At 67.3% G+C, this 112,166-nt stretch carries 103 protein-coding genes, 1 tRNA gene and 1 riboswitch (1 of these 105 running past the window's edge); of the genes, 59 read left to right on the plus strand and 45 right to left on the minus strand.

The window, feature by feature from the left end:
* Positions 1-289 precede the first annotated feature (289 nt).
* The 4 genes from SB751_RS20885 to SB751_RS20900 all read left to right on the plus strand — a co-directional run bounded on the left by SB751_RS20885 (position 290) and on the right by SB751_RS20900 (position 5,053).
* Positions 290-556 carry a PAAR domain-containing protein gene (locus tag SB751_RS20885; RefSeq protein ID WP_144197623.1) on the plus strand — a complete coding sequence of 89 codons (267 nt, stop codon included), beginning with the start codon at positions 290-292 and terminating at the stop codon, positions 554-556.
* Positions 557-564: 8 nt separating this feature from the next.
* Positions 565-3,942, plus strand: a complete 3,378-nt coding sequence (locus SB751_RS20890) for a DUF6531 domain-containing protein (RefSeq protein WP_250025654.1) — start codon at positions 565-567, stop codon at positions 3,940-3,942.
* Entirely contained in the window at positions 3,939-4,568 is a 630-nt protein-coding gene (locus SB751_RS20895) for a DotU family type IV/VI secretion system protein (protein WP_144197625.1), read from the plus strand. Before SB751_RS20890 ends, SB751_RS20895 begins: the two co-directional genes overlap by 4 nt.
* Before the next feature lie 74 nt (positions 4,569-4,642).
* Positions 4,643-5,053: an FKBP-type peptidyl-prolyl cis-trans isomerase gene (locus SB751_RS20900; protein ID WP_144197626.1), complete on the plus strand. Its 411-nt coding sequence runs from the start codon at positions 4,643-4,645 to the stop codon at positions 5,051-5,053.
* Between the two features lie 13 nt (positions 5,054-5,066).
* Here the strand turns inward: SB751_RS20900 and SB751_RS20905 are convergent, their stop codons facing one another.
* Positions 5,067-6,608 (minus strand): sigma-54 interaction domain-containing protein, encoded by a 1,542-nt coding sequence (locus SB751_RS20905; protein ID WP_410748513.1) that lies wholly within the window; start codon positions 6,606-6,608, stop codon positions 5,067-5,069.
* Between the two features lie 257 nt (positions 6,609-6,865).
* Here SB751_RS20905 and SB751_RS20910 point away from each other — a divergent pair, with 257 nt between their 5' ends.
* The 3 genes from SB751_RS20910 to SB751_RS20920 all read left to right on the plus strand — a co-directional run bounded on the left by SB751_RS20910 (position 6,866) and on the right by SB751_RS20920 (position 9,532).
* Entirely contained in the window at positions 6,866-8,257 is a 1,392-nt protein-coding gene (locus tag SB751_RS20910; protein WP_144197628.1) for a GntP family permease, read from the plus strand.
* A gap of 24 nt (positions 8,258-8,281) precedes the next feature.
* The gene (locus SB751_RS20915) at positions 8,282-9,058 is read left to right on the plus strand and encodes a 3-hydroxybutyrate dehydrogenase (RefSeq protein WP_186296832.1); all 777 of its coding nucleotides are present in this window, start codon (positions 8,282-8,284) and stop codon (positions 9,056-9,058) included.
* Between the two features lie 162 nt (positions 9,059-9,220).
* The gene (locus tag SB751_RS20920) at positions 9,221-9,532 is read left to right on the plus strand and encodes a hypothetical protein (protein WP_144197630.1); all 312 of its coding nucleotides are present in this window, start codon (positions 9,221-9,223) and stop codon (positions 9,530-9,532) included.
* Positions 9,533-9,598: 66 nt separating this feature from the next.
* Here the strand turns inward: SB751_RS20920 and SB751_RS20925 are convergent, their stop codons facing one another.
* Positions 9,599-10,648: a squalene/phytoene synthase family protein gene (locus SB751_RS20925; RefSeq protein ID WP_144197631.1), complete on the minus strand. Its 1,050-nt coding sequence runs from the start codon at positions 10,646-10,648 to the stop codon at positions 9,599-9,601.
* A 322-nt stretch (positions 10,649-10,970) separates the two neighbouring features.
* Between SB751_RS20925 and SB751_RS20930 the strand changes: the two genes are divergently transcribed.
* The 4 genes from SB751_RS20930 to SB751_RS20945 all read left to right on the plus strand — a co-directional run bounded on the left by SB751_RS20930 (position 10,971) and on the right by SB751_RS20945 (position 15,059).
* Positions 10,971-11,204: a CDP-diacylglycerol pyrophosphatase gene (locus SB751_RS20930; RefSeq protein WP_092293765.1), complete on the plus strand. Its 234-nt coding sequence runs from the start codon at positions 10,971-10,973 to the stop codon at positions 11,202-11,204.
* A gap of 148 nt (positions 11,205-11,352) precedes the next feature.
* Entirely contained in the window at positions 11,353-12,621 is a 1,269-nt protein-coding gene (locus SB751_RS20935) for an MFS transporter (protein ID WP_377731812.1), read from the plus strand.
* 63 nt (positions 12,622-12,684) lie between these two features.
* Positions 12,685-13,281, plus strand: coding sequence for a histidine phosphatase family protein (locus SB751_RS20940; RefSeq protein ID WP_211942732.1), 597 nt, complete (start codon positions 12,685-12,687; stop codon positions 13,279-13,281).
* A 236-nt stretch (positions 13,282-13,517) separates the two neighbouring features.
* Positions 13,518-15,059 carry a methyl-accepting chemotaxis protein gene (locus tag SB751_RS20945; protein ID WP_144197632.1) on the plus strand — a complete coding sequence of 514 codons (1,542 nt, stop codon included), beginning with the start codon at positions 13,518-13,520 and terminating at the stop codon, positions 15,057-15,059.
* 38 nt (positions 15,060-15,097) lie between these two features.
* Here SB751_RS20945 and cyoD read toward each other — a convergent pair whose 3' ends face one another.
* The 4 genes from cyoD to cyoA form a co-directional block, all read right to left on the minus strand.
* A complete protein-coding gene (gene cyoD / locus SB751_RS20950; protein ID WP_211942733.1) occupies positions 15,098-15,529 on the minus strand; it encodes a cytochrome o ubiquinol oxidase subunit IV in 432 nt (143 codons plus the stop codon).
* Positions 15,526-16,185, minus strand: coding sequence for a cytochrome o ubiquinol oxidase subunit III (gene cyoC / locus SB751_RS20955; protein WP_144197634.1), 660 nt, complete (start codon positions 16,183-16,185; stop codon positions 15,526-15,528). Before cyoC ends, cyoD begins: the two co-directional genes overlap by 4 nt.
* Positions 16,178-18,181: a cytochrome o ubiquinol oxidase subunit I gene (gene cyoB / locus SB751_RS20960; protein ID WP_144197635.1), complete on the minus strand. Its 2,004-nt coding sequence runs from the start codon at positions 18,179-18,181 to the stop codon at positions 16,178-16,180. The genes cyoC and cyoB overlap by 8 nt, the downstream gene beginning before the upstream one ends.
* Before the next feature lie 67 nt (positions 18,182-18,248).
* Positions 18,249-19,322, minus strand: coding sequence for a ubiquinol oxidase subunit II (cyoA, locus tag SB751_RS20965; protein WP_144197636.1), 1,074 nt, complete (start codon positions 19,320-19,322; stop codon positions 18,249-18,251).
* Positions 19,323-19,471: 149 nt separating this feature from the next.
* Here cyoA and SB751_RS20970 point away from each other — a divergent pair, with 149 nt between their 5' ends.
* The 5 genes from SB751_RS20970 (at position 19,472) to SB751_RS20990 (ending at position 24,726) form a co-directional block, all read left to right on the plus strand.
* Positions 19,472-20,794 (plus strand): MFS transporter, encoded by a 1,323-nt coding sequence (locus tag SB751_RS20970; protein ID WP_144197637.1) that lies wholly within the window; start codon positions 19,472-19,474, stop codon positions 20,792-20,794.
* Between the two features lie 151 nt (positions 20,795-20,945).
* Positions 20,946-21,551, plus strand: coding sequence for a hypothetical protein (locus tag SB751_RS20975; protein WP_211942734.1), 606 nt, complete (start codon positions 20,946-20,948; stop codon positions 21,549-21,551).
* A 66-nt stretch (positions 21,552-21,617) separates the two neighbouring features.
* Positions 21,618-22,526, plus strand: coding sequence for a LysR family transcriptional regulator (locus tag SB751_RS20980; protein ID WP_144197638.1), 909 nt, complete (start codon positions 21,618-21,620; stop codon positions 22,524-22,526).
* Between the two features lie 139 nt (positions 22,527-22,665).
* A complete protein-coding gene (locus SB751_RS20985) occupies positions 22,666-23,418 on the plus strand; it encodes a substrate-binding periplasmic protein (protein WP_144197639.1) in 753 nt (250 codons plus the stop codon).
* Positions 23,419-23,451: 33 nt separating this feature from the next.
* On the plus strand, positions 23,452-24,726 hold the full coding sequence (locus SB751_RS20990) for a GGDEF domain-containing protein (RefSeq protein ID WP_144197640.1): 1,275 nt from the start codon (positions 23,452-23,454) through the stop codon (positions 24,724-24,726).
* 23 nt (positions 24,727-24,749) lie between these two features.
* Here SB751_RS20990 and SB751_RS20995 read toward each other — a convergent pair whose 3' ends face one another.
* Positions 24,750-25,646 carry a LysR family transcriptional regulator ArgP gene (locus SB751_RS20995; RefSeq protein ID WP_211942735.1) on the minus strand — a complete coding sequence of 299 codons (897 nt, stop codon included), beginning with the start codon at positions 25,644-25,646 and terminating at the stop codon, positions 24,750-24,752.
* A 73-nt stretch (positions 25,647-25,719) separates the two neighbouring features.
* Here SB751_RS20995 and SB751_RS21000 point away from each other — a divergent pair, with 73 nt between their 5' ends.
* Positions 25,720-26,388 (plus strand): LysE/ArgO family amino acid transporter, encoded by a 669-nt coding sequence (locus SB751_RS21000; RefSeq protein ID WP_313818950.1) that lies wholly within the window; start codon positions 25,720-25,722, stop codon positions 26,386-26,388.
* 27 nt (positions 26,389-26,415) lie between these two features.
* Here the strand turns inward: SB751_RS21000 and SB751_RS21005 are convergent, their stop codons facing one another.
* Positions 26,416-27,840 (minus strand): aldehyde dehydrogenase family protein, encoded by a 1,425-nt coding sequence (locus tag SB751_RS21005; protein ID WP_144197643.1) that lies wholly within the window; start codon positions 27,838-27,840, stop codon positions 26,416-26,418.
* A gap of 133 nt (positions 27,841-27,973) precedes the next feature.
* Here SB751_RS21005 and SB751_RS21010 point away from each other — a divergent pair, with 133 nt between their 5' ends.
* Both SB751_RS21010 and SB751_RS21015 read left to right on the plus strand, forming a co-directional pair.
* On the plus strand, positions 27,974-28,873 hold the full coding sequence (locus SB751_RS21010) for a LysR family transcriptional regulator (RefSeq protein WP_144197644.1): 900 nt from the start codon (positions 27,974-27,976) through the stop codon (positions 28,871-28,873).
* A 178-nt stretch (positions 28,874-29,051) separates the two neighbouring features.
* Complete coding sequence (locus SB751_RS21015) at positions 29,052-30,230, plus strand: diguanylate cyclase domain-containing protein (RefSeq protein WP_410748514.1); 1,179 nt, start codon at positions 29,052-29,054, stop codon at positions 30,228-30,230.
* 25 nt (positions 30,231-30,255) lie between these two features.
* Here the strand turns inward: SB751_RS21015 and SB751_RS21020 are convergent, their stop codons facing one another.
* Positions 30,256-31,209 carry a hypothetical protein gene (locus tag SB751_RS21020; RefSeq protein WP_377731811.1) on the minus strand — a complete coding sequence of 318 codons (954 nt, stop codon included), beginning with the start codon at positions 31,207-31,209 and terminating at the stop codon, positions 30,256-30,258.
* 276 nt (positions 31,210-31,485) lie between these two features.
* Between SB751_RS21020 and SB751_RS21025 the strand changes: the two genes are divergently transcribed.
* The 9 genes from SB751_RS21025 to SB751_RS21065 all read left to right on the plus strand — a co-directional run bounded on the left by SB751_RS21025 (position 31,486) and on the right by SB751_RS21065 (position 39,552).
* Positions 31,486-32,088, plus strand: a complete 603-nt coding sequence (locus SB751_RS21025; protein WP_211942740.1) for a cytochrome P460 family protein — start codon at positions 31,486-31,488, stop codon at positions 32,086-32,088.
* A 165-nt stretch (positions 32,089-32,253) separates the two neighbouring features.
* Complete coding sequence (gene mdcA, locus SB751_RS21030; RefSeq protein WP_144197646.1) at positions 32,254-33,912, plus strand: malonate decarboxylase subunit alpha; 1,659 nt, start codon at positions 32,254-32,256, stop codon at positions 33,910-33,912.
* The gene (locus SB751_RS21035; protein WP_144197647.1) at positions 33,912-34,793 is read left to right on the plus strand and encodes a triphosphoribosyl-dephospho-CoA synthase; all 882 of its coding nucleotides are present in this window, start codon (positions 33,912-33,914) and stop codon (positions 34,791-34,793) included. The genes mdcA and SB751_RS21035 overlap by 1 nt, the downstream gene beginning before the upstream one ends.
* A complete protein-coding gene (locus tag SB751_RS21040; protein ID WP_144197819.1) occupies positions 34,793-35,104 on the plus strand; it encodes a malonate decarboxylase subunit delta in 312 nt (103 codons plus the stop codon). Before SB751_RS21035 ends, SB751_RS21040 begins: the two co-directional genes overlap by 1 nt.
* On the plus strand, positions 35,101-35,955 hold the full coding sequence (locus SB751_RS21045; RefSeq protein ID WP_144197648.1) for a biotin-independent malonate decarboxylase subunit beta: 855 nt from the start codon (positions 35,101-35,103) through the stop codon (positions 35,953-35,955). The genes SB751_RS21040 and SB751_RS21045 overlap by 4 nt, the downstream gene beginning before the upstream one ends.
* Positions 35,952-36,785, plus strand: coding sequence for a biotin-independent malonate decarboxylase subunit gamma (gene mdcE / locus SB751_RS21050; RefSeq protein ID WP_144197649.1), 834 nt, complete (start codon positions 35,952-35,954; stop codon positions 36,783-36,785). The genes SB751_RS21045 and mdcE overlap by 4 nt, the downstream gene beginning before the upstream one ends.
* 4 nt (positions 36,786-36,789) lie before the next feature.
* Positions 36,790-37,488 (plus strand): malonate decarboxylase holo-ACP synthase, encoded by a 699-nt coding sequence (locus tag SB751_RS21055; RefSeq protein WP_250025633.1) that lies wholly within the window; start codon positions 36,790-36,792, stop codon positions 37,486-37,488.
* Positions 37,485-38,411: a malonate decarboxylase subunit epsilon gene (gene mdcH, locus SB751_RS21060; RefSeq protein WP_144197651.1), complete on the plus strand. Its 927-nt coding sequence runs from the start codon at positions 37,485-37,487 to the stop codon at positions 38,409-38,411. Before SB751_RS21055 ends, mdcH begins: the two co-directional genes overlap by 4 nt.
* A gap of 169 nt (positions 38,412-38,580) precedes the next feature.
* Positions 38,581-39,552 (plus strand): sensor domain-containing diguanylate cyclase, encoded by a 972-nt coding sequence (locus SB751_RS21065; RefSeq protein ID WP_250025631.1) that lies wholly within the window; start codon positions 38,581-38,583, stop codon positions 39,550-39,552.
* A 21-nt stretch (positions 39,553-39,573) separates the two neighbouring features.
* Here the strand turns inward: SB751_RS21065 and SB751_RS21070 are convergent, their stop codons facing one another.
* The 8 genes from SB751_RS21070 to SB751_RS21105 form a co-directional block, all read right to left on the minus strand.
* Positions 39,574-41,022, minus strand: a complete 1,449-nt coding sequence (locus SB751_RS21070; protein ID WP_246118948.1) for an HDOD domain-containing protein — start codon at positions 41,020-41,022, stop codon at positions 39,574-39,576.
* Entirely contained in the window at positions 41,019-42,809 is a 1,791-nt protein-coding gene (locus SB751_RS21075; RefSeq protein WP_144197653.1) for a putative bifunctional diguanylate cyclase/phosphodiesterase, read from the minus strand. Before SB751_RS21075 ends, SB751_RS21070 begins: the two co-directional genes overlap by 4 nt.
* Positions 42,810-43,176: 367 nt before the next feature.
* Positions 43,177-43,815, minus strand: a complete 639-nt coding sequence (locus tag SB751_RS21080) for a DUF6923 family protein (RefSeq protein ID WP_144197654.1) — start codon at positions 43,813-43,815, stop codon at positions 43,177-43,179.
* Positions 43,816-43,852: 37 nt separating this feature from the next.
* On the minus strand, positions 43,853-45,109 hold the full coding sequence (locus SB751_RS21085) for a helix-turn-helix domain-containing protein (protein ID WP_313818946.1): 1,257 nt from the start codon (positions 45,107-45,109) through the stop codon (positions 43,853-43,855).
* 79 nt (positions 45,110-45,188) lie between these two features.
* Positions 45,189-45,509 (minus strand): hypothetical protein, encoded by a 321-nt coding sequence (locus SB751_RS21090; protein ID WP_313818944.1) that lies wholly within the window; start codon positions 45,507-45,509, stop codon positions 45,189-45,191.
* Between the two features lie 235 nt (positions 45,510-45,744).
* Entirely contained in the window at positions 45,745-46,800 is a 1,056-nt protein-coding gene (locus tag SB751_RS21095; protein WP_144197657.1) for a GGDEF domain-containing protein, read from the minus strand.
* A gap of 77 nt (positions 46,801-46,877) precedes the next feature.
* Positions 46,878-47,711 (minus strand): ABC transporter substrate-binding protein, encoded by an 834-nt coding sequence (locus SB751_RS21100; protein ID WP_144197658.1) that lies wholly within the window; start codon positions 47,709-47,711, stop codon positions 46,878-46,880.
* Positions 47,711-48,583 (minus strand): metal-dependent hydrolase, encoded by an 873-nt coding sequence (locus tag SB751_RS21105; RefSeq protein ID WP_144197659.1) that lies wholly within the window; start codon positions 48,581-48,583, stop codon positions 47,711-47,713. Before SB751_RS21105 ends, SB751_RS21100 begins: the two co-directional genes overlap by 1 nt.
* A 307-nt stretch (positions 48,584-48,890) precedes the next feature.
* On the opposite strand from SB751_RS21105, the gene SB751_RS21110 reads away from it, so the two are divergent.
* The 3 genes from SB751_RS21110 to SB751_RS21120 all read left to right on the plus strand — a co-directional run bounded on the left by SB751_RS21110 (position 48,891) and on the right by SB751_RS21120 (position 52,274).
* Positions 48,891-49,865: a Bug family tripartite tricarboxylate transporter substrate binding protein gene (locus SB751_RS21110; RefSeq protein WP_144197660.1), complete on the plus strand. Its 975-nt coding sequence runs from the start codon at positions 48,891-48,893 to the stop codon at positions 49,863-49,865.
* Positions 49,866-49,939: 74 nt separating this feature from the next.
* The gene (locus tag SB751_RS21115; protein ID WP_144197661.1) at positions 49,940-51,310 is read left to right on the plus strand and encodes an MmgE/PrpD family protein; all 1,371 of its coding nucleotides are present in this window, start codon (positions 49,940-49,942) and stop codon (positions 51,308-51,310) included.
* Position 51,311: 1 nt separating this feature from the next.
* Positions 51,312-52,274, plus strand: a complete 963-nt coding sequence (locus tag SB751_RS21120) for a D-2-hydroxyacid dehydrogenase family protein (RefSeq protein ID WP_144197662.1) — start codon at positions 51,312-51,314, stop codon at positions 52,272-52,274.
* An 18-nt stretch (positions 52,275-52,292) separates the two neighbouring features.
* Here the strand turns inward: SB751_RS21120 and SB751_RS21125 are convergent, their stop codons facing one another.
* The 3 genes from SB751_RS21125 to SB751_RS21135 form a co-directional block, all read right to left on the minus strand.
* Complete coding sequence (locus SB751_RS21125; RefSeq protein ID WP_144197663.1) at positions 52,293-52,634, minus strand: hypothetical protein; 342 nt, start codon at positions 52,632-52,634, stop codon at positions 52,293-52,295.
* A 26-nt stretch (positions 52,635-52,660) separates the two neighbouring features.
* Positions 52,661-52,960: a DUF4258 domain-containing protein gene (locus SB751_RS21130; RefSeq protein ID WP_092293694.1), complete on the minus strand. Its 300-nt coding sequence runs from the start codon at positions 52,958-52,960 to the stop codon at positions 52,661-52,663.
* Between the two features lie 301 nt (positions 52,961-53,261).
* On the minus strand, positions 53,262-54,725 hold the full coding sequence (locus SB751_RS21135; protein ID WP_211944171.1) for an MFS transporter: 1,464 nt from the start codon (positions 54,723-54,725) through the stop codon (positions 53,262-53,264).
* A 232-nt stretch (positions 54,726-54,957) separates the two neighbouring features.
* Between SB751_RS21135 and SB751_RS21140 the strand changes: the two genes are divergently transcribed.
* Positions 54,958-55,716, plus strand: a complete 759-nt coding sequence (locus SB751_RS21140; RefSeq protein ID WP_410748536.1) for an SDR family oxidoreductase — start codon at positions 54,958-54,960, stop codon at positions 55,714-55,716.
* 25 nt (positions 55,717-55,741) lie between these two features.
* On the opposite strand, the gene SB751_RS21145 is transcribed toward SB751_RS21140, so the two are convergent.
* Both SB751_RS21145 and SB751_RS21150 read right to left on the minus strand, forming a co-directional pair.
* Positions 55,742-56,248 carry an ankyrin repeat domain-containing protein gene (locus tag SB751_RS21145; protein ID WP_144197822.1) on the minus strand — a complete coding sequence of 169 codons (507 nt, stop codon included), beginning with the start codon at positions 56,246-56,248 and terminating at the stop codon, positions 55,742-55,744.
* A 113-nt stretch (positions 56,249-56,361) separates the two neighbouring features.
* A complete protein-coding gene (locus SB751_RS21150; RefSeq protein WP_144197665.1) occupies positions 56,362-57,810 on the minus strand; it encodes a catalase in 1,449 nt (482 codons plus the stop codon).
* 265 nt (positions 57,811-58,075) lie between these two features.
* Here SB751_RS21150 and SB751_RS21155 point away from each other — a divergent pair, with 265 nt between their 5' ends.
* Together SB751_RS21155 and SB751_RS21160 are read left to right on the plus strand one after the other, a co-directional pair.
* Positions 58,076-59,470: a selenium-binding family protein gene (locus tag SB751_RS21155; RefSeq protein WP_211944172.1), complete on the plus strand. Its 1,395-nt coding sequence runs from the start codon at positions 58,076-58,078 to the stop codon at positions 59,468-59,470.
* Between the two features lie 17 nt (positions 59,471-59,487).
* Entirely contained in the window at positions 59,488-60,135 is a 648-nt protein-coding gene (locus tag SB751_RS21160) for a hypothetical protein (RefSeq protein ID WP_144197667.1), read from the plus strand.
* On the opposite strand, the gene SB751_RS21165 is transcribed toward SB751_RS21160, so the two are convergent.
* Positions 60,136-60,993: a DUF3626 domain-containing protein gene (locus tag SB751_RS21165; protein ID WP_410748515.1), complete on the minus strand. Its 858-nt coding sequence runs from the start codon at positions 60,991-60,993 to the stop codon at positions 60,136-60,138. It lies immediately after the preceding gene.
* Between the two features lie 200 nt (positions 60,994-61,193).
* On the opposite strand from SB751_RS21165, the gene SB751_RS21170 reads away from it, so the two are divergent.
* Genes SB751_RS21170 through SB751_RS21185 form a run of 4 tightly spaced genes read left to right on the plus strand, consistent with a single transcriptional unit; the run spans position 61,194 to position 67,006 of the window.
* Positions 61,194-64,358: a response regulator gene (locus SB751_RS21170; protein ID WP_410748516.1), complete on the plus strand. Its 3,165-nt coding sequence runs from the start codon at positions 61,194-61,196 to the stop codon at positions 64,356-64,358.
* Positions 64,355-65,254 carry a CheR family methyltransferase gene (locus tag SB751_RS21175; protein ID WP_250025624.1) on the plus strand — a complete coding sequence of 300 codons (900 nt, stop codon included), beginning with the start codon at positions 64,355-64,357 and terminating at the stop codon, positions 65,252-65,254. Before SB751_RS21170 ends, SB751_RS21175 begins: the two co-directional genes overlap by 4 nt.
* A gap of 10 nt (positions 65,255-65,264) precedes the next feature.
* Positions 65,265-65,876: a chemotaxis protein CheB gene (locus tag SB751_RS21180; protein WP_250025623.1), complete on the plus strand. Its 612-nt coding sequence runs from the start codon at positions 65,265-65,267 to the stop codon at positions 65,874-65,876.
* Positions 65,877-65,884: 8 nt separating this feature from the next.
* The gene (locus SB751_RS21185) at positions 65,885-67,006 is read left to right on the plus strand and encodes a hybrid sensor histidine kinase/response regulator (RefSeq protein ID WP_144197671.1); all 1,122 of its coding nucleotides are present in this window, start codon (positions 65,885-65,887) and stop codon (positions 67,004-67,006) included.
* On the opposite strand, the gene SB751_RS21190 is transcribed toward SB751_RS21185, so the two are convergent.
* Entirely contained in the window at positions 67,003-67,224 is a 222-nt protein-coding gene (locus tag SB751_RS21190; protein ID WP_144197672.1) for a DUF2188 domain-containing protein, read from the minus strand. The genes SB751_RS21185 and SB751_RS21190 overlap by 4 nt on opposite strands.
* 230 nt (positions 67,225-67,454) lie before the next feature.
* On the opposite strand from SB751_RS21190, the gene SB751_RS21195 reads away from it, so the two are divergent.
* Both SB751_RS21195 and SB751_RS21200 read left to right on the plus strand, forming a co-directional pair.
* On the plus strand, positions 67,455-67,766 hold the full coding sequence (locus SB751_RS21195) for a hypothetical protein (protein ID WP_144197673.1): 312 nt from the start codon (positions 67,455-67,457) through the stop codon (positions 67,764-67,766).
* A 58-nt stretch (positions 67,767-67,824) separates the two neighbouring features.
* Positions 67,825-68,499, plus strand: a complete 675-nt coding sequence (locus SB751_RS21200) for an alpha/beta hydrolase (protein WP_211943093.1) — start codon at positions 67,825-67,827, stop codon at positions 68,497-68,499.
* A 10-nt stretch (positions 68,500-68,509) separates the two neighbouring features.
* Here the strand turns inward: SB751_RS21200 and SB751_RS21205 are convergent, their stop codons facing one another.
* Together SB751_RS21205 and SB751_RS21210 are read right to left on the minus strand one after the other, a co-directional pair.
* A complete protein-coding gene (locus SB751_RS21205) occupies positions 68,510-69,325 on the minus strand; it encodes a MipA/OmpV family protein (protein ID WP_244844686.1) in 816 nt (271 codons plus the stop codon).
* Between the two features lie 216 nt (positions 69,326-69,541).
* Positions 69,542-70,003 (minus strand): ion channel, encoded by a 462-nt coding sequence (locus tag SB751_RS21210; RefSeq protein ID WP_144197824.1) that lies wholly within the window; start codon positions 70,001-70,003, stop codon positions 69,542-69,544.
* A gap of 131 nt (positions 70,004-70,134) precedes the next feature.
* Here SB751_RS21210 and SB751_RS21215 point away from each other — a divergent pair, with 131 nt between their 5' ends.
* A complete protein-coding gene (locus tag SB751_RS21215) occupies positions 70,135-74,502 on the plus strand; it encodes a response regulator (RefSeq protein ID WP_250025619.1) in 4,368 nt (1,455 codons plus the stop codon).
* Positions 74,503-74,738: 236 nt separating this feature from the next.
* Here SB751_RS21215 and SB751_RS21220 read toward each other — a convergent pair whose 3' ends face one another.
* Complete coding sequence (locus SB751_RS21220) at positions 74,739-75,209, minus strand: copper resistance protein CopQ (protein ID WP_144197676.1); 471 nt, start codon at positions 75,207-75,209, stop codon at positions 74,739-74,741.
* A gap of 427 nt (positions 75,210-75,636) precedes the next feature.
* Positions 75,637-76,353, minus strand: coding sequence for a CerR family C-terminal domain-containing protein (locus SB751_RS21225; protein WP_144197677.1), 717 nt, complete (start codon positions 76,351-76,353; stop codon positions 75,637-75,639).
* Between the two features lie 113 nt (positions 76,354-76,466).
* Here SB751_RS21225 and SB751_RS21230 point away from each other — a divergent pair, with 113 nt between their 5' ends.
* The 5 genes from SB751_RS21230 (at position 76,467) to SB751_RS21250 (ending at position 83,475) form a co-directional block, all read left to right on the plus strand.
* On the plus strand, positions 76,467-77,624 hold the full coding sequence (locus SB751_RS21230; RefSeq protein WP_250025618.1) for an HlyD family secretion protein: 1,158 nt from the start codon (positions 76,467-76,469) through the stop codon (positions 77,622-77,624).
* The gene (locus tag SB751_RS21235) at positions 77,617-79,233 is read left to right on the plus strand and encodes an MDR family MFS transporter (RefSeq protein ID WP_410748517.1); all 1,617 of its coding nucleotides are present in this window, start codon (positions 77,617-77,619) and stop codon (positions 79,231-79,233) included. The genes SB751_RS21230 and SB751_RS21235 overlap by 8 nt, the downstream gene beginning before the upstream one ends.
* A 25-nt stretch (positions 79,234-79,258) precedes the next feature.
* Positions 79,259-80,725: an efflux transporter outer membrane subunit gene (locus tag SB751_RS21240; protein ID WP_144197680.1), complete on the plus strand. Its 1,467-nt coding sequence runs from the start codon at positions 79,259-79,261 to the stop codon at positions 80,723-80,725.
* Positions 80,726-80,912: 187 nt separating this feature from the next.
* Positions 80,913-81,743, plus strand: coding sequence for a mechanosensitive ion channel family protein (locus tag SB751_RS21245; protein WP_144197681.1), 831 nt, complete (start codon positions 80,913-80,915; stop codon positions 81,741-81,743).
* A gap of 91 nt (positions 81,744-81,834) precedes the next feature.
* Positions 81,835-83,475 carry a phospholipase D family protein gene (locus SB751_RS21250; RefSeq protein ID WP_410748518.1) on the plus strand — a complete coding sequence of 547 codons (1,641 nt, stop codon included), beginning with the start codon at positions 81,835-81,837 and terminating at the stop codon, positions 83,473-83,475.
* Here SB751_RS21250 and SB751_RS21255 read toward each other — a convergent pair.
* A complete protein-coding gene (locus tag SB751_RS21255) occupies positions 83,470-83,904 on the minus strand; it encodes a hypothetical protein (RefSeq protein ID WP_410748519.1) in 435 nt (144 codons plus the stop codon). The genes SB751_RS21250 and SB751_RS21255 overlap by 6 nt on opposite strands.
* A gap of 200 nt (positions 83,905-84,104) precedes the next feature.
* Between SB751_RS21255 and SB751_RS21260 the strand changes: the two genes are divergently transcribed.
* Positions 84,105-84,413 (plus strand): DUF2917 domain-containing protein, encoded by a 309-nt coding sequence (locus SB751_RS21260; protein WP_244844674.1) that lies wholly within the window; start codon positions 84,105-84,107, stop codon positions 84,411-84,413.
* Here SB751_RS21260 and SB751_RS21265 read toward each other — a convergent pair.
* The gene (locus tag SB751_RS21265) at positions 84,372-85,322 is read right to left on the minus strand and encodes a LysR substrate-binding domain-containing protein (protein WP_144197683.1); all 951 of its coding nucleotides are present in this window, start codon (positions 85,320-85,322) and stop codon (positions 84,372-84,374) included. The genes SB751_RS21260 and SB751_RS21265 overlap by 42 nt on opposite strands.
* Before the next feature lie 169 nt (positions 85,323-85,491).
* Between SB751_RS21265 and SB751_RS21270 the strand changes: the two genes are divergently transcribed.
* From SB751_RS21270 to SB751_RS21285, 4 genes are all read left to right on the plus strand, one after another.
* Positions 85,492-86,772 (plus strand): MFS transporter, encoded by a 1,281-nt coding sequence (locus SB751_RS21270; protein ID WP_144197684.1) that lies wholly within the window; start codon positions 85,492-85,494, stop codon positions 86,770-86,772.
* Between the two features lie 46 nt (positions 86,773-86,818).
* Entirely contained in the window at positions 86,819-87,361 is a 543-nt protein-coding gene (locus SB751_RS21275) for a hypothetical protein (protein ID WP_211943097.1), read from the plus strand.
* 98 nt (positions 87,362-87,459) lie between these two features.
* Positions 87,460-89,052, plus strand: a complete 1,593-nt coding sequence (locus SB751_RS21280) for a diguanylate cyclase (protein WP_144197686.1) — start codon at positions 87,460-87,462, stop codon at positions 89,050-89,052.
* 58 nt (positions 89,053-89,110) lie between these two features.
* A tRNA-Leu gene (locus SB751_RS21285) sits at positions 89,111-89,197 on the plus strand.
* A gap of 59 nt (positions 89,198-89,256) precedes the next feature.
* Here SB751_RS21285 and SB751_RS21290 read toward each other — a convergent pair.
* The 3 genes from SB751_RS21290 to SB751_RS21300 form a co-directional block, all read right to left on the minus strand.
* The gene (locus SB751_RS21290; RefSeq protein ID WP_144197687.1) at positions 89,257-90,531 is read right to left on the minus strand and encodes a D-amino acid dehydrogenase; all 1,275 of its coding nucleotides are present in this window, start codon (positions 90,529-90,531) and stop codon (positions 89,257-89,259) included.
* Positions 90,532-90,694: 163 nt separating this feature from the next.
* A riboswitch (glycine riboswitch) is annotated at positions 90,695-90,793 on the minus strand.
* A gap of 57 nt (positions 90,794-90,850) precedes the next feature.
* On the minus strand, positions 90,851-91,402 hold the full coding sequence (locus tag SB751_RS21295; protein ID WP_144197688.1) for a cytochrome b/b6 domain-containing protein: 552 nt from the start codon (positions 91,400-91,402) through the stop codon (positions 90,851-90,853).
* A 2-nt stretch (positions 91,403-91,404) separates the two neighbouring features.
* Positions 91,405-91,671 (minus strand): PepSY domain-containing protein, encoded by a 267-nt coding sequence (locus SB751_RS21300; protein WP_144197689.1) that lies wholly within the window; start codon positions 91,669-91,671, stop codon positions 91,405-91,407.
* 169 nt (positions 91,672-91,840) lie between these two features.
* On the opposite strand from SB751_RS21300, the gene SB751_RS21305 reads away from it, so the two are divergent.
* A complete protein-coding gene (locus SB751_RS21305; RefSeq protein WP_144197690.1) occupies positions 91,841-92,836 on the plus strand; it encodes a LysR family transcriptional regulator in 996 nt (331 codons plus the stop codon).
* Positions 92,837-92,857: 21 nt separating this feature from the next.
* Here the strand turns inward: SB751_RS21305 and SB751_RS21310 are convergent, their stop codons facing one another.
* From SB751_RS21310 to SB751_RS21335, 6 genes are all read right to left on the minus strand, one after another.
* The gene (locus SB751_RS21310) at positions 92,858-93,364 is read right to left on the minus strand and encodes a hypothetical protein (RefSeq protein WP_144197691.1); all 507 of its coding nucleotides are present in this window, start codon (positions 93,362-93,364) and stop codon (positions 92,858-92,860) included.
* Between the two features lie 33 nt (positions 93,365-93,397).
* Complete coding sequence (locus tag SB751_RS21315; protein WP_144197692.1) at positions 93,398-94,087, minus strand: ArsR/SmtB family transcription factor; 690 nt, start codon at positions 94,085-94,087, stop codon at positions 93,398-93,400.
* A 645-nt stretch (positions 94,088-94,732) separates the two neighbouring features.
* The gene (locus tag SB751_RS21320; RefSeq protein ID WP_144197693.1) at positions 94,733-95,737 is read right to left on the minus strand and encodes a tripartite tricarboxylate transporter substrate binding protein; all 1,005 of its coding nucleotides are present in this window, start codon (positions 95,735-95,737) and stop codon (positions 94,733-94,735) included.
* A gap of 77 nt (positions 95,738-95,814) precedes the next feature.
* The gene (locus SB751_RS21325) at positions 95,815-96,642 is read right to left on the minus strand and encodes an enoyl-CoA hydratase-related protein (protein ID WP_250025613.1); all 828 of its coding nucleotides are present in this window, start codon (positions 96,640-96,642) and stop codon (positions 95,815-95,817) included.
* 11 nt (positions 96,643-96,653) lie between these two features.
* Positions 96,654-97,922, minus strand: a complete 1,269-nt coding sequence (locus SB751_RS21330) for a CaiB/BaiF CoA transferase family protein (protein ID WP_144197695.1) — start codon at positions 97,920-97,922, stop codon at positions 96,654-96,656.
* A 120-nt stretch (positions 97,923-98,042) separates the two neighbouring features.
* Complete coding sequence (locus SB751_RS21335; protein ID WP_144197696.1) at positions 98,043-98,993, minus strand: LysR substrate-binding domain-containing protein; 951 nt, start codon at positions 98,991-98,993, stop codon at positions 98,043-98,045.
* A gap of 169 nt (positions 98,994-99,162) precedes the next feature.
* On the opposite strand from SB751_RS21335, the gene SB751_RS21340 reads away from it, so the two are divergent.
* Genes SB751_RS21340 through SB751_RS21355 form a run of 4 tightly spaced genes read left to right on the plus strand, consistent with a single transcriptional unit; the run spans position 99,163 to position 102,901 of the window.
* Complete coding sequence (locus tag SB751_RS21340) at positions 99,163-100,845, plus strand: MFS transporter (RefSeq protein ID WP_144197697.1); 1,683 nt, start codon at positions 99,163-99,165, stop codon at positions 100,843-100,845.
* A 32-nt stretch (positions 100,846-100,877) separates the two neighbouring features.
* Positions 100,878-101,705, plus strand: a complete 828-nt coding sequence (locus SB751_RS21345; protein WP_144197698.1) for an alpha/beta fold hydrolase — start codon at positions 100,878-100,880, stop codon at positions 101,703-101,705.
* Positions 101,706-101,715: 10 nt separating this feature from the next.
* A complete protein-coding gene (locus SB751_RS21350; protein WP_144197699.1) occupies positions 101,716-102,486 on the plus strand; it encodes a short-chain dehydrogenase/reductase in 771 nt (256 codons plus the stop codon).
* Positions 102,479-102,901: an acyl-CoA thioesterase gene (locus SB751_RS21355; protein WP_409558935.1), complete on the plus strand. Its 423-nt coding sequence runs from the start codon at positions 102,479-102,481 to the stop codon at positions 102,899-102,901. The genes SB751_RS21350 and SB751_RS21355 overlap by 8 nt, the downstream gene beginning before the upstream one ends.
* Before the next feature lie 731 nt (positions 102,902-103,632).
* Here SB751_RS21355 and SB751_RS21360 read toward each other — a convergent pair.
* Positions 103,633-104,517 carry a LysR family transcriptional regulator gene (locus SB751_RS21360; protein WP_410748520.1) on the minus strand — a complete coding sequence of 295 codons (885 nt, stop codon included), beginning with the start codon at positions 104,515-104,517 and terminating at the stop codon, positions 103,633-103,635.
* Between the two features lie 136 nt (positions 104,518-104,653).
* On the opposite strand from SB751_RS21360, the gene argC reads away from it, so the two are divergent.
* The gene (gene argC, locus SB751_RS21365) at positions 104,654-105,577 is read left to right on the plus strand and encodes an N-acetyl-gamma-glutamyl-phosphate reductase (protein ID WP_144197702.1); all 924 of its coding nucleotides are present in this window, start codon (positions 104,654-104,656) and stop codon (positions 105,575-105,577) included.
* A gap of 19 nt (positions 105,578-105,596) precedes the next feature.
* Here argC and SB751_RS21370 read toward each other — a convergent pair whose 3' ends face one another.
* Positions 105,597-106,469 (minus strand): LysR family transcriptional regulator, encoded by an 873-nt coding sequence (locus tag SB751_RS21370; RefSeq protein ID WP_211943102.1) that lies wholly within the window; start codon positions 106,467-106,469, stop codon positions 105,597-105,599.
* A gap of 139 nt (positions 106,470-106,608) precedes the next feature.
* Between SB751_RS21370 and SB751_RS21375 the strand changes: the two genes are divergently transcribed.
* Positions 106,609-107,592: an NAD(P)H-quinone oxidoreductase gene (locus SB751_RS21375; protein ID WP_144197704.1), complete on the plus strand. Its 984-nt coding sequence runs from the start codon at positions 106,609-106,611 to the stop codon at positions 107,590-107,592.
* On the opposite strand, the gene SB751_RS21380 is transcribed toward SB751_RS21375, so the two are convergent.
* The 4 genes from SB751_RS21380 to SB751_RS21395 all read right to left on the minus strand — a co-directional run bounded on the left by SB751_RS21380 (position 107,478) and on the right by SB751_RS21395 (position 111,209).
* Positions 107,478-107,894 carry a carotenoid oxygenase family protein gene (locus SB751_RS21380; protein WP_144197705.1) on the minus strand — a complete coding sequence of 139 codons (417 nt, stop codon included), beginning with the start codon at positions 107,892-107,894 and terminating at the stop codon, positions 107,478-107,480. The two genes, SB751_RS21375 and SB751_RS21380, sit on opposite strands and share 115 nt — an antisense overlap.
* A gap of 87 nt (positions 107,895-107,981) precedes the next feature.
* Positions 107,982-108,209: a DUF2188 domain-containing protein gene (locus tag SB751_RS21385; protein WP_144197706.1), complete on the minus strand. Its 228-nt coding sequence runs from the start codon at positions 108,207-108,209 to the stop codon at positions 107,982-107,984.
* A 749-nt stretch (positions 108,210-108,958) separates the two neighbouring features.
* Positions 108,959-109,957 (minus strand): Bug family tripartite tricarboxylate transporter substrate binding protein, encoded by a 999-nt coding sequence (locus SB751_RS21390; RefSeq protein WP_144197707.1) that lies wholly within the window; start codon positions 109,955-109,957, stop codon positions 108,959-108,961.
* A 37-nt stretch (positions 109,958-109,994) separates the two neighbouring features.
* Positions 109,995-111,209 carry a CaiB/BaiF CoA transferase family protein gene (locus tag SB751_RS21395; RefSeq protein ID WP_144197708.1) on the minus strand — a complete coding sequence of 405 codons (1,215 nt, stop codon included), beginning with the start codon at positions 111,207-111,209 and terminating at the stop codon, positions 109,995-109,997.
* Between the two features lie 94 nt (positions 111,210-111,303).
* Between SB751_RS21395 and SB751_RS21400 the strand changes: the two genes are divergently transcribed.
* Positions 111,304-112,166, plus strand: partial view of a LysR family transcriptional regulator gene (locus SB751_RS21400; RefSeq protein ID WP_144197709.1) — the 5' portion only. Its footprint extends 37 nt past the window's final position; only the first 863 of its 900 coding nucleotides appear in the window; the start codon lies at positions 111,304-111,306; its stop codon lies off the right edge, out of view.

A 112,166-nucleotide genomic window follows, 5' to 3' on the forward strand; every position in this document is an offset into this window, starting at 1 on the left:
GGGCCAACAGGGCCAACAGGGCCAACAGGGCCAACAGGGCCAACAGGGCCAACAGGGCCAACAGGGCCAACAGGGCCGAGCGGGCCAACCGGGTCGACAGGACCCACCGGTCCAACCGGTCCGACTGGACCAACGCCCCCAACGCCGACGCCTACCCCACCCGCGCCGACGCCGCCGATCCCGACGCCGACGCCAACGACGCCAGAGCCGTAACGGCGGAAGGCGAGAACCTGCTCGCCCCGGTGACATCTGTCACCGGGGCATCACTCGATTCTGAAAGGAGGCACATATGGGAACGCCAGCTGCGCGATTGGGTGACGCGATCGGCCACGGAGGGTCGATCACGTCAGGATCCGGCAATGTCTTCATCAACGGGGTGCCAGCCGCCGTTGCGTGCGCGAGCAGCTGCACGTGCTCGCTGCACGGAGGCGGCTCGCTGGCGAAGGGCTCGTCCACCGTATTCATCAACAACATGCCGGCCTCCATGGTCGGCGGCGTGTCCGGCTGTGGCGCACCGGTCGCAAGTGGCTCCCCGAACGTCTTCGTCGGTGGTTGAGGGCGGACATGTCGGCCATCAGTGAACTGGGCAGCCTGCTCGATGTGCTGCGGACGAAGGAGATCGATGCCGTGGCAACCCGCCCCTTCGTCGGGCGATTCCACGGCCACGACGCGGAGCTCGCGGCGCGGTACGGCGTTCGTCGCGCGCTGTCCGGGCTGCTGTGGGGCGACATCGATGTCTTGTCTGGCGACAAGATCTGCCTGCCCGCGCACGAGACCGATTTCACGCTGCCGGCGCGACTGCCGCTGTGCTGGTCGCGCTTCTACTCCGGCGCACTGGCGGTGGAAGGGGCGCTGGGCGTTGGCTGGCGCGTGCGTTGGGAGGTGACGCTGCACCGCCAGGGCGACCGGCTGGTCTACACCGACGAGCACGGGCGCATGATCGATGTGCCTGATCCGCAGCTAGGCGCGCGCGTCACGGTGCTGTCCGAACGCCTGCACCTGGCGTGCCTGTCCGATGGCACGATGGTCGTGGCCGATTTCTCGCCGTGCTATCGCGTTTTCGAAAAGTTCGACGCGCAGGGCATCGCACGGCTCAAGTACATCGAGGACTATGCCGGCGAGCGCATCGGTTGCATCCGGGACGCCTCGGGACGGCTGGACCGGCTTGGCAGCACGTGCGGTTACGTATTGCAGATGCATTATTCCGGCGACGGCAGACGCTTGTCCGCCATAGAGAGCGTTGGCAGCGGGCCTGCGGGCATGCTGGCGCACTATCGCTACGATGACGACGGACGGCTCGCCCGGGTCGAGGACCGCACCGGTGCCACGACCCGGCGCTACGGCTACCGGGGCGGGCGTATGGTCGAACAGGTCGGCGCACTCGGCGGCGTGACCCGCTACGTGTGGGAAGCCGATGGAGACCGTGCGCGCGTGGTCGAGCGCAGCACCGATGCCGGGGCACGCGAACAGTTCACGTACGACACCGCGTCGCGCACCTGCGACGTCACCGATGTGTTTGGGCATACAGCGCACTGGCGCTACGACGCGCGTGGTTGCGTGGTCGGCTTTCGCGATTTCGATCGGCGCCAGTATGCGTTCCAGTACAGCCGCTCGCACTGGCCGGTGGCGCTGGAACTGCCGGGTGAGCGCCGCATCGTGCTCACGCTGGATAACCTGTCGCGCGTGGTCAAGGAGACGGATTCTTCCGGCCGATGGCGCCAGACCCACTACACCTTCAGCACACTCGCGCCGCTGATGGTGAAAGAGTCCGCGGGCCAGAGCTGGGCGTGGGTTCGTGATGACAGTCTCCAGCCGACGCAGCACCTCACGCCGGAAGGCGAAGTGACCACGGCGTATGACGCGCACGGCTGGATCGTCCGCCGCACCGGCCCCGATGGCGCAACGATTACACTCGAGCGGGACGCCGCCGGCCGGGTGATCCGGCAGACCGATGCGGCGGGGCGGACCTTCGACCTGACCTATGACGCGGACAGCCATGTCGCTGCGCTGCGTGATGCGGCGGGCGGCATCACACGCTTGGAATGCAACGGCAACGGCTGGCCGCTCCAGCTGACGCGCGCGGATGGCAGTTGTGAGCGTCATGGCTGGAACGCCCTCGGCCAGCGGACGCAGTATGTCGGTGCCGACGGCCAGGGCCGGACGTGGGAGCGCGATGGGCGCGGGCGTGTCCTGCGCGAGATCAACGAAGAGGGGCACGCCATCGCGCATGCCTATGACGCGCACGGCCGGCGCGTGCGTACCACGAGCGGCAATGGCGCGGTGCAGACGTTCGAATGGGATGCCGTGGGCCGCCCGAGCCGGTCGACCGACGAGAACGGCGTGGCGCACGCGTACACCTACACGGACCGTGGTGCGCTCGCCGCGCTGACAGCGAGTGCTGGTGGCCAGATGCGGCGCGAGGCGTTCGCGTATGACCCGCTCGGCCGTCTCGTGGGGCGGGACACCATGCACAGTCGCTATCGGTTCGACTATGCCGCCGATGGCCGGCTCCAGACCGTGACACGCACGCCCACGGCCGAGGGCGAGGCCATCGGCATCGTAGAAACCTCCATCCGCTACACGCATGACGAGACGGGCCAGCCCTTGTCCGAGGAAGGCCCGCACGGCAAGCTGCGCTATGGCTACGATGACGCCGGTCGCCTGATTGGGGTGCTCCTGCCGCAGCAGCAGACCATACAGGTGACGCGCGATGACACGGGGGCGGTCACGTTGATCGGGATCGATGGCCAGCATGTCGCGGAATTTGCCTTCGATGCGATGCAGCGCGAAGTGGTTCGCATGCAGGGCGACCTGCTGACCTATACGGGCTACGACGCCGTCGGGGCGCCGCTGTGGTGGCGCGCGGTGTTGCACAGTGAGACCGCCGAGCGCGAGATCGTAGCCGAGGATCTGCGGCTTTGGCGCGCGGTCAGTTACGGCGCCGGCGGCAGGGTGGTGCAGACCATCGATCATCGCCATGGCACCACGCACCTCGACTATGACCGCAGCGGCAATCTGCTGCGGCGCGTGACGGACGATCTGGGCATCGAGCGCTTTAGCTGGGATGGTGCCGGCACGCAGCTGGACCCGTCGCGGAGCCTGGTGGGCCCGCAGCGGCGCGACGATCACCGGCTCACCGAGTTTGCAGGCTGGCGATATGAGTACGATGCTTGGGGGCGGGTTGTGGCGAAGTCCGGCAACCGCGACGCGATCGCGCTGGAATGGGATGCCGAAGACCACCTGATCGCCGTGCGCGTGCGCGACAGGCTCGTGCGTTACCAATACGACCCGCTGGGCCGCTGCATCGAGCGCACCGTGACGGTCCGGCAGGCGCCGGGCCGCGCCTTGCCGGCCACGCCGCCTCGCGTCACGCGCTTCGTCTGGCACGACGACACCTTGATTCAGATGATCGAGCCAGACCGCGTGCGGACCTATCTCCATGTGCCGACGAAGCACGGCTTTGGCGGTGACGTGCCATTGACCTGTATCGACCAGGTGCTCGATGCCGGTGGGCAGCCCGGGAGCATGCGGCTCCTGCACTACCAAACGGATGTCGCCGGCACTGCCGTGGCGTTGACCGACGAGACGGGGGCGGAGGTCTGGTCTGGCCGCTATACGGCCTTGGGCCGCCTGCTGGCCCAGGATGGCCCGGCCGCCACCGCCGGGCAGCCGCTGCGGCTCGCGGGTCAGTTCGCCGACGACGAAATCGGGTTGCACTGGCACGGCCGGCGCGTCTACGACCCCGATATCGGCCGGTACCTGAGCCCGGACCGGCGGGGCGGCGATGGCGTCAACCCCTATGCGTATCGGGCGCCCACGGCGAAGCCGGTGCCGTCGTTGCATGCGCAAGGGCCGGCCATGCCTGACGACTACTGGACCGTGGCGGATAGCGCACGGCGGCACGCCATGGCCTCCTCCCGCGCGGAGAAGGAAGGGGGATGACCCACTACTGGGAAGGCAATCTCCTGCTCCATCTCGCCCAGCCCCTGTTCCGCATCCTCGACGAACTGTCGCCGGCGCTGAAGTCGATGGCGCGGTTGGAGTGGCTCAAGCGCGAGGCCCGCAAACGGCTTGTCTACCTGCAGCGGGCGGGCGCGGCGGTGAACCTGCCGCCCGAGGCCGTGGAGGCGGTGCGCTATTGCTTCTGCACCGCGCTGGACCAGGCAGGCAGCCGTGTGCAGGGCGCGTCGGGGAGTTGCCGGGGTGTCTGGCTGCAGGACAGCCTGCTGCGCGAGTATTACGGCAGCGCGGATACCGGGCAGCAATGCCGCACGTGGATCCTGCAACTGCGTGAAGCGCCGGAGATCGGCACGCACGCACTGGCCGTGATCGCGGCGCTGGTCGCTCGCGGGCTGCGGGACGAGCATGGCGCGCCGCTGCCGGATACGGCGCCGCGCGTCCGGCCTCCGGTCCCGGCGGTGGTGGAGGAGGAGCCTGTGCCAGCCCTGGTCGCCGAACCGGAGCCGCATAGCGCGATGCCGTGGCGCTGGATTGCCGTGGTCCTCGTTGCACTGGTGCTGTCGCTCTCGCTCGCGCACGTCATCGTCGGGCTGTTCGTGGTTGGATGATGCCTCGGGTACACTGCCGGCTGGCATCGCGCTGCCGGCGCCAATTTCCAAACACACTGACACGACAGATTCCCATGAAGACTCTCTCCCTGATTCTTGCCGCCGTCGCGCTCGCTGGCGCAGGCGCTGCCCAGGCCGCCGCTCCGGCATCCGAGACGCTGCCGTCCGGCGTGGTGATCCAGCACGTGACCAAGGGCACGGGCGCTTCGCCCAAGGCCTCCGATACCGTCAAGGTCCACTACCGGGGCACGCTGACCGATGGCACGGAGTTTGACAGCTCGTACAAGCGCGGCCAGCCGATCTCGTTCCCGCTGAATCGCGTGATTCCGTGCTGGACGGAAGGCGTGCAGAAGATGCAGGTGGGCGGCAAGGCCAAGCTGACCTGCCCGTCGGCCAGCGCCTACGGTGCGCGCGGCGTGCCGGGTACGATTCCGCCGAACGCCACGCTGAACTTCGAAGTGGAACTGCTCGGTATCGGCGGCTGATCAGGCCGCCTGATCAGGCGGCCGAAGCAGGCTTCAGCGCCGCGAGCTTCTTGTAGAACGCGGCGCGGCTGATGCCGATGCGGGCGGCGGCGTCGGCCACGCGGCCGCCGCAGGCGTCCAGCGCCTGTTGCAGGAAGGCGGCCTCGAAGCCGGCCATCGCCGCCGCGTAGGTTTGCGGTGGAGGCTCGGGCAGTGCCGGCGCGTCGATTGACACATCTATCGACACATCTGTCGGCGCATCTGTCTGGACATCTGTCGACACCGCGGCCACCGCGGCGGGCGCTTCCAGGCTTGCCGGCACCAGGGTCGCCGGCAGACGGCGGTCCAGCAGCGGCGCCAGCGTGGCCGCGTCGATCGAATCCTCGTCGCACAGCATGACCACGCGTTCCAGCACGTTGTGCAGCTCGCGCACGTTGCCGGGCCAGTCATATTCCCCAAGCAGTTGCAAGGCGTCCTGGCGCAGGCCAGGCGGGTTGCGATCGGCCTTGATACACAGTTCCTCGATGATCGCGTTGGCCAACAGCAACAGGTCGGCCCGGCGCTCGCGCAGCGGCGGCAGTTCGATCGTCAGGACGTTGAGCCGGTAATAGAGGTCCGCGCGGAACTTGCCCGCCGCCACCAGTGCGTGCAGGTCGGCCGACGTGGCCGCGATGATGCGCACATCGGCGCGCACGATGCGGTTGGAGCCGAGCGGCTCGAACTCCTTGTCCTGCAATGCCCGCAGCAGCTTGCTCTGGAGCATCAGCGGCATGTCCCCCACCTCGTCGAGCAGCAGCGTGCCGCCGTTCGCCAGTTCGAACTTGCCGATGCGGCCCTTGCGGTCCACGCCCGTGTAGGCACCCGGCGCCGCGCCGAAGAACTCGACTTCCAGCAACGTCTCGGGAATGGCGGCCACGTTTACGGTGACAAGGGGCTGCTCGGCACGCGTCGAGCCGGCGTGGATGCCATGCGCGAGCAGTTCCTTGCCAGTGCCCGTCTCCCCGAGCAGCAGCACCGGGGACTCCACGCGCGCCGCGCGCCGGGCCTGGCGCTTGACCTCCTGCGCCGCCGGGCTGGTGCCGATGAAGCTGGCGAAGGTGTACTTGGCGCGGCGGGCCTGGTCGAGCGAGCGGCGCGCGGCGGCCAGTTCGGCCTGCACGCGCGAGTAATGGGCGAACAACGGCGTCAAGGACTTCAGTTCGTCGAACAGCGCGAAGCCCACCGCGCCGATCGTGCGCCCGTCGTCGTCCTTGATCGGCAGGCGGGTGACGATCATCGTGTCACTGTCTGTCTCGAGGATGTCCAGCAGGATGGGCTTGCCTGTGGTCACCACCTCGCGCATCAGGCTGTTGGGAATCACCTGCTCGCAGTCGCGGCCGATGGCCTCCTGCGGGTTGGAGAACCCGAAGCGCGCCGCGTAGCGCTTGTTGATCCAGACCACGCGCGCGTGGTCGTCCACCACGAATGTGCCTTCGCTGAAATTCTCGAACGTGCGGAACAGCGAGGCCATGGCGCGACGCGCCACGTAGTCGTAGTCCAGCAGCAGGGCACCGCCCGGCTCCGCTATTTTCTGCATGCTGCCGATCTCGTTGTCTCGATGGGGAGACAGCGAGTGTCTCACAAGCGAGATTTGCATGCCTCGATCGCACGCGGGAATCTACAAATCGAGACAAATACGCCCGTAAGTGAAGTATTGGACGCATATGGCGTATGGCACACATCCTGCAAACTCCTGCCGCCCCCGATGCCTGACAAGCCAGGGGCAATCCGCGCGCGACGGCTCTTCCATGGCCGCTCAGCAGCGTCGGTTCAAGAACAAATTCTGGAGACCTCATGTCTTTTGTCGTGGTGATCGCCGCCCTGGCGTTCCTGATGTTTGCCGCCTATCGCGGCTACAGCGTCATCCTGTTTGCACCCCTGGCGGCGCTTGGCGCCGTGCTGTTGACCGAGCCGTCCGCCGTGGCGCCGGTGTTCTCGGGCATCTTCATGGAGAAGATGGTCGGGTTCGTGAAGCTCTATTTCCCGGTGTTCCTGCTCGGCGCGGTGTTCGGCAAGGTGATCGAACTGTCCGGCTTTTCCGAGTCCATCGTCGCCGCGGCCATCCGCTATATCGGCCGCTCGCGGGCCAACGCGGTCATCGTGGCGGTCTGCGCCTTGCTGACCTATGGCGGCGTGTCGCTGTTCGTGGTGGTCTTCGCCGTCTACCCGTTCGCGGCCGAACTCTATCGCCAGAGCAATATCCCGAAGCGCCTGATGCCGGGGGCGATCGCGCTGGGCGCGTTCTCGTTCACGATGGATTCGCTGCCGGGCACGCCGCAGATCCAGAACATCATCCCGACCACGTTCTTCAAGACCACCTCGTGGGCGGCGCCGGTGCTGGGCGTGATTGGCTCGCTGTTCATCATCGTGGTGGGCCTGAGCTACCTGGAATGGCGCCGCCGCGCGGCTGCCGCGCGTGGGGAGGGCTACGGCACCAACCTGCGTAACGAGCCGCAACGCGTGGAGGGCGGCAAGCTGCCGCCGCCGTGGCTGGCCATCCTGCCGTTGATCCTGGTGGGCGTGTCGAATTTCTGGCTGACGCGGATGATCCCGCTCTGGTATGGCCCGGCCAATAGCGTCTCACTGCCGGGGCTGGCCAAGCCGATCGAGACCAAGATCGCCAGCGTGACGGCGATCTGGGCGGTGGAGGCCGCGCTGCTGCTGGGCATCGTGGTGGTGCTCGTCACCGCGTTCGGCGCTGTGCGGGAACGTTTTGCCGAAGGCACCAAGGGCGCCGTCGGCGGCGCGCTGCTCGCCTCGATGAACACGGCGTCCGAGTACGGCTTCGGCGGCGTCATCGCCGCGTTGCCGGGCTTCCTCGTGGTCAGCGACGCGCTGCGCAGCATTCCCAATCCGCTGGTCAACGCGGCGGTGTCCGTCAGCACGCTGGCCGGCATCACCGGTTCCGCCTCGGGCGGCATGAGCATTGCGCTGGCGGCGATGTCCGACACGTTCATCCAGGGCGCGCAGGCCGCCCAGATTCCGCTGGAAGTGCTGCACCGGGTGGTGTCGATGGCCAGCGGCGGCATGGACACGCTGCCGCACAACGGCGCGGTGATCACGCTGCTAGCGGTCACGGGGCTCACGCACCGCGAGTCGTACCGCGACATCTTCGCCATCACCGTGATCAAGACGCTGGCGGTGTTCTTCGTCATCGCCGCGTTCTACCTGACCGGCCTGGTCTGACCCCCGGAAGCCATCATGAGCAATCTGAATCATCTGCAAGGCAAGACCGCCCTGGTGACCGGCTCCACGAGCGGCATCGGCCTGGGCATCGCCCAGGCGCTGGCCCAGGCTGGCGCCAATATCGTACTGAACGGCTTTGGCGATGTGGACGCGGCGCTGGCCAGCCTCACGGCGACTGGCGTGCAGGCCATCCACCATCCGGCGGACATGCGCAAGCCCGACGAGATCGCGGCGATGGTCGCCGCGGCGCAGGCGCGCTTTGGCGGCGTTGACGTGCTGGTGAACAACGCCGGCATCCAGCACGTGGCGCCCGTGGAGGCGTTCCCGGTGGAGAAGTGGGATGACATCCTCGCCATCAACCTGACCTCGAGCTTCCATACGATCCGCCACGCGCTGCCCGGCATGCGCGCACGGAACTGGGGCCGCATCGTCAATATCGCGTCCGTGCACGGGCTGGTGGGCTCGGCGGGCAAGTCGGCCTACGTGGCGGCCAAGCACGGGCTGGTGGGCCTGACCAAGGTCACGGCGCTCGAGACGGCCGGTACCGGTGTCACGTGCAATGCGATCTGCCCGGGATTCGTGCTGACGCCGCTGGTGGCGCAGCAGATCGCGGACATCGCGGCGCGGGACGGCATCTCGACCGAGGCGGCGCAGGCCCGGCTGCTGGCGGACAAGCAGCCGTCCGGGCAGTTCGTCACGCCGCGCCAGCTGGGCGGGATCGTGACGATGCTGTGCTCGCCCCTTGGCGACGAGGTGCGCGGGGCGGCCTGGGCGGCGGATGGCGGCTGGACGGCGCAATAGGGTGGTGAAGCGCGGGGCGTGCGCGCCCTTGGTGCACCGCGCCAGTGCTTTACAACAATTCACGTGCAAATGCCATGGCGCATTGGCGCCCATCGGACTAGGCTTACGCTTGGCACGTGCGTCCTGGACGCGCGATCTTTTACATTCCGTCAGGAGGCATCGATGAAGTCCATCACCATGGTATTGGCCATTGCAACGTTGGTTCCGGGCGTCGTGCTCGCGGCAGGCCCGGCGAACCCCGCCGACCGCTACGACTACAACATGCGGACCACGAACAAGGACGGCTACGTGCCCGATCCGGCCCGTGTGACCAACAAGGACGGCTACGTGCCGGACACCGCCCGCGCAGGCGACAAGTTCGACCCGTACACCCAGGGCGCCAAGCAAAGCACGGCATCGGCGCTGACCGACAGCAAGAGCACGGCGAAGAAGGCCAAGGCGCCCAAGAAGGCGCCTGCCGAGGCCGCAAAGTAACCGCTTGCATGCCAGATGAAACGGCCCGCCTTGTGCGGGCCGTTTGTTTTTGGGGCCCGGTTGTCCTCAGGCCAGCCGGGCCTCGATGCGCGCTACCAGCCCTTCCATCCAGCCCCGCAGCGCGGTATCGACCATGACGCACGCTAGGCTGCCCGCCAGCACCCGGTAGACCTTGCCGCGCGGGACTTTGGAGACACGCGCCGGATCGAGCCAGGCGTCGTTGTCCACCAGCAACAGCAGCGTTTCCAGTCCGATCAGGATCGGCCAGATGCAGGCCAGCCGCAGCCGCACGGCCGTGCGGGGGATGGCCAGCGTGTAGGCGATGGCCTCGCGGAAATGGTCGAGCGCCACGCGCACGCCCTCCGCCAGCATCGGCCGGGCGCGGCGGCTGTTGGCCGGGTCCAGCAGATCCTGCGGCGACAGCCCATGCCGGTCCAGCAGCTCGGTCGGCAGGTAGCACCGGCCGATGCGCAGGTCCTTGCCGCAGTCGCGCAGCACGTTGACCATCTGCAAGGCCTTGCCGAAGCGCACGCCCCGGCGCAGCATCAGGTCGGCCGGCGCCGGCAGCGTGCCCGGCTGATGCCGGACCGTCATCGTGGTCCAGAATTCGCCCACGCAGCCGGCCACCAGATAGGTATAGCGGTCGAGATCGGCCATGGCGGGCAATGCCGCCACCTGCCCGGAGCCTTCGTCCGGGAAGGTGCGCAGGTCGAGTTCCATGCCCTCGGTCAGGGTGGTCACGATGCCGCGCACGGCGGTGCGGTCGGCGTCGGGCAGCTGGTCGAGCACGTCGAGGGCCGGGCCGATCGACTCCAGCAGCACCTTTTCGTCCGACAGGGTTTGCTGGCTGGCGACCTCGGCGGCCAGTCGGCGGACCAGCTCGCCCCCGTCATCGGCACCGTTCACGCGGGCGCGCAGCGCCAGCAGCAGCGCCAGCCGCTGCGGCGGGGGAATCAGCGCCGTATCGGCGATGGTGTCCGCCGCGCGGGCCAGCAGGTAGGCGAGCCCCACGGGGTCGCGCATGCCGGCGGGCAGGATGCGCAGCGTCAGGTAGAACGAGCGGGACACCCCCTTCAGCAGCGGGCCGAGCAGGAAAACCCGGTCAGGAATTGGCATAAAACGATATAAGGCGGTGAAGGCGGAGAAAGCGCGTTGGGCGGGTTGGGCGCGTTAGGCGGGCCGGAGAGGTGGCGCAGGCGCATTGTAGCCGCCCGCGCGGGGCCGCCAGACCGCCCGGATCGCGTCGCCAGGGCGGCAGCGTGGCGCGCGCGCCACGTCACCACGGCGCCACACCGCCCGCAAAGCCAGTGCCGGCGCGGCAGTCTCCCTCAATGGGACGCACACCATACATGTGCGCGTGGCTGTCATCACGTGGTCATGGCAATGTCACGCCGATCCGCGCATAATTTTCGGCATCTGGGCTCTAGGAACTGCGTTGATGCAAGTCACGATTCGAACCACGACGATTCCCGGATCGCCCGACAGGGCGGCGGTGCACCGGGCGGCCGTCTACCCCAATACCGAGGAAGATGCCTCGCCGCTGATGGTCAGCGCCTGGACACAACGCGAGCCGGAAGCCTTTCTGGCCGCGCAACGCTGGGCCATCAGCCAGGCGTACCACATCTCCAATCCGCGCACGGGAACGTTCTACGGCGGCCGCTCGGCCCGCTGACGTTCAGGGCGCCAAGGCCTTAGGCTGCTCTCCAGGTTTCGCCAGGCGGAATGGCGTGCCGTAATTCGCACGATTTGTTGCAATCCTGCGAATACCGGGCGAACCGCGCGCGTAAAATGGCCGGCTGCTCCCCCGACAGCCACGAGTCATCGCGTTGCAACGCCCTCATATTTCGACTTTCCCCGAGGAAAGCCCCAGCACGACGCCCGACGCCACGGCCCGGCGCGGCATCACGTTTCTCACGTTCGCATTTATCCTGAGCCAGTTCTATCGGAGCTGCCTCGCGGTGATCGCGCCTGAACTCCAGCACGACTTTCAACTCTCGCCGGCGGGCTACGGGGCCTTGTCGTCGGGTTTCTTCCTGGCCTTCGCGGTGGCGCAGATTCCGGTGGGGCTGGCATTCGACCGTTTCGGGGTGGGCCGTCCCACGGCGTGGCTGCTCGGCGTTGGCGCGGTATCCGGCATCGCCTTCGCGGCGGCGCCCAGCGCCACGGTGGCCATGCTCGCCCAGATGGGTCTCGGCCTGGCCTGCGCGCCGGTCTTCATGGGTTTGCTCCATTACGCGTCCGAGCAGCTCTCGGAAAGGCAGTACATGCGCGTGGTCAGCCGCTCCAATGCACTGGGCATGGTCGGCGCGCTGTGCGCCACGGCCCCGCTGGGCTGGGCCTCGCAGCATGTGGGCTGGCGGCCGGCGATGGCGGCATCGGCAATCTTCATGGCAGCCGTCTGCTATGGCGTCTGGCGCGTGGTGCGCGACGAGGGCCACGCCGAGGCGCGCAACGTGCCGATGGGCGCGATGCTGACCGACAGCGCGCGGCTGCTCGGCATGGGCTCGCTCTGGCTGCTGATTCCGATGTGCGTGGCGATGGCCGCCGGCACGGCGTTCCGGAACGCCTGGAGCGGCCCGTATCTGGCCGATGTCTATCATCTGAACGCCGGCACGCGCGGCGTGGCGCTGACGCTGTTGAGCCTGGCGGGCTTCCTGACCGCCTTCCTGCTGCCGGTGCTGGTGCGCGGCACGTCCCTGAAGGCGACCATCTTCGGTTGGGGCGTCCTGTCGATGGTGGGCGGGCTGCTGCTGTGGGGCTGGCCGGACAGCGGGATAGTGTCCGGCGTGGGCCTGATGGCGCTGCTGTCGACCATCGGCATGTTGCATCCGCTGGTCATGGCGCAGGGCCGCGCGCTGATCCCGGCGCCGTCGCGCGGGCGCGGACTGGGCGTGCTCAATACCTTCGTCTTCCTCGGTTCCGCGCTGACCTCGTGGGGCTTCGGGCTGATTGCCAACGCTGGCCACACGCGCCAATGGCCGGAAGCCGATTCCTACGGGGCGATTTTTCTCACGGCGGGCGTACTGGTGGGGCTGGCGCTGGTGCCGTACGCCTTCAGCCGGACCTCGGCCGCCGCCCAGCCGCGCTAGCTCCCGGGCAGCGTGGCCGCCGGTGTCCTATCGTGGATGGGGCGCATTGCCAGGGAGGCCGCCATGTTCCGTATTCTGCTTGTCAGCACGCTGTCGTTGGTGGCGTCCGGATGGGGTAGCGCGGCCGCGATGGCGCAATCCGAGCCGATGCCGATGTCGCTGGAGGCGTTGCGACGTCCCAACGTGGTGGTGGTGCTGCGCCACGCCAGCGCGCCGGGCGTGGGCGATCCGAAAGGTCTCCGTCTTGGCGATTGCAGCACGCAACGCAACCTTGACGAACGGGGCCGCCGCCAGGCGGCAAAGCTTGGCGAAGGCTTCCGCGCCGCTGGCGTTCGTCCGACCCATATATATAGCAGTGCGTGGTGCCGCTGCCAGGACACCGCGCGGCTGATGAACCTGGGCCCGGTCCAGGTGCAGCCGCTGCTCAACTCGTTCTTCGAGGCCGATCCCGCCGCACGAACCGCCCAGACCGAGAAGCTCTCCCGCCTGATCGACGGCCTGGACCCGCGCGGCGGGCCCTACCTGATGGTCACGCATCAGGTTGTGATCTCGGCGCTGACCGGCCATGGCGCCGACAGCGGCGGCGGCGTGGCGATCGAACTGCCTTCGGCCGGCAACCCGCGCCGGACGCGCATCCTGCCCGCAACGGGCCTGGAATGATGGAAGACAGCACCGCGCTGGGTTCCGCCATGCGGGAGGCCACCGGCCCACGGGCGGGCAGCGTCCGCAATGCGCGTTTTCCCTGAGAAATTTCTCAAGTTTCTGCTGCCCGATGCCGTTAGGTCATCCAATGTCCGGTCTTGCGACCATTCGCGCGACGGGGCACCGGAGAGAGAGCGGCCGGGCGCCATGCGGGCGCGCACGGTCACCCACCAGTGTGCAATCAGGTAGAAGAAATGAAGAATCTTGGTATTGGTGTTCGCCTTGGCATTGGCTTTGGCGTGGTCTTGATGCTATCCACGCTCATGACCGTGGTGGGCGTGCTGCGCCTCCAGGAAGTGGCCGGCCGTACGCACGAAATGATGCAGCAGCCGCTGGCCAAGGAACGGCTGGTTAGTGACTGGTACCGGCTGATGTACGCGAGCGTGCGCCGCACGACCGCCGTGGCGCGCAGCGCCGACCCCTCGCTCGGCACCTTTTTCGCGGCCGAGACCAAGTATTCGACCGATGCGATCGCCAAGCTGCGCGAAAAGCTCGATCCGATGCTGACCTCCGAGGCGGAGAAGGCCGCGTTCCAGCGCATTCTCGTCGTGCGCAACCCGTACAACGACTCGCGCGACAAGATCACCAAGCTCAAGAAGGACGCGCTGACCGAAGAGGCGAACAAGGTGCTCGAGACCGAGTTCGTGCCGGCTGGCGATGCCTACCTGGCCGAGATCCAGAAGCTGCTGGACATCCAGCGCGCCTCCATCGACACCACGGCGGCGGAAATCAACAGCATCTACCGCAGCGCGCGTAACGGCCTGATCACGCTGGGTGTGGTGGCGCTGGGTATCGGCGTGGCGTTTGCGTGGTGGCTGACCATTGGCATCACGCGGCCGCTGCACCGCGCGGTGGGCTTTGCGCGCACCGTGGCGGCGGGCGACCTGACCAGCCAGATCGAGGTGGACAGCCGGGACGAGACCGGCCAGCTGCTCGAGGCGCTGCGCGAGATGAACGACAACATCCTCGGCATCGTCACCGAAGTGCGCTACGGCACCGAGGCGATTGCCACGGGCACCAGCCAGATCGCCGCCGGCAACACGGACCTCTCGCAGCGGACCGAGGAACAGGCGTCGTCGCTCCAGGAAACGGCTTCCAGCATGGAGGAGCTGACCAGCATCGTCCGCCAGAACGCCGACAGCGCCAAGCAGGCCAGCGCGCTGGCCGTGAATGCGTCGGAAGTGGCCACGCAGGGCGGCGACGTGGTGGGGCAGGTGGTCCATACGATGGACGAGATCAACGTGTCCTCGCGCAAGGTGGTGGACATCATCTCGGTCATCGAGGGCATCGCCTTCCAGACCAACATCCTGGCGCTGAACGCGGCGGTGGAAGCGGCCCGTGCCGGCGAGCAGGGCCGCGGCTTCGCCGTGGTGGCGGGCGAGGTGCGCAGCCTGGCGCAGCGCTCGGCCACGGCGGCCAAGGAGATCAAGTCGCTGATCGGCGATTCGGCGGATCGTGTGGAGCGCGGCTCGCAGCTGGTGGCGCGTGCCGGCGAGACCATGGAGCAGATCGTCAGCGCCGTGAAGCGCGTGACGGACATCATGGGGGAAATCAGCGCGGCCTCGGCCGAGCAGAGCGCCGGCATCGAGCAGGTGAACCTGGCGGTCACGCAGATGGACACCGTGACGCAGCAGAACGCGGCGCTCGTGGAGCAGGCCGCGGCGGCGGCGGGCTCGCTCGAGGAGCAGGCCCAGCGCCTGAAGGAAGCGGTGTCTACCTTCCGCCTGGCCGCCTGAGTGGCTGCCTGAGCGGCCGCCGGGGTATCAAAAGCGTATCAAGGGGCCTTGGGCGGCGTGATGCCGCCCGGGCCCGGCAGCGTCTCCGAATGCTGCATCGACGGCATCATGTTGCTGTTCAGGTGGAACATCACCCAGAGCGATCCGGCAAGCGTGATGACCACGAGCACCAGCGTGAAGATCAGGGACAGCATGTTCCAGCCGCCTTCCGAACGTGCGTTCATGTGCAGGAAGAAAATCATGTGGACGACGATCTGCACCGCGCCAAGCAGCAGGATCACTGCAGCCGTGGTCGAGGTCTTGTCGAACACGTCGCCCATCACCAGCCAGAACGGAATCGCGGTCAGGAAGACCGACAGCACGAAGCCGGTGAGGTAGCCGCCCAGCGTGGCGTGCGGCCCGATGTCGTCTTCGTGGTCATGGCCATGCGCGTCTGCGTGGCCGCCGAGGGTGTTGTCGTGCACGCTCATTGCAACGTTCCCATCAGGTAGACGAAGGTAAAGACGCCGATCCACACGACGTCCAGAAAGTGCCAGAACATCGACAGGCACATCAGGCGGCGCTTGTTGGCCGTGATCAGCCCGTGCCGGCTCACCTGGAACATCAGCACCACCAGCCAGATGATGCCGAACGTCACGTGCAGCCCGTGCGTGCCCACCAGCGCGAAGAACGATGTCAGGAAGGCGCTGCGCTGCGGCCCGGCGCCTTCATGGATCAGGTGCGCGAACTCGTAGAGCTCCACGAACAGGAAGGCCAGGCCGAACACGCCGGTGATGGCCAGCCAGATCAGCGTGCCGGCCTTGCGCCGCACCTGCATCTGGAGCATGGCGAAGCCGTAGGTGATGGACGACAGCAGCAGGAACGTGGTGTTCAGCGCCACCAGCGGCAGCTCGAACAGCTCCGCCCCGGTGGGGCCGCCCGCGTACTCCCGCCCCAGCACGCCATAGCAGGCGAACAGGCAGGCGAAGATCAGGCAGTCGCTCATCAGGTAGAGCCAGAACCCGAGCAGCGTGCCGTTCTCCGCGTGGACTTCCTCCTTGACGTAGAACTGGTAGTTGTGGTCGAGCGGCGCGGCCGGATGGGTGCCCGGGCCGCCGTGCGAGAGGGGCATCGTCGATTCAACCATGGGAGGCGAGCAGTTGGGTGCGCGAGGCTTCGGTCCGGACCACGTCATCGGCCGGAATGTAGTAATCGCGCTTGTAGTTGAAGGTATGGACGATGGCGGCGATGATCGTCGCCGCGAAGGACACCACCACGAGCCACCAGATGTGCCAGATCAGGGCGAAGCCGCACAGGGTGCTCAGGCCCGCCAGCACGATCCCGGCGGCGGTGTTCTTCGGCATGTGGATGGGGATGAAGCCCTGCTCGGGGCGCTGGTAGCCCAGCTGCTTCATCTGCCACCAGGCGTCGGCATCGTGCACCATCGGCGTGAACGCGAAGTTGTACTGCGGCGGCGGTGACGAGGTGGACCATTCGAGCGTGCGGCCGTTCCACGGGTCGCCGGTGGTGTCGCGCAGCTGCTCGCGGCGCATGAAGCTGACCACCAGCTGGATGATGAAGCAGCCGATGCCGAGGGCGATCAGCAGCGCGCCCAGCGCGGCGATCTGGAACCACGGCTGCAGCGAGGGATCGTCGAAATGGTTCATGCGGCGCGTCACGCCGAGGAAGCCCAGCCAGTACAGCGGCATGAACGCCACGTAGAACCCGACCAGCCAGAACCAGAACGAGCACTTGCCCCAGAACGGGTCGAGCTTGTAGCCGAACGCCTTCGGGAACCAGTAGGTGATGCCGGCCATCAGCCCGAACAGCACGCCGCCGATGATCACGTTGTGGAAGTGGGCGATCAGGAACAGGCTGTTGTGGAGCAGGAAATCGGCGGGCGGCACCGCCAGCAGCACGCCGGTCATGCCGCCGATCACGAAGGTGACCATGAAGCCGATGGTCCACAGCATCGGCACCTCGAATTTGATGCGCCCGTGGTACATCGTGAACAGCCAGTTGAAGATCTTGGCGCCGGTCGGGATCGAGATGATCATCGTCGTGATCCCGAAGAACGAGTTGACGCTGGCGCCTGATCCCATCGTGAAGAAGTGGTGCAGCCACACCAGGTAGGAGAGCACCGTGATCACCACGGTGGCGTACACCATCGACGCGTAGCCGAACAGCCGCTTGCGCGAGAAGGTGGCCACCACCTCGGAAAACACGCCGAACACGGGCAGGACCAGGATGTAGACCTCGGGGTGGCCCCAGATCCAGATCAGGTTCACGTACATCATGGCGCTGCCGCCCTGATCCGCCGTGAAGAAGTTGGTGCCGACGTAGCGGTCCAGCGCCAGCATGGTGATGGCGGCGGTGAGCACCGGGAACGCGGCGATGATCAGCACGTTGGTGCACAGGGAGGTCCAGGTGAAGATCGGCATGCGCATCAGCGTCATGCCCGGCGCGCGCATCTTGACGATGGTGACGAGCAGGTTGATCCCCGATAACAATGTGCCGACCCCGGCCACCTCCAGGGACCATATGTAGTAGTCCACGCCCACGTCCGGACTGTGCAGGATGCCGGAAAGCGGTGGATAGGCCAGCCAGCCGGTGCGCGCGAATTCGCCCACGAACAGCGACATCATCACCAGCACGGCGCCGCCCACGGTCATCCAGAAGCTGAAGTTGTTCAGGAACGGGAACGCCACGTCGCGTGCGCCAATCTGCAGCGGGACGACGAAGTTCATCAGCCCGGTGACCAGCGGCATCGCCACGAAGAAGATCATGATCACGCCGTGGGCGGTGAAGATCTGGTCGTAGTGATGGGGGGGCAGGTAGCCGAGGTTGTCGCCGAACGCGATGGCCTGCTGTATTCGCATCATGATCGCGTCGGCAAAGCCGCGCAGCAGCATCACGATGCCCAGGATCACGTACATGATGCCGATCTTCTTGTGGTCGATGCTGGTGAACCACTCGCGCCACAGGTAGCCCCAGACCCGGTAGTAGGTCAGCGCGCCGACGAGGGCAAGGCCCCCGAGCGCCACGACGGCGAACGTCGCCAGCAGGATCGGTTCATGGAGCGGAATGGCCTCCCAGGAGAGGCGGCCAAAGATCGGCGAAGCGAGATCGGAACGCTCGGGCATGTTGTGTCACCTGGGCCAGCAGGCCGCTGAGTATTGGCGAAAGATTACGAGTCCGGCGGCGGTTCGTCTACCGCAGCAAGCGCCTGCCGTCGTTCAGCGTGGGCTCCGAGGCGAACATGGGCGCCTCGCCCGCCGCGCCACCCGCCGCGCTGCCAGCCGTATTGCCGGCCGTGCAGACGTAGGTGGACGGGTCGAACTTGCCGCGGCTGCGGTCCAGCGCCATCGTGTCCGCCATGCAGGTTCCCCCTAGCACGCAGCGGTTCAGAATCTGCTTGTACAGGTCGGGCTCCACGCTGGCATAGCGCTGTACCGGCACGCGCTCGCTCGGCTCGGCCAGCTTCACGTAGGCATCCTTGGAGAGCGCGGTGCCGCCCGATTTCACCTGCTGCACCCATTTGTCGAAATCGCCGTCTGACAGCCCGTGGAACTTGAAGCGCATATGGGAGAAGCCCTCGCCGCTGTAGTTGGCGGAGAGACCATCATAGACGCCGGCCTTGTTGATGACGGCGTGCAGCTTGGTCTCCATGCCGGGCATCGCATAGACCATGCCCGCCAGCGACGGCACGAAGAAGGTGTTCATCACCGAGGTGGCCGTGATCTTGAACGCGATGGGCCGGTCCACCGGCGCGGCCATCTCGTTGACCGTGGCGATGCCCTGCTCGGGGTAGAGGAACAGCCATTTCCAGTCCATCGCCACCACTTCCACGACCAGCGGCTTGGTGTCGGGCGTGACGGCGCGCTTGTCGTCGATGAAGGTGAGGGGGCGGTAGGGGTCGAGCTGGTGGGTGCTCACCCAGGTGACGGCGCCCAGCGCGATGATGATCAGCAGCGGCGCGGCCCAGATCGCCAGCTCCAGTACCGTGGAGTGGTCCCAGTCAGGGTTGTAGTGGGGATTGTTGGCGTTCTCCCGGTACCGCCAGGCGAACAGCAAGATCAGGATGATCACCGGAACGATGATCAGCAGCATCAGCAGGGTGGCGATGATGATGAGGTCGCGCTGGCGCACGGCCAACTCGCCAGATGGCGATAAAAGCACTGCGTTGCAACCGGCGAGCGCGGCCAGCAGGCCGAACGCACCAACACGCAAAAGCAGTCTTCCCGTCACTTTGAGCGGCCGAGCCGCAGAATCGAAGGGTCGCATGGTTGCGGAAGTGGCGTTTGAGGAACGTCGAGCGCCGCTCGACGCAATCATCTTTTCGATTTCCTATGGCAGTTTAGGCGCTATTCTTGTCAGTGGATGACTTTGAGTGCAGTTTGACATGCCTCTCGCTCGCGAAGGAGATCTCAAGGATGGCCAGCCTGACCCATCAGCACCGCGCGTCGCCGACTGCACCTCCGGCGGAAGGTCACCATCAGGTGGCTCCCGCCGAAATCGCCACCGGCGTCGTGATCGGCCGCGCGTCGGAGTACTTCGACTTCTTTGTCTACGGCATCGCCTCGGTGCTGGTCTTCCCATCGGTCTTCTTCCCCTTCGCCAGTGAACTGGCCGGGCTGCTCTACAGCTTCACGATCTTTTCCTTCGCGTTCATCGGGCGGCCGTTCGGCACGGCGCTGTTCATGCGCATTCAGCGCCGATGGGGACGCGGTGTCAAGCTGACGGGCTCGCTGTTCCTGCTCGGCACGGCGACGGTGGGCATCGCGTTCCTGCCGTCGTACGCCACGCTCGGCAGCACAGCCATCTACCTGCTCGCGCTGTTCCGCTTCCTGCAGGGCATTGCCTTCGGCGGCTCGTGGGACGGCCTGCCGTCGCTGCTGGCCATCAACTCGCCCCCCCACAAGCGCGGCTGGTACGCGATGGTGGGGCAGCTGGGCGCGCCCACGGGCTTCATCATTGCCGGCGCGCTGTTCCTGTTCCTCTACGCGAGCCTGACCCCGGCCGAATTCATCGACTGGGGCTGGCGCTACCCGTTCTTCGTGGCCTTCGCCATCAACGTGGTGGCGCTGTTCGCGCGGCTGCGGCTGGTGGTGACGCACGAATACACCCAGCTGCTCGACGAAGGCGAGCTGGAGCCGATCAGCACGTTGCAGATGGTGAACGCGCAGGGCTTCAATATCTTCCTCGGCGCCTTCGCGGCGCTGGCGAGCTACGCGCTGTTCCACCTCGTGACGGTGTTTCCGCTGTCCTGGGTGATCCTGCACAAGGCGCAGGGCGTGACGGACATGCTGGCGATCCAGATCGTGGGCGGCTTCATCGCCTTCATCGGCACGCTGCTGTCTGGCTGGATCGCGGACCGCGTCGGCCGCCGCACCACGCTGGCCGCGATGGCGGTGCTGATCGGCATCTTCAGCCTGTTCGCCCCATGGCTGCTCGACGGCGGGCAGACCGGTCAGGACGTGTTCATCCTGGTCGGCTTTGCGCTGCTGGGGCTCTCCTACGGGCAGGCGGCGGGCGTGGTGACGTCCAATTTCGACCGCCGCTACCGCTACACAGGCGCGGCGCTGACCACGGACTTCGGCTGGCTGTTCGGCGCGGCCTTCGCCCCGCTGGTGGCGCTGGGGCTGTCGTCGCTGTTCGGGCTGGCGGCGGTGAGCCTGTATTTGCTGTCCGGCGCCGTCGGCACGCTCGTGGCGCTGCGGATCAACAAGGCGCTGGGCGCGCACGACGAGATGTAGCGCTGCGGGGGCGCTGGCCGCCTCCGCGCCCCCGCGCCCCCGCTCCGCCGCCTCCCCGTTGCGCCGTGCCGACACCCCACTAACCACTGAGGCGTGGCGGCCGGCGCGCTGATACCCTTCGGCTCGCGATCCATCTTCAGTCTCGTTCCGAATGCTCTCCAAATCCCTGTGCGCAGTATCCCTGGGCGCGCTGCTCTGCGTGCCTGCCTTCGCCGCCAATACTCAAGTCCTGCTGGAAACCCCCGTCACCTACGCGCCTGGCGCCGGCGTGGTGGACAAGGTGCGCGAGGAATGCCAGATCGAGTCGATGCTGGCCACACGCGTGTCGGACGTCCTGCGCCGCCGCAACAAGGGCGGTGACGGCAAGCTGGCCGCCGGCGCGGAGGCCGGGGAGGCCCAGGTGATGCGGCTCCAGATCACGCACGTGCTGGGCGTGGGCGGCGGCGCCTGGACCGGCCCGAAGGCCATCACCGTCAACGCCGAGCTGATCGAAGGCGGCAAGGTGGCACGCCACGTCAAGCTGAACCGCTGGTCCATCGGCGGATTCTGGGGCGGGTTCAAGGGCACCTGTTCGATCCTGAACCGCAGCGCGGTGGCGCTGGCCAAGGACCTGAACCGCTGGGCGCGCGATCCGTCCTACGTGCCCAAGGAAGAGGTCGAGCCGCCGGCGCCGACAGAAGGGCAGGCTGAGCCGGCAGCAGAAGTGCCGGCCGATGCCACGGACGCGCCGCAGGCCAAGGGCACGGTGCTCGAATAGCGCAAGGCGGGCGGCGTATCATGGTGCCGTCCCTGACCCGCTGACCCTTTCGTCGCCCCCGCCGCCATGCCCCTGCGCATCAGTGAAGAGATCACGTTCCGCAAGCTCGAGGCCCTGCTGGCCTTCATGGAGACCGGCAACCTTGCCAAGGCCGCTGAGGCGCTCGATATCAGCCCGGTGAGCGTGCACCGGGCGCTCCATTCGCTCGAGGACGGCATGCGCTGCGCGCTGTTCCGCCACGAAGGCCGCAACCTGTTGCCGACCGAGGCCGCGCACGTGCTGGCCGATGTGGCGCGAGACGTGCTCAAGACGATGTCCGACGGCATCCGCGTCACGCGCGAGGCCGCCGGCTACTCCGCCGACCAGCTCAAGATCGGCTCGCTCTATTCGCTGACCATCAAGACCGTGCCGCAGGTGGTGATCGGCATCAAGATGCGCCGCCCGGAGCTGCACACCGAACTCGTGCTCGGCTCCAATGCGGACCTCCTCCAGAAGCTGCGCCAGGGTTCCATCGACGCCACGCTGATGGCCCTGCCCGAACCGGACGCCGAAATCGAGTCGATTCCGATGTTCGAAGACGACATCTTCTTCGCCGCCCCGGCCGACTCCCACTACGCCAGCCTGCCCGAGATCGACCTGCGGGTGTGCCGGGACGAGCCGTTCGTGTCGCTGGGCGAGGGCTATGTCACCTCGAGCGGCTTCATGGAGGCGTTCCGCATCGCCGATTTCACGCCCAATGTGGTGATGAAGGTCGGGGACATCTTCTCGCTGATGAACCTCGTGGGCGGCGGCATCGGCTATTCCCTGCTGCCCGGGCGGGTACGGGATGTGTTTGCGAAGAATGTCGCCTTTGTGCCCCTGACGGCCGAATACGGCATGAAGCAGTCCATCGGCCTGAGTTTCCTGCGCCGCCGGGAGCGCGATCCGAACCTGCTCGGCCTGGCCGCCGTGTGCCGGATGCTGATGAGGGTCTAGGGCTTCCGGGAAGCAATACCCCTTGTGAGGGGGCCGCACCACTGTCAATAAATACGGGAGAATGCCGTTGTACTGGCGTGTAAGCCCCTCGTGTCGCCAGCGGGCGTCAACCGGACCGTCCTGAGCGATACCTGACCGCATGCACCTCTTTCGCCCGTGCCGGATTCTCTTCGCAGCCTGCGTGTTCTGGGCGGCCGTGCCTGCCCAGGCGCAGACCACCATCGTCCTGTACTCGGAGGCCGGCCAGCGGCCCCAGTCCTACGAGGAAAACGGCATCCCCAAGGGTGCCTATATCGACAACGTCAACCGGGTCCTGAAGCGGATTCCCGAATTCAAGGTGCAGATCCGCTTCGCCTCCTGGGCGCGCGTGGTGGAGGAGGCCAGGAACGGCAACAGTGCCGGGGTGCTCGGCGTCTACTACCGGCCCAGGGAGCGGCCGTACCTGAATCACTCCAGGCCGTTCTATAGCGAGGAAGTGGCGGTGCACTGCAACCGGGATTCGATCGAGGGCCGCACCTTCCATCGCTATCCGGACGACTTCGCCGGGCTGAAGTTCGGCAACCAGCGCGGCTACCTCGCCCCCGGCCCGCGCTTCTTCCAGCTGGCGCGGGAGGGCAAGATCCAGCTCGTGGAGGGGCATGAGTTCCACGACCTGGTCAAGAAGATGCTGGTGCAGGAGATCGACTGCGTGGTGAATCCCACCGTGGTCATCAACGAGGCGCTGGTCACGCTGGAAGCGCAGGGCATTCCGGAGCGCATGCGCTACAAGTCCCGGCGGGCGATGACCATCAAGACCGAGACCGTGCACATCGGATTCAGCAGGAAGTACGAGGAATCGCACCCGGAACTCGCCAGGTTCCGGCAGTTGTTCGACCAGGCGGCGGACCAATAGCCAGCGCCGCGACCCCTCAGGATTGTGCATTCCATGCCACTGTTGCCACCGGTTCGTTCGATCCGGAACCGGATGATCGTGCTGTTCATCGTTGCCACCACGACAACGCTGGGCGCGTTCGCCACGCAGCGGCAATGGTTGCTCCACCAGGACCTGGAGCAGCGCTTCGAGCGGACCCGTGGCGAGGTGCTGGACGGCCTCAAGCAGAGCCTGGCCGCGCCCACCTGGGCGCTGAACGTGGGCAACCTGCGCACGCGGCTGGAATCCACGCTGATCCATCCAGAGGTCACCGAGGCCTGTGTTTTCTCCCCGGACCGGGAGGAGGTGTACGCGGCAGTGCACCGCACGACGACCGCCACCCCGGCCGGCCCCTTCTGTACGGCCAGCGGGCATGACGTGCTGGCCGAAGTCACGCTCTACCCGCCGGACGACATCGATCCCGTGCGCCGCAGCCAGCCCATCGGCACGGCCGTGGTCCACTTCACCCGCGACACCATGCAGAAGACCCTGCGCGCGGCGATGATCCAGGGGATCATCGAGGTGGCGGTCATCGACGTGGCGCTGGTCCTGCTGCTGACCTTCGGCCTGCGGATGGTGTTCCGGCCGCTCGAACATCTGCGCGAGGCGCTGTTCGAGCTGGCCTCCAGCCACGGCGACCATCTCGACGAACTGTCCCGGCTGGGCCGCACCGAGTTCGACAGCGTGATCGACGGCTTCAACTCGGTCCTGCGCCGGCTGCGGCTGATCATCGCCCAGCGCTCGGAGGCCGAACTGGAGCTGATGGAGAAAAACCGCCTGCTCGAGGCGCTCTCCAAGACCGACCAGCTCACCGGGGTGTTCAACCGGCGGCACCTGGACGACGCGCTCGCCGGGGCGCTGGCGCGCAGCCGCGCCGAAGGCATCCCGTTCTCGATCGTGTTGATCGACGTGGACCGCTTCAAGTCGGTCAACGACACCTACGGCCATCAGGTGGGCGACCGCGTGCTGGTCGAGATCGCCGACCTGATCATGGCGGTCAAGCGGCCCACGGACACCCTCGGCCGCTGGGGCGGCGAGGAGTTCCTGCTGATCTGCGCCGATACTGCCCTGCAGGACGCCGTGCACTTCGCCCACCGCCTGCGCAATGCCGTGGCCGCGCAGGACTTCGCCGTGATCGGCCGGATGACCGCGAGCCTGGGCGTGGCCTGCGTGCAGCAGGGCGACACCATCCACGGCATGATTGCCCGCGCCGACGCGGCCCTGTATCGCAGCAAGGAACGCGGCCGCAACCGGGTCGAGTTCGCTGACGATGGCGTGACCACGCCGTAACGGCGGAAAGCCGCCGCCGCCGGTCAGGGTGGCAGCAGACCGGTCCGGGCCGCGTCCATCACCTCGCGGCTCAGGCCATCGACCAACGCCGAAGCCGCGCGGGCGTAGTGCCAGTGCAGGGGCACGTCCAGCGGGGTGTCCGGCACCAGTTCGACCAGCGAGCCGTCTGCGAGATGCCCGGCGATCAGGCTCTGCGGATGCAGGCCCCAACCCATGCCGGCCACGGCCGCCGTGACAAACGCCTGCGACGACGGCAGCGTGTGCCGGGGCAGTTCCACATGCCGATGGCACAGGCGCCGCACCCAACTCGCCTGCAGGGCATCCTTGTTGTTGAACACCAGACTCGGCGCCGCCGCCAGACTGCCGGCGCCCACGCCGGCGGCGAAATGGCGTTGCACGAAGGCCGGGCTCGCGGCCGCCAGATAGCGCATGGCGCCCAGCGGGCGGCTCTCGCAGCCGGCGGCAGGGCGGGCGGCAGCGGTCACGGCAGCCAGCACGGCGCCGCTGCGCAGCCATTCGGTGGTGTGGTCCTGATCGTCCACCGCCACCTCCATCAGCACCGGATGTGCCGCCGCAAAGGTCGCAATGGCCGGCGCGGCCCAGGTCGCCAGACTGTCGGCATTCACCGCGATGGGCAGCGCCACCCGCGCCATCCCCTCCGCCGCGAGTGACGGCAACGTCCCCTGCAGTTCATGTTCGAGCATGCGCACGCGGTCCACGTGCTGGCACAGGCGGCGCCCCGTCTCCGTCGCCCGGCAGGGCTGGTCGCGGATCACCAGCGCGCAGCCCACGCGCTCTTCCAGCAGGCGGATGCGCTGGGAAATGGCCGATGGGGTCACGTGCAGCGCGCGGGCCGCACGCTCGAAGCTGCCTTCCCGCACCACGGCGGCCAAGGCGGACAAGGCGGCGTAATCGAGCATGAGATTAGTGAAACTACATCGAATGAAGAAAAGATAGTTTGTCTACATTCGCCAGAGCAGGCAAGCTGCGCACATGATTTCCGTACTGCCTACCCCTTCGCTCGCGCTGTCTGGCGCCCTCTCCGTCTCCCTGCAGGGCCTGGCCCTGAGCTTCGGCCTGATCGTCGCCATCGGCGCGCAGAACGCGTTCGTGCTGCGTCAGGGCCTGCGCCGGGAGCATGTGGGCAGCGTGGTCCTGCTCTGCGCGGTGGCGGATGCCTTGCTGATTGCCGCCGGCGTCATGGGCATGGCCCACGCGCTGGGCGAACGCCCCGGCCTCGCGCGCGTGCTGGCGCTGGCGGGGGCGGTTTTCCTGGCGGTCTATGGCTGGCGGGCGCTGCGGCGCGCGGGGCAGGCGCAGCGGCTGCAAGCCTCGGAGGGGGAGAAGGGTGAGAAGAGTCTTAGCCGAGGCGCGATATTGGCGCAGGCGGCGGCCTTTACGCTGCTCAATCCACACGTCTATCTGGATACCGTGCTGCTGGTGGGCAGCATCGGCGCCCAGCAGCCGGCTGCGCTGCGCGGCTGGTTCGTGGCGGGCGCCAGTTCCGCCAGCCTGTGCTGGTTCGGCCTGCTCGGGTTTGGCGCGCGTTTCCTGGCCCCGTGGTTCGCCCGGCCGAAGGCTTGGCAGGTGCTCGACGCGCTGGTCGGCGTCACCATGTTCGTCCTGTCGGCGCTGCTGGTGCGGCATGCCTGGGCGGGCTGAGCCCGCCCGCCCCGACAGCGCCCCTGACTACGCCGGCACGTTCAGCACCGCCTTGGTCTCCAGGAACGCTTCCAGCCCATAGACGCCGTACTCGCGGCCAATGCCCGACTGCTTCAGGCCGCCGAACGGCGCTGCCGGGTCGTGGGCGAGCGTGTTGACGAGGACCCGCCCGGCCTCGATGCGCGACGCCACCGCGTGCGCCCGCCGCACATCGGCCGACAGCACATACGCCTGCAAGCCGTAACGGGTGTCGTTGGCGATGGCAATGGCCTCCTCCTCGTCCCGGTAGGTAATGATCGACAGTACCGGTCCGAAGATCTCCTCGCGCGCAATCGTCATGTCGTTGGTCACATCGCTGAAGACGGTCGGGCGCACGAACCAGCCTGCGTCCAGCCCCTCCGGGCGGCCCTCGCCACCCGCAATCAGCCGCGCGCCTTCGTCAATGCCGATGCGGATATAGCGCTGCACGCGCTCCCACTGCTTCTGGCTGACCATCGGGCCGACCGTGGTCTGCGGATCGCGCGGATCGCCGGCCTGCGTACGCGCCACGATGTCGCGCACGCGCGCCTCGAACTCGGCGAGCCGGTGTTGCGGCACCAGAATCCGCGTGCCGGCGATGCATGCCTGCCCGCTGTTCATGAAGCCGGCGTCCAGGGCCAGCGGCACGGCCTGGTCGAAATCCGCATCGTCGAGCACGACCACGGGCGACTTGCCGCCCAGCTCCAGCGTCACGCGCTTCAGCGTGTCCGCCGCCACGCGCAGGATGGTCTTGCCGACTGCCGTGGAGCCTGTGAACGACACCTTGTTCACATCGGGGTGCGTGGTGATCTCCGTGCCGACCACGTCGCCGCGCCCGGTGACGATATTGAACACGCCGGGCGGCACGTCCGCCGCGTGCAGCGCTTCGGTGACGATGCGGGTCTGCATCGCGCTCATCTCGCTCGGCTTGATGACGGCAGTGCAGCCGGCGGCCACGGCGGCGGCCAGCTTCCCGCAGATAAAGCCCGCGTCGCTGTTCCAGGGCGTGATCAACCCGGCCACGCCCATCGGCTGCATCACCACCTCGGCACCGCCCACGCGGCGCTTGAACGTGTAAGCCTCGAGCACATTGGCCGCGTCGATCAGCACGTTGCTCGCGTGCCGGGCCATCCAGCGGCCCCGGGACACCGGCGCGCCATATTCCTCGGTGATCGCCTCATACAGCTCGTCCTCCTTCGCCAGCACGGCGGCGTGCATGCGCTTGAGCAACTCCACGCGCGCGCGCTGGCTGGTGCGGGAGAAGGCTGGGAACGCCCGTTTGGCGGCCGCGATGGCGTCCCGGGCGTCCTGCGCGTCGGCCAGGCGCACCTGCCCAATCACCTGTTCGGTGGCGGGGTTGAACAGGTCGAACATCTCGTCGCCGTGCGGGGTGACGAAGGCACCGTCGATATAAATCTTGTCGATGATCTGCATGGTGGGTCTCCGGGGTAGCGGAAAAGCATCTTAAGCAAAGCGCGAAAAACGCGGGCTGAAGCACAAGATAGCCCTGCGCCATTGTGTTGACTAGCCATACAATGCGGGATGTGATGATGAAGAAATCAGGATAATGAAATCCTCGGGCCTCGGTGAACTGGAGGCGGTGCTGGCGGTGGCGCGGCATCGCAGCTTTCGGGCGGCAGCGGCGGAGCTGGGCGTCTCCACCTCCGCGCTCAGCCACGCGGTGGCGGCGCTGGAGGCGCGCATCGGCGTGCGGCTGTTCCATCGCACCACGCGCAGTGTGTCGCTGACGGCAGCCGGCGCGCAGTTCGTGGACAGCATCGCGCCGGCGCTGTCCACGATCCGGGGCGCGATCGAGCAGGCGGGGAGCCTGCGCGACACCGTGTCGGGCCAGTTGCGCATCAACACCTCGGCGGGCGCCGCGCGGCAGGTGATGCCGCTGTTCATCGCCTTCCTGCAGCGCTACCCGGCCATGGCGCTCGATATCGTCACGGAAGGGCGGCTGATCGATATCGTCGCCGACGGCTTCGATGCCGGCATCCGGCTGGCCGAAACCCTGCCGCAGGACATGATCGCCGTGCCCTTTGGCGATACCCAGCGCTTCGCCGTGGTCGGCAGCCCGGACTACTTCGCCCGGCACAAGCCGCCGCGCACGCCCGCGGACCTCCACGCGCACGCCTGCATCCGCACCCGCATGCCGAGCGGGGCGATCTACCAGTGGGAATTCGCGCGGCACGGCGAGGCGGTGCGGATCGACGTACGGGGCGCGCTGACGCTCGACGAACCCGGGCTGGCCCAGCAGGCGGCCCGCGCCGGACTGGGGCTGGCCTACCTGAGCGAGTGGAACGTGGCCGCCGACCTGCAGGCCGGCACGCTGGTCCGCGTGCTGGAAGGCTGGACCCCGCCGCTCGATGGCCTGTGCCTGTACTACCCGGGCCGCCGCCACGTGCCGGCCGGCCTGCGCGCGCTGATTGACCTGATCCGCGAACACGCGGACGCGCGGCGCTGAGGCACGCATCAGCCACGCATCAGCCACGCATCAGCCACGCATCAGCCACGCATCAGCCACGCATCAGCCACGCATCAGCCACGCATCGGCCACGCATCAGCCACCGCCCGCAGCCGGCTTTCCCACGTAGAATTTGGCTGCCGGCGCGATGCGTCGGTGCAATGTCTTTACATTCGGGATGTACGTCGACCTCCTCACCCTTTATCTCCTCGCCATCGGGACGCTTCTGGCCAGTGCCGGCATGACGTTCTGGGAGCATCGGACCAATCCCCGCCGCAGCCGGACGCTGCGGATTCTCGCGGTCGGCTTCACGACGCTCGCCATCGGCTGCGCGCTGGTGCTGGTCCGGCGCAGCGTGCCCGGGGCGATTGGCTCCGCGGTCAGCAATCTCGTCATCCTCACCGGCTACCTGCTGGTCCTCGGCGGTATCGCCTCGCTGAGCGGGCGGCAGTACCGCGCGGCGTCGGTGGGGATACTGCTGGTGGACGCGCTGGTGTGGGTCGGCTGGGGCGCGCAACACCTGGACGCCATGTGGAACCACGTCAGCGCCCTGCCGATCGCGCTGATCAGCGCCATGACGGCGCGCGAGATGCTGCGTTGCGAGGCGATGAAGGCGCTCCGTTCGCGCCACATCATCGTGGTGGTGACGGGCCTCCATGCCGTGGTCTATGTCGCGCGGGCCCTGATCCTGCCGTGGCTGGTGACCATGTACGGGCCGGCGATGCAGGCCGCTGCCAGCAAGCTCACGGTCTACGAAGGGGTGCTGTACTCGGTTCTCCTGCCGATGGCGCTGCTGAAGCTGATTCGGGACGAGACCCACGGGCAGCTCCTGCAGGAAGCCCAGACCGACTATCTGACCCGGCTCGGCAATCGCCGCTGGTTCTTCGAGCAGGGCGAACGCCTCTTCGGTGGCGAAGGGAGCCGGCCGGTGGCCGTGCTGGCGTTCGACCTCGACCGCTTCAAGGCCATCAACGACGTGTACGGTCACCAGACCGGCGACCAGGTGCTGAAGTCGTTCGCGGAAATCGCGCGGAGCGTGGTGGGGCCACACGCGCTGCTCGCGCGCATCGGCGGCGAGGAGTTCGCCGCCTTGCTGACCGGCGACGACGCGCGCCGCGCTCAGGCGCTGGGCGAGGCCGTGGCCACGCGCTTCGCCGGCACCATCCCGCACCGTACCCACGGTGTCGGCATCGGCATTCCGGCCACGGTCAGCATCGGCCTGGCCTGCTTCGAGACCGAGGTGCCGCCGCTGGCCGACGCGCTGGCCGCCGCCGATCAGGCGCTCTACCGCGCCAAATCGCTCGGCGGCAACCGCCTCGAAGTAGCGCGGACCGCCGAGCGCTCCGCCGTGCTCTAAACCCGGCCCCTGGGAGCCTGGGAGCCTAGAAGCTCGCCGCCAGCCCGAACGACAGGCCGTGCACGTTGTTGCCGAAGACGTAGCGCACCACGGCCCGGATACGGGTGACGAACACCTCGTGCGCGCTGGTGTCGAGTTCCAGCCCGGTGCCCAGCGTGGTCAGGTGGTCGAAGCCCAGCGCGCCGGCCTGATTGCCGAAGTAGTGCGAGTGGGACAGTTCCAGCACGTAGCGCACCGGGCGGTCCAGCGCGCGCAGGCCGGTGGGCGCGCGCCAGCGGGCGTAGAGGCTGGCGGTCTGGGCGGCGGCGGAGGCATCCATGCCACCCGTGGTGCCAAAGCTGCGCAGGTAGATGTTGGTGTAGCGCAGTTCCACGTCCACATCGCGCTCGTTGCGGTGGCTTTCCCAGTCCAGCATCACGGACCCGCCCAGCCCGTAGGCGTTCATCGCGCCATGGTCCAGGAACGCGATCTCCTGGTCCGTCACGTGTTCCACGGCAAATTTGGCGACGGAGAGGTCGCTGGCCACCCGGCCGAGCGAGGCATTGAAGATCGGCCGGAAGACCAGTTCCTTGCTGTCGATGAGCGGGAAATCCCAGCCGACGCCCACCGTGCCCGCGAAGGTATTCCACTTGGCCGGCAGCTTGCGGGTCTCCTGGCCGTTGGAGGCCACGAAGGTCGGGTCGTAGCGGTTGTAGGCGATCGACCCCTCCAGATAGAGCGGAAACGACTGGCTCAAGGTGAAACCGCCGCCCAGCTGCCAGAGCGTCAGGGCGGGGTTGTCGGTGTTGGTATTGCTGATGGAGAGCGAGCTGGAGGCGAGGTCAGGCACCACGGCGAACGACATCAACGTGAGCACCGCATTGGCCTGCTTCTGGACGTTGGCGCCCACGATGCCGAACGCGGGGCCGGTCTGGGCATGGGCGAGCGCCGGGGCGAGGCCCATCGCCGCCAACATCGTCGCCAGCATCGCTACCACCATCACCACACATCGCGCGGAATTCAGGATGCCATGGGCGCGCATCGCCTACCTCTTCCTGGCCAGATTCGAGAACGCGGTCATGATGGCCGCAATGCCCGGTCGGCGGAAGTAAAAGTTCTTGCGCGGTGATTAAGAAAGTTCAGTGCTTGATGTGGCGCAAACGGCGTGTATGACGCCCGCGTGTCAGCCCGTTCATTCCGGACAAATCCGCCCGCCCGATCAAAGCCGCGCGGCGGATTGACGTGACGATAGCGCCTGCACACCGGAGGACAAACCATGAAAAAAATCGTAGGGATGGCACTGGCCGTGACGGCCTTGGCTGGCGCGGGCGTTGGGTTGGCGCAGACGGCGGAGGAAGCCGCCGGGAAAGACAGCATGCAGGCGGCCAGGCCGGTCGCCAAGGGGGCCACGCAGGACCTCAGCAAGGTGGCCGTGCCAGACAAGATCCCGCCCGGCTACCGCGCGTGGACCCTGATCTCGGTGGCCCGCGAGGAAGGCGCCACCGATGACCTGCGCGCCATCCTCGGCAACGAGGCCGCGGTCGTCGCTCTGCGCAGCGGCAAGTACCCGCTGCCCGACGGCGCCATCATCGCCCGGCTCGCCTGGAGCTACGACGCGCTGGCGGAAAGCGCGGCAGCCTTCGGCAAGCCCCAGTCCCACGTGGCCGGGCACCCGAAGAACGGCCTCCAGTTCATGGTCCGGGATTCGACCAAGTACGCCGCCACCGGTGGCTGGGGCTATGTGCAGTTCGACGACGGCAAGCCCTCGGACGCCGCCAAGCAGCAGGCCTGCTTCGCCTGCCACACCGTGGTGAAGAACCGCGACTACGTGTTCAACCGCTTCGCCCCCGATCCGCCTAACGGCATTGCGGGCAACTAGTCGAGCCGAGCCCGAGCCGAGCCCGAGCCGAGCCCGAGCCGAGCGAAGTGGCGCATTCATCATTTCTCTCACCGTAACGATCCGCCGCCGGGTGTCATTGTTCGACCAAGGCACCCGGCGTATCGTGGCCCACATCGACAGTCATGCCGCATGTCCGGAGCCGCGATGCCAGATTCCCCCACTCCCCGCCAATGGGACACCCGCCGCGCTGAAAAGCGCCGCCGCCAGGGCCTTGGCGCCCGGCTGGCCGATGGCAAGGTGGTTGCCACCGACAACATCGTCCCCTTCCTCGAAGCCGTGACCGCCCCGGGCGACCGCGTGGTGCTCGAGGGCAACAACCAGAAGCAGGCGGACTTCCTGTCCCGTGCGCTGGCCGAGGTAGACCCGGCCACCGTGCACGACCTGCACATGATCATTCCGAGCGTGAGCCGGGTCGAACATCTGGATCTGTTCGAGCGCGGCATCGCGCGCAAGCTCGACTTCGCCTACGCCGGCACGCAGAGCGTGCGGATCTCGCAGTTCCTTGAGGATGGGCTGCTCGAAGTCGGCGCCATCCACACCTATATCGAGCTGTACGCGCGGCTGTATGTGGATCTGACGCCGCAAATCGTGCTGATTGCCGGCTACAAGGCCGACCGCGCCGGCAATCTCTATACCGGCGCCAGCACCGAGGACACGCCGGCGCTGGTGGAAGCCGCCGCGTTCCGCGACGGCATCGTGATCGCCCAGGTCAACGAGATCGTGGACGACCCGGCCGACCTGCCGCGCGTGGACATCCCCGGCTCGTGGATCGACTACGTGGTGCAGGCCGACAAGCCGTTCTTCTGTGAGCCGCTGTTCACGCGCGACCCGCGCCTGATCAAGCCGGTGCACGTGCTGATGGCGATGATGGCTATCCGTGGCATCTACGAGCGGCACAAGGTGCAGTCGCTAAACCACGGCATCGGCTTCAACACGGCCGCCATCGAACTGATCCTGCCGACCTACGGCGAATCGCTCGGGCTCAAGGGCAAGATCTGCAAGCACTGGACGCTGAACCCGCACCCCACGCTGATCCCGGCGATCGAGTCGGGCTGGGTCGAGAGCGTGCACAGCTTCGGCAGCGAACTGGGCATGGAGAACTACGTATCGGCTCGCCCGGACGTCTTCTTCACCGGCGCGGACGGCGCGATGCGCTCCAATCGGGCCTTCTGCCAGCTCGCCGGCCAGTACGCGGTGGACCTGTTCATCGGCTCCACGCTCCAGATCGATGGCGACGGCCATTCCTCGACGGTCACGCGCGGCCGGCTTTCGGGCTTCGGTGGCGCGCCAAACATGGGCCACCAGCCGGGCGGCCGCCGCCACGCCACCCCGGCCTGGCTCGACCTGATCGAGACCGACGACCCGCTCGCGCGGGGCCGCAAGCTGGTGGTGCAGATGGTCGAAACCTTCCAGGCGGGCGGCAAGCCGACCTTCGTGGAGTCCATGGACGCTGTGCAGGTGGCCAAGGATGCCGGCATGCCGCTGGCGCCGGTGATGATTTATGGCGATGACGTCACGCACGTGCTGACCGAGGAAGGCATCGCCTATTTATATAAGGCGACGTCGATCGAGCAGCGCCGCCGGATGATCGCGGCGGTGGCCGGCGTCACGCCGATCGGCATGCGCCACGACCCGGCCACCACGCGCCAGATGCGCAGCGACGGGCTGATCGCGCTGCCGGAAGACCTCGGCGTGCATCGCGCCGATGCCACGCGCTCGCTGCTGGCGGCCAAGAGCATGGCCGATCTGGTCGAGTGGTCGGGCGGGCTGTACGAGCCGCCGGCACGTTTCCGGAGCTGGTAATGGCACTCCATGCACAGGCAGTTGCGCTCGCCGAAGACCGCGCCGGCGCCATCGGCGCGCTGGCCGAAGCGGTGTTGATCGACGAGGCGATGCTGTCGCCCAAGCCCGGGCTGGTGGATGCGCGCGGCAGCGGCGCGCACCGCGACCTGACGCTGGCGCTGATGGTGGCGTCCGCGCGCAGCCTGCGCAGCGGCTTCGCGGCGATGGCGGCGGCGGGGCGGGAAGCCACCCACATTCATCAACCCCTGCGCGAACACCTCGGCGCGCTGGGCCGCGCGGCGGAGGCGACCATGCTGCGCGCCACCGGCGGCGTCAACACCCATCGCGGCGCGATCTGGTGCCTGGGCCTGCTGGCCGGCGCCGCCGGACTGCTGCCGGACGGCGCCGATGCCCGCGCCGTGGCCGACGCGGCGGGTGCCATCGCCCGGCTGCCAGACCGGCATCGCCCCGCGCACACCGGCAACAAGGGCGAACTGGCGCGGCAGGCTTATCAGGTTGGCGGCGCGCGCGGGCAGGCCGAGGCCGGCTTCCCGCATGTCGTGCAACGGGGTTTGCCGACGCTGCGCGCCAGCCGCACGCGCGGCGATGCGGAGCCCACTGCGCGCGTCAACGCGCTGCTGGCGATCATGGCCGGGCTCGACGATACCTGCGTGCTGGCCCGCGCCGGCCGCGAAGGGCTGGCCGCGATACAGGCTGGCGCCGCCGCCGTGCTGGCGGCGGGCGGCATCGGCACGCTGCCGGGCCGGCGGCTGCTGCATCGGCTCGAAGCCGGCATGCTGGCGCGCAATGCCTCCCCCGGCGGCGCGGCCGACCTGCTCGCCGCCACACTATTTCTCGATCGCCTGCCCACCGGGCCGGCGCTCCCCCACGGAGACCGATGATGGAACAACTCCAGTTCGAATATCCCGCCGGCGCGCCGGCCCGCCAGCGCGTGCTGGTGGGCGTGGTCGGCTCCGGCGACCTCGAGGTGATGATCGAGCCCGGCGACGCCGGCAAGACCTCGATCCACGTGACCACCTCGGTGGACGGCTATGGCCGCGTCTGGGACGCCCAGCTGACGCGCGTCTTCAGCGCCGAGCCGCGCGCCGCCATGCGCATCCGCATCCACGACTTCGGCGCCACGCCGGGCGTGGTGGGCATGCGGCTGGCCGAGGCGTTCGAGGCGCTGGACGACGGTAAGGAGGGATCATGAGCCAGCCCGCACTGCTGTCGCGCGAGAGTTTTGTCGAACTGGGCGCCCGCGCGCGCGCCCATGCGCTGCTGGACCCCGGCAGCTTCCGCGAACTGGCGGGGCCGTTCGATGGCCTGAGTTCGACCTGGCTCGCGCGTCAGGGCGTGGTGCCGCAGGCCGATGACGGGGTGATCGTCGCCAAGGGCACCATCGACGGGCATCCCACCGTCGTGCTGGCCATCGAAGGCGCCTTTCAGGGCGGCAGCCTGGGCGAAGTGGGCGGCGCCAAGATTGCCGGCGCGCTGGAACTGGCCGCGCAGGACAACCGACAGGGCACCCCCACGCGCGCGGTGATCCTGTTCGAGACCGGCGGCGTGCGGCTGCAGGAGGCCAACCTCGGCCTCGCCGCCATCGCCGAGATCCATGCGGGCATCGTCGATCTGCGCCGCTACCAGCCGGTGATCGGCGTGATTGCGGGGCAGGTGGGGTGTTTCGGCGGGATGTCGATTGCGGCCGGGCTGTGCAGCACGCTGGTGGTCACGCGTGAGGCGCGGCTGGGGCTCAACGGGCCGGCGGTGATCGAGCAGGAGGCTGGCATTGCCGAGTACGACTCGCGCGACCGGCCGCTGATCTGGAGCCTGACCGGCGGCGAGCAGCGCATCGCTACCGGGCTGGCGGACCGCTATGTCGAGGATGACAGCGCGGCGATCCGCGCCACCGTGGCGGCACTCGTCGCCGAGCCGCCCAATCAGCCACCCACCCCGCCGCGCAGTGCCGCGTATGCGTCCTATCTGCAGCGGCTGGCCGGCTATGACCCCGCGCGGCAGGCCGATGCGGCCACCGTGCGCGCCGTGTTTGGAGACCCATCATGACGACCGAATCGACCGATACGAACCAAGCGAGCTCCCGCGGCGCCACCTGGCTCGCCGCCTTGAGCCAGGGCGCACCGCGCCTGGCGGACTATCCGGCCTCGGTCCAGGTGGCCGATGGCGAGCTTGCGGGCCGGCCCGTGCGCTGGATCGCCGTGGTGCCCGATGCCGCCAGCCCGTTCCCGCGCGCCCGGCAGGGCGAGGTGGGACTGCGCGAGGGCTGGACGCTCGCGCGCGCCGTCCATGACGCCGTGCAGGCGGACCGCGATGCGCCGGTCAAGCGCGCCATCGTCGCCGTGGTGGACACCCCGAGCCAGGCCTACGGCCGGCGCGAGGAAGCGTTCGGCATTCACCAGTCGCTGGCCAGCGCGGCGGATGCCTATGCCACGGCGCGCCTGCAGGGGCATCCGGTGATCGCGCTGCTGGTGGGCAAGGCCATGTCGGGCGCCTTCCTCGCGCACGGCTATCAGGCCAACCGCATCGTCGCGCTGGCCGACCCCGGCGTGCAGGTGCATGCGATGGGCAAGGAAGCGGCGGCGCGCATCACCATGCGCAGCGTGGAAGACCTCGAAGCCTTCGCGGCCACCGTGCCGCCGATGGCCTACGACATCGACAACTACGCCACGCTGGGCCTGCTGTGGCGGCGCGTGCCGGTCTCCCGGGCGGAGGCACCCGAGGCCGGTGACGTCACCACGGTGCGCGCGACGCTGGAAGCCGCGCTGGCCGATATCGACGCCGACCCCGAGCGCGACCTGCGCAGCCGGCTGGGCGGCGAGAACCGGCAGGCCTCCGCGCGGGTGCGCGAGGTGCTCGCCCGGCAGTGGCAGGGATGACCCCGTGCCGGACGCCCCGCTCCCCCGCCCACTCCAGCCGCACGACCTGATCTGGCTGCGCGACGCCCCGGCGTTCGCGGCCAGCCAGCCGCTGCCGGCGTGGGTCGATGCCACATGGCTGGCGGTGGCGCCGGTGGTGGTGCGGCGCGATCTGCCGTGCGATCCGACGTGCGATCCGACGTGCGATCTGACGTGCGATCTGACGTGCGATAGCAGCATCCCGGTGGGCCTGCGCGGCCGGCGGCGCGAGGAGCGCCATGGCACGTGGATCGAGGCGTCCCAGTGCGCCCGCGTGATGTCGCCGTTCGCCATCGCCCGGGCGGCGCGCTGGCAGGATCACCCGCGCCGGCTGGCGCTGCCGGCGCTGCGCACGCTGGCGCGGATCGCTCCGCTGCTCGATGCACGCGGCCTGCCATGGGGGGTGACCGGCGCGGCCGGCTTCACGCTCGCGTCCGGGCTCGATGTGCTCCATCCCGGCAGCGATGTGGACCTGCTGATCGACGCCGCCGCGCCGCTGGATCAGGCGGACGAACAATGGCTGGCGGCGCTGATCGACGACTGCACGGAGGCGCGGCTCGACATCCAGGTCGCCACGCCCCACGGCGGCTTTGCCCTGCTGGAGCGCCTGCGTACCGGGGGCCGCGTGCTGCTGAAGACGGCCACCGGCCCGGTGCGCTGCGCGGACCCGTGGCAGGCGGCATGAGCACGCTGCTGACCTTTCCCGGGCAGGGGGCGCAGCGCCCCGGCATGCTCCACGGCCTGCCCGATCATCGCGCCGTGCACGAGACGCTCGCCCAGACCAGCGACGCGCTGGGCCACGACGTGCTGGCCCTCGACACCGCCGACAGCCTGCAATCCACCGTATCGGTCCAGCTCTGCCTGCTGGCGGCGGGCGTGGCCACGGCGCGCGCACTGATGGCGGACGGCGCCCGGCCGGAGGCCGTTGCCGGGCTGTCGATTGGCGCCTACGCAGCGGCCGTGGTGGCCGGCGCGCTGGCCTATGACGACGCGGTGCGGCTGGTGGCGCTGCGCGGCCGGCTGATGGCGGACGCCTACCCGGAGGGCTTCGGCATGACCGCCATCCTCGGGCTGGAAGCGCCGGCGCTGGAAGCCATCGTGGCGCGCGTCCGGGCAACCGGCCTGCCGGTCTACGTGGCCAATTTCAACGCGCCGACGCAACTCGTCATCGCCGGGGCGGACGTGGCGATGGCCCGCGTGGCGGCGCTGGCGCAGGAGGCCGGTGCGCATGGCGCCAGGCGCGTGGCCATCGCCGTGCCGTCCCACTGCCCCTTGCTGGACGATGCCGCCGCGACCCTCGCCCAGGCGTTCGCGCCGGTGACGCTGCGCCGGCCCACGCTGCGGCTGTTCAGCGCCAGCGCCGCGCGCGAGCTGCGCGACCCGGCGCGCATCGCGGCGGACCTCGCCGCCAACATGGCGCTGCCGGTGCGCTGGCACGAGACCCTGCTGCTGGCGCGCGCCTGCGGTGTGCGGCTGGCGGTGGAGATGCCGCCCGGCAACGTGCTGACGCGGCTCGCCGGGGCGGTGCTGCCGGAAGCGGTGGCCTGTGCCGAGACGCGGGCAGACAGCGTGCGCGTGTTGATGGACCGGGCCAGTCAGGGCGATTGAAGGCGCGCCCTGAACACGCATCAACGCACCCCCCCCCCGGCCTGGCAAAAAATTGAAACAATCGGTGTGGACGTGGATGACCAGCCTGCAGGCGGCGTAGGATTGGCCGTTAACACTGGCACGATCCGTCGCCGCCGGGGCTTGCCCGGCGTGCGCTCACGAACCGCCCATGCAGCCGCCACCGATTCCGCCCGATGAAACCCTGCGTCTCGCCACGCTGAGATCGCTCAACATCCTCGATACCCCGACCGAGGAACGGTTCGACCGCCTGACCCGGCTCGCCAAACGGCTGTTTGACGTGCCGATCGCGCTGGTCAGCCTGGTCGATGCCAACCGGCAGTGGTTCAAGGCCTGCGAGGGACTGGATCTGGCCGAGGCGCCGCGCAACACCTCGTTCTGCGGCCACGCGATTGCCGGCGACGGCATCCTGCTGGTGCCCGACGCCCGCCAGGACGCGCGCTTCCATGACAACCCGATGGTCACCGGCGAGCCGCACATCCGCTTCTACGCCGGCTGCCCGCTGGTGGCGCACAACGGCACCAAGCTGGGCACGCTCTGCCTGATCGACCGCCAGCCGCGCACCTTCGACGACGACGACCGCGCGCTGCTGCACGACCTCGCCCGCATGGCCGAGCAGGAGCTGGCCGCCGTGCACCTGGCCAGCATGGACGAACTGACCGCGCTCTCCAACCGGCGCGGTTTCACGGTGCTGAGCCAGCACGCCATCGAGCTGTGCCGCCGGCTGGAGCGGCCGGCCACGCTGGTGTTCTTCGACATGGATGGCTTCAAGCCGATCAACGACCAGTTCGGCCATGCCGAGGGCGACCGCGCGCTGGCCGCGTTTGGCGCCGCGCTGCGGATGGCGTTCCGGGACTCGGATGTGGTGGGGCGGCTCGGTGGCGACGAATTCGCCGCGCTGCTGACCAATACCGATGCCAACGGCTGCGGCGAGGCGCTGGCGCGCCTGCATCGAAACGTGGACGCGTGGAATGCGCAGAACGCGCGTGGCTACCGCCTGCGTTTCAGCGTGGGGCTGACCGAGTTCGATCCGTCCCGCCATGCCACGGTGCATGAACTGCTGGCGCAGGCCGATGCCGCCATGTACGCCGACAAGGCCCAGCGCAAGGCCACCCGGCACTGATTTACTGCTGACTCGGGCGGACTACGGCTCCGTGCGCTGCGGGGCCGCGCGCAGCACGCCGGCGGCAATCTCGCGCGTCAGCTCGTCCACGGCATTCAGTTCGGCTTCGCCGAGTTGCCAGGCGCAGCGCGTGGCGCCCCAGTCGCCATAGATCAGCGCGATGCAGCGGTTGCGCATGCGCACCGGCGCCAGCAGGATCGACTTTGCGTCGGGCATGGCGTCGCGGTACCAGCGCGGAATCCGGTGGGCGATGCTCGGGTCGAAGGCGTCCTCGATCAGCAGCGGCTTGTCGGCCAGCCCGGCGAAGTGGAACACGTCGGGCACGAAGCCTTCCTCGAAGGACAGGGCCGGCAGCTTTTCCCGCATGCCCTCGCCAAAGCCCAGCCGCGCGTGGAAGCGCTTGGTGGCCGGGTTCAGCATCATCAGGAAGCAGCGCGAGAAGTTCATCGCGCGCATGGTGGTTTCCAGCACCATCGGCGCCAGCTGGGATACCGACAGGCCGGCGCCTTCGCGCCGCACCTCGTCCAGCCCCTGGCGCAGCCGCCGCAGCATGTCTTCCGGATCGCCGCCGGTGCCGACGGGCGCCGCCGCCTCGGCCGGGGCCTCGGAGCGGATGATCGAGGTATTGAGCGTATCGGCCTGCCGCACGGCAATCGCCACGTCGCCGGTGGTCAGGCCCAGCATCTTGGCGTGGGCGGTCAGCAGCTCCTGCACCGACTCCTGCGTGCCGTCCCGCACCATGGCGGCGGCGGCCTGGGCCGAGACATGGGCGATGGCGGCGAGCCAGTCGGCATGGGTTTCCAGCACGGTGTCCGGGGCCGGCAGGCGCGGCTTCATGGCGTGGGCGATGATTCCCGGCAGGCGCCACTTGCGCGCGGCGGCCTCGGCGATCTCCTCCATCGAGACGCCCAGCACCGCCTGGCAGGCCTCGTTCTCGGTCATCGGGTGCGTGGCGCACATCGCCTCCACGCGCTCCCATTCGTCCGGGAAGTAGAACACCACCAGCAGCCGGCTCATGTGGTGCATCAGCGTGCAGACGACGGCTTCCTCGCCCTCGTTGATGCCGCGCGCGTGCGACAGCGCCCGGGTGATCTCGCCCGCCACCAGCGCGCGCTGGAGCGCCTTGGTGGCCTGCGGGCGCTGTGGCGCCACGCCGTGGAAGTAGTCGAGCAGCTGGATGCCCAGCGTCAGGTGGCTGATGGCCTCCACGCCGAGCACCAGGATGGCACGGGACACCGTGGTGACCTCGCCGCCGAACGAGCGGTACATCGCCGAGTTGGCCAGCCGGATCACCTTCTGCGACAGGCTGAAGTCAGACAGCACGCTGGTGGCCATCTCGCCCACGGTGAGGTCGCCGTTGAGCGTCTGGAAAATGTTGTCGACGCAGTACTGCAGGGTCGGGAAGTCGCCCTGCTGCGCCATGCGGTTCCACAGCGTCTCGAAGAATTGTTCCTTGGACAGCATGGTCATCCGGCCACCTGCAGCGAGAACACCTCGTCGCGCCCCAGCATCAGGCGGCCATCCGCGAGGGCCTGCTCGAAGTCCAGCGGGCTCAGCGCGCGCGCGTAGCGCCAGCCCTGCACCAGGTTGCAGCCCTGCGCGGCCAGCAGCTCGCCCTGCGCGTCGGTCTCCACGCCTTCGGCGATGGCCACCAGGCCCAGCTCGCGCGCCAGCGACAGCACCGCCGAGACGATGGTGCGCGCATGCGGGGAATCGACCATGTCCGCCACGAAGCTGCGGTCCACCTTGAGCGCGGACAGCGGGAAGCGGCGCAGGTAGGAGAGGCTGGAATAGCCGGTGCCGAAGTCATCCACGGCAAAGCGCAGGCCCAGCGCGCGCAGCGACATGAGCAGGTCCTCGGCGGCCTTGGGGTCGGTCATCAGCGCGCTTTCGGTGATCTCCAGCACCAGGCGGTCGGCGCTGATGCCGGCGTCCTGGATGGCGTTGCGCACGCTCTCGAAGAACCCCGGGTGCAGGAATTGCACGGCAGAGACGTTGACCGACATATGGCCGACCTGGAGCCCCTGGGCGTCCCACGCGGCCAGCTGGGCGCAGGCGCAGCGCAGCGCCCAGGCGCCCAGATGCTTGATCAGGCCGTTCTTCTCGGCCACGGGAATGAAGACGTCGGGCCGGATGAACTCGCCCGCGTGGTCCCAGCGCATCAGCGCCTCCACGGCGCAGACCTCGCCCGTGGCGGGCCAGACGATGGGCTGGTAGTGCAGCAGGAATTCGCCGTTCTGCACCGCCTCGAACATGCTCTGCTCGATGCGGAACTGCTCGTCCAGCCGGCGGTCCAGTTCGGGCGAATAGACGCAGTAACGGTTCTTGCCGAGCGCCTTGGCCTCGTACATGGCCAGGTCGGCGCGGCGCAGCCAGTGCGACTCCGACTCCGGCTGGACGTTGCCGGACGCGGCCGACGAGAAGGCCAGCCCGATGCTGGTGGTGATGCGCACATGGCAGCCGCCGAGCAGGAAGGGCTGGCGGCAGACGTGGATCACGCGTTCGAGAATGCGGATGGCCTCGGCCTCGGACTCCAGGCCATCGAGCATCAGCACGAATTCGTCGCCGCCCAGGCGCGCCACGCTTTGCTGGGAGCGCACGGTGTCCTGCAGGCGGGCGCCGACTTCCTTGAGCAGCGCGTCGCCAAACTCATGGCCGAGCGAGTCGTTGATGTTCTTGAAGCCGTCCAGGTCCATCAGCGCCACGGCGAACGGCACGCGCGCGCTGGCGGCGCCGGCCATGTACTGCTCGATGCGGCGGCGGATGAAGGCCCGGTTGCCAACGCCGGTCAGCGGGTCCAGGAAGGCGCGGGCGTTGAGCTGGCGCTCGTTCTCGACCCAGTCCGTGACGTCGTGGCCAAACAGCAGCAGGCTCGGCGGGGTGTTGGGCTCGCCGGGCTGGTGGGCGATGCGCAGGTCCAGCCAGCCGCCGCCGATGCCGCCGGCAAAGCGCACGCGCTCGCGGCGGGCGGCGCGGTCCCGCGCGCAGGCCTGGAGCAGGGCGGCCACGCTGTCGCGCGATTCCGGGGCGATGACGTCGAGCACCGACGTGCGCAGCAGGTATTCGTGAGGGTAGACGAGCAGGTCAGCCGTGGCTTCGGTGGCCTGGAGGATGCGACCCTGGATATCGACCCGCATGGCCAGCGCGCCGGAAGCTTCCAGCAGCGCCCAGGCCTCGCGCCCGGCAGGGCGGTCGCCGGCAGTCCCGCGTTCCGCGGGCTCTGGCGCCAGGGCAACATCATATGCAAACGAGGTCATGTCTTCCTCAGCCCGGAATCCCCTTGGACGCTGGCCTGATAACTGTTGAGTGGGGCGCGATATGTGAAACGTGGTTCAGGCAGGCAGGTCGGAACCAGTCCGGGGCCTTCCCGCACCCGGAACATGACCACTGGCTCTGTTGCATGCCGAACGGATCGACACCGGCGATTCTAATACGAGCCGGCATCAGGCTGAGCGCCGCGCGGGGCAACGAATGCGCGGCGTCGGCGCCGCTACAACAGGCGCGCGGCGCCCGGGGGTGGGCGCCGGAGGGGGGATTGACATCGCAAGGAAAATGGCGCTCTGCGGTCACAGCGCCGGGCGGGGGTCTTCAGCCGGATTTTCAACCGGCTTTTCAGCCCGTTTTTCAGCCCTTCCGGGGCCGCCGTACCGCGCGCAGCTTGCCGCTGGTGCCGCCACCGCAGAAGAACTGGTCGGCGCCATCGGACTCCAGCCCCGAGACGCCCACGCCGGCCGGCATTTCCAGCCGCTCCAGCACCTCGCCCGAGGCCGGATCGACGCGCCGCAGCTCGCTTTCCTCGCTCTCCCAGGTGCCATGCCACAGTTCGCCGTCCACCCAGGTCACGCCCGTGACAAAGCGGTTCGACTCGATGGTGCGCAGGACCCTGCCGGTCTGCGGGTCCACCTGGTGGATCTTGCGCGCCTGCCACTGGCCCACCCACAGCGTGCCTTCGGCCCAGGCCATGCCCGAGTCGTTGCCGTCGCCCGGGGCGGGGATGGTGGCCAGCACCTCCCCGGTCTGCGGGTCGATCTTCTGGATCTGGCGCTCGGCAATCTGGTACAGGTGCTTGCCGTCGAAGGCGGTGCCGGCATTGGCGGTCACGTCGAGGGTGCGCAGCGTCTGGCCGGTGGCCGGGTCGAGTGCGTGGAGCGCCTCGCCCGAGGCGAACCAGACGCTCTTGCCGTCGTAGGTGACGCCGTGGACGGCCTCGACGCCGGGGAAGGGGCCGTATTCACGGAGGATTTCAGCGGGCTGTCGTTTCATGGGTGGATTCCCTCGGTGGTGGAAACATGCATCCATCCTAGTGATTCGGCAGCGGCGTGGGGAGTAACAAGGTCGTCGTGAATCCGGGCACGGGAGTGCTCAGCCAGCGCCGGGCGCGGCCCCGGCCGAACGCCTGCACCTTGCCATCGGCCGCCAGCGCGTCCAGCGCGCGCTGGGCGGTGCGCTGGCTGGCGCCCAGCGCCAGGGCGAGGGCGGAGCTGGACCACGACTCCCCATCGCCCAGCAAGGCCAGCACGGCGCCGTGCTTTTCCTCGACCGGCCGCGCCAGCACCACCACCGGCTGGGCGGGGGGCGACACCAGCGACACCAGCGACACCGGTGGTACCAGCGGTACCAGCGCGAAGCCGTCCGGCGTGGCTTCCACCCGTGCCAGCGCGCCCAGCATCGCGCGCAGCCGGCCGATTTCCACGCGCAGCCGCGCGCGGTGGGAGCCGTCGATATGGCGGGTGCGGAAGGCGCGGGCGATCAGCGTGTCCCGGGGCACATCGGCTGGCCACGCTTCGCCAAGGGCCCGCGCCAGCGTCAGCAGCACCGGCCGCCGCGCCAGCGAGATGGCCGTGCCGCCGGCCTGCACGACATGGCGGCAGCCATCGATCACCAGCGCGTTGGAGGCCAGCAGCGCCTCCACCTCGGCGAGCCGCAGCGGCCGGTCGCTGTCCGGCGCGATCTGCCGGGCGGCGGGGGCGTCCAGCAGCCGGACGGCCTGCTCGACCTCGGCCAGGAGCCCGGGAATGGCGGCCTGGTGCGCGGCGCGGCTGGCCCGGGCGAGGGCCTCGCGCGCGGCCTGGGTGCGCAGCCGGCGGAGGGCGATGCCGGCCACGATCAGCTCGTGCGCGGCGCGCGAGGCAGGCGGGAAGGGGGTGGGATCGAGCGTGGCGAGCGCGGCTTCGGCGGCGTCGAGCCGGCCAATCAGCAGCAGATGGCGGATTTCGAGTTGCCGGGCGTGGGCGGCATTGGCGAGGTCGCCGTGCGCCGCCAGCGTAGCCTGCGCGGCGCCGAGCGCCTTGGCCGGCCAGCCGAGATCGCGGGAAACCAGCGCGATCTCGGCCTCGGCCACCACGCAGCGCGCCCGGGCCACGGCCTCTTTCTGGCCGAAGGCCCGGGCGGCGCGGCGCACCAGCAGCCGGGCACGCGCGAGATCGCCAAGCTGGGCCATGGCGATGCCGCGCAACGCCAGCGCCGGCGCGTCGTCACGCAGGGCCACGCGGTTCAGCGCGCCGAGCGGGTCACCCGCCGCCAGCGCCCGCGCGGCGGCGGTAATCAGTGCGTCCATCCAGTTCCGCCGGGAAATGGGTCATGGACGGCACACTATCACGCAAGTCACGCAAGCCGCCGGCGCAGGCGGGGGGCAGTCAGGCCAGCGCGCCATCCGTGTAGACGTCGAACTGGCGTGACGGCTCGGCGGAGACGCCGCGGCGGTCCATGCCCGACAGGAAACGCGAGTTGTCCTGGTCGCGCGAGGGCGGTGTCACGTCGCGGGCGCCGTCGCTGTAGACGTCGAAACGGCCGCGGGCGCCATCGCTGTACACATCGCGCGAATCCATGCGGAAGCTGTAGCCGTACTTGTCGCCGGCGAACTGGCTGTCACGCGGACTGGCGGCCTGGGCAAGGTGGGAGGCAAGGGCGGCTGCGATGGCGACGCCGACGAGAAAGGGAAGAAAGCGGTAAGACATGGGACTAACTCCGATTGGGACAGGGTAGGAAGGGCCAGGAACGCAATCGCGCGTTCCTCCCTTCCTACGCAGGGGCCGTGCCAATCGAAAATCCGCCCGAATGTGCCGTAGCTGGCGCAAATTCCCCCTGTCGGGGGCCAGGCTGGCGGGTGCCGGCCAACAGGTGCGGCGCGTGCCGATGGCCGCGCGCCAACACCTGATCACTGACCCCGCGGGGGGGTAGATCAGGCGGGGTTCAGCGCGAGTGCGTCCGGAAGCCTTCGCCCTGCATGCCAGCCCGATCCACGGCGGCGATGCGGTTCCGGCCATTGTCCTTGGCGTGATACAACTGCGCGTCCACAAGGTTGATGAAGGCGGTGGGTTCCGCGCCCGGCGCGGGCAGGGTGGTGCCCACGCCGAAGCTGGCCGTCACGCGCTGCTCGTAGGGGGAGCGCAGGTGCGGGATGGCCGCGTCGGCGATTCTCGTGCGGCAGCGCTCGGCAATCGCCACGGCCGCGTCCGCGTCGATGCCGGGCAGCACCGCGACGAACTCCTCGCCGCCAAAGCGACCCACGAAATGCCCGGCGCCCACCGCCTCGGCCAGCAGCGCCGCTACCTTGCGCAGGCAGTCATCGCCCTGCAGGTGGCCGTAGTAGTCGTTGTAGGCCTTGAAGAAATCCACATCCATCAGGATCAGCGACAGCGGCTTGCCGGCGTCCTGCAGGGCGGCCCATTCGCGTTCGACCACGGTGTCGAACATGCGCCGGTTGCCCACGCCGGTCAGCCCGTCCGTGAACGAGAGCCGCTCCAGCTCCTTCTGCAACTGGGCGAGCTGTTCCTCGGTGCGCTTGCGTTCGCTGATGTCGAACATGAAGCCGATCAGCGACTCCACCTCGCCGCCGGGCTTGCGCACCACATGGACCACATCCCGCAGCCAGACATAGCCGCCGTCACGGGTGAGCGCGCGGTAGTCGGCCTCATGGTCGGTGCCCGCCTGCGACTGCGCCACGCAGAAGTTCACCACGGCCTCGCGGTCGTCCGGGTGCATGCGGTCGGCCCAGTCGTTGACGGTCTTCCAGGACGACGGCGCCCAGCCGAGCAGCGCCTCGATCTGCGGGCCGATATAGGCGAACGCCATGGTCGCCCAGTCGATCTTCCACGGAATGGCCTTGGTGGACTCCAGCAGCGTGCGGTACACGGCGCTGTCGTCCTCGCCGACCATGCGTCCGGCCGGGGCCAGCGACTGTTCGTGGCGCAGGAAGGCGGCCTGGAGCGGGTGTTCGGGCTGGTCTGGCTGTTCGGGCTGGCTCATGGGGAGGGAAAGGGCGGTGGCGGAAGCCGGGGATTATGTGGGGAATCGATTAAGGCCGATAGCAACTGGCGATAGCGTCAGGGCTGCCGGGGCGGCGCCACGCCCGCCCCTTCGATGCGGTGCCGTTGCAGCGCCGTCGCTACGAAACCGCTGGCCTTCATCTCCTCGATAAAGCCGCTCAGCCACGCGCGGGCGGCGGTGCGCCCCTTGGGCACGCCCATGGCCTGCTCGATGACCATGAAGCGGCCCGGCAGCAGCCGCACGCCGCCCACGCGGCGCGCGTCGGCCTCCAGCTGCTGCTTCACGCCGGCCGCCACGTCGAGCCGCTCGGCCAGGAACATGTCCGTCACGGCGGGGGAGGTGGGCGCGCGCACCAGCGTGGCCGCCTTGATCTCGCGCGTGAGGAACAGGTCGTAGGCGCTGCCCCGGCCCACCACGATGCGCGTGCCGGGGCGGTCCACCTCTTCGTTACGCTGCAGCGCGGCGTCGTTACGCACGAGGTAGGCGCCTTCGATGATCACGTACGGCGCGGTGTATTCCATGTCCGCCGCGCGCACCGGGTCGATGGCGACGAAGGCCAGATCGACCTGCCGCGCCTTCACCGCCTCCACCACGCTGCCCGCCGACTGGAACGCCACCAGTTCCAGCGGCAGGTTCAGCCGGCGCGCGGCCTCGCGGGCCAGGTCCACGGACACGCCCTGGAGGTCGCCGTTGGCCGCCCGGCCCGCCAGGATCGGGTTACCCAGGTTGATGGCGGCGCGCAGCTTGCCGGTGCCGCCCAGTTCCGTGGCGGCGGCGCGTGCATCGGGGTTGCCTGTGGCTCCCGGCGCGGCACAGCCGGCCAGCGCCAGCGCGATGGCTGCCGCGCCGGCAGCGCCGGCAGTGCCAATCAGGCGTCGCGTCCGGTTCATCAGAAGTCCACCTTCTGGCCCGGTTCCGGCACGATTACCTGCGTACCCGTGACCCCCAGCGCGGCCGTGAACTGGGCCGGCGTGCCGGCCAACTGCGGCGTGGTCAGGTAGTGCATCGGGATCGCGTATTTCGGCTTGATCATGTCGCGCACGGCCACGGCGGCGTCCTTCGGCCCCATCGTGAAGTGCCCGCCAATCGGAATCAGCACGAGGTCCGGCTTGATCATCTCGCCAATCATGCGCATGTCGCCGTACAGGCCGGTATCGCCCATGTGCCAGACCTTGAAACCGTTCTCCATCTCGATGATGTAGCCGACCGGTTCGCCGCCGTAGTGCACTTCATCCTTGTTCGTGGCCGGGTTCTTCCAGACCAGTTCGGACGAGTGCTCGGCGTGGACGGCGGTGATTTTCGGCCCCTGCGGCCCGAACGGCGCCACCGTGCCGCTCTTGTTGAAGCGCTGCGACAGCGTTGCCGGGACCATGCCCAGCGCGACCAGGGTCTGGCCCATGCCGCCGCCGTTCCAGATGGGCGCGTTGTTGAGCTGCGCCAGCGCCGCTGCGTCGCCAAGGTGGTCGCCGTGAGCGTGGGTGACCAGGATCAGGTCCACCTTGCCGAGCGCGCCCAGCTGCTTGAAGTTGGCCGGCGTCTTGGGGTTCCCGGTCAGCCAGGGGTCGATCATGATGACCTTGCCGCCCGGCGTGGTGATGCGCATGGCGGCCTGGCCGAGCCAGAGCACTTCGGTCTTGCCGGCGGCGATCTGCCCCGGCGCGGTGGGTTTGGGCGCGTCGGCGCCGGTGCCGGAGAGGGTCGATGCGCAACCGGCGAGTCCCGCCACCACGGCGGCACAGAGGAGCGTGCGGAGTCTTTTCATGGTCGTCCTTGCTTTGGATGTGTGACAGCGGTGAATGACGTCTCGAACCCTGCCACCCATGAACCGGGGCGCGGGCTGGCGAGGTGGAGTATTCGCAGGCGGCCGGCCTGTGTCAACTCGGGGCGCACCATGACGCCGCCGTATTGATGCATATCATGCATCAATTGAGAGGAAATTTGCAATTCACAGACGGGCGGCGGGCGTCCATGATGCGTTCAGCCCAGAGCCGGCCCCGCCGGCCATCGGCCCCATCCCGAAAAAAAAGCACCCGGGACGCTTCCTGCGGTGCCATGCAAGTGGAGGAGACATGAATGCCACCCGCCGCAGCCTGCTCAAGGCTGGCGCGATGCTGCTCGCCCTGCCCGGCTTTGCCGAGGCGCAAGACCCGTTTCCCAACAAGCCGCTGCGCTACGTGGTGCCGGTCTCGGCCGGCGGCGGCTCGGACCTGATCGGCCGCACCGTGGCGGACCGCTGGGGCCGCGTGCTCGGCCAGTCCATCGTGGTCGAGAACCAGGCCGGCGGGGGCGGGGTGATCGCCTGCCAGATGACCGCCAAGGCCACCCCGGACGGCTACAGCCTGATGCAGGGCTACGTGGCCACGCACGGCACCAATCCGGCCACCCGCAAGGTGCCCTACGACCCGCTCAAGGACTTCACCGCCATCGGCATGATCGGCGGCACGCCCAATGTGCTGGTGGTTGGCGCTGGCGTGCCGGCGGCCACGCTGGCCGAGTTCATCGCCTATGCGAAGAAGTCCGGCGCGGTGGCCTATGGCTCGGCTGGGCCGGGTTCGCTCACGCACCTGTCGATGGAGCTGTTCGCCCAGCAGGTCAACGTGAAGATGACGCATGCGGCGTACCGGGGCATCGCCCCGGCGTTCAACGACCTGATCGGCGGGCAGACGCAGGCCATGTTCCCGGGGCTCTCCGCCGCGCTGCCGCATATCCGCTCGGGCCGCGTGAAGCCGCTGGCCGTGACCGGCCATGCGCGCCACCCGCTGCTTAAGGACGTGCCGACGCTGGAGGAAGCCGGGCTCAAGGGCTTCGACGCCCAGCAGTGGTACGGCGTGGTGGGCCCGGCCGGCATGCCTGCCGATGTCGTCGCCAGGCTCAACAGCACGCTCAACACCGTGCTCAAGAGCCCGGACCTGGCTGACAAGCTGTCCTCGGAGGCGCTCCAGCCCACGCCGATGACGCCCGACCAGTTCCGCCGCTATATCGCCGACGAGGTGAACCGCTGGAGCAAGCTCGCCAAGGAACGCGGCATCCATCTCGATACCTGACCGGCTCGCTGGCTGCCCGCCCGCCAGCCCCCATTTTTCGATCTCTCGATTCACTGAACAAGGACCCCTATCCCATGGCACGCAATACCCATGTCGCCGCCGATCACAACGCCCCGCCGGTCACGCGCATCCTCGGCAAGTTCGTGGCCACGCATCCGTCGCAAGGCTGGAGCCGCGAGGTGGACCACGAAGCCCATCGCACCTTCATGAACTGGCTGGGCTGCGCCGTGGGCGCGGCCGGGCATGAGTCCGCCGTGGCCGCGCTGGCCGCTGTGGCGGAACTCCAGCCGGCGCCGCAGGCCACGGTGCTGGGCCGCCGGGACAAGGTGGACATGGCCAGCGCCGCGCTGGTGAATGGCATTACCTCGCATACGTTCGATTTCGACGATACGCACCTGAAGACCATCATCCACCCGGCCGGCCCGGTGGCCTCCGCCGTGCTGGCGCTGGCCGAGCACACCGGCGCCAGCGGCCGCGCCGTGACCGATGCCGTGGTGCTGGGCATCGACGTGGCCTGCCGCGTGGGCAACGCCATGTATCCGGACCACTACGACCGTGGCTGGCACATCACCGGTTCCACCGGCATGCTGGGTGCGGCGGCGGCCTGCTCGCGCCTGCTTGGGCTGGACGAGGACCGCACGACGATGGCGCTGGGCATCGCCGCTTCCCAGCCGGTGGGCCTGCGCGAGCAGTTCGGCACCATGACCAAGCCGTTCCACCCGGGCGGCGCGGCGCGCGCCGGGCTGATGTCGGCGCTGATGGCGCGGCACGGCTATACCTCGAGCGCGAAGGCGCTGGAGGCGCCGCGCGGCTTCATGCAGGTGATCTCGGCCAAGACCGACTGGAACGAGATTACCGACGAACTGGGCAGCCGCTTCGAGATCTCGTTCAACACCTACAAGCCGTTTGCCTGCGGCATCGTGATCCACCCCAGCATCGACGCCTGCGTGCAGCTGCGCGAGCAGGGCGTGAAGGCCGGGGACGTGGAGCGCATCGAGCTGCGCGTGCACCCGCTGGTGCTGGAGCTGACCGGCAAGAAGGAGCCGAGCGACGGCCTGCTCGCCAAGTTCAGCGTCTACCACGGCTGCGCGGCGGGCCTGATCTTCGGCCGCGCCGGCGAGGAAGAGTTTTCGGACCACATCGTCACCCGCGAGGACGTGGTGGCGCTGCGCCGCAAGGTGGTGGCGACGGCCGACGCGAACGTCGACGAGGCCGCTTCCATCGTCAAGGCCGTGCTCAAGAACGGCCGTGAGATCGCGGTGACGGTGGAGCATGCCATCGGCTCGCTGCAACGCCCGATGACCGATGCCAACCTGGACGCCAAGTTCCACGCGCTGGCGGACCCGGTGCTCGGCGCGGCGCAGGTGGGCAAGCTGATCGATGCCTGCTGGAAGCTGGGCGATACGGCCAACGTCGGCACCATCACCGCGCTGGCGCGTCCGTAACATGGCGCGGCCCCGGATTGCGGTACTGGGCGACTACGAGCGCGCCCTGACCCGGCTGGCGGACTGGTCGGCCATCCAGGCGCAGGCGGACGTGGTCTTCCACCACGCCCCGCTGCGCGGGGACGCGCTGGCCGCCGTGCTGCGCGAGGCGGAGGTGCTGGTGCTGGTGCGGGACCGCACGCCGCTGGACGCCGCCACGCTGCAGCAGGCCGAGCGGCTGCGCTACGTGGTCTTCACCGGCACGCGCAACACCACGCTCGACGTGGAAGCGCTGCGCGCGCGCGGCATCCCCGTCGCCAATACGGAATGGGGGCCGTCCAAGGAAAGCACCTGCGAGATGACGTGGGCGCTGATTCTGGCGGCCACGCGCCAGCTGGAGATGCAGATGGCGACGATGCGGCGCGGCGGCTGGCGGCCTGCGGAGGCGCTGCCGCTGCCCGGCGTACTGCACGGCGAGCGGCTGGGCCTGATCGGGCTGGGCGAGATCGGCAAGCGCGTGGCGCGCGTCGGCAAGGCCCTCGGCATGGAAGTGGTGACGTGGAGCCCGCGCATGACGCCCGAGCGCGCGGCGGCGGAGGGGGTGACGGCGGTGAGCCTGGAGGCGCTGCTCTCCACCTCGCGTGTGGTCAGTCTGCACCTGGTGCCGACGGCGGAAACCACGCGGCTGATCAACGCCGAGCGGCTGGCACTGATGCGGGCCGACGCGCTGCTGGTCAACACCTCCCGCTCGGCCCTGATCGACATGGAAGCGCTGCCACGCGCGCTGGACCGCCATCGCCCGGCCATGGCGGCGCTGGACGTATTCGACGAGGAGCCGGTGCCCGCCGATTACCCGTTGCGCGGCCGTACCGATGTGGTTGTTACGCCGCACGTGGGGTTTGTCAGCGAGCCGGTGTTCACGATGTTCGCCAAGGGCGTGGTCGGAACGCTGGGGTCGTGGCTGGAGGGGCAAGGCCGGTCGTAGGGCGGCGTCAAACGTCGGTCAGGCTGCCTTCGGCCGCTTGGGCTTGCTGTCTCCCTGCGCGGCCGCGCCACGCCGGCGTTCGTTGGCGTACTTGACCGCGAGGCGCTTCATTTCTGCTTCCGCAAAGCGGCGCAGCGCCTCGCGCATGAGCGGCTGGTAGCCCATGCCGTGCTCTTCGGCGAGGAACTTGAAATCGCTGATCAGCGATTTTTGCAGGCGGATCGACACTGCCTGCAGGCCAAGCGCCCGGTCCAGTGCCGCGGATTCGTCGGGTGCGACGACGGCGTGTGCCTCGTCCTCCCCGAGGTCACCCTGCTCCCACGCTTCGACGGTTCCCGGAATTTTCTTGGCGTTGCTCATGTGCTACTCCTGTTGCAAAGGTTGATTCATGACCGCCCGGCCAGGCACATGCGCCGGTAGAACGCCACGGTGGGCAGTGCCGGTTCATACGCGGTCTTGAGAAAAATAGTGTCGTCCCTTCTGACGTAGACGATCTTGAGCATGCGGCCAGTGTCCGTCTTCGCGCAGAACCAGTGCGTGGGCGGGTCCGAGGCGTGTTCCTCGCGGTCATCCACGAGGATCTGCCCCACCCGGTTTGCAAAGGCTTGCCGGATCTCCACATCGCGAATGCCGCCGTGCTTCGCCACAAGCTTCTTTGCGATGGCTGGTGAGATGACGATCTTCAAATGCTACCCCCTATTTGTATATACGGCAATACGCTTGTTGGGCGAGTTAGCCGTGTGGTCAGGGGGCGCGGCGTCGCGTTTTACGCGATTTCTTGGGAATGATCTGGTTTGAAGTGATGCTGTGTTGGCATATTGTCGTATATACAAAATATGGGCAATGGCCACTATGCCCACTGTCGGCAACACCCCACGGTGTGTGTCCAAAATGTAAAAACCCCACGCTCTCTCAAGCGTGGGGTTTCTTTTTGGCGCAGACCTGTGGGGAACCTACCGGCTCCCCATCGGCGGGCGGATCGGCGGATCAGAAGTCTTCGGCGTCTACGTCGTAGTTGGCCGGTTCCCAGCGGATGGCCAGCAGGGCGATCAGGCCGGCCAGCGGGGCCAGGGCGATGACCCAGAACACCTTGGTGCTCAGCGCGGCGGCCAGCACCGGGAACAGGAACAGCGATGCCGTGGAGCTGGCGCGCATCAGCGTCTGGTTGAAGCCGACGCCCACGCCGCGCAGCGACGTCGGGTAGCTCAGCGAGGCATAGGTCATGGTGTGCGCGCCCGGGCCGAAGCCCTGGCCCAGCAGAAACACGGCCAGGAAGGCGATGGCGGCGACCACCTCGGGGGCGCCGTGGGGCTTGCCGACCAGCGCCAGGCCGATCAGCGCGGCGAGTTGGAAGGCGTAGCCGGTCACGGTCAGCTTCCAGGCGCCGGTCTTCGGCACCAGGTGCACGCCAATCAGGCCGCCGACGAAGGCGAACAGCAGGTTCAGCGCCAGCGAGACCAGGATCGTGGTCAGCATCGACTGCGCCAGGAAGCTGGCGATGATCACCGGCAGGCCGAACGCCACGGCGTTATAGGCGAACGACGAGGCAATCGACATCACCGTGGCCAGCACCGTGCGGCGCGCGTACACGCCCTTGAGCAGCAGCCCGTAGTTGCGCCACGAGGCGGGGCGCTTGGGCGGCTCGGCCACGGCGTCCGGGGCCACCACGGCGTCGATGCCGTAGGACTGGCGCAGGATCTTGGCGGCGCCTTCCAGGTCGCCCTGGTTGGCGGCCCACACCGGCGATTCGCTCATGTAGCGGCTGCGCACGGCGATGATGACCAGCGCCGGTACGGCGCCAAAGCCGAGGATGATGCGCCACAGCAGGTTGCTGTGCGATTCCGGCAGTACCGAGTAGCAGAGCAGCACTAATAGATAGGACACGCAGATGGCCGCGTACCAGGTGGGGCACCACATGGCCACCCGGGACGCCTTGTTGCCCTTGCCCTGGAGCTTGGAGAACTCGGCCAGGAAGGCCATGGCGACAGGGAGGTCGATGCCGACCCCCAACCCCATGACAAAGCGGGCGCCGGCCAGCACATATTCGTTCGGGGCCAGCGCGCAGGCGATGGCGGCCACGACGAAGAAGACCATGTCGGCCATGAACACGCGGTAGCGGCCGATGCGGTCGGTGAAATACCCGCCCAGGAACGCGCCGACGATGGCGCCGAACGTGATGGCCGACGCCACCATGCCGGTGCCGGCGGGCGACAGGTTGAATTCGCGGGTGACGTCCTTCAGGCCGAAGGCCAGGGCGCCGAGGTCATAGGCATCGAGGAAGATGCCGCCCAGCGCGATGGCCACGACGATGCGGGCATTGCTGACGGCGGCGCCGCCCTGGTTGACCAGCTTGGCCACATCGGCGGCGGAACGGATGGTCGCACGGGCGGGCGCGGCCGCCGGGGCGGCGGCCTGCGTCGCGGCGGGCGACAGAGCAAGATCGGCAGACATGATTGGGGGCGATTGAAAGAAAATTGCGCGTGGACCGGGCGCAACCGGCCCTGTCCGCAAGAAAAGACTGCCGAATGCTACGGGAAGCCGCTCCGCCGGCCAAATGCTTTGTTGTTATATCTTTAGATCATGATCGAAATGCGACGCCGGGAATGGCTCTCAAGGCATTTTCAGGCGCGGCGGACTATCATCGGCGGTTGTGAAAAACAGGAGACAAGGCATGACCCAAGGCATGACGCACGGAAGCAAAGTCGCACTGGTCACGGGCGCGGCCCGGGGTATTGGCAAGGCCGTGGCGCAGGCGCTGCTGGCCGATGGGTACCAGGTGGTGCTGGCCGGCCGGACCGCCGCCACGCTCGAGGCGCTGTCCGCCGAGGCCGCCGCTGCTGGCCAGACCGCGCTGGCCGTGCAGTGCGATGTGAGCGACCCGGCGTCGGTCGACCAGCTCTACGCCCGGGTGCGCGAGCGCTTTGGCCGGCTGGACGTGCTGTTCAACAACGCCGGCATCAACGCCCCGGCCATTTCCATCGATGAACTGTCGGTCGAGCAGTGGAAGGCCGTGGTCGATACCAACCTGACCGGCGCCTTCCTGTGCGCCCGCGGCGCGTTCGCGCTGATGAAGTCACAGGATCCGCGCGGCGGGCGGATCATCAATAACGGGTCGATCTCGGCCCACGCCCCGCGCCCGAACACGGTGCCCTATACGGCCACCAAGCACGCCATCACGGGGCTGACCAAGAGCCTGTCGCTCGATGGCCGCGCCTGGGACATCGCCTGTGGCCAGATCGACATCGGCAACGCCGGCACCGACATGGCCAACCGCATGGCGCGCGGCGTGCCGCAGGCCAATGGCGAGATTCGCCCGGAACCGCTGATGGATGTGGCGCACATCGCCAGTTCGGTCCTGCACATGGCCAACCTGCCGCTGGAGGCCAATGTGCAGTTCATGACCGTGATGGCCACCAAGATGCCGTTCGTCGGCCGTGGCTGAGCCGACCTGACCTGCCCGAAAGCGCCTAGTGGCGCGGCCCGCCCGGATGGGTAGCCGTGCGGCCCGCGCCCATGAAGGCGGCGGCGTCGGCGGCGGAGAAGCCGCGATGGTCGCGCGCGTCCGGGTTGGCGCCATGCGCGATCAGCAGATCGACGATGTCGGTGCGATTGAACATCGCCGCCGTCATCAGCGCGGTGCGGCCGTCCGGCGAGGCACCTTCCACATCGGCGCCGTGCGCAAGTAGCGCTTCAATCACTTCTGTATAGCCCTTGAACGCGGCGCCCGCCAGCGGCGTCTGGCCGGCCGCGTTGCGCAGATCCGGCGAGGCGCCGGCCTGGAGCAGGGCGCGCACGGTATCCACATGGCCGTGGTAGGCGGCCAGCATCAGCAGGCTGTCGCCCTTTTCATTGCGCAGGTTGGCCGGCATGCCGCGCGCGATCAGCGCCCCCAGCGCCGACGCGTCGCCCTGGCGCGCGAGGTCGAATACTTCGCCCAGTGCGGCCACCATGCGGGATTCCTCTTCCGCCGTCATGGTGCCGGTGGGGGTGGGTGGGGTCGATGTCTGGTCCATGGCGCTTTCCTGTTGTCCTGCCTTGCGGTATCCGGGCACCCCGGGGCCGCAGCCCCGGAGTGCCCGGTTGCTCCTTACTTCTGGCCTTCGATCCGCTCGATCGCGGCCGCCACGCCCTGGCCGTAGGCCGGGTCGGCCTTGGTGCAGTGCTCGATATGGCGCTGCTGGATATGGCGCGACACGCCCTTGATGGAGCGGGCCGTGTTATCGAACAGCACCTGCTGCTGGGCCGGCGTCATCAGGCGGAACAGGTCGCCCGGCTGCGAGAAGTAGTCGTCGTCCACGCGATGGTTCCAGTGGTCGGCGGTGCCTTCCAGCGTCAGCGGCGGCTCGCGGAAGTCCGGCTGCTCCACCCACTCGCCGCGCGTGTTCGGCTCGTAGGAGGTCTTGCCGCCCTGGTTGTCGTCGATGCGCATGCGGCCGTCGCGGTGATAGCTGTTCACGAACTTGGCGGCCTTCGGCGAGTTGACCGGGATCATCGAATGGTTCACGCCCAGGCGGTAGCGCTGGGTGTCGCCATACGAGAACAGGCGGCCCTGCAGCATCTTGTCCGGCGAGAAGCCGATGCCCGGCACGATGGTCGACGGCGCGAACGCGGCCTGCTCCACCTCGGCGAAATGGTTCTCGGGGTTGCGGTTCAGCTCCATCACGCCCACTTCGATCAGCGGGAAGTCCTTCTTCGACCAGATCTTGGTCAGGTCGAACGGGTTGACGCGGTACTTGCCCGCCTCGGCTTCCGTCATGATCTGGATGTACAGCTTCCAGCGCGGGAACTCGCCACGCTCGATGGCTTCGTACAGGTCGCGCTGGTGGTGCTCGCGGTCGCGGCCGGTCACCTCGGCGGCTTCGGCGTCGGTCAGGTTCTGGATGCCCTGCTCCGTCCGGAAGTGGAACTTCACCCAGTGGCGCTCGTAGTTGGCGTTGATGAAGCTATAGGTATGGCTGCCGAAGCCATGCATGTGGCGCCACGAACTGGGGATGCCCCGATCGCTCATGACGATGGTGACCTGGTGCAGCGCCTCGGGCAGGCCGGTCCAGAAGTCCCAGTTGTTGTCGGCGCTGCGCAGGCCGGTGCGCGGGTCGCGCTTGACGGCGTGGTTCAGGTCGGGGAATTTCAGCGGGTCACGCAGGAAGAAGACCGGGGTGTTGTTGCCCACCAGATCCCAGTTGCCTTCCTCGGTATAGAACTTCATCGCGAAACCACGGATATCGCGCTCGGCATCGGCCGCGCCGCGCTCGCCGGCTACCGACGAGAAACGCAGGAACAGCTCGGTTTTCTTGCCGATTTCAGAGAACAGCTTGGCGCGCGTGTACTGGGTGATGTCATGCGTGACGGTGAAGGTGCCGTAGGCGCCCGACCCCTTGGCGTGCATGCGGCGCTCGGGAATCACCTCGCGGTCGAAGTGGGCCAGCTTTTCCAGGAACCATACGTCCTGCAACAGGGCCGGGCCGCGCGGACCAGCGGTTTGAATGTTTTGGTTGTCGACGACGGGCGCGCCGAAAGCGGTCGTAAGCTTGTTCATGACATTTCCTTTGTGGGCAGGGGGTGTTGAAAAGCACTATCGCAGAACGACGGCACCAAGTCATATCGTATTGATCAATAACGGCGATAGGGGTCAGTCAATTCGAACGCGATGTCAGCGATTTCGGAGAACGGCTATCGTGCCGATAAAGGGCAGATACCCGCCATAACACCTTGGGATAGGACGTTTGAACCCAAGGATCATGGACGTCACACGGGCTGGCCATGTCCTATAGTTCAAGCCCGCAGTCCACCGGAGGCGAATCATGGCCACCTGGAAGCCCGACCCGAGCTTTTACCCGTCTCCGCGGCTGGCCGCCAAGGCGCCGCCCGAGACCCTGGCCTATGTGGCGATGTTCGACCCCGGGCGCCAGCAGCCGGACGGTATCGCCGTGGTGGACGTGGACCCCGGCTCGGCCACGTACGCGCAGATCGTCGGGCAGGTGACCATGACCCATGCCGGCGACGAACTGCACCATTTCGGCTGGAATGCCTGCTCATCCTGCCTGTGTCCCAACGCGCCCCACCCGCATATGGCACGGCGCTATCTCGTGGTGCCGGGCCTGCGTTCCTCCCGTATCTATATCCTCGATACCGGCCCGGACCCGCGCCAGCCGGCCATCTGCCGGGTGATCGAGCCCGAGGAACTGGCCGAGCGCACCGGCTACAGCCGCCCCCACACGGTGCATTGCGGCCCGGGCGGCATCTACGTGACGGCGCTGGGCAACGCCGAAGGCAAGGGCCCGGGCGGCATCGCCATGCTGGACGCCCAGAGCTTCGACCCGCTCGGCCAATGGGAGGTGGAGCGCGGTCCCCAGCATTTCGCCTATGACGGATGGTGGCACCTGGGCTATGACACGCTCGTGACAAGCGAGTGGGGCACGCCAGACATGATCGAGGACGGCCTGGTCGCCGACATCCTGCTCGGCGCGCGCTACGGCCGGAAGCTCCATTTCTGGGATTTCACCGGCCGCAGGCACCTCCAGGAGATCGATTTCGGCCCGGACTACCAACTGGTCTTCGAACTGCGCCCCGCGCACAACCCGACCAAGGCGTACGGTTTCGTCAACTGCGTGCTGTGCCTGAAGGACCTGTCCTCGTCGATCTGGACCTGGTACCGCGATGGCGACCAGTGGGCGGTCAAGAAGATCATTGACATCCCTGCCGAGCCGGCCGATCCGGACCAGCTCCCGCCGATGCTCAAGGGCTTCGGCGCCGTGCCGCCGCTGGTCACGGACATCGACCTGTCGATGGACGACCGCTTCCTCTACGTGTCCTGCTGGGGCACCGGGGATCTGCTCCAGTACGACGTCTCCGACCCCTTCGCCCCGAAACTCACCGGCAAGGTGCGGATTGGCGGCATCGTCTCGCGGGCCGGGCATCCGGGCGCGCCGGGCCGAAGCCTGAACGGCGGCCCGCAGATGGTGGAAGTCAGCCGGGACGGCCGGCGCGTCTATTTCACCAATTCGCTCTATGGTGCGGTCGATCCGCAGTTCTACCCCGAGGGGCTGGACGGCTGGATGGTCAAGCTCGATGCCGCGCCCGACGGCGGCATCGCCTTCGACCCGCGCTTCTTCCTCGACTGGCCGAAGAGCCATCGTCCGCACCAGGTGCGCCTGCAGGGCGGCGACTGCTCGTCGGATTCCTACTGCTTTCCCTAGCCTTCCCGGGGGGGCGCATGCAGACATGGACCGCAACATGGAATGCGTGGTGGCCATGGCTGACGATTGCCGCGCTGGGCCTGTTCCACGGCCTGAACCCGGCCATGGGATGGCTGTTCGCCGTGGCGCTGGGCCTGCACCGGGGCCAGCGCCGCGTGGTGCTGTGGTCGCTGGTGCCGATTGCGCTCGGCCACGCGGCGGCGGTGGCGCTGGCCGTGGGCGTGGCGCTCTGGCTGGGCAGCGTGCTGCCGCACACCGGCTTCGCGCGCGTGGCCGGCGCGGTGCTGCTGGGCTGGGCGATCTGGCACGTGGCGCGCGGGCACCGTATGCGCCCGCGCGTGGGCATGCGGGCCGGCATGCTGGGGCTGGCGGGCTGGTCGTTCCTGATGGCCGGCATGCACGGCGCCGGGCTGATGCTGGTGCCGGCGCTGATGCCGATCTGCGCCACGCCCGGGGCCACCCAGTTCGACGCCGCCGGCGCGCTCGGTCCCGCCATGCTGGCGCTGGGCCTGCACACGGCGGCGATGCTCGCGGCCATCTGCGCCGTGGCGCTGGTGGTCTACGATCGCGTCGGCGTGGCCTTCCTGCGCACCGGCTGGGTCAATCTGGACTGGATCTGGACCGCCGCGCTGGGTCTCTGCGGGGTGGTGCTGCTGGTGCTGTGATCAATTCCGGTTGCCGAAGCGCGCCAGCAAGTGCCAGACTTTCTTCAAGTGCTGGGGATCGTGACGGCCCGTGCGGGCGGCGGCGCCGATCGTGGCCGGGGTGAGCGGCTCGCTGCCGGCCAGTGTCGCGGCCAGTGTCGCGGCCAGTGTCGCGGCCAGTTCGGCGATGTGGGCGCCGCGATAGTCAGGCTGGGCGCGCAAGTCATCGGCGGTTGCCGAGAAACCCGCATGCCATGCCACCGGGCAGGGCAGGGCGCGGGCCAGCGTCTCGGTCTCGGTGCCCCGGTACGACGGGTCCAGCACGAGCGCCTCCACGTCGCGCGCCAGCACCAGCGGGCCGTGTACATGCGCTTCTATATAGTGGTCGAGCGGATCGTCCGGCGGCGCGGCGCGCAGCCGGTCTACCAGATCCAGCCGTTCGGCCACGCCGAAATGCACCGGATCGAACACGCTGTCCGGGTAGCAGAAGGTGGTCCGCGCCAGCACGCCCGCCGCCAGCCGCAGATGGCAGGCGCCAAAGCGTGGTGAGCCCCCCTCGGGCCGATGGCGATGGTTGAGCGCGCCGTACTTGGGGCGGTCGGCCGGCGGCGCGGCGTCGTAGGCCTGGCCGAACATGCGGCTTTCCCAGTGCCAGCGGTCCCCGTCGGGGTGGGCGGTCAGCCCGCCGTTGCTGGTGCCGGTCTCGAACTGGGAGCGATAGACGCCGTCGGCGGCCATGGCCGCGAGCAGCGGCACGCCGGCGTGGAGCCGGTCCGGGTGGAAATTGAGCGTGACGCGCCAGTCTGGGTGCAGCGGCGCGCCGTGGCTGCGCGCGGCCACATGGGCCAAGGCGTGGGCGGCGGGGTCGTCCGGGAACATTGGCGGATCCGGGGGTGCCGGCAAGGCGGCGATCGGCCGATTGTAGCGGCGCTGCGGTGCAGCAATTGTCGGCGCGACACCGACAGCCACGGCGCCCGTCGCACGGTACGATAAAGCGCCCTGGCCGGCATCCCTGCTGGCGGGGGGCCGGGACGCCTGCCGCCGCGCCCGCCCGCTTTCATCCCATCGATCCTGCCGGTATGCAACCGACTTCCCTGCAACGCTTCCTGTTTGGCACGATCCTGGTGCCTGTCTCGCTTGCCGTGGTCTTCGCGGCGGACGCGTTCACGCCGCTCGGCCTGGCCGCGTGGTTGTTCTACCTGATCCCGATCTGCCTGTCGCTCTATTCGGACAACCCGCGCCTGCCGCTGATCACCGCGGCGGTCAGCTCCGTACTGCTGGCGATTGGCTACGTGGTCTCGCCGCCCGGCGCCGCGCCCGTCGTCGCCATCACCAACCGCTCCATCGGCCTGCTGGTGAACTGGTTCCTGGCCGTGGTGATCTACCGCTACCTGGTGGGCCAGGGCGCCATCCAGCGGCTGATGTGGGTGCAGCAGGCCCAGGTGCGGATTCACCAGGAGGTGCGCTCGGCGCAGTCGGCCGGCAATGTTGGCGATGCGCTGGTGCGCGCGCTGGCGCAGGCGCTAGATGCCCACGTGGGCGTGGTCTATCAGTGCGTGGATGGCAACCTGCACCGGCTGGCCACCTGGGCATTGGCCGATGCGGACCGCGCGCCGGCCACGCTGGCGCCCGGCGAGACGCTGGCCGGACAGGCCGTGACCGAGAACCGCGTGATCGCCGTGGGCGGGCTGCCGGCCGACTATCTGCCGGTGGCCTCCGCACTGGGCCGCACGCGCCCCACCGAGATCGTGGCCGCGCCGCTGACGGCCGAGGGCGAGGTCGTCGGCGTGATCGAACTGGGCTTTATCACGTCCCGGCGCGGGACTGCCGATGTGGTGGAACTGCTTGAGCGCATCGGTGAGCCAGTCGGCATGACGCTGCGCGCCGCGAGCTACCGGGGCCGGCTGGAGCACCTGCTCGGCGAGACCCAGCGCCAGAGCGAGGAACTGCAGGTCCAGCAGGAGGAGCTGCGCGTCTCCAACGAGGAACTGGAGGAGCGCGGCCGCGCGCTGATGGACTCCCAGGCGCGGCTGGAAACCCAGCAGGCGGAACTCGAACAGACCAACGTCCAGCTGGAGGAGCACACGCAGCGGCTGGAGACGCAGAAGCGCGAGATGCTCGCCTTCCAGGCCGAACTGGCCGCCAATGCGCGGGCGCTGGAGCGTTCGAACCAGTACAAGAGCGAGTTCCTGGCGAATATGTCGCACGAGTTGCGCACGCCGCTGAACAGCGCGCTGATCCTGGCGAAGCTGCTGCAGGAGAACAAGGACGGCACGCTGACCGACGAGCAGGTCCGCTACGCGGCCACCATCCACGCGGCCAATACCGACCTGCTGAACCTGATCAACGACATCCTCGACCTCTCCAAGATCGAGGCCGGCCATCTGACGATTGAACCGGAGCCGGTGGAACTGGACACCTTCACCGCCCGGATTTCGCAGATGTTCGACCATGTGGGCGAGCAGAAGGGCGTGGCCTTCCGCGTGGAGCGGATGCCGGGCCTGCCTGACGCCATCGTCACGGACAGCCAGCGCCTGCAGCAAATCCTCAAGAATCTGCTATCCAATGCCTTCAAGTTCACCGAGAAGGGCTCGGTCACGCTGGCGCTGGTCGCGCAGGGCGACGATGCGATCCGCTTCGAGGTGCGCGACACCGGCATCGGCATCCCGAAGGACAAGCAGCAGGTCATCTTCGAAGCCTTCCAGCAGGCCGACGGCACCACCAGCCGCCGCTACGGCGGTACCGGGCTGGGTTTGTCGATCTCGCGCGAGCTGGCGCGGCTGCTGGGCGGCGCGATTGCCGTGGCGAGCGAGCCGGGGGAGGGCAGCGTGTTTTCGCTGACCGTGCCGCGCACGCTGGTGGCGGATGCCGCCACGCAGGCCGGGCTGGTCACACCGCCGGCCGCCCCCGAGCGGGTTCAGGCCCCGCCGTCGCAGGCCATGCCGCTGCCGCCCATGGCACGGCCCGCGCCGATTCCGGCCCCGGAGGCGTCCGAAGGCGGGCCGGGCCCATCGCCGTCCGGCTATCCGCAGCCGATTGCCGACGACCGCGACCATCGCACGCGCGGCAATCGCCTGATCCTGGTCGTGGAAGACGATATCGACTTCGCCGGCATCCTCTACGACCTCGCCCACGAGCTGGATTTCGACTGCATCCACGCCACCACGTCGAGCCACGGGCTGGAGCTGGCGCGCCACCACCAGCCCTGCGGCATCCTGCTCGACGTGGCGCTGCCAGACCAGTCGGGCCTGACGCTGCTGGACTGGCTCAAGCACGACCCGGCCACGCGCCACATCCCCACGCACCTGATCTCGGTCAGCGACCACGCCGAAGCGGCGCTGCATCGCGGCGCCATCGGCTACACCTTCAAGCCGAGCGAGCGCAACAAGCTGGCCGAGGCGATGCGGGGGCTGGAGGCGCGCATGGCGCCGGGCCAGCGCCGCGTGCTGGTGATCGAAGATGACCCGGCGCTGCGCGAGAGCATCCGCGCGCTGCTGCAGTCGGTCCAGGCCGAGATCGTTACCGCCGGCAGCGTGGCCGGCGCGCGCGAGGCGCTGGCCGGCGCCGCGTTCGACTGCGTGGTGATGGATATGGTGCTGCCGGACGGCACCGGCCACGACCTGCTGGCCCACATGGCCAGCGATGGCGCCGGGCAGATGCCGCCGGTCATCGTCTACACCGGGCGGCAGCTCTCGGCCGAGGACGAGCAGCGCCTGCGCCGCTATTCGAAGTCGATCATCATCAAGGGCGCGCGCTCGCCGGACCGGCTGCTGGACGAGGTGACGCTGTTCCTGCACAGCGTGGAGTCCCAGCTGCCGCCCGAGCAGCAGCGCATGCTGCGCGCCGCGCGCAGCCGCGACGACGCCTTCGACGGCCGCAAGCTGCTGCTGGTGGAGGACGACGCGCGCAATATCTTCGCGCTGTCCAAGGTGATCGAGCCGCTCGGGGCCACCGTGGAGATCGCCCGCAGCGGGCGCGAGGCGCTGGACATGCTGGCGCGCCACAAGGACGTGGACCTCGTCCTGATGGACATCATGATGCCGGAGATGGATGGCATCACGGCCATGCGCCATATCCGCCAGATGCCCGAGTACGGGCGGCTGCCGATCATCGCGCTGACCGCCAAGGCGATGCCGTCCGACCGCGAGGCGTGCCTGCGCGCCGGGGCGAACGACTACATCGCCAAGCCGATTGATGTGGATCAACTGCTGTCCCTGTGCCGCGTATGGCTCCACGAAAGTTGAAGACCCCGGACACCGCGCCGCTGCCGCCGCTGTCGTTACCGCTGCCCGTGCCGGTGGTGGATCGCGGCGAGACGGCGCTGCCCGACGCCAATTTCGAGATCGAGCTGGAACTGCTGCTGGAGGCGATCTTCCGCAAGTACCAGCACGATTTCCGGCACTACGCGCGGGCCTCGGTGCGGCGGCGGCTGCAGCAGGCGCTGCACGACCTGGGCTTTGCCACGTTGTCGCAACTCCAGGACCGCATGCTGCGCGACCCGGCACTGTTCGCGCGCATGCTGCAGTACCTGACGGTGCAGGTCAGCGAGATGTTCCGGGACCCCTCCTACTTCCGTGCCATCCGCGAGCACGTGGTGCCGGTGCTCCAGACCTACCCGTCGGTCAATGTCTGGGTGGCCGGGTGCAGCAGCGGCGAGGAATTGTGGTCGCTGGCCATCCTGTTCGAGGAGGAGGGGCTGGCCGAGCGTACGGTGTTCTACGCCACCGACATCAACCCTGACGCGCTGGCCATCGCCCGGGCGGGTGTGTACGATGCGGGGCGCCTGCGGGCGTTCGGCGCCAACTACCTGGCGGCGGGCGGGCGGCGCTCGCTCTCGGACTACTATCATGCAGCCTATGGAAAGGCCAAGTTCAGCGCCGGGCTGATCCGCCAGTCGGTGTTTGCCGACCATAGCCTGGCCACCGACAGCGTGTTCCAGGAGGCTCAGCTGATCTCCTGCCGCAATGTGCTGATCTATTTCGACCGTGCGCTGCAGGACCGCGCCATCGGCCTGTTCCACGACGCGCTGGCGCGGCGCGGCTTCCTGGGGCTGGGCAGCAAGGAGAGCCTGCACTTCAGCGCCCACGCCGGGGCTTTCGAGCCACTGGTGCCGCGCGAGCGGCTGTACCGCAAGCTGTGAAGGAGGCGCGATGGCAGGGCTGATCGATGCACAAGGGCATGCCGGATGCGCCGCCGTGGTGATTGGCGCGTCGGCCGGCGGCGTCGAGGCGTTGTCCGTGCTGCTGCCGATGGTGCCGGCGGGCTTCCGGCCGGCGCTGCTGATCGTGATGCACCAGCATCCGAACCAGCCCAGCCTGCTGCCCGAGCTGTTCGGCGCGCGCTGCGCGCTGCCCGTGTGCGAGGCCGAGGACAAGATGCCGGTGCGGCCGGGCCATCTCTACCTGGCGCCGCCGGACTACCACCTGCTCGTGGAGCGGGTACCGGGGGCGCCCGAGGACGTGGAACTGGCGCTCTCCGTGGAGCCGCCGGTGCGCTTCTCGCGGCCCTCCATCGACGTGCTGTTCGAGTCGGCGGCGGTGGCGTGGCGTGACCGGGTACTCGGCGTGCTGCTCTCGGGCGCCAACGACGATGGCGCGCGCGGCCTGGCGATGATCCGCGCGGCAGGTGGCCGGGCGTGGGTGCAGTCGCCGGACAGCGCCGCCGTGGAAACCATGCCGCAGGAGGCCATCGACCGTGGCGCGGCAGACCGCGTGCTGACACTGGAACAAATCGGCCAGCGCCTGGCCCAGTTTTCTGAATGACCCTGACCATGCAAGCTCCGATCAAGATCCTCGCCGTCGACGACATCGCCGCCAACCTCACCGCCCTCGATGCCGTGCTGGCCAAGCCCGATGTGCAGATCGTCCACGCCAATTCCGGCGCGCAGGCGCTGGAACTGCTGCTCGAGCACGACTTCGGGCTGGCCATCCTCGACGTGCACATGCCCGAGATGGACGGCTTCGAGCTGGCCGAGCTGATGCGCGGCAGCAAGCGCACCAGCCATATCCCCATCCTGTTCCTGACGGCGGCCGGAGAGGACAGCGCGCGGGCATTCCGCGGCTACGCTTCCGGCGCGGTCGATTTCCTGTTCAAGCCGATCGACGCGCGCGTGCTGGCGGCCAAGGTCGACGTATTCGTGCAGCTGGCCCGGCAGAAGCAGCAGCTGGCCGAACAGCTGGAAACCGCCCAGCAACTGCTCAAGACCAACGAGATGCTGATGGCGGTGCTTGCGCACGACCTGCGTACGCCGCTGTCGGCGATCATCGCGTCGGCGTCGTTCCTGGGGCGGTTCGGGGGCGAGGAGAAGCTCAAGCCGGCCACCGACCGCATCTCGCGCAGCAGCCAGCGCATGGCGCGCATGGTGGATCAGCTGCTGCACGTGGCGCGGCTGCACGGCGGGCGCGTCAAGCTGGAGCCGCGCCAGGAAGACCTGCGCGCGATCTGCGCGGCCATTGTCGATGAGTGCGAGGCGTCGCACGGCAAGGAGCGCGTGGTACTGGAAACCGTGGGGGATACGCTGGCGACCATCGATCCGGACCTGATCTCGCAGGTGCTATCGAACCTCGTCGGCAATGCCCTGCATCATGGGGACCCGGCGGTGCCGGTGGTCGTGGCCGTGGATGGCACGGCGGCCGAGCGCCTGGCGGTAACGGTGACCAATGGCGGGGTGATCGATGGGGCGACCCTGCCGCATGTCTTCGAGGCGTTCCGCTCGGGCGGCGGCGACAGCGCCGAGGGGCTGGGCCTCGGGCTCTATATCTCGCGGGAGCTGGCCGCGTTGCACGGCGGAAGCGTCGAGGCCGCTTCGTCGGCGGCCCTGGGCACCACGGTCTTCACCGTGACGCTGCCCCGCGCGTGCTGCGGGACGCAGGGGATCATCCAGCCGGCCTAGCCAGCCACCTCCCTCGGATCATGGCCGTAGCTGTCGCGTTCGCGGATCTTGCCGTCGACGCCATGGATCAGCAACTCCACTTTCTGGCGCCGGGCCAGGCCGGTGCCGGCCTGAATGGCCTCGTCCTGCGTGGCATGGTGAGACTCGGCGTAGCGGGCGCCCTCGTGGATCACGTCCCAACCGGAGCCGTGCGGCACGACATGGAGGTTGGTCTGCATGATGGTTCTCCGGGATCGTATGGTCTTTCCATTATGGCTGCCATGGCGCAGAGCACAATCCGGCGCTGTCTGACAGGCCACCCACGCCACCCACGCCACCCACGCCACCCGGGAAGCACCGCACGGGCGGCGTGCGCATCGCTTGTGTCCGGGGCGTGACGGTTTACCGTGCCTTTTCGGGGCGCCCTTATATATTCTTGTAGGGAAAACAACGCGCAGGAGACACAGCCATGCAAGCGAGGTTTGCGCGCGGCATTGCGCAGATGCCACTGACGGTGGCGGCCCGGGAATCCCTGCTGGCGGAGAAGGCCGCCATGCCCGAGGTCGGCGACCTGGTGACGGTTTGCAGCCAGGATATGGAAACCGAGTTCAGCGTCCGCCTGACGGCGGTGGCCGGACCCGAGCTTTGGTACGGCGTGATTCATGCCATCACGCGCGGTGCCGAGATGCTGGTCGTGGCCGAGGGCCTGGAGCTGGACGACGTGGTCAGCGTGCGGCGCCAGGAGATCGCCTCGGTGGTCAAGGCCAACCACCACCATTGATCGTTCCCGCCGGGAGCGGGTATGCTGCGGATGCACATCCATCCGTCGCCCCCGCTTTATGTCTTCCGCCTACACCACGCAAGCTTCCACCCCCGTCTTCATTGCCGGCCCCGCCGGCCAGATCGAAACCCTGCTCGACACCCCCGCCGGCCCGCCCGTCGGCATTGCCGTGGTGGCGCACCCCCACCCGGGGCAGGGCGGCACCGCCGAGCACAAGATCCCCCAACTGCTGGCGCGCACGCTCCAGGCCCATGGTTTCGTGACGATGCGGCCGAACTACCGGGGCGTGGGGCAGAGCGAGGGCGCCTACGATGGCGGCCCCGGCGAGTCCACCGATGTGGAAGCGGTGCTGCGCCATCTGCAGGCCGAGTATCCGGGCCTGCCGGTGGCGCTGGCCGGGTTCTCGTTCGGTGCCTTCGTGCAGACGCTGATGGTGGCGCGGCTGACGGCGGCGGGAGACGCTGCGGCGGAATCGATCCAGCATCTGATCCTGACCGGCATGCCGGCTGGCGCGCTGTCCGAGACGCTGTCCTACGACACCCCGCCCGTGCCGGCCCACACGCTGGTGGTGCATGGCGAAAAGGACGAGCGCGTGCCGCTGATCAACGTCTTCGACTGGGCCCGCCCGCAGGAGCTGCCGGTGGTGGTCCTGCCGGCCGCCGGGCATTTCTTCACCGGCAAGCTGCCGGGGCTGCGCAGTGTGGTGGAGGGGTACCTGCGCCGGCCTACCTGATGGTCATCGCTCAGAACTGGTAGACCACCGAGATATCCCCCGTCAGGTTGGTCGTCCGCTGCACGATCGGGCTGTTCTTGGCATCGCCCACCAGCGCCGATACCCCGAAGTCCGCCGTGGCGAACCAGTGCTTGTTGATGAACCAGATGGCCGAGACGCCGCCGCCATAGGACTTGATCCCGCCGCTGGCACGGTATTCCGGGTGGCCGGAGCGCGCCGCCTGCTCGGGCGTCACGCCGAACCAGCGCCCCATGTAGGCCGAGTCGGCCACCGTCATGGTCGGGCCGGCGAACCAGAAGAATTTCTCGGAGCTGCCCGGCAGCGGCATATAGGCGCCCAGGTCGCCAATCCAGCCGTTGGCGCCGCCGAACTGGCGCCGCGCATTGGCGCGGATCACCAGCGGGAACGACTTCGACACCACGTAATCGACAAACAGCTTGGTCTCCGCCGCCATGCCGATATTGCCCATGCCGGCCAGGTTGTCGTGGTCCTTCTTCTCGCGGCGGCCCAGGTCGTAGGTCAGGGCGATGCCCGCGCGCCAGTGGTCGTTGGAGACGATGTTCCAGCCCAGCCCTTCGCCGGTGGACATGAAGAACTTGTCGGCGTAGCGGATGTCGATGGTCGGCCCGCCGAAGACGTAGTAGTCGTGCGCGCCGTCGTAGCGCGGCCGCACGGTCATGGCCGCGCCGAGCCGGAATTTCCAGCCCTCGGGCTGGCCCTGGAACATTTCCACCAGCGGCACGCCCACCGAGTACTGCCACTCGGCCAGCGGCGCGGGCGTCTGCGCCCTGACGGCCGGTGCATGCAGCAGGGCCAGCGCTAGCATCAGCGCGGTCAGCCAACCCGCCAGCGGCGAGTGGGGTTCCGGATGTCTGGACACGTCAGGGTCCTCCCGTTGATTGTTGTGGTTCGCATGACGGCAAATCATCTTTTCACCGGCGCGCCGCCCACGCAACTTCCTCGAATCCCACAAGCGTGTAGGAAGGACGCCGATTTCACCGGCGGCCCCCGTTGCCTACCATCCAGTCACCGTGGCCGCATCTTAGTCGCGGTCAGCCAGTTCGTCCGTACGCCAGTCGCGCCGCATCACCAGGAACGTAAAGGAGGTGGACCAGCCGATCAGCATCAGCCCCACCAGCGGCTGCACCGACGCCACCAGGCGCAACTGGCCCATCGGGATGATGTCGCCGATACTTTGCGTAGTGAAGGTCTCCAGCGAGAAATAGACATAGGCCGCTACGCCATGGTCGTGCAGGCCCTTGAGTTCGCCGATGCCGAACACGTCCGCCCCGAGCCAGTAGCCGGAACTGAACAGCACGGCTTCCAGCACGTGGGCCAGGATGATGAGCAGGATCATCACGCCGATGTTGACCTTGCCGCTCCAGTGGCGCGGGTGCATGGCCGAGATCAGGCGCAGGGCTTCGTAGTGCACGGCCACGCAGACGATGGTCAGTGTGGCGGTGATCAGGATCGCAATCAGGTAGGGGGAGGCCGTGGCGTCCATGGTCGGCAAGGGTGGTTTTCTGGCGCGGTGTTTCCCGGCAGACTATAGAAGCGCCCGCACGCTGACAATGCACCATGCGGCGCATGCCAGAAAAGTGAAGAAAGAGAAACATGCGGGAAACCGGAGGCTCCATGAAGAACACGGTGGGCAACGTGCCGCCGCTCCATGCCGAGGGCATCGCCCCTGCCTTCCTCGCCGGGGGCGGCGAGATGGGCGCGCTGATCCGTGCGCACGACTGGTCGCGCACGCCGCTGGGCGCGCCCGAGACCTGGCCGCAGAGCCTGAAGACGGCCATCCGCATCATGCTGACCTCGCGCCAGCCGATCTGGGTGGGCTGGGGCGCCGACCTCCGCTTCTTCTACAACGACCCGTACAAGGCGATCATCGGCGGCAAGCATCCGGCGTCGCTGGGGGAGCCGACCGAGCGCGTCTGGAGCGAGATCTGGCCAGAGATCGGGCCGATGCTGGACGCGGCCATGGAGGGCAGCGAAGGCAGTTTCGTCGAGCAGAAGCTGCTGATCATGGAGCGCAACGGCTACCCGGAGGAGACCTACTACACCTTCTCCTACAGCCCGGTGCCCGACGATCACGGCGGCACGGGCGGCATCATCTGCGCCAACAGCGACGACACCGAGCGCGTGGTGGCCGAGCGCCAGCTGAAGCTGCTGCGCGAGCTGGCCTCGTCGGCTACCAATGCCCGTTCCTGGGACGAAGCGTGCGCGCTGAGCCTGCGCGCGCTGGGCGCCAATCCGTACGACATTCCCTTCGCGCTGCTCTATCTGGGCGAGCGCGGCGCCGGCACGGCCACGCTGTGCGGCCACCATGGCATCGAAGTGGGCCACCCGGCCGCGCCGGCGGAGATCCCCGCCGGCGGCGAGGCCGCCTGGCCGTTTGCCCAGGTGCTGGCGCGGGGCGAAGTGGTGCTGGTGGACGACCTGTCCACCCGCTTCGGGGCGACACTGCCCGGCGGCGCGTGGCAGTTCGCGCCGCGCCACGCGGCCGTGGTGCCGGTCACGCCTTCGGGCGAAACCACGCGTAGCGGCGTGCTGGTGGTGGGCCTGAACCCTTGCCGGCTGTTTGGCGAACGCTACCGCGCCTTTCTTGACCTCGTGGCGGGCCAGATCGGCCAGGCCATCAGCTACGCGCACGCCTATGAGGAAGAGCGCCGCCGCGCCGAGGCGCTGGCCGAGATCGACCGCGCCAAGACCACGTTCTTCTCGAATATCAGCCATGAGTTCCGCACCCCGCTGACGCTGATGCTGGGGCCGCTCGAAGAACTGCTGAACCGCGCGGACGAGACGGCCCAGGTCAACCCACGCGACGACGCCGACCGCCAGCTGGTGGAGATCACCCACCGCAACGGCCTGCGGCTGCTGAAGCTGGTCAATGCGCTGCTCGATTTCTCACGGATCGAGGCCGGCCGGGTGCAGAAGCACCCCCAGCCGACCGACCTGCCCGCGTTCACGGCTGAACTGGCCTCGCTGTTCCGCTCGGCCATCGAGGGCGCCGGCCTGCAGCTGGTCGTGGAATGCGCGCCGCTGGGCTTCCCGGTGGCGGTGGACCGCGACATGTGGGAGACCATCGTCCTGAACCTGCTCTCCAACGCGTTCAAGTTCACCTACACCGGGGCGATTGCGGTGGCGGTGCGCGAGGCGGAAGACGGCGGCGTGGAACTGAGCATCCGCGATACCGGCATCGGCATTGCGGCGGATGAGCTGCCCCGGCTGTTCGAGCGCTTCCACCGGGTGTCCGGCGCGGTGGGCCGGTCGATCGAGGGGAGCGGCATCGGCCTGGCGCTGGTGCTGGAACTGGTGCGCCTGCACGATGGCGTGATCCGCGTGGAAAGCGAGGTGGGCGAAGGCACGTGCTTCGTGGTTACGCTGCCGCGCACGGCCCGGGCGGCCGTGCCGCAGCCGGCTGCACCCGGGGCTGCGTCAAACCTGTCGACACACGCCAGCCAGCAGGCGCTGGCCTACGTGGAAGCCGCGCGGCGCTGGACCCCCGAGGCAGAGGCGATGCCGGCTGCGGCGCTGGCCATGCTCGCGCCTCCGCCGGACGCGGTGCCCGGCGCGGTACGCGGGCATGTCATGGTGGTCGATGACAACGCCGACCTGCGCGAATACATGCGCCGCATCCTGGGCGCGGCCGGCCACACGGTGGAGGTGGCGGCCGATGGCCAGGAGGCGCTGGACATGGCCCGCACGCACGCGCCGGACCTGATCGTCTCGGACGTGATGATGCCGCGCCTGGACGGCTTCGCCCTGGTGCAGGCCGTGCGCGCCGACGCGGCGCTGCGCGAGACCCCCGTGGTGCTGCTCTCCGCCCGCGCGGGCGAGGAAGCGCGCGTCAGCGGCCTGGCCACCGGCGCGGATGACTACCTGACCAAGCCGTTCACCTCGCGCGAGCTACTGGCCCGCGTGGCCAGCAATCTCCAGTTGTCGCACCTGCGCCGCACCACGGAACGCCGCCTGCGCGAGGAAATCGCCATGCGCACCCGGGCGCAAGAGGCGCTGCGCGAGCTGAACAATTCGCTCGAACGCCGCGTGGCCGAGACCGTGGCGGACCGCGACCGCCTCTGGGAGCTGAGCGAAGACCTGCTGATGGTGGCCAGCTTCGACGGCGTGCTGGAACGCTTCAGCCCGTCCTGGCGGCGCACGCTCGGCTACGCCGACAGCGCGCTGCTGGGCCGCTCGTGCATGGCCTTCGTCCACCCGGACGACCTGGTGGCGGTGACTGAGCAGATGATCGCGCTGCGCCACGATGGCACGGCGGTGCGCTACGAATGCCGCATGGCGCGGGCCGATGGCGGGCTGCGCTGGGTGGCCTGGACGCTCACGGTGGACCCCGCCACGGGCCGCATCCACGGCGTGGGCCGTGACGTCACCAGCGACAAGGAAGCCGCCGATGCCCTGCGCCATGCCGACGAGGCGCTGCGCATGGCGCAGAAGATGGAAGCCATCGGCAAGCTGACCGGCGGCGTGGCGCACGACTTCAACAACCTGCTCCAGGTGATTGGCGGCAACCTGCAACTGCTGGCGCGCGATGTATCCGGCAACGAGCGCCCCGAGGCGCGTGTGCGCAACGCGCTGGCCGGGGTGGCGCGCGGCGCCAAGCTGGCATCGCAATTGCTGGCGTTTGGCCGGCGCCAGCCGCTGGCGCCGAAGGTGGTGAACCTGGGCCGCTTTATCCGCGGGCTGGACGACATGCTGCGGCGGGCGCTTGGCGATGGCATCGAGATCGAGACCGTGGTGGCGGGCGGCCTGTGGAATACGCTGGTGGACCCGTTCCAGGTGGAAAACGCGCTGCTGAACCTGGCGATCAACGCGCGGGACGCGATGAGCGGCCACGGCCGGCTGACCATCGAGGCCGGCAACGCGGTGCTCGACGATGCCTACGCCCGCCGCAACGCCGACGTGGCGCGCGGCCAGTACGTGATGGTGGCGGTGACCGATACCGGTACGGGCATGTCGCCCGAGATCCAGGCGCAGGTTTTCGAGCCATTCTTCACCACCAAGCCCGAGGGGCAGGGCACCGGGCTGGGCCTGAGCATGGTGTACGGCTTTGTCAGGCAGTCCGGCGGGCATGTGAAGATCTACAGCGAGGCGGGGCAGGGCACCACGGTGCGGCTCTACCTGCCACGCGTGCGCGAGGAGGAAGACCTCGAGACCGATGTGGATGCCGGGCCGGCAGGCGGCGGCACGGAAACCGTGCTGGTGGTGGAGGACGACGAGGACGTGCGCGCCACCGTGGTGGATATGCTGGCCAGCCTGGGCTACCGCGTGCTGAAGGCGCGCGACGCGCTGAGCGCGCTGGCCATCGTCGAGAGCGGCGTGCCGGTGGACCTGCTGTTCAGCGATGTGGTCATGCCCGGCCCGCTGCGCAGCACGGAAATGGCGCGCAAGGTGCGCGAGCGGCTGCCCGGCATCGCGGTGCTGTTCACCTCGGGCTATACGGACAACGCCATTGTCCACAGCGGGCGGCTCGACGAGGGCATCGAACTGCTGAGCAAGCCGTACACGCGCGAGGCGCTCGCGCGCAAGGTGCGCCATGTGCTGGTGAGCGGCGGGGCCGAACTGGGCCCGGCGCCGGCTGAGGCGCCGGCTTCGATCGCCATGGGGGTGCCTGATACGCCACCCTCGATGCAACTGGCGCCGCAGCGCATCCTCTTTGTCGAAGACGACGCACTGGTGCGTGCCAGCACCGCGGAGCTGATGCGGACCTTCGGGCTAAGCGTGGTGGAAGCGAGCACCGATGCCGAGGCAATGGCCGTGCTGCGCGAGGGGCCGGTCGATGTATTGCTGACCGATGTGGGGCTGTCCGGCGCCTCCGGCGTGGACCTGGCGATGGATGCCTGCCGGCTGCAACCGGCGCTGCGGGTGATCTTCGTGAGCGGTTACGACGTGGTGCTCACGCCCGTGCAGCGTGCCGCATTGCCAAACGCGGTCACGCTGCGCAAGCCCTACGCGCTGCCGGCGTTCATCGGCGTCTTGCAGGGCTGACCGGAACCGGTCCTGTGGCGAAGGGGGGGCGGCGCTCAGATCAGCGTCTGCGCGACCACGGCGGCGGCGGAACCGCTCGCCACGACGACGGCCACCCAGCCGCCTACGAGTACTGCACTGTTACGGAAAGTCATGATGGACTCCAGGAATGACAACCCGGAGCCCGCCTCGGGGAGCCCCGAGGCTACTGCTCCGTTTGTCTGACGTACTTCCAATCCGCCGTCATCGGGCGGGACTCAGGCGTTGGCGCCTTCGGTGAACGGGTCAAACTTGCCTTGGCGGGCACCATCCAGGTACGGATCAGCGGTGCGGGCCGGGCTGGCCGAGACACCGGTGCGATCCAGGCCGGCTACCGTGCGGGCACCTTCGCTGAACGTGTCGAACCTGCCTTGGCGGGCGCCGTCCAGGTACGGGTCGGCGGTGCGGGCCGGGCTGGCCGAAACACCGGTACGATCCAGGCCGGCAACGGTGCGGGCACCGTCGGTGAACGGGTCAGCCTTGCCAACGCGGGCACCATCGACATACGGGTTGCGCGGTTCGTTCACGCCGCTGGCGCGGGCGCCATCGGTGAAGGCGTTGCGGGCGTCGTTCACGCGGTAGCTGTAGCCGTAGACTTCACCGGTCTTGTTGGCGGGAGCGGCTTGCGCAGCGCCAGTCACGAAGGCGGCGGCGAGGGCGGCGGCGGTAAGGATGGTCTTGGCGTTCATGGTGTAGCTCCTTGTCTTCGTTGGGCCGGGCGATCTCGGTTGGAGGTGGATCACGGGGCCGTCGGTGCTGCGTTGTTTTGCTGCATTGTGGCTGTCTTTTCTTTTGCTGCTATCTACTGGTAGGTAGATTTTCAGGGCTAAAAAAAAGACCGCCTTCCGGTACTGATCGACAACTTGTACTGCGTGGACGGGTACTGCATCGCGGGGCTTGTTTCTGTTTGCCGGGTGGTGCAGCGGCGTCCATGGCTCGAATAGTATCTACTACTAGATAGACAAGCAAGGACTTTTTGCGCCGCGCAATCGTATTTCGTTGGAAAAATGGGCGATTTGCCTCGTCAGGCTGGATGGTGTGATGACTTAAGTCATTGATTTGACGACCTAATCACAAAGGTTCCATCCCACCATCCTGGGAGTTAGAGTAAATGCTCTAGCCTCGTAGATCCTTTGCATTGCGCTGCGCAACGAGCGCTTGGAGCAACGTCCGCGTCTGCTCGCGGATCACTTCCTGCACCCGGGCGGTCTCGGCTTCGCCGAAAGCGTCCCAGTTCAGCGCCTTGAGCACGTGGCGGCGCATGACCTTGAAGGCTGCCACCTGACTGTCGATGGCGATGGTGCGGATGCGCGTCGCCTCGTCCGTGGCCGGCTGGCCGGTCAGGCGCCCGATTACCTGTGATGTCACCGCGAAAATGCGGCGGTTGATGCCCGCGTCGATGCGCTCGAACGCGGCGGGCGGCCCGAGCCCCGCGCGCTCACGCGCCATGAACTGGCGCCAGTGGTCGGTGTCCGGGCATTCATGCAGGAAGGTGGTGAAGCGCAGCTGCAGGCCCAGGTAGGCGTCGATCAGCTCGGCGTCGGTGGCATCCGGGCGGGCCACGACGGCCTCGGCGGCGATCACCACATCGGCCAGCAGACCCCAGGCGCGGTCAACGAAGTAGTCGATGCACGCCAGGTACACCCCTTCCTTATTGTCGAAGTAGTACTGTAGCGCGGGCGCGTTGACCCCGGCCTCGCGGGCGATGTCGCGCGTGGAGGCCCCATCGAAACCGTGTGCGCCAAAGAGCCGCAGCGCGGCGTCGATGATCCGCGCGCGCGTCTCTTCGCCGCGCTGGTAGCCGCCTTCGGTGGCGGGCTTGTGTCGGGCCATGTTGCGTTTTCCTCAGTCCGTGGGCAGGCAGAAATATATCAGTTGACACAATTATTCCAAATGGAATAATTGCGCGGTCCCCGTCATTAGTGCTGTCAAAGCCCCGCGCCCCCATGTCTGCCCCCCAATCTTCCGCCGCCGCCCATCCGGCCGCCGGCCTCCCTGCCTCCACTGGATCTTCGGCGCGCAAGCCGCGCGCTGCCTCGCGCCGCCGCACCGTGCTGCTGGCGCTGGGCGCGCTCGCGCTGCTGGCCGCCGTGGCATTCGGCACGCGCTGGTGGCTGGTAGGCCGCTTTATCGAAAGCACCGACGATGCCTACCTCCAGGCGGACAGCGTGACGGTGGCGCCGAAGGTGAGCGGCTACGTGGCCGAAGTCTTCGTGCGCGACAACCAGCAGGTCACCGCGGGTCAGGCGCTGGTGCGCCTCGACAATCGCCAGTACCAGGCGGCCTTCGATGAGGCGCAGGCCACCGTGGCCTCGCGCCAGGCGGACGTGGCGCGGGCCGAGGCCGACCTTGCCCAGCAGAAGGCGCGCATCGCCCAGGCCGGCGCCGAGGTGGAAGGCGCCCGCGCCAACGCCCGCTACGCCGCCTCGCAGGTGGAGCGCTACGCGCCGCTGGTGAAGTCCGGCGCCGAGACCGAGGAACGTACCGCCGAACTGCGTAACGCCCAGACCCGCGCGGGTACCACGCTGGCCGCCAACGAGGCCGCGCTGCGTGTGGAGCAGAGCCAGGTGGTGACGCTGCAGGCGCGGCTCCAGCAGACGCAGGCGCAACTGGAGGTGGGACAGGCCAGCGCGCGGCAGGCCCGGCTCGACCTGGATGACACCGTGGTTCGCGCCACCAACGCCGGCCGCGTGGCCGACAAGGGCGTGCGCGTGGGCCAGTTCGCCCAGCCCGGCACGCGCCTGCTGACCGTGGTGCCGGTGCAGGACCTCTACCTGACCGCCAATTTCAAGGAAACGCAGGTGGGTCGCATGCGTCCCGGCCAGCGTGTGACGCTGCATGTGGATGCGCTGCCCGGTGAAGACCTCCACGGCGTGGTGGACAGCCTCTCGCCCGGCACCGGCTCGCAGTTCGCGCTGCTGCCGGCGCAGAACGCCACCGGCAACTTCACCAAGATCGTCCAGCGCGTGCCGGTGCGGATTCATGTGGATGTGACGCCGGAGGCGCGCGCGGTGCTGATGCCGGGCCTCTCCGTGGTGGTGGATGTCGATACGCGGGACATGCATCCGGCACAAGCCCGCGCCGGCGAGGCCCGCCATGGCTGAAACGGCGCTCCCCGCCGGGGCCGCCCCCGCCGCTCCCGCCACGCCACCGAACGACAAGCCCGCCAACGCCACCGCCGCCGACTGGATCGCCGTGGCCGCCGGCTCGCTCGGCGCGCTGCTGGCCACGCTCGACATCTCCATCACCAACTCGGCGCTGCCCCAGATCCAGGGCCAGATCGGCGCGGCCGGCACCGAGGGCACGTGGGTGTCCACCGGCTACCTGATGGCCGAGATCGTCATCATCCCGCTCACCGCGTGGCTGACGCGGGTGTTCGGGCTGCGCCGCTTCCTGATGTGGAACGCGCTGCTGTTCACGGCGTTCTCGATGATGTGCGGCCTGTCCCATTCGCTGCCGGAGATGGTCATCGGCCGGATCGGGCAGGGCTTTGCCGGCGGGGCGATGATCCCCACCGCGCAGACCATCGTCCGTACCCGGCTGCCGCGCCACCAGATGCCCATCGGCATGTCGATGTTCGGCCTGATCGTGCTGCTCGGGCCGCTGCTGGGCCCCGTGGTGGGCGGCTGGCTGGCCGAGAACGTGAACTGGCGCTGGTGCTTCTTCCTGAACCTGCCGGTGACTGCCGTGCTGGTGCCGCTGCTGTACTTCGGGCTCAAGCCCGAGCGGGCGGACCTGTCGGCCTTCATCAAGGCGGACTGGCTCGGCATTATCGGGCTGGCCATCGGCCTCAGCTCGCTGACCGTGGTGCTCGAGGAAGGCCAGCGCGAGCAGTGGTTCGAGTCCTCGGCCATCGTCTACCTCTCCGCGCTGTCGGCGATTGGCCTGCTGATGATGTTCGTCGCCCAGTTCACCGCGAAAACGCCCATCGTGCGGCTGCGCCTGCTGCTGAACAAGCACTACGCGAGCGTGATCCTGATCGTCTCGGTGGTCGGGGCGGGGCTGTACGGGGTGTCCTACCTGCTGCCGCAGTTCCTGGCGACGATTGCCGGCTACAACGCCGAGCAGGCCGGCGGGATCATGCTGCTGTCCGGGCTGCCGGCGTTCCTGATGATGCCGGTGCTGCCGCGCCTGCTCGGCAAGGTGGACAGCCGCTGGCTGGTGATTACCGGGCTGGTGTGCTTCTTCGGCAGTTGCATGCTCGATATCAGCCTGACGACGGACAGCGTGGGGCATGACTTCACGCTGTCGCAGATCCTGCGCGGCTTCGGGCAGATTTTGGCGATGATGCCGCTGAATCAGGCGTCGATGGCGGCCGTGGCCACCCATGAGGCCGGCGATGCCGCCGGGCTCTACAACATGGCCCGCAACCTGGGCGGCTCGATCGGGCTGGCGCTGCTCGGCACGCTGATCGACCGCCGCAACGCCTACCACGACGCGGTGATCCGGGAATCGGTCACGGCCAATAGTTCGATCGGGCAGGAGCACATGTCCTCCAGCATCGCCAGCTTCGTGGCGCAGGGCGGCGACTATGCCCACGCCAGCCTCCAGGCCGTGGCGCAGTTGTCCGGCGAGATCGCCCGGCAGGCCGCGGTGATGACGTTCTCGGAAACCTTCTATGCCCTCGGGCTGGCGCTGCTGTGCTGCGTGCCGCTGGCACTGCTGCTGAAGGCGCCCCGTCCGGGCGCAGCCCCGGTCGAAGCCGGTCACTAAATCGATAAATAAAGCGGTACCTAATATGTACGCACCCCTTCGCGCCGCCCGGCCGGCGCTGATTCTCCTCGTTGCCGCCCTGGCCGCCGCCGGCTGCACCGTGGGCCCCGACTACCGCACCGCCCCGGAAGTGGCCGGCAATGCGGTGGCGGCCGGCACCTTCCCGCACGCACCGACACTGGCCGAGGCACGCCAGCCTGACGTGGCCGACTGGTGGCGCGCACTGGGCGACCCGCTGCTGGCCAACCTGATCGAAACCGCGCTGCGCGACAGCCCGGACATCCGCGCCTCGCGCGCCCGCGTGCGGCAAGCCCGCGCCGGGCTGGCCGGGAATCGCGCAAACCTGATGCCGAAGGTCAATGCCAGCGCTGCCATGCTGCGCACGCGCGAGCCGGACCTGGCCTCGTTTGGCGGCGACGGAGGGGGCGGAGGGGGCGGAGGGGGCGGGGGCGGCCGGGGGCCGCTGTCGCTCTATATCGCCGGGTTCGATGCGAGCTGGGAACTCGACCTGTTCGGCGGCACGCGCCGCGCCATCGAAGCGGCATCCGCCGAGGCCGATGCCGCCGATGCCGAACTGGCCGATGCCCACGTGCAGCTGGCCGCCGAAGTGGCGCAGGCCTACGTCACGCTGCGCGAGCAGCAGGCCAGCCTGGCCCATCTGCGCGCGTCGGAGACGCTGGAAGCCGACATGCTCGACCTGACCCGCCAGCGCCGCGCGCGCGGCGTGGCCTCCGAACTCGAAGTGGAACGGCTGCTGACGCAGCTGGAAAACACCCGCGCCCGCATCGCCCCGGTGGAGGCGGGTTTGATCGAATCGTTCGACCAGCTCGCACTGCTGACCGGCCGCTCGCCCGGCACGCTGGACACTGCGCTGGGTCCGTCGCGCGACCTGCCGGTGCTGCCCGAGACCGTGGCCGTGGGCGATCCGGCCACGCTGCTCAAGGCCCGGCCCGATATCCGCGTGGCCGAACGCCGGCTGGCCTCGCGCACGGCGCAGATCGGCGAGCGCAAGGCGGACTGGTTCCCGAAGGTGTCGCTGCTCGGCTCGCTCGGCTTCAGTGCGATGGACCCGGGCCACCTCGTCCGCAAGGAAAACGGCACGTGGCTGACGCTGCCGCGCCTGCAATGGAACATCCTCGACTTTGGCCGGGTGGCGGCGAGCGTGGATAACGCCGAGGCCGGCCGGGACGAAGCCGAGGCCAGCTACGAGAGCGTGGTGCTCAAGGCGCTGCGCGATGCCGACGTGGCGCTCTCCCGCTACGGGCACCAGCGCGACAACGTGGTGGTGCTGCGCCGCGTGGAGGCGTCCGCCGAGCGCGCCTCCACGCTCCAGCAGCAGCGCTACCGGGCGGGCACCGCCAGCATGCTCGAATGGCTGGACGTGGAGCGCACCCGCGTGGTGGCCCAGCAGGACCGGATTTCGGGCGATGCCAACCTGCTCAAGGACTACGTTTCGCTGCAGAAGGCGCTGGGGCTGGGCTGGCGCACCTAAGAAAACGCCTACACGCAAACCAGACGCCCACCCCTGTTGGCGCCACCGCGCGCCCGGCACAGTGGCGTGTGGATAGAATCCGGGTGGGCGGCATCGGCATCTGATCAGCTGGCGCCGCCCCCGCGCCGTGGTTTGCAACAATGTGTTACAGATCCCGCCGGCGCGCGCCCCCGGATGCCCGCCCGCCATGCACTTCAACGCCAACGACAGTCTCCTGATCAACGTGGTCGCCAGCATGGTGGTGGTGCTGGCGGGCACGCTGGTGGTCAAGCTGATCAACCGCTTCTTCTCGGGGCGGCTGCAGGCGGACAACCGGGGCGCCTATCGCGCCTGGACCGTGGCGTCGCGCAATGTGGTGGCGGCAGTGATGTTCCTGCTGTTGCTCGGCATCTGGGTGTCGGAGCTGAAGAGCGTGGCCATTTCGCTGGCGGCGTTCGCGGCGGCCCTGATCCTGGTCGGCAAGGAACTGGTGATGTGTTTCCTGGGCGCGTTCATGCGGATGATTACGCGGCCCTACCAGCTGGGCGATCTGGTCGAGATCGGGCCGTTCGGCGGGGAGGTCATCGACATGGATGTCATGTCCACCACGCTGGTGGAGGTGGCGCCCACGCGCCAGTACACGGGCTTTACGGTGCAGGTGCCGAACAGCCTGCTGCTGACCACGGCCGTGCGCAACCATTCGCAGGCCGGCAAGTACACGCTGGACATGGTGCGCATTCCGCTGGCGGTGGGCATGGACCCGGACGTGGTGGAGGCGAAGCTGCTGGCCGTGGCGCGCCAGGCGTGCGAGCCGTTCATGGAAGAGGCCGGCCGCACGCTGCGCCGGTATGGCGACATGCGCTTCGTGGACCTGTCGCAGTTCGAGCCGCGCGTGCTGTTCGAACCCGTGGACGCCGAGCGGGTGGACGCCATCGTGCGGTTCCCGGTGCCGGTGAGCGCGCGCCTGCCGGTGGCCCAGCAGATCGTGCGCGGCTACTACCGCGCGTGCACCCTCCCGCAGGCGGGGGCGGCGGTATAAGGTGGAAGACAGGTGAAGAAAGGGGCGGATGCAGAGCCGTTCCCGCAATGCAGCAAGATGGCCTGACGGGGATCTTCGAGGAGAGCGGATCATGGCGCCGATGCTGAGGCTCTGGATGGACGGGGTGGGCGGCGGGCCGGGCTGGGCCGGCTGGCGGCGCGGCCGCTCGCTGGTGGCGCTGCTGCTCGTCTCGCTCTGCCTGGCCACGCTGGCCGGTTGCGCGAGCCTGCCGGCCAATGCCGGCCGCACCCCCAGCTACGCCGCGAAGGACACCAGCAACACGCTGCTGGCCCGCACCCTGGCGCCCCGGCTGGCGCAGAACCCCGGAAAGTCGATCTTCTATCCGCTCGGCGCCGGCCCGGACGCGCTGGCCGCCCGCATGGCGCTGGCGCGCGCCGCCCAGAAGACGCTGGACATCCAGTACTACATCTTCGACATTGACAACACCGGCAGCGTGCTGATGGGCGACCTGATCGACGCGGCCGACCGGGGCGTGCGCGTGCGCATCCTGATGGATGACATCCACACCGGCAAGCAGGACAAGACCTGGGCCGCCGTCGATTCCCACCCCAATATCGAGGTGCGCATCTTCAACCCGTTTGCCAGCCGCCGCGCGCGCTGGTTCGAACTGGCGTTTGACTTCGGCCGGCTCAACCGCCGCATGCACAACAAGCAGATGACGGTGGACAACCTCGTCACCATCGTCGGCGGGCGCAATATCGGCGACGCCTACTTCTCGGCCAAGCCGGACATGGATTTCAGCGACCTGGACGTGATGGTGGCCGGGCCCGCCGTGCCGGCCGCGAGCGCCGTGTTCGACGAATACTGGAACAGCGCGAGCGCCTACCCGGTGGCCACGCTGGTGCCGGAGGGCAAGGAGGCGCCGGCCGAGCTGCGCGCCTTCCGCAAGGCCATCGAGGCGCGCGGCGACCAGGTGCGCGCCAGCGAGTTCGTGCAGGAACTGCTCGACTCGGGGCTGGCGCGCGGGATCGAGCTCGGGCATCTGCCCGGCTACGTGGGCGGTGCGCGCATCATCGCGGACAAGGCCGACAAGGTGGAGGAAGACCCGGACGACCCAACCTCCCACGCCATTCCGCAGTTGCGCGCGATGATGGAAAAGGCAGAGCACGAGCTGGTGCTGGTGTCGCCGTATTTCGTGCCCGACGACGAGAACATGGCCTGGCTGGCCGGTATCGCCAAACGGGGGGTGAAGATCCGCGTGCTGACCAACTCGTTCGCCGCCACGGACGTGGCCGCCGTGCACGCCGGCTACGCGCCCCGGCGCAAGGCGCTGCTGCGGGCCGGCATCGAACTCTATGAACTGAAGCCCACCGCGAACGCCGAGCTGGCGCGCGGCCGGGCGCGCAAGAGCCGGATGTTCGCCTCCAGCCGCGCCAGCCTGCACGCCAAGACCTATGTGGTGGACCGGCGCCTGCTGTTCATCGGCTCCCTGAACCTGGACCCGCGCTCGATCAAGCTCAATACGGAGATGGGCGTGGTGCTGGACAGCCCCCCGCTGGCCGAGCGGCTGGTCAAGAGCATGGATGACGGCCTGCTCGACATCGCCTACAAGGTCGAACTGCGCAAAGGGGAGGGCGGCGGGGAGTCCATGACGTGGACCACGCGCGAGAAAGGCGAGGTTTCAACCGTGGAGAGCGAGCCCGACATGAGTGTGTGGCAGCACATGGGCATCGGCATCCTGCGGGTGCTGCCGGTGGAGGACCAGCTATAGGGATGGGGCGGATGGGGCGGATGGGGGGGAATCGGCCTCGGGCGGCTCGGAGGACTGGAGCAGATGCTCCTGAAGCCGTGACAGCTCCTGGGCGATGCCGCCCGGAAAGCCTTGCCGGCTCCCGCGCTTGTCGATCAGCAGGTCGGCCAGGAAGAGCGTGACCGGGGTCGGGTAGCCCTGCTGGCCGGCCAGCGCGGCAAGCTGATTGGCGATGCGCGGATAGGTGTGGAACAGCTCCAGGGGCCGCACCTCGCGCGGTAGCTGCGCGAGCCACTTCAGCGCGGCGGGCGTCAGCGCCTGCGTGGCCGGGTCCGGCGGCTGGCGGGCGTCGCGCCAGTCCACGGTGCCGGTGCCGGTAGTCGGCACCTCGCCGTCGAGAATCTTCTTGGCTTCCTCGACGGAGACAAATTCAAACGAGATCGGGTCCATGGCAATCGGTGGCAAGACGGCACGGAATGCGCGCCGACACCGCATTCTATCGGCATCCCCTGCCGGAAAGTTGACGTCTTGTTGGCGAAAGTCAGCGCGGAAGTCAGCCCGAACGTCGGCGCGGAAGTCATGCGAGCGCGCCGCAATCCGCATGGCACCGGCCCGGCCGGTCGGCGACGATGAAAGCGTTGCCGGAGCCCATGATGACCTACACCCTGATGATCGAGAATGACTGCCTGCCCATGGCCTTGCGCGCCGGGGCCGAACTGGCCTGCGCCGGAGGCACGCTGTGGCTGACGCTGGAAGGCGCCCGGCCGCGGCGTTCGCCCGATATCGTGCTGGAGGCCGGGCAGCGGCACCGCGTGACCGAGGACGCCACCTATTTCCTGACCGCGCTGGGCCACGGCGCCGTGACCGTGTGCCGGGTGAGCGCCCCGCCTGCCCTGCCTACGCCGCCTACGCCGCCGCTACGGCCCCGGTGGCGCTGGCGCAGCCTGCCGCTGCGCTGAGGCGGGCGCCACCCGGGCGGCCTCGGCGCGAATCCAGGCGGCCACGCGCGCCACGTCTTCGCGCGGATGGTCGGTGGCGTGGATCAGCCAGAACGCGTTGGGGCTGCCCAGCGCGGCGCCGGGCATATCGACCACCGCCAGTTGCCCGCCGGCGATCAACGGCTGGATCAATTCGAGCCGCCCCAGCGCCACCCCCTGGCCGGCCAGCGCCGCGTGAATCATCTGGTCGTACTGGTTGAAGCGCAGGATGCCGCGCCGGCTGGCCTGCCGGTAGCCATGCGCGCCGAGCCAGTTGCGCCAGTGCAGCCAGGGGCGTGGATCGTCGAATTCGAGCAGGGGCAACTGGGCGAGCTCGGCCACGGTGGTCAGCCGGTGCGCGCCCAGCGACGGATGGGCAACCGGGGCGATGGTTTCATCGAACAGGCGGATGGCGTCTGCCGGGGCGTCGGCCTCGCGGCAATAGCGGATGGCGAGGTCGATGCCGTCCGCACGCAGGTCGCTGATCTGGTTGCTCGCGGAGAGCCGTACGTCGAGCTGCGGATGGGCGCGCTGCAGGCTGCCCAGGCGCGGCAGCAGCCACAGCCCGGCCACGCCGATGCTGGCCGTCACGGTCACCGGCTGGCGGCCATCGCGCCTGCGCAGTTCGCCGGCCACGTCCTGGAGCTGCTGCACGGCGCCGTCGGCGCTGCGGAACAGCCGCTCGCCCTCGGGCGTGAAGGCCACGCCGCGATGCTGGCGCACGAACAGGCGCACTTGCAGATGGTCTTCCAGCGCGCGGATCTGCCGGCTGACGGCGGACTGCGTCAGGCACAGGTCGTCGGCGGCCTGGGTGATGCTCATGCGCCGGCCAACGGCCACGAAGCCCTTGAGCAGATCGAGCGGGAACAGCCGGGCGAGCGGGACGGACATGGTGGGATGGGTGAAATGGTGTGCTGGGATTAAAGCACGGGAGAACCGCTGTTGCCATGAGCTGCACGCATGGCAGCAGGGCGGAAATGTCGCTTGAACCGGCGCCGCCGATCGCCTGAAATAGAACGACCGTGCGACCCGATCGCCATCTTTTCCGGACCCCATCGCCATGACCAGTCACCCCACGTCCCATGCCGGCACCGCATTGCCGCCCTGGTGGCGCACCGCCTGGTTCCTGCTGCTGGCCGGCGGGCTCGTGATGGGGCTGGCGCTGGGCGCTCGGCACGTGCAGGGCCTGTTCATGCTGCCGATCATCACGGACCGGGGCTGGACGCGCGAAACCTTTGCCTTCGCCATGGCCGTGCAGAACCTCACCTGGGGGCTGGCCCAGCCGTTCACCGGCATGGTGGCAGACCGCTTCGGCTCGGCCCGGGTGATGCTGGCCGGCCTGGCGCTGTACGCGGCGGGCCTGTTCCTGATGGCGCAGGCGGCCACGCCGGCGGCGTTCGTCTGGTCAGCGGGGCTGTGCGTGGGCGTGGCGCTGTCCGGCACCACCTTCGGCGTGGTCTATGGCGCCTTGAGCCGGATGATTGCGCCGGCGCAGCGCAGCCGGGCGCTGGGGCTGGCCGGGGCGATGGGCGGCATTGGCCAGTTCCTGCTGGTGCCGGGCGCGCAGGCCATGATCCTCCAGGCGGGCTGGCGCGGCGCGCTGCTGATCCTGGCCGTGACCGCCGCCGCCATGCTGCCGCTGGCGCTGCCGTTCCAGGACCGGGCACAGCCGGCTGGCGGCGCCGGGGTCGGAGGCGGAGGCGGAGGAGTTGGCGGCGCCCAGCCGCCGCTGCTTGGGGCGGTGCGCGAGGCCTTCCGCCATTCCGGCTTCTGGCTGCTCAACCTCGGCTTCCTCGCATGTGGCTTTCAGTTGGCTTTTATCGCCAATCACCTGCCGGCCTACCTGCGCGACAAGGGCATGCAGCCGTCCGAGGGCATGGCCGCGCTGGCGGTCATCGCGCTGGCCAATATCGCCGGGACGTACTGGTTCGGCGTGCTGGGCGGCCGGCATTCGCGCAAGTATCTGCTGGCCGGTATCTATTTAGTACGGACGGCGGCGATGGCGCTGTTCGTGCTGCTGCCGCTCAGCGCCGCTACGCTCTACGGGTTTGCGGCGGTGATGGGCTTCCTCTGGCTCGGCACCGTGCCGCTGACCAGCGGCATCGTCTCGCAGGTCTTCGGGGTGCGCTATATCACCACGCTGTTCGGCTTTGTGTTCTTCGGCCACCAGTTGGGCTCGTTCCTGGGGGTCTGGCTGGGCGGGGTGGTGTTCGAGGCCACGCGCTCGTACGACCTGGTGTGGATGGGGGCCATGGCGCTCGGCGTGGTGGCGGCCGCGCTGCACTGGCCGATCGACGACCGGGAGATTGTCCGCGCGGGCTGGCCGCAGCCGCAGCGCTGAGTTCAGCCGGCTGGGCTATGCTTGGCATGGACTCTGGAGACATGCCATGCCCATCCCGTTTTCCGTGCGCGCCGCCCGCGTCGCGCTCCTGGCCGCCCTCGCCGCCGTGGCCGCCGTGGTCCTGGCCGGTTGCGCCACGCTCCAGCCGGTGCAGACCGCCCAGTCGATGCTCGGCAGCCCGCAAAGCGCGGTGCGCGAGACCTTCGGCAACCCGACCGAGACCTACCAGCTGGCGGACGGCACCCAGCGCTGGATCTATTCCAAGCAGCCCTATGGCTACGAGGTCTACGCCGCGGACTTCGACGCCGCCGGCAAGCTGACCGGCTTCCGCCAGACCCTGACCGAGAAGGAGATCTACGAGGCGCGCCCCGGGGTCTGGACCAAGCGCGACATCGCCGAGCGCTTCGGCCTGCCGCGCGAGCCGGTGCAGTACTTCACCCTGATGAAGCGGGAGGCGTGGAGCTACCGGATGTACATGGCCGGCAACCTGCCGGCGCACTTCAGCGCCTATTTCGACGACGCCGGCGTGCTGGATCGCACCATGATCATCATGGACTCGCGTGGCGGGGACCGCAGCCGCTCCAAGTAAGTGGGGGGCGATGGGGTGGCGCCCCGGCTAGCCCCTATAATGGGGCGCCTCCGCCATGTCGGGCGCGGCGGCTCTTCATCAGGTTCCCCGCCGTTCTCATGCCCTCGTACCCTCTTGTCCTTTGCCTGACCATAGCCGTGGTGTGCAGCGTGGGCATGGTTATCGCCACCTGGCCGCGCCGCGACGATCCCACGATCAAGGCTTTCCTCGTGCTGGCCGGCGGCGTGGCGATCTGGAGCGGCGGGCGGCTCCTGGAAGTCAGTTCGGCCGACCTGGCCGGACGCATCTTCTGGGCCAAGGCCCAGTACGTCGGTATCGTGATGGTGCCCATCGGCTGGCTGGTGGCGATGATCCACCTGAGCCGGCCGCGCTACGTGGTGCCGTGGTCGCGGCTGTGGCTGCCGGTGCTGGCGGCGGTGGTGTCCGTGGTGCTGGTGCTGACCAACGAGCGGCATCACCTGATCTGGACGCGCATCGACCTGATGCCGGCCGGGGTCTCGCCGGGCGCCATCTTCCACCATGGCCCCGGCTACGTGGTGGTGGCGGCGTGGACCTATTTCATGCTGCTGCTGAGCCTGGTCTTCCTGCTTACGGCGGAGGTGCCCAATGCGGCGCTGACGCGTTGGGGCCGGGCCATCGTGGCCAGCAGCCTGACCCTGCCGCTGCTGACCCACATGGCCTACCTGCAGCGCTGGACCAGCCCGCTGGGCGGCGACCTGACCCCGGCCACGTTCTCCCTGATGACGGTGGTGGTCTGGATCTGCGCGCTGCGCACCCATCTGGATGACATCGGCCACTACGCGCGGCTGCGTGTGTTCGACACGATTGGCGATGGCTGCGTGATCGTCGACGCGAAGGGGCACATCGTCGAGTTCAACCCGGCCGCCGTGCGGCTGGTGCCCGACCTGCGCCGGGGGCAGCCGATGCCGGCCGTGTGGGACGAGGCGCTGCGCCAGCCGCGCGAGGCGGGGGCCGGCGACGGCGCCGTCCCCTACATTCCCCAGGACGCGCACTACGAAGTGACGGCGGAGCCGGTGATGCGGCTGGACGGCAAACGCATCGGCACGCTGGTCTTCATGCGCGACATCAGCCGCTACCAGTCGCGCGAACTGGCGCTGACGGCCCAGCTCGGCCAGACCGAGGCGCGGCTCTCGCGCGTGGAGGCGGACCTCGACATCGACGCGTTGACCGGCATTCCGAACCGGCGCTTCTTCCAGCGCGAGTCCCTGCTGGCCGTGACCCGGGCCTTCGAGGCGAACGCGCCGATCGGGCTGCTGATTCTCGACGTGGACCTCTTCAAGCAATACAACGACCTGTACGGCCACCCCTGCGGCGACGACTGCCTGCGCCGGGTGGCCACCGCGCTGACCAGCGTGCTGGCGGGGGAGCAGTTCTGCGCGCGGCTGGGCGGCGAGGAGTTCGCGGTGGTGCTGCCGGATGCATCGCAGGACGAGACGCGCAACGTGGCGCGCCGCATGGTGGCGGCGGTGCGCGACCTGGAGATCCCGCACAACGGCACGCCGGTGCAGCCCTTCGTCACGATCAGCGTGGGCGCAGCCTGCGCGGTGCCGGACGCGCCACGGCTGGAGCCGCTGCTGCACCGGGCGGACAGCGCGATGTACCAGGCCAAGCGCGCCGGGCGCAATCGCTTCGTTCAGGATGGGAAGATCTACATGGGCCTGCAGGCGTAGTGGCACGCGCGGGGGCTTGCAAAATCCGCAAGGTCATGTAGAATGCGCCGCTCACCTTGCCCAGGTGGCGGAATTGGTAGACGCACTAGGTTCAGGTCCTAGCGGTGGCAACACTGTGGAGGTTCGAGTCCTCTCCTGGGCACCAAAGTTTCAGCAAAAAAGCCCGCGACGAAAGTCGCGGGCTTTTTTGCTTCCTGCGATCGATCAGCCCTCGCCAGCCAGTGCCAGGCCCGCCCGCACCGTCGCGCGCTCGCCTGCCGCCTGCCGGATGACATCGCCCACCATCTCGGCCGTCACTGCCGACAACGTCCACCCCAGATGCCCGTGCCCCGTGTTGTAGAACACGTTGGCCTGCCGCCCGCGCCCCACGCGCGGCATCATGTTCGGCATCATCGGCCGCAGCCCCGCCCACGGCACCACGCTGCGCGTGCTCACGCCGGGGAAGCAGGTGTTGACCCAGTCGATCAGCGGGCGGATGCGGTCCGCGCGGATGTCGCGGTCGATGCCGTTGAACTCGGCCGTGCCGGCCACGCGGAAGCGGTCCACGCCGAGCCGGCTGGTCACGAGCTTGGTCTCGTCGTCGAGCAGGCTGACCGTAGGGGCCGCAGCCTGGCTGGCGGCGTCGGGCAGGTTCACCGTGATCGAATAGCCCTTCACCGGGTAGATGTTCACGCGGTCGCCCAGTTGCGCGGCGAACTGCCGGCTGGCCACCCCGGCGCAGACCACCACGGCGTCGAAGGTCGTCGACGTGGTTGCGGTGCCCTGCGCGCCGTCGCGGACGGTGATGGTGGCCCTGCGGCCGTCCGATGTGACCGTCTGCACATCCTGGCTGTAGCGCGTGACCACGCCGAGCCGCTGGGCCGCCGCGGCCAGGCCGGAGGTGAACTTGTGGATGTCGCCGGTGGCGTCGCTCTCGGTGTAGTAGCCGCCGTAGTACTGGCCGGCCAGTGTCGGTTCGATCGCACGCATCTCCTCGGGCGTGACCGCGCGGCGCGGCAGGCCGCCCTCGGCCAGCAGGCGGGAGACCTCGCCGGCATGGTCGAAGCCCGCCTTGTCCCGGTAGATATGGAGGATGCCCTGCCGCTTGAGGTCGAAGTCGATGCCTTCCGCCTCGGCCCAGCCGAACAGGTGCGCCCGGGCGGCGATGGCCAGCCGGGCGGTCTCGATCGTGTTCGCCCGGTAGTGCGGCATGGCGGCGATGAATTCGGCGAACCAGCTCAGCTTGTGCCAGGTGGGGCGGGGGTTCACCAGCAGTGGGGCGTCGTTGCGCAGCATCCACTTGATGCCCTTCACCAGCGTGGAGCGGTGGGTCCAGACCTCGGCGTTCGATGCGGAGAGCTGGCCGCCATTGGCGAACGAGGTTTCCATGGCCGCGTAGCGATGGCGCTCGAGCAGCGTGACCGCGAAACCACGTTTGGCGAGGGCGTAAGCGGTCGTCACGCCGGTGATGCCACCGCCGATGACTGCGATTGTCTTCATGTTGTCAGGTCTTCCAGGACGTCGTGGATGGGGGGTACGTGGCGCACCATGCGCGACGCACGCCCCCTCTGTCCTTGACCTGAGAGATTCACGATGCGCGCGGGCGCATCGCTTGCTCCTTCGGTACCGTCGGCTGACGCGAGCCGGGGTTCTTCAGAGTGCAATGGCGTTACCGGTCCTTTGGCCTGAGAGTTTCCGGGGCGGTTGCTCCTTCGGCGCCGGCCTGCCGGGCGGCAGGCACAGTCTCTCCCGATAACGCGGGTAAAACAGGTACGACGGGGGCACTATGCCACGGGGATCGCTGCTCCGGCAACCCCGGCTAGTCGAGGTTGCGTGGCTTGCGGCCGGTAATCATCGCCCCGATCAGGTTTTCCTTGCCGGCCACGCTGGCAACGATGGCCACCAGCGCGTGCACCGCCACCAGCCCGAGCAGCGTGTTGGAGAGCCAGCGATGGATGTCGATGGGCCAGTCCTCGCCCCAGAACGGGTCGAGGCGGGAGAGCCAGCCGGTGACGGCGAGCAGCAGGATCAGCGTCCACATCGCCAGCATCATCACCGCGCCGAGCGGCGTGTGGCTGATGAAGCGCGGCGCGCGGCGCCGGGCCATGGCCCGGGCATGGACCAGCACACCGGCAGGGCGCGGCAGCCAGGCGCGGAAGCGCGCGTGTTCGCTGCCGATGAAGCCCCAGAGGATGCGGAACAGCACGAGTCCGGCGGCCACGTAGCCCAGCAGGCGGTGCATCTGGTCGCCGGAATCGTCGATGATGTCGTAGCACACAATGGCCGCCACGCTCCAATGCGTGAGCCGCACCACCCCGTCCCAGACGCGGAGCGTGGCGACTTCGCGCAGCTGGCTAGCCGGGACCGACATGTTTACTTCTCGATCTCGGACTTCACGATGTCGAGCGTCTTCGTGTCGAAGTAGATCTCGGCCTTCTTGCCGTCCTTGGTGGTGCCGTAGATCTCGTAGCAGTTGCCGTCCACCTTGAATTTCTTGATGTTGTAGCCCTGGGCGGCGATCTTGGCCTTGGCGTCGGCCTCGGGCATCCATTCGGACTTCGGATGCTTGTCGCACTTGGCGCCCGCGAGCGCACCCGTGGAAAACGCACCGGCGATGAGAAGGACGGCGACTTTCAGCATTGCAACTCCCACAAGACACCCCATTCGGGGCGGATGCGGGAATCGTACGCGGTAACACGAATTATTATCAATCAATGTTTTCCCCAGCCTTGAGTCTCAAGCGGCAGGATTGTTCGTGCTGTGGGACAATCCGGCCGTGCCCGGAGGCACGCGAAGACCAAGGTGTTGCATGAAATCGATCGACTGGAAAGACTGGGAAATCTTCTGCCGCGTAGTGGAAGGGGGCGGCTTCACGCAGGGGGCCGAACTGGCGGAAGTGCCCAAGTCATCGGCCAGCGCAGCGGTTGCCCGGCTGGAAACCCAGCTTGGCGTGCGCCTCTTCGAGCGCACCACGCGGCGCGTGCGCGTGACCCAGCGCGGCCAGCAGCTCTATGACCGTGTGGCGCCGCTGTTCGGCGAGCTGCGCGAGATCAGCGCGGAGGCCGCCTCGGTGAGCGCCGAGGTCAGCGGCACGCTGCGCATCGCCACACCTTACGAGGTGGGTTCGCAGCACCTCTCGGCCTCGCTTTCGAGGTTGCTCAAGCTGCACCCGTCGCTGCACGTGGAACTCGACATGAGCTGGGACCAGCCCGACCTGATCCGCCACGGCTACGACCTCGCCTTCGTCATGACCGACACCAACCTCCACGACAGTTCGTTCGCGAGCAAGCGCGTGGTGCTGATCGAGCGTGCGTTCTATGCAGCACCCGCGCTGATCCGCGAGCACGGCCTGCCGCGCGCGCCGCAGGACCTGAAGGGCTGGCCGACGCTGGGCAACCTCGACGACGTGCAATGGGAATTCCTGCGCGACGGCGTGGAAACCTTCGCCATGGATGTTTCGCCGCGTATCTCCACGCATAACGCCGAAGTCCGCCTCAAGGCCGCGCTGGACGGGCTGGGCGTGGCGCGCATGTCGCCGCGCTTCGTGCACGAACATCTGGTACACGGCCAACTGGTGCGCGTGCTGCCCGGCTATACGTCATCCCCGCTGAAGGTGTACGTGCTGATGCCGGCCCGCAAGCTGATGCCGCCGAGCGTGCGGGCCTTCCTCACCGTGCTGGAAGAGACGCTGGGCGTGCCGGAGACCCGGCGCCCGGCGCCGCGTGCCAAGGCGCTGGCGGAAGCCACCGACATTGCCAACACGCCGGACGATGACGGCGGCGCCGTGGTGATCGGGCTCGACTGAGTTCCCGGGCGGGCCGGGAGCTCAGTAGGGCTGGTCGCCGGGGCGGATGTCGAAGCCGAGCGTGTCGGCGATCTCGAGTATCTCTTCGTCGTCCTCGCTGCGCGTGATCCAGCCGCCGTAGGCGTCGCCGCCGGTATCCCAGTTCCAGAGCGTGTAGCCGGCCATGCGCAGCTGCGTGGCGACGATCTCCATCAGCTCGGGCACGCTCGTGCCTTCCAGGAAGTCCTCGTCCTCGGTGTCCTCGGTGCCCCAGTCCACCTCGAGGTCGATCCGCTCGCAAAGCTGGTTCAGGCAGCCGATAAAGGACTCGGCGTCTTTCCAGTCGACGTAGTAGCCGGATTCCCAGTCGATGATGTCCTTGACCTGCCAGAGCAGGCCGGCGGCATCGATCTCGTCTTCCTCGGCGTCTTCCAGCGCTTCCTCGAACAGCGAGAACTGCCGGCTGGTCTGGGCGCTATCCCCGAGGTTGATCAGCGCGAACAGCCGGCTGATGGCGTCTTGCGCGTCGTCGTCCAGTTCAATTGCCATCTGCTCCTCCTCTGGCTTTGGTATTCATATCACTCATGCGGCCACGTTCACGATTTCGCGCTGGCCGCGGGGCGTCACGCGCAGGGCGCGCGACGTGTCCGTACGCTCGATCCACCCGCGTGCCAGCAGGCTTTCGAGCAGCGCCGCGCCGAGCGCCCCGCCCAGATGAGGCTTGCGCTCGCTCCAGTCCGGGCAGGTGCAGGCAAACTGCCGGCGCTTGCGGCGGGTGGCGCCCAGGTCGATGCCAAGCTGCCCCATCGCCTCCGCGCCGGGGGCGCTGAGGTCGACGGTGCTGCCCGACACGATCAGCCAGCCCGCTTCGGACATTCGTTCGAAAAGACCCACCGCAAGTTCCCCGGCCAGATGGTCATAGCAGGTGCGCGCCTGCCGCAGCGCCGGCGGCGCGGTGCGGGAAACCGGCACGGCACGCAGGCGCGGTGGCTGGCTGGCCAGCGACGCCGACGCAAGTGCCTCGATCGCCACGCCAATTTCAGGCGTGGCCAGCCGGTAGTAGCGATTGCGCCCGCGCGTTTCCACGGCCAGCAGCCCGCCTTCGGACATGCGGGCCAGATGGCCACTGGTGGAGGAGGCCGACAGCCCGGCAATCATCGCCAGTTCGCCGGCAGGCCGGGCGCTGCCATCCATCAGCGCCCACAACATGGCCGCACGGCCGGGATCGGCCAGCAGGCCGGCAAGCTGGCTGATACCAGGAGCGTATTCCATAGTTCAGTGCGCAGTGAAATGACGGATGCATTATATAGCGATGTGGGCGCAACTGACCTTGCGCATTAAAGAACTTGCAAAACATTAAGTGCTTGCGAAATGTATTCGCGCAGATGGGTTCCTGGCGCTTTCGGGGCTCGCTCGCAAGGCGCGCATTGCACGAATCTGCCCCTATATCTCTCGCATCCCTTTCCGAGGTGCCACTTCGCCAGGTTGGGGAAGAGGGTCCCCTAGGGGATGAAGTTTCATTGCTTCAGCCCATCACCGGCGCCTTCCCGCGAACAGTCCTGCACGGCGAGAGCTTCTGCCTTTCACGACGTTGCTCAGGCGGATCGCTTCGTACTTGACCTGACTGCGCCTCGGCGGGTCGCCTTCCGCGAGTTGGTTCTTCTCGAAGTGCGTCATGAAGTGAGGCATTGCTGGCGGCCCAGGCAAGGGTGAAAAAATCTGGGCCTGTACACAGCCAGCACACGGGATGTACCCAGTGCTGAAGCATCCGTGGGGAGAGTTTGTTTATTCCTTCAGCGGTGTAACGGAAGTCAAGGCTGGGGCCGAGCGTGAACATCTATTCGCCCTTCTCGGTGAGCCGGGCGGACCGCATAGAGCGGTCGAACAGAGGGGTGTCGAAAACGAGCGTTTATCGAGTTAGTCAATTTTTGCACCGCTTTGGGCGATCAGGTCGACATTCAGTTTGCCTTCCTGCGCGGCGAAGACCTTGAATGAATCGGGAGAAGCCGATGGTGCCGCCTCCTCGCCGCGGCCGGCGAGTTGCTTTTGGACCGATTGTTCTCGCAGGACCTTGGCGCTTGCCGTAAAGAGGTGTTGGACAATCGCCGGAGCCGTTCCCTTGGTGACAAAAAGTCCATACCAGTTGGACAGTTCGTAACCCGGTACGCCCGCCTCTGCGATAGTGGGATAGTTCGGCATCACGGTGGAGCGCTTTGCCGATGTCACCGCAAGGGGATTCAGCTTTCCTGCATCAATGAGCGGTTGGACCGAAGCAGGCGTGGCAAAGCTCAATTGCGCATCTCCGGCAGCAACAGCCTGGCCAGATTGGGCACCGCCCTTGTACGGAACGTGCGTCATGCTGATGCCTGCCATCTTGGCGAAATGCACGGCTGCAAGATGCGTGATTACGCCGTTTCCACTCGACGAGTAGTTGAGCCCCCCGGGCGCCTGGCGCGCTCTCTGAAGCAGCTCGCCCGTGCTCTTGATGCCGCTGTTCTTTCCGGCAACCAGGAGGAGGGGGGCAGTCGTCAGTTGAGTGACAGGGACAAAGTCCGCCGGCGTGTAGCGCAGGTTCTTGTAAAGCGCGTTGTCGCCTCCCATCAGGCTGGCGCCGCCAATGTACAGCGTGTAGCCATCCGCAGGCGACTTTGCGACGTAGTCGGCTGCGATAGTGGTGCCGGCGCCGGGGCGATTGTCGACGACGACAGGCTGTTTCAGTTCTTTGGAAAGGGCTTCACCATAGATCCGTGCGATGGTGTCCGCCGCGCCTCCAGGCGGAAATCCGATGACCAGCCGGATGGGCTTGCTTGGATACGGTTCCTGAGCAATGGCCGAGTTGGCCGGAAGCAGCGTGTAGGCCGATACTGCCGACAGGGTGCTCAATACCGTAAACAACTGTCGTGCACGTGTGCTTGATTCCATAGCGTCTCCTCTCTATTTATAGTGTGCCGGTCTGGTGTCGACCCTGCCGGCTGCGTGACTATGTTGCGTGTCTCGCTTTATCTTCCCCGAAACACGGGGCGGCGTTTTTCCCCGAAGGCCCGACGTCCTTCTGCGTAATCCTCGCTTTGCGCAGCACGGTCTACCAGGGCTTGAACGGCTTCCTCGGTCAGATTTGGATCGGCCGTAGCCAGCCCGTTCAAGATTGCCTTGGCGCCGCTAATGGAGAGTGGCGCGTTGTCAGCGAGGACGGCGGCCGAGGCGCGCGTCTTCGCCAGAACATCGTCTGCGACTTCGTCGATGAGGCCAATCCGAAGACTCTCTGCGACATCGAGCCGGTCACCGGAGAAGAGGATACGTTTGGCATTGGAGATGCCAACCAGCTCGAACAGCCGACGCGTACCTTTGAGGCCGTAGACAATGGACAGGCGAGCGGCTGGAATGGAGAGTTGGGCCTCCGGGACCGCGTAGCGGAAGTCGCACGCCATCGCGAGGTTTACTGCACCCCCCACGCAAAAGCCGTTGATGGCAGCAATGGTCGGTTTCGAGACGTTTTCGATGGCGTCGCAGCAGCCGTCGACGGCGTCCTCGTAGGTCACGACCTGCTCGGGGTTGGAGCGCACAGTCGCAAATTCGGCGATGTCCGCTCCAGCGCAGAAGCTGGGCCCGCCTCCGGTCAGCGCGATGACCCGGACATCGTCTCGTGCGTCGAGTTGAGCCATCGTGTTCCCAATTGCCCGCCACATGGCAAGCGTCAGCGCGTTTCGTTTCTCTGGGCGCTCGATGGACAGAATTGCGAGGCCGTTCTCCACGCGCAGCTTGAGGTCTTCATGGAGGGCAAGGGAGCCGGCATTGCCTTCTGATGTGTGGCTGAGTTCGGTTCTCATGGTGTCTCCATTCAGGACGGAATTGCTTCGGTAACTTCCGCAGCCGAAATGCGGCGGCCGGTCTCTGTCTGAAACACCGCTCCGCTGGAGACGAGCTTGTCGATTTCTTCCTCGGAGAATTGGAACTCACGAAGAATATCCGCGCTGTCTTCGCCGACTCGGGGCGGCGCGCTCTTGGCAACGTGTGTCGTTCCGTTGAACAGAATCGGCAATCCGAGCGCACGCATGGTTTTGCCCTCAGGCCCCTCGACGTCTACAACCATGCGGACCGCCCGTGCCTGCTCATGCTCCAGTGCCTGGCCGACATCGTTCACGGGCCCGGCCGGGATGGATGCTGCGTCGAATCGCTCGAGCCACGAGGCAAGCGTGTCGCTGGCCAACACCTCTTCAATAAGGGCGGCGAGGATCTTTCGGTTGGAATGGCGGATTTCCGAGCTATCAAAGCGCGGGTCAGTTTTCCATTCCGGATGCCCCAGCACGTCTGCGATGCGTTCCCAGTTTGCTTGGTTGGCCCCTCCGATGGCCATCCGGCCATCGGCACAGCGGAAGACTTGATATGGGGCGACAATAGGATGAGCCGTGCCGGATGGCGTCGGGACGATGCGGTGCGAAAAATACCCTGCGGCATACCAGTAGAGCTGCTGCATTGAAGCCTGCAGGAGGGAGGTGTCTACTCGCTGGCCTTTGCCCGTGCGCAGACGATGGATGTATGCAGCCAGAATTCCGACTGCGGCCAGAACGCCTGCATTCACGTCGGCGATCGAGATACCTGGCTTGACTGGCTCGCCGCCTTCTTCACCAGTAACACTGATGAGGCCGCTGAACGCCTGGAGAATCAGGTCGAACCCGCCTTTACTGGCCAGCGGGCCTTCGCGTCCGTATCCTGTAACCGAACAGTAGATGAGAGCAGAGTTCACCTCTTTGAGGACGTCGTAGCCCAGCCCGAGCCGCTCCATCACGCCAAGTCGAAAGTTCTCCGTGAGAACGTCTGCCTGCGCGACCATGCGCAACAGAGCAGCTTTTCCCTCGGGAGACTTGAAATCGATGCCGATGGACCGCTTGCCGCGGTTCAGCATCATGAACGATGGGGGGAGCCCACTATCGCCTTCTCGGCGGTAGTTTCGCGAATCGTCGCCCGCCGGGAATTTCTCGACCTTGTAGACCTCGGCTCCCATGTCGGCAAGCATCAGACCACACGTTGGACCAGCCATAATCTGCGACAGCTCCAGCACTTTCACGCCATGCAGCGGCCGTTCGAACTGCTCGTCTCCTGCGTTCATCTCCAATCCTTTTTGTCGTTTTGCCTAGGCGCCTTCTTCGTTGGCAGCCAGGCGATGCGCCCAGTATAAGAACGCTCTCAAACGAAAAAAAATATGGAATTGGGATCGCTCGATAGGAAATTACGATGGACCTGCCAGTGGCCCCTCTGGCAGCAGCTTGGCTCCCAGCCAATTTCCGTTGTCCAGGAGCTCTTTCAGGATGGCAAGTGTTGTCGCGACCACTACCTCCGCTGCGCGGCTCAAGGGCAGGGCGTCGGATACGCAAAGGGAAATCTCGCGGTCCAGGCGGTATCCGGCAATCGGAAGGGCGGTGATGCGGGTCTGGCGCTGGACGTCGTCGGAGAGGGCGGACCAAGGCAGCACGGTCCAGCCCAGGTTGGCGGCGACCAGGCGAATAAGCATGTCTGTCGCGCTGACCTCGCTGACGAGGCGGAATTTGAGCCGCTTGTCCAGCAGCGCTGCTTCGACCCGTTGTCGGATCGTGCTCGGGGCGCTCGGAAGAATCAGTGGGCTGTCCGCCAATTCCTTAAGTTTCAAGGTCTGGCGGCCTTGCACTGCGCTTTGGGGAAGGACGGCGTAAAGGGCTTCAGTAAATAGAGGAGTGATTTTTGCGCCACGTCTCGGTTGGGCGTCCACCGCGATGGCGATATCGAGCTTCCCGGCGGCCACAAGATCTACGAGCTCCGCGCTGGGCCGCTCAACAATCTCAAGCAGGATCCCGCCACTCGACAGCAATTCCCGCACTAACGGCTCAGCCAGCATCTTGCCGGCGCTTCCCGGGATGCCAATGGCCGTTCGCCCAGTTGGATGGGCGACTTCCTGGGAGACGGCCTGGCGTACGTCCTCATGCTGGCGGAGCAGCGATTTGGCGTAGCCATATAGGACTTCGCCGGAACTCGTTAGCCGCGCGCCGTATACCCCGCGATCCAGCAGCCGCGCTCCCAATTCGGTTTCCAGGTTGATGATTTGCTGGCTCAAGGCTGGCTGAGCAATGCGCAATGCCTCCGATGCCCGCGTCATGTTGCCTAGCTCGGCAATCTTTACGAAGTACTTGAGCTGCTTGAATTCCATGGTTACTGGCCGTCTCCGTGACGACGATGCCTTGTGTCAATCCATAAGCCTACGCGATGGAGTCATTGTTATTCAATATTTTTCCTCGATTGATCTGCTCCCTATACTGCGCCCACAGACAAGTCCGCTGCTGCACCCACTATGCGGACAACAAGAAAGGAGACGCTTCATGACCGCCAGTATTGATGGCTCCGTTGCCGATGCGCCCGCCGCAGCACAAGACCAGTCGCAACGGCGGGTTGTCCTTGCATCCTCCCTTGGTACCATGTTTGAGTGGTACGACTTTTTCCTTGCTGGCTCTCTGGCTGCGCAGATCTCGGCCAACATCTTTTCCGGCGTAAATCCGACGGCTGGGTTCATATTCACGCTGCTCAGCTTTGCCGCCGGCTTCGCAGTTCGCCCCTTCGGCGCACTCGTCTTCGGTCGAATTGGAGACATCGTCGGGCGCAAGTACACCTTCATGGTGACCATTGCACTGATGGGCGTTGCCACCTTCGCCATCGGCTTGCTGCCCGGCTACGCACAGATCGGCATGGCTTCGCCGATACTGTTTGTCGCCATGCGTATGCTGCAGGGATTGGCGCTCGGCGGTGAATACGGTGGAGCCGTCGTCTACGTAGCGGAGCATGCGGGCAACCACGAACGGGGCGCTCGTACTGCGTGGATCCAGGCTACGGCGGCGCTTGGCCTGTTGTTGTCGCTGGCTGTGATTCTTCCCACACGTTATCTGTTAGGCGAGGAGACGTTCACCGCATGGGGCTGGCGCATTCCGTTTTTGTTCTCCCTCTTGCTGCTGCTCATTTCCCTGCGAATCCGCCTGACGCTTCATGAGTCGCCCGAGTTCGAGAGGATGAAGCGGGAAGGCGCGACGTCGAAAGCACCAATTTCGGAAGCCTTCGGGCAGTGGAAGAACCTCCGTATCGTCCTGCTGGCGCTTTTTGGGATGGTAATGGGCCAGGCCGTCGTGTGGTACGCAGGCCAGTTCTACACCATGTTCTTCCTTACCCAGACGCTCAAGGTAGATGGCGGTACCGCGAACCTTCTCATCATCGCCGCGACTATTGTCACGACACCGTTCTACGTGATTTTCGGCAAACTGTCGGATCGGATTGGCCGTAAGCCCGTGTTCATGTCCGGGTGTCTGCTTGCTGCCTTGTTCTTCTTTCCGTTGTTCAAGGCCCTCACGCACTACGCTAATCCGGCGCTGGAGCGTTCGCAGCAATCGGCGCCGATTGCAGTACGCGCTGACCCAGCGACCTGTAGCTTCCAGTTCAACCCGGTGGGGACCGCGGAGTTCAAGAGTTCTTGTGATATTGCCCGTGCCGCCATTGCCAAGGCCGGCCTGAACTACACCTCGGTCCCATCACAGCCTGGCCAGCCAGCCCAAATCGTTGTTGGTCACATTGCAATTGAGAGCTTCGATGGCGGTACGGCTCAGGACGGTGCGAAGACTAAGGCGTTGAATGCATCGCTGAGCAAGGCACTGGCCGATAGTGGGTATCATGTTGGCCCGGCAGATCCCTCTCAGATCAACAAGCCGATGACGGTGCTTGTCCTTATCGCCTTGATGCTGTTTGGCACGATGACCTATGGCCCCATCGCGGCGATGCTGGTGGAATTGTTCCCCTCACGCATTCGGTACACGGCGATGTCCTTGCCGTATCACGTAGGTATTGGTTGGTTTGGTGGATTTTTGCCGGCCACCACCTTCGCGATCTCGGCCGCAGTAGGTGACATTTACGCGGGACTTTGGTACCCGGTTGCCCTGGCAGCCGCCTGCTTCCTCATCTGCGCAGTCTTTGTCAGGGAAAGCAAGGGCATTAACATCTACTCTGCCAGCCAACCGCGCTGATCTTGAAAAACACATATTGGCGAGACAACATCATGCAGTTTGCGGATTCTCAAGGTGTGAAGCTCTTCGTCCAATCGACTGGATCCGGCACGCCTATCGTCTTTGTCCATGAGTTTGCGGGCGACTACCGCAACTATGACGACCAAGTTCGCTTCTTTGGCCCCCACTTCCGGTGCATTACTTTCAATGCCCGGGGATACCCCCCGTCCGATGTCCCCGCAAATGTGGAACAGTACGGCCAGACGTTCGCGGTGGAGGATATCGCGAGCGTCATGCGCTGGGCCGGGGTAGAAAACGCCCACATTGTGGGCGTGTCGATGGGCGGCTATGCCACCTTGAATTTTGGCCTGACGTACCCAGAAAAGGCCCGGTCTCTCACGCTAGTGGGCGCGGGACATGGGTCTGACCCCGCCCGCCGGGAGCAGTTCCTGCGTGATAGCGGTGAACTTGCCGACCGTCTCGTGAACCTTGGGATGGAGCAGGGCATCGTTCACTATGCCAACAGCACCATTCGTCGTCGCTTCAAAGAGAAGAATCCCAAGGGATTCGATCAATTCAATCGCCAGTTCGCCGAACATTCGGCGCTGGGCTCCTCGCTGACTACTCGCGGCTATCAGATGCGACGGCAGACCATCTATGAGCTGGAAGCGAAGATGCGCGAACTGCGGGTGCCGACGCTCATCGTCACCGGCGATGACGACGAGCCCTGCATTGAACCGGCCCTGTTCATGAAGCGCACCATTCCCGATGCGCGCCTTTGGATCGTTCCGCGAACTACGCATGCAGTGAACCTGGAAGAGCCGGAAGCGTTCAACCGGGTGGTCTTCGATTTCATGATGTCGGCTGACAGGAACAGGTAGGAGCACGGCGATGGATCTGCATTTGAAAGGTAAGTCGGTCCTCATCACAGGCGGAAGTCGCGGAATTGGGCTTGCCTGTGCCAGCACTTTCGCGGCAGAGGGTGCGAGTGTCACCATCGCGGGTTCTTCGGCCGACTCGACTGCGCGGGCGCAACGTGAACTGGCAGACAAGCAAAGCATAAATGTCGCGACATTTGTCGGCGACCTGTCGCTACCGGAAGTGCGTCAGGCCCTCGAGGCGCGTCTGGACGAGGTTGACATCCTGGTCAACAACGCAGGTGCGATTCCTGGTGGCGGCTTGACAGCGATGACCGACACTCAATGGCGCGAAGCGTGGGAGCTAAAGGTCTTCGGTTACATCGAAACCACCAGGATGGCTCTTCCCAAGATGATGGAAAGAGGGTCTGGGGTCATTGTCAACGTCATCGGAATTGCGGCGGAGATGCCGCGATACGACTATCTGTGTGGAGCAACCGGTAACGCTGCGTTGTCGACGTTTACCCGGGCCGTGGGCGCTCATGCGACATCCCGCGGCGTGCGAGTGGTCGGCGTACACCCCGGTCCGACGGAGACTGACCGACTCGTAGAGCTTTACAAGGCGAGGGCGAAGGAGAAATTTGCCGACGAATCGCGCTGGCAGGAAATGCTCCAGCATCTTCCTTTCGGAAGAGCTGCGTACGCAAGCGAAATGGCAGACCTAGTGGTCTTCCTGGCGTCGGAGCGCGCCTCGTACCTCAGTGGCGTAGTCGTCGACGCAGACGGAGGGGCTCGGTATGCGTGATGCGACTCGTGCGGACTACCCCCACTTGGCGAGTGTACAGACACGCTGGATGGACAATGACGTCTACGGGCACGTCAATAACGTGACCTATTACAGCTACTTCGATACCGCCGTAAACCAATACCTCATCGAACGCGGGGTGCTTGATACTCATGGCGGACGCGTGGTTGGCCTCGTCGTCGATACCGGCTGTTCGTATTTCCGATCCCTTGCGTTTCCGGACCGGCTGCAGATCGGTGTTCGGGTGTCGAAGTTGGGCAACTCAAGTGTCCGATATGAGGTGGCGGTGTTCCGCGAGGGGGAGGAAGTCGTCTGCGCTGCCGGCCACTTTGTCCACGTCTATGTGGACCGCAAATCGAACCGGCCGGTGTCAGTACCCAACGAAACGCGTCAAGCGTTGTCGCACCTGCTCTGAAAAGCCACCGCCTAGTCGGTTGGACCCGGGCATTGTGGCGGACGAACGCCAGACTTCGGCTTACGAAAGACAGTGGCCGGCGCAGCGCATCTGCAGCGTTCTGACCGCATTTGTTGCGGGCGTCGCTGGTCTGCTGTTCACCGGTACAGCGGGCGCCCATGGCGGCGGCCTGGATGCCGATGGATGCCACATGGTTTGCGGGTCATAGACATCACAATCAGTCTTTGCAGCATTGCGTGGATCGGAATTCGGCAGGGGTTGACGGTTTGGGGAACTCGCCTACAGGCTGCCCCAATATCGAGGCACCTGCTCAGTGGTGATGAACTCGCTACGATCCGAATGGCACCCGTCATGCTGCTGATGTGGGTGTTCTTCTTCAATGAGCAAACAGTTCGCGGAGCCGTTTTCACCAATGCGCCGTCGCTGATTCTGACTTGCGAGAAGCTCGAACGGAGACCTACGCAAACAATGATCGGCGGCTGCGATCTATGACGCCGCCAATGATGTCAACGCGGCGGGAGAGAGCGGCCACAAGTTGTCCGCTTTCCTGATTGGTGACTACTTCTTCTCCAAACGGACCGACACGTGCGTCGCGGCGACCTCCAACACCTTTGCCGACCAGGTGGCTTTGCGGAGTGCACCGCTCTGGGGTCGTACCGCAACCGCTTGATAAGGTCTTCCGCGGGTCCACTGTTCCAGCGAGAACGAACCGAGGCGGAAAACCGCAGCTCCTACGCCAATCGCAGATCCCGCAACATATCAAGGACGTGTTGCGTGGAACGCTCAACATACCCCGCACGATGTGCAATGCCGAGCCGACGCCACAACACCGGGCGCAGCGGACGCATGACAATGCGTTTGTCGGGCGATGGCGCGGTCGCCTCATGGGGCAACAGCGCGGCGCCGTAACCTGCCGCTACCAGACTCTTGATCGCGTCGTTGTAGTTGAGCTGAATGCGAGGCGCGGGATGATACCCCCCGGTCGCAAACCACTCCATAGTCAGGCGTGAAAGACGCGTGGTCGCGTCATTGAGAATGAGAGGTCGGGCAGCGAGCCATTCAGGTGTGACGCGGGCCGGGCACTGCCAATGCGCCGGTACAAAGGCCATCACGGGGTCGCGCCTCCAAGGCTTGATCACGAGTCCGGCCACCGGGGGCTGGGGCAGAGCGACCAGTCCAACGTCCAGCGTCCCATCCGCCAGTCGGGACAACGTTTCATGTGAAGTCAGCACTGCAACTTGAATGTCGATAGCGGGATGGTGCTGGCGCAGCACTTCAAGCGCTTGCGGCAACAGGTGCGCGATCGCGCCAGTCGACGCACCGAGCCGCACGCGCCCCTCGAGCCCCTGCACCTGGCGTTGAATATCGTCTAACGCCCGCTCCGTATCGGCCAACAGTCGGCGCGCGCGCTCCACCAGCACCTCTCCTATCGCCGACGGCTTGACATGTCCGCGCTTCCTTGACAGGAGTGGAGCCCCAATGCGTTCTTCAAGCTCGGCGATATGGAGGCTAACCGTTGGTGGCGCCAGGTGCAATGCACGCGCCGCCTCGGCAAAAGATCCGCGGTCTGCAATGGCGACCAGAGTGCGCAAGCGGTCCAGGCTGATCTCTCGCATGTCGGCGTCCAAGTTCAGGAAAACTGAATGTTCATGTTATGAAATTCAACTTTCTATATTGTAGCGGCCCATGGATCATAAGGGCTCGTTCTTCGTTTTGCTTCTCGCAACCCACAGTCAGCGGAGTATTTCACGTATGAGCTCTCCCGTTGTTTTCATCGACGGCGACCAAGGCACCACCGGGTTGCTAATCCACGAACGGCTGCGTAACCGGACCGACATCAGACTCATCACGCTTGCTGCTGCGGAGCGCAAGGATTTGCGGCGTCGCGCAGAAGCCATCAACGCCTGCGACATCGCCATCCTCTGTCTGCCGGATGCCGCCGCGCGCGAGGCAGTGGCCACGATTGTCAATCCTGCGGTTCGAGTCATCGACGCAAGCTCCGCCCACCGTACCCAGCCGGACTGGACGTACGGATTTCCGGAGATGATGGCGGGGCAGGCTGAGAGCATCGCAAACGCACGTCGGGTCACCAACCCCGGGTGCTATCCGACCGGTGCGATTGGCCTGCTGCGTCCGTTAGTGCAGGCTGGGCTCATACCGGGCGATTACCCCATCAGCATTCATGCGGTATCCGGCTACTCCGGACGCGGACGCGCCGGCGTGGCGGAATATGAGGGACCGGGAGCCTCCAACGCGCCTTCATACCAGGTCTATGGCCTGGAACTCGCGCACAAGCACACGCCGGAGATCCAGCAGCACGCCGGGCTCGCGCAGCCTCCCATTTTCGTTCCTGCATACGGAGCGTTCCGCCAGGGCATCGTGCTGACCGTGCCGCTGGCGCTGCGCCTGCTGGCACCTGGCGTGAATGGCGACACGTTACATGCCTGCCTCGCGCGCCACTATTCCGGGGCGGACCACGTACATGTCTTGCCGCTGGAAGAGTCGCGCGTCCTGACGCACCTGGATCCGCAAATGCTCAACGGTACGAACGACATGCGCTTGAGCGTATTTCCTGGCATGGAGTACGGGCACGTCCTCCTGTCTGCGGTGTTCGATAATCTTGGGAAGGGCGCATCCGGCGCCGCGATTCAAAACCTGAACCTGATGCTTGCGTAGCAATCGACACCGATGCACCTCAGTCCTCGGTCTCAAAGCGCGCCACGATGGCATCGATCATCGCCCGAACCCTTGCGGTATGACGGAGGTCCTGGTGGGTGACCAGCCAGACTTCGTAGGCTGATCCCCGCGAAAGTTCGGGCCAGATCCTTACCAGCCCATCCCGCTCGCCCATATGCACCGGCACCTCGCCAATGCCGATGTCGGCACGGATCATCGCGCGCAGCATCAGGCTTGAGTGCACGCTGGCGACGATGCGCCCCGCATGTATAGGCTCGCCCACCAGCGTGGGCCGGCTGTTGCCTGACAGGAACGGCTGGTACAGCACGAGATCGTGTCCCGACAATCCCGTGCCACGTTCGGGCCCGCCGTGGCGCCTCAGGTAATGCTCCGTTGCATAGAGCCCCACGCGCCAGCGGGCCAGCCGTCGCGCCACCAGGTCGGGACTCTCTGGCTTCTGCGTACGAATGGCGATATCCGATTCGCGCCGAGCGAGGCTGAGCATCTGCGTGGAGGTGCTCAACTGCACCCTGACGTCCGGATGCTCAGCATGCAAGCTGGCAATTGCAGGGATCACGAACGCGAGTGCAAGCGAATCAGTCGTGGTCACCCTCACCTCACCCGCCAGCCGATTGTCCACACCCTGTGCCTGCCTGGCCAGTTCATGCGCGGACTGCTCCATCTTCTCCGCTGCCTTCAGGACGCTCTCGCCTGCAGGTGTGAGGGCATAGCCATCCGACGCGCGAAAGAACAAGGTGGCGTTCAATGCGTGCTCAAGCGCGGCAATGCGCCGTCCTACCGTAGCCTGGTCCAGCCCCACTACCTTGGCGGCCTTGCGCAGCGTGCGTTCACGCTGCACCGCAAGGAAAACCCGTGCGTCATCCCAATTCATGCTGTCGGCCCTGTGATGCGTTTTTGCATTCGAGAAGCTGAATATTGCCGCACCAGTTCATCGGTGCGCAACTCTATACTCGCTGCCAATGGCCGGACACCTGTCGTCCGGCGCGCGTGCGATCCATCAGGGACTGACAATGAAAGCCATCACTTTCGCTGAATTTGGCGATGCCGACGTTCTGGAACTCACCGACGTGCCGGACCCGGAGGTCAGGCCCCATGACTTGCTGGTGCGCAACCGTGCCGCCGGTCTCAACCGCGCGGACCTCACGCACAGGCGTGGCGGCTACGGGCGCGCGAACTTCGGCGATTCGGACCTCATGGGCCTGGAGATCGCCGGCGAGGTGATTGCGATGGGCTCCGAGACGCAGGGTTTCGCCATTGGCGACCGCGTCATGGGAATCGTGGGCGGCGGTGGTTACGCGGAACTGGCACGCATCGACTATCGCATGGCCATGCACATTCCCGATGGGCTGGACGACGTACATGCGGGTGCGTTGCCGGAAGTATTCGTCACCGCCTGGGAAGCGCTTGGTCATCTCGGTCGGCTGACATCAGGCGAGTCAGTGCTGATCCATGCGGCGGCTGGTGGTGTCGGCTCGGCGGCGGTGCAACTGGCGCACGCGCTAGGCGCCAGGGTCCTGGCAACGGCCGATGGCAGCAAGCGCGAAGCCATACTCGGCTTCGGCGCGGATGTCGCTATTGACTACAAGACCGAAGACTTCGAGGCGGTGGTAGATAGCGTCACCGAGGGGCGCGGCGTCGATGTGATCGTCGATTTCGTCGGCGCGCCCTACCTGGCACGCAACATCCGCTCCCTGAACTCTGGCGGCCGGCTGGTTCAAGTTGGCATCCTTGGCGGCATCGAGGGCGCCGAGCTTCCGCTGGACAGGCTGCTCTACCGGCACCTGCAAATCATGGGAACGGTCATGAAATCGCGCCCGCCAGCAGTGAAACATGCCATGACTCGCCGGTTCGCCGATACGTGGCTCCCCCGATTTGCGAGTCACAGCCTGGCGCCCGTCATCGACAGCACGTTTCCGTTGAAAAATGCAGCAGATGCGCATCGCCGTATGGAATCCAACCAGAATATCGGGAAGATCATGCTGACGATGGCGTAGGTCACGGGGCTGTGCCTGACATCCTTGCAGCGCGCGCGATGCTTTCGGCGAAGAGCGGGGCGGGGCTTGTCAGGTGCGATCCGGCGCGCATCCAGCGGCACCAGGTTGCTGCCCCGGCGCACCGGATCGTAAGTGAAGGCCGCCAGGTAACCATCATCCTCGGTACGACCACCCGGCTTTGGCACGAAGGCGGCCTCACCAACGATCTGGTTGCCCAGGTCATGGCGCGTGTATCGGCCGGTCTCGGTGTCGAGCTTGAGCACCGTGTTGAACACCGCCGAAGGCGGGTTGGCCTCCTTCAAAAGCTGCGCTGTGAAACATCAACGGAGCGTATCTTTCTGGGTCGGCAACGGGGTTTCCGGCCCCAAGGCCCGCCGCGTCGCCGTACTTCAGTCGGCCGTTGCAGCCATGTGGGTACGCGCGGCGTAGTCGATTCTGGTGCACTCGCAGCCGGCGAGATCTAGTGTTACAAGCGTCGCCCTTTCGCTCCGGGCCAATGCCGTTCCGGCAACGACGGCCGCATCGCGATCTGCATGGTGCGAATCGGCGTACCGCGCGCCTTCATGAATCACGTCCCAGCCGCCTCGGTACGGTGCCACCAGTATCGGTGTCGTCATGATGCTCCTCAACCGGCAGGTTTGCCGGAGAAACGATAGATGACTGCATGGTAGAGGCCGGGGAATCAAGTTCCCATAACAGAACACCGCGGCCGCATAGAAATTGCGTAAACGTGGGGGCGAATAGCCTGGATCGTTTCGCGGCTTCCAAATGCCCTCGACGACGGCAATCTGCTGATCAGCGGGCCTTTACAGGAATTTGATCGCGTTCGATGGCGTCTTGATGCCGGTTCTACCCCATTCTGCGTACGCTTGAAGCGGGGCAGTACGGAATTCCGAGTGGCGTGGCTGCTGCACGAAGGGACGGCGTGCGAGTCTGGCCGGACTATTCATCGCGTTACCGTCGACTTGGTCGATGTGACATCTCAGACGAGGATAAAAATGTGGCCCAGATTCTTACTTGGCGGCCTTGCGATATTGGCGCTGATTGCCTTGTTCTGGTTCCAGTTCCGACTGACAAACACGGTATCCCGCGAGGAAGATATCGCCGCTGACCATCTGGAACATAAGACAAAGTCGCATTGATCACGCCATTGATCACGCGTCAGCGTGAGCCTGCACGGCTTTTTCGACCATAGGACATCCGCAATTTTCGCGCAGCAGATCAAAAGGCGCGTTCGCGCGGCAAGAAGTTTTAGTACTACTCAGGGAACGCTGCGATAGCGTCACACCGGCGGCCTGGCAACAAGCGCTGAATACCACACACCCGTTTTGCCGCCTTCACGGCGACGGCCGCCGGTGCACAGACCTCAGTTGGCGGTGATGTTCTTCGCCTTGACGATGGCGCTCCAGCGGTCGTAGTCCTTGTTCAGGCGCGCCTGCATCTGCTTGCCGTCCTGGAACGCGGCGATGGCGCCGGCGCTCACCAGCTTCTGCTGCAGTTCCTTGTCGCCGGTGACGATCTCGCGGGTCTCGCTGGCAATGCGGTCCACGATGGCCTGGGGCGTCTCCAGCGGCGCGATCAGCCCGCCCCAGGAGTCGAAGTCGAAGCCCGGGAAGCCCTGTTCGGAAACCGTCTTCACGCCGGACAGCAGCACCTTGGCGTTCGGCGAACTCAAGGCAATCGCCTTGAGCTTGCCCGCGCGGATGTGGGGCAGGGCGGCTACCACGTCGGCGAACATGATGCCGACCTGTCCGCCCAGCAGGTCTGCAACGGCCGGCGCGCTGCCGCGGTACGGCACGTGCTGCATGTCGAAGCCGCCCAGGTCCTTGAGCTGCTCCATGGCCAGGTGCCCGAAGCTGCCGGTGCCGGAGCTGGTGTAGTTCAGCGGCGTCTTGCTGGCCTTGGCGAAGCGGATCAGGTCTGGCAGGGTCTCCACGCCAGGCACCACGGCGGGGTTGATGACGACGGCCATCGGCAGCACGTAGACAGTCGCCACTGACAGGAAGTCCTTCTTCACGTCATAGGCGTTGTTCTTGTACATCAGCGGCGCCAGCAGGGCCGGCATGCCGAACATCGACAGGCTGTAGCCATCGGCGGGGCTCTTGATGAAGCTGGCCGTGCCGATGGAACCCGACGCGCCCGGCTTGTTCTCGATAATGACCTGCTGCCCAAGCCGCTCCGACAATTTCTGCGCCACGATCCGGGCGGCGGTGTCCGTGGGGCCGCCCGCCGGGAACGCGACGGTCATCTTGATGAACTTCTCCGGCCAGCCGGTCTTGGCCAGCACGGCGGGCATCATCGACGCCAGGGAGGCCGCGGCGCCGGCCTTGAGGATCTGGCGGCGGCTGAGTTGCAGCTTGGTCATGGGTCTTGTCTCCAGTCTGTTGAATTGAATATCGGGATCAGATCACGCCTCGGGATCGCAGGCCCGCGATAGCGTTGTCGTCGAGTTGTAGCACTTCCTTGAAAATTTCCGTGGTGTGCTCGCCCATATGGGGCGGCGGACGGCGCACGGGCAGGCGCTGGCCATCCATCGCATAGGGTGGGGCCAGCACGGCCTGCGCACCGGCCTCGGTGTCGTGGAAATGGTGCAGCAGCCCCGCGTCGGCGGTGCGCTGGGACTGCAGCGCGTCGAGCATGCCCAGCACCTCGCCGCAGGGAATCTGGGCGGCGGTCAGCCGCTGCAGTAGCTCGGCCCGGGTGAAATGACGCAGGGTTTCGCGCAGCGCGGCCAGCAGGGTGTCGCGATGGGCCGAGCGCGCCGTGTTTGTCGCAAATCGCGGATCTTCCGCCCATTCAGGACGGCCGATGACCTCGCGGCAGAATCGCTGGAACTGGCCGTTGTTGCCCACGGTAATCACAAGCGGGCCGTCGGCGGCCTCGAAGACCCCGTAGGGAACGATGGACGGATGGGCGTTGCCGAACTTCGGCGGGTCGCCGGCCTTGAGCAGCGCCTCCATGCCGTAGTACGACGTGATCATCAGCCCGCAGTCGTAGAGGGCCATCTGCACATGGCGTCCGCGCCCTGTGGTGTGGCGCGCGAACAGCGCCGCCAGGATCGCCTGCCCGGCGTACATGCCGGTGAACATGTCCACGGCCGCGACGCCGAACTTCAGCGGCCCTTGCCCGGCCTCGCCGTTGGTGGCCATCACGCCGGCTTCGCCCTGTACCACGAGGTCGTAGCCCGGACGCTCGGCTTCCGGCGTGAAGCGTGCGTAGCCGGAGATCGAGCAGTACACAAGGCCCGGATTGTCCGCGCTGAGCTGTTCGTAGCCCAGGCCCAGCTTTTCAGCGCCACCGACCTTGAAGTTCTGGATCACCACGTCGCTGCGCGCGGCCAACTGGCGCGCCAGCTGCACGCCCTCTTCGCTCTGCAGGTCCAGGGTGACCGAGCGCTTGTTGCGGTTGGCGCTATTGAAATAGGAGGTATTGCGCGTGCCGATCCGTACGCCCCAGTCGCGGGTGTCGTCGCCCCGCTCGGGGTGCTCGATCTTGATGACGTCGGCGCCGAGGTCCGCCAGGGCCATCGCACACATCGGCCCCGCCAGTACGCGCGAGAGGTCGAGAATGCGCACGCCTGCCAGCGGCAACGGCGCGGCTTGATCTTGTAGTGCCATGGTGATCTGTCTCCTGTCAGCGCATTGTCTATATGTTCCGAATGATTGACAATTGCTACAAATTAGCAACGCATATGAATATGGAAAGTTGACAATGGACCTGAACGGGCTTTCCCTGCTAGTGGACATCATCGAGGCCGGCAATCTCAGCCGTGCCGCCGCGCAACTGGGCATGAGCCGCGCCAACGTCAGCAAGCGCCTCAACCACTTCGAGCGGCAGATTGGTGCGGAATTGCTGCGTCGCACCACGCGGCAGCTGGAGCCGACGGAGCTGGGCTGGCAGTTGTATGAGCACGCCCGGGCCATTCGCCACGAAGTGATGGCGGCGCAGGAGTCGGTGGAGAGCCTGGGGAAGCGGCTGAGCGGCACGGTCCGGCTCAGCGTGCCGAGCGGCTTCGGCCAGCACACGATGTCCGCGTGGTTCATCGAGTTCATGAACCTGTATCCGGCCATCACGCTGAACGTGGTGTTCGACAACGACATCGACGACCTGATCAAGGGTGCGGTGGATTTCTCCGTGCGCGTGATGGGCGATGCGCCCACCAACGCCGTGGCCTGCAGCCTTGGCGACGTCGAGTACGTGGCCTGCGCCACGCCGGACCTGGTGCGCACCTGCGGCATGCCGCAGACGCTGGAGCAGTTCAAGGACCTGCCGCTGATTACTTCGGAACTGACGGGGCAGAAGTTGCATGCGGCGGGGCGGCCGGGTCCGGCAAGCCGGCAGCTCGACATCCGGCCCAGGCTGATGTCGGCCAATTTCTTCTTCCTGCGCGATGCCATCCTCCAGGGGCTGGGGGTTGGACTGGTGCCGCACTACATGGTGGACCAGGACCTCGCCACGGGGGCGCTGCTGCGCCTGCCGCTGCCGGCGGAGGATTTGTCCTTCCTCCGGACCACCATGTATCTGCTCTATATGCCGGCGCGCTACCAGACGCGCGCCGTGGTCACGCTGATCGC

The organism is Cupriavidus sp. SIMBA_020 (assembly GCF_046535395.1).
GTDB classification, from domain to species: Bacteria; Pseudomonadota; Gammaproteobacteria; order Burkholderiales; family Burkholderiaceae; genus Cupriavidus; species Cupriavidus campinensis.

What these genes read in the sequence shown, in the direction of transcription:
- SB751_RS20990 (WP_144197640.1), top strand. Translation starts at nt 23,452, where the DNA reads ATGCCACTGTTGCCACCGGTTCGTTCGATCCGGAACCGGATGATCGTG.
- SB751_RS21385 (WP_144197706.1), bottom strand. Translation starts at nt 108,209, where the DNA reads ATGACGACACCGATACTGGTGGCACCGTACCGAGGCGGCTGGGACGTG.
- cyoD (WP_211942733.1), bottom strand. Translation starts at nt 15,529, where the DNA reads ATGAGCGTGCACGACAACACCCTCGGCGGCCACGCAGACGCGCATGGC.
- SB751_RS21310 (WP_144197691.1), bottom strand. Translation starts at nt 93,364, where the DNA reads ATGGCAATTGAACTGGACGACGACGCGCAAGACGCCATCAGCCGGCTG.
- SB751_RS21360 (WP_410748520.1), bottom strand. Translation starts at nt 104,517, where the DNA reads ATGCGAGAGATCAGCCTGGACCGCTTGCGCACTCTGGTCGCCATTGCA.
- SB751_RS21090 (WP_313818944.1), bottom strand. Translation starts at nt 45,509, where the DNA reads ATGTCTTACCGCTTTCTTCCCTTTCTCGTCGGCGTCGCCATCGCAGCC.
- SB751_RS21140 (WP_410748536.1), top strand. Translation starts at nt 54,958, where the DNA reads ATGACGCACGGAAGCAAAGTCGCACTGGTCACGGGCGCGGCCCGGGGT.
- SB751_RS21045 (WP_144197648.1), top strand. Translation starts at nt 35,101, where the DNA reads ATGAGCCAGCCCGCACTGCTGTCGCGCGAGAGTTTTGTCGAACTGGGC.
- SB751_RS21305 (WP_144197690.1), top strand. Translation starts at nt 91,841, where the DNA reads ATGAAATCGATCGACTGGAAAGACTGGGAAATCTTCTGCCGCGTAGTG.
- SB751_RS20930 (WP_092293765.1), top strand. Translation starts at nt 10,971, where the DNA reads ATGCAAGTCACGATTCGAACCACGACGATTCCCGGATCGCCCGACAGG.
- SB751_RS21300 (WP_144197689.1), bottom strand. Translation starts at nt 91,671, where the DNA reads ATGCTGAAAGTCGCCGTCCTTCTCATCGCCGGTGCGTTTTCCACGGGT.
- SB751_RS21240 (WP_144197680.1), top strand. Translation starts at nt 79,259, where the DNA reads ATGTACGCACCCCTTCGCGCCGCCCGGCCGGCGCTGATTCTCCTCGTT.
- SB751_RS21150 (WP_144197665.1), bottom strand. Translation starts at nt 57,810, where the DNA reads ATGAACAAGCTTACGACCGCTTTCGGCGCGCCCGTCGTCGACAACCAA.
- cyoC (WP_144197634.1), bottom strand. Translation starts at nt 16,185, where the DNA reads ATGGTTGAATCGACGATGCCCCTCTCGCACGGCGGCCCGGGCACCCAT.
- SB751_RS21210 (WP_144197824.1), bottom strand. Translation starts at nt 70,003, where the DNA reads ATGGACGCCACGGCCTCCCCCTACCTGATTGCGATCCTGATCACCGCC.
- SB751_RS21135 (WP_211944171.1), bottom strand. Translation starts at nt 54,725, where the DNA reads ATGTCTGCCGATCTTGCTCTGTCGCCCGCCGCGACGCAGGCCGCCGCC.
- SB751_RS21395 (WP_144197708.1), bottom strand. Translation starts at nt 111,209, where the DNA reads ATGGCACTACAAGATCAAGCCGCGCCGTTGCCGCTGGCAGGCGTGCGC.
- SB751_RS21205 (WP_244844686.1), bottom strand. Translation starts at nt 69,325, where the DNA reads ATGCTAGCGCTGGCCCTGCTGCATGCACCGGCCGTCAGGGCGCAGACG.
- SB751_RS21350 (WP_144197699.1), top strand. Translation starts at nt 101,716, where the DNA reads ATGGATCTGCATTTGAAAGGTAAGTCGGTCCTCATCACAGGCGGAAGT.
- SB751_RS20885 (WP_144197623.1), top strand. Translation starts at nt 290, where the DNA reads ATGGGAACGCCAGCTGCGCGATTGGGTGACGCGATCGGCCACGGAGGG.
- SB751_RS21165 (WP_410748515.1), bottom strand. Translation starts at nt 60,993, where the DNA reads ATGTTCCCGGACGACCCCGCCGCCCACGCCTTGGCCCATGTGGCCGCG.
- SB751_RS21010 (WP_144197644.1), top strand. Translation starts at nt 27,974, where the DNA reads ATGAAATCCTCGGGCCTCGGTGAACTGGAGGCGGTGCTGGCGGTGGCG.
- SB751_RS21190 (WP_144197672.1), bottom strand. Translation starts at nt 67,224, where the DNA reads ATGCAGACCAACCTCCATGTCGTGCCGCACGGCTCCGGTTGGGACGTG.
- SB751_RS21075 (WP_144197653.1), bottom strand. Translation starts at nt 42,809, where the DNA reads ATGACCTCGTTTGCATATGATGTTGCCCTGGCGCCAGAGCCCGCGGAA.
- SB751_RS21245 (WP_144197681.1), top strand. Translation starts at nt 80,913, where the DNA reads ATGCACTTCAACGCCAACGACAGTCTCCTGATCAACGTGGTCGCCAGC.
- SB751_RS20940 (WP_211942732.1), top strand. Translation starts at nt 12,685, where the DNA reads ATGTTCCGTATTCTGCTTGTCAGCACGCTGTCGTTGGTGGCGTCCGGA.
- SB751_RS21020 (WP_377731811.1), bottom strand. Translation starts at nt 31,209, where the DNA reads ATGGTGGTAGCGATGCTGGCGACGATGTTGGCGGCGATGGGCCTCGCC.
- argC (WP_144197702.1), top strand. Translation starts at nt 104,654, where the DNA reads ATGAGCTCTCCCGTTGTTTTCATCGACGGCGACCAAGGCACCACCGGG.
- SB751_RS21390 (WP_144197707.1), bottom strand. Translation starts at nt 109,957, where the DNA reads ATGACCAAGCTGCAACTCAGCCGCCGCCAGATCCTCAAGGCCGGCGCC.
- cyoA (WP_144197636.1), bottom strand. Translation starts at nt 19,322, where the DNA reads ATGCGACCCTTCGATTCTGCGGCTCGGCCGCTCAAAGTGACGGGAAGA.
- SB751_RS21340 (WP_144197697.1), top strand. Translation starts at nt 99,163, where the DNA reads ATGACCGCCAGTATTGATGGCTCCGTTGCCGATGCGCCCGCCGCAGCA.
- SB751_RS20895 (WP_144197625.1), top strand. Translation starts at nt 3,939, where the DNA reads ATGACCCACTACTGGGAAGGCAATCTCCTGCTCCATCTCGCCCAGCCC.
- SB751_RS21080 (WP_144197654.1), bottom strand. Translation starts at nt 43,815, where the DNA reads ATGAAACGACAGCCCGCTGAAATCCTCCGTGAATACGGCCCCTTCCCC.
- SB751_RS21120 (WP_144197662.1), top strand. Translation starts at nt 51,312, where the DNA reads ATGGCGCGGCCCCGGATTGCGGTACTGGGCGACTACGAGCGCGCCCTG.
- SB751_RS21290 (WP_144197687.1), bottom strand. Translation starts at nt 90,531, where the DNA reads ATGAAGACAATCGCAGTCATCGGCGGTGGCATCACCGGCGTGACGACC.
- mdcA (WP_144197646.1), top strand. Translation starts at nt 32,254, where the DNA reads ATGCCAGATTCCCCCACTCCCCGCCAATGGGACACCCGCCGCGCTGAA.
- SB751_RS21325 (WP_250025613.1), bottom strand. Translation starts at nt 96,642, where the DNA reads ATGAGAACCGAACTCAGCCACACATCAGAAGGCAATGCCGGCTCCCTT.
- SB751_RS21000 (WP_313818950.1), top strand. Translation starts at nt 25,720, where the DNA reads ATGATTTCCGTACTGCCTACCCCTTCGCTCGCGCTGTCTGGCGCCCTC.
- SB751_RS21235 (WP_410748517.1), top strand. Translation starts at nt 77,617, where the DNA reads ATGGCTGAAACGGCGCTCCCCGCCGGGGCCGCCCCCGCCGCTCCCGCC.
- SB751_RS21295 (WP_144197688.1), bottom strand. Translation starts at nt 91,402, where the DNA reads ATGTCGGTCCCGGCTAGCCAGCTGCGCGAAGTCGCCACGCTCCGCGTC.
- SB751_RS21040 (WP_144197819.1), top strand. Translation starts at nt 34,793, where the DNA reads ATGGAACAACTCCAGTTCGAATATCCCGCCGGCGCGCCGGCCCGCCAG.
- SB751_RS21095 (WP_144197657.1), bottom strand. Translation starts at nt 46,800, where the DNA reads ATGAGCCAGCCCGAACAGCCAGACCAGCCCGAACACCCGCTCCAGGCC.
- SB751_RS21085 (WP_313818946.1), bottom strand. Translation starts at nt 45,109, where the DNA reads ATGGACGCACTGATTACCGCCGCCGCGCGGGCGCTGGCGGCGGGTGAC.
- SB751_RS20925 (WP_144197631.1), bottom strand. Translation starts at nt 10,648, where the DNA reads ATGCCAATTCCTGACCGGGTTTTCCTGCTCGGCCCGCTGCTGAAGGGG.
- SB751_RS20910 (WP_144197628.1), top strand. Translation starts at nt 6,866, where the DNA reads ATGTCTTTTGTCGTGGTGATCGCCGCCCTGGCGTTCCTGATGTTTGCC.
- SB751_RS20995 (WP_211942735.1), bottom strand. Translation starts at nt 25,646, where the DNA reads ATGCTCGATTACGCCGCCTTGTCCGCCTTGGCCGCCGTGGTGCGGGAA.
- SB751_RS20970 (WP_144197637.1), top strand. Translation starts at nt 19,472, where the DNA reads ATGGCCAGCCTGACCCATCAGCACCGCGCGTCGCCGACTGCACCTCCG.
- mdcH (WP_144197651.1), top strand. Translation starts at nt 37,485, where the DNA reads ATGAGCACGCTGCTGACCTTTCCCGGGCAGGGGGCGCAGCGCCCCGGC.
- SB751_RS21220 (WP_144197676.1), bottom strand. Translation starts at nt 75,209, where the DNA reads ATGAACGCCAAGACCATCCTTACCGCCGCCGCCCTCGCCGCCGCCTTC.
- SB751_RS21065 (WP_250025631.1), top strand. Translation starts at nt 38,581, where the DNA reads ATGCAGCCGCCACCGATTCCGCCCGATGAAACCCTGCGTCTCGCCACG.
- mdcE (WP_144197649.1), top strand. Translation starts at nt 35,952, where the DNA reads ATGACGACCGAATCGACCGATACGAACCAAGCGAGCTCCCGCGGCGCC.
- SB751_RS21335 (WP_144197696.1), bottom strand. Translation starts at nt 98,993, where the DNA reads ATGGAATTCAAGCAGCTCAAGTACTTCGTAAAGATTGCCGAGCTAGGC.
- SB751_RS21370 (WP_211943102.1), bottom strand. Translation starts at nt 106,469, where the DNA reads ATGAATTGGGATGACGCACGGGTTTTCCTTGCGGTGCAGCGTGAACGC.
- SB751_RS20890 (WP_250025654.1), top strand. Translation starts at nt 565, where the DNA reads ATGTCGGCCATCAGTGAACTGGGCAGCCTGCTCGATGTGCTGCGGACG.
- SB751_RS21105 (WP_144197659.1), bottom strand. Translation starts at nt 48,583, where the DNA reads ATGAAAAGACTCCGCACGCTCCTCTGTGCCGCCGTGGTGGCGGGACTC.
- SB751_RS21070 (WP_246118948.1), bottom strand. Translation starts at nt 41,022, where the DNA reads ATGACCATGCTGTCCAAGGAACAATTCTTCGAGACGCTGTGGAACCGC.
- SB751_RS21180 (WP_250025623.1), top strand. Translation starts at nt 65,265, where the DNA reads ATGGCAGGGCTGATCGATGCACAAGGGCATGCCGGATGCGCCGCCGTG.
- SB751_RS20920 (WP_144197630.1), top strand. Translation starts at nt 9,221, where the DNA reads ATGAAGTCCATCACCATGGTATTGGCCATTGCAACGTTGGTTCCGGGC.
- SB751_RS21355 (WP_409558935.1), top strand. Translation starts at nt 102,479, where the DNA reads ATGCGTGATGCGACTCGTGCGGACTACCCCCACTTGGCGAGTGTACAG.
- SB751_RS21215 (WP_250025619.1), top strand. Translation starts at nt 70,135, where the DNA reads ATGAAGAACACGGTGGGCAACGTGCCGCCGCTCCATGCCGAGGGCATC.
- SB751_RS21230 (WP_250025618.1), top strand. Translation starts at nt 76,467, where the DNA reads ATGTCTGCCCCCCAATCTTCCGCCGCCGCCCATCCGGCCGCCGGCCTC.
- SB751_RS21255 (WP_410748519.1), bottom strand. Translation starts at nt 83,904, where the DNA reads ATGGACCCGATCTCGTTTGAATTTGTCTCCGTCGAGGAAGCCAAGAAG.
- SB751_RS21155 (WP_211944172.1), top strand. Translation starts at nt 58,076, where the DNA reads ATGGCCACCTGGAAGCCCGACCCGAGCTTTTACCCGTCTCCGCGGCTG.
- SB751_RS21100 (WP_144197658.1), bottom strand. Translation starts at nt 47,711, where the DNA reads ATGAACCGGACGCGACGCCTGATTGGCACTGCCGGCGCTGCCGGCGCG.
- SB751_RS21025 (WP_211942740.1), top strand. Translation starts at nt 31,486, where the DNA reads ATGAAAAAAATCGTAGGGATGGCACTGGCCGTGACGGCCTTGGCTGGC.
- SB751_RS20900 (WP_144197626.1), top strand. Translation starts at nt 4,643, where the DNA reads ATGAAGACTCTCTCCCTGATTCTTGCCGCCGTCGCGCTCGCTGGCGCA.
- SB751_RS21185 (WP_144197671.1), top strand. Translation starts at nt 65,885, where the DNA reads ATGCAAGCTCCGATCAAGATCCTCGCCGTCGACGACATCGCCGCCAAC.
- SB751_RS21200 (WP_211943093.1), top strand. Translation starts at nt 67,825, where the DNA reads ATGTCTTCCGCCTACACCACGCAAGCTTCCACCCCCGTCTTCATTGCC.
- SB751_RS21015 (WP_410748514.1), top strand. Translation starts at nt 29,052, where the DNA reads ATGTACGTCGACCTCCTCACCCTTTATCTCCTCGCCATCGGGACGCTT.
- SB751_RS21270 (WP_144197684.1), top strand. Translation starts at nt 85,492, where the DNA reads ATGACCAGTCACCCCACGTCCCATGCCGGCACCGCATTGCCGCCCTGG.
- SB751_RS21250 (WP_410748518.1), top strand. Translation starts at nt 81,835, where the DNA reads ATGGCGCCGATGCTGAGGCTCTGGATGGACGGGGTGGGCGGCGGGCCG.
- SB751_RS20905 (WP_410748513.1), bottom strand. Translation starts at nt 6,608, where the DNA reads ATGCAGAAAATAGCGGAGCCGGGCGGTGCCCTGCTGCTGGACTACGAC.
- cyoB (WP_144197635.1), bottom strand. Translation starts at nt 18,181, where the DNA reads ATGCCCGAGCGTTCCGATCTCGCTTCGCCGATCTTTGGCCGCCTCTCC.
- SB751_RS20985 (WP_144197639.1), top strand. Translation starts at nt 22,666, where the DNA reads ATGCACCTCTTTCGCCCGTGCCGGATTCTCTTCGCAGCCTGCGTGTTC.
- SB751_RS21195 (WP_144197673.1), top strand. Translation starts at nt 67,455, where the DNA reads ATGCAAGCGAGGTTTGCGCGCGGCATTGCGCAGATGCCACTGACGGTG.
- SB751_RS20980 (WP_144197638.1), top strand. Translation starts at nt 21,618, where the DNA reads ATGCCCCTGCGCATCAGTGAAGAGATCACGTTCCGCAAGCTCGAGGCC.
- SB751_RS21160 (WP_144197667.1), top strand. Translation starts at nt 59,488, where the DNA reads ATGCAGACATGGACCGCAACATGGAATGCGTGGTGGCCATGGCTGACG.
- SB751_RS21330 (WP_144197695.1), bottom strand. Translation starts at nt 97,922, where the DNA reads ATGAACGCAGGAGACGAGCAGTTCGAACGGCCGCTGCATGGCGTGAAA.
- SB751_RS21315 (WP_144197692.1), bottom strand. Translation starts at nt 94,087, where the DNA reads ATGGAATACGCTCCTGGTATCAGCCAGCTTGCCGGCCTGCTGGCCGAT.
- SB751_RS21375 (WP_144197704.1), top strand. Translation starts at nt 106,609, where the DNA reads ATGAAAGCCATCACTTTCGCTGAATTTGGCGATGCCGACGTTCTGGAA.
- SB751_RS21110 (WP_144197660.1), top strand. Translation starts at nt 48,891, where the DNA reads ATGAATGCCACCCGCCGCAGCCTGCTCAAGGCTGGCGCGATGCTGCTC.
- SB751_RS20975 (WP_211942734.1), top strand. Translation starts at nt 20,946, where the DNA reads ATGCTCTCCAAATCCCTGTGCGCAGTATCCCTGGGCGCGCTGCTCTGC.
- SB751_RS21005 (WP_144197643.1), bottom strand. Translation starts at nt 27,840, where the DNA reads ATGCAGATCATCGACAAGATTTATATCGACGGTGCCTTCGTCACCCCG.
- SB751_RS21260 (WP_244844674.1), top strand. Translation starts at nt 84,105, where the DNA reads ATGATGACCTACACCCTGATGATCGAGAATGACTGCCTGCCCATGGCC.
- SB751_RS21035 (WP_144197647.1), top strand. Translation starts at nt 33,912, where the DNA reads ATGGCACTCCATGCACAGGCAGTTGCGCTCGCCGAAGACCGCGCCGGC.
- SB751_RS21115 (WP_144197661.1), top strand. Translation starts at nt 49,940, where the DNA reads ATGGCACGCAATACCCATGTCGCCGCCGATCACAACGCCCCGCCGGTC.
- SB751_RS21320 (WP_144197693.1), bottom strand. Translation starts at nt 95,737, where the DNA reads ATGGAATCAAGCACACGTGCACGACAGTTGTTTACGGTATTGAGCACC.
- SB751_RS21145 (WP_144197822.1), bottom strand. Translation starts at nt 56,248, where the DNA reads ATGACGGCGGAAGAGGAATCCCGCATGGTGGCCGCACTGGGCGAAGTA.
- SB751_RS21265 (WP_144197683.1), bottom strand. Translation starts at nt 85,322, where the DNA reads ATGTCCGTCCCGCTCGCCCGGCTGTTCCCGCTCGATCTGCTCAAGGGC.
- SB751_RS21170 (WP_410748516.1), top strand. Translation starts at nt 61,194, where the DNA reads ATGCAACCGACTTCCCTGCAACGCTTCCTGTTTGGCACGATCCTGGTG.
- SB751_RS21345 (WP_144197698.1), top strand. Translation starts at nt 100,878, where the DNA reads ATGCAGTTTGCGGATTCTCAAGGTGTGAAGCTCTTCGTCCAATCGACT.
- SB751_RS21225 (WP_144197677.1), bottom strand. Translation starts at nt 76,353, where the DNA reads ATGGCCCGACACAAGCCCGCCACCGAAGGCGGCTACCAGCGCGGCGAA.
- SB751_RS21275 (WP_211943097.1), top strand. Translation starts at nt 86,819, where the DNA reads ATGCCCATCCCGTTTTCCGTGCGCGCCGCCCGCGTCGCGCTCCTGGCC.
- SB751_RS20945 (WP_144197632.1), top strand. Translation starts at nt 13,518, where the DNA reads ATGAAGAATCTTGGTATTGGTGTTCGCCTTGGCATTGGCTTTGGCGTG.
- SB751_RS21125 (WP_144197663.1), bottom strand. Translation starts at nt 52,634, where the DNA reads ATGAGCAACGCCAAGAAAATTCCGGGAACCGTCGAAGCGTGGGAGCAG.
- SB751_RS21280 (WP_144197686.1), top strand. Translation starts at nt 87,460, where the DNA reads ATGCCCTCGTACCCTCTTGTCCTTTGCCTGACCATAGCCGTGGTGTGC.